A 114685-nucleotide genomic window follows, 5' to 3' on the forward strand; every position below is an offset into this window, starting at 1 on the left:
GCGGCTACCGGATCGGCCCCTCGGAGATCGAGGACGCCCTGGTGAACCACCCGCTGGTGGCCGAGGCCGCCGCGGTCGGCGTCCCGGACGACAGCATCGGCCAGCGGGTGAAGGTCTTCCTGCGGTTCACCGGCGGCGAGACCGGCGGTGAGGTCGGGGAGGCGCTCCGCGCGGAGCTGTGCGACCTGGTGGCCGCCACGGTCGGTCCGCACGCCAGACCCCGGGAGTTCGAAGTGGTCTCGTCCCTGCCGAGGACGGAGACCGGGAAGCTCCTGCGTCGCGAACTCGCTCCGGCCGCGCACTGACCGGGCCCCTTCCGAGGCACCACCGCCCGAGACGGCGTCCGGCGGCGTCCGTGCCCGGATGTCACACACAGACACACATCACGAGAGGGACCACCTATGCGTAGATTCTGGCATGTCGGTCTCAACGTCACCGACATGGACCGCACCATCGAGTTCTACCGGCTCGTCGGCTTCGAGGTCGTGCAGGACAAGGAGGTCGACGACGCCAACCTCGCGCGGGCGTTCATGATCGACCAGGGCAGCAGGCTGCGCTTCGCGCACATGCGCCTGAACAACTCGCCCGACGAGGCGCTGCTCGACATCATCGAGTGGCACGACGTGCCGGCGACCCGCGAACGGGCCATCGCCGACACCGTCAACCCGGGCCTGTGCCGCTTCTCGATCCTCACGGACGACATCCAGGGCGAGTACGACCGCCTGAGCGTCGCGGGCGTCAAGTTCCTGCACACCCCGCAGACCGTGATGGCTCCCGACGGGGTGAACGGATGGAAGATCCTCTTCGCGGCGGACCCCGACGGTACGCTGTTCCACTTTGTCGAGTTGGTAGGGGACTCAGCCAAGCACTGAGGCTTCCCTGACCGGAAAGTAGGAGACGTGGCGAAGGGGCCTTCCGAATCCAGCGACGTGGTCGCCGACGACGATGCCGAGCAGGGAGCCGGGGTTCTCGTACCGGCGGTGTCACGCACGGTACGGGTACTCGACCACCTGGTCCGGCATGTCGACGGGGCGACGGTCACCGAACTCGCCAAATCATGTGGGCTGGCCAAGAGCACGGCATCGAACCTGATCCGGACGATGGTCAGCGAAGGTCTCATCGAGTACGACTCCGACACCCGGCGTTACAACCTGGGACCGCTGCTCGTGGAGTACGGCGTGGCGGCGGTCACCAGGACCACCCCGGTCGCGGAGGCGCGGCCGTTCATGGAGCGGCTGGCCGAGCGGACCGAGCTGGCGTGCCTCGCGATCTCGCCGATGCCCGACGGGCACTTCACCGCGATCGCGAAGATCGAGAGCCGCAAGGACATCAAGATCACCATCGAGATCGGCTCCCGGTTCGACCGGGACGCGCCGCTGCTCAGCCGGCTGACGGACGCGTGGCGTGACGTCGTGCCGGCCGCGGACGACGATGCGCGCCGCGAGGAAGTGCGCTCCCGCGGTTTCGGAGTCGTCTTCGGGGAGTACGCTCCCGAGCTGAACGTCATGGGTTTCCCCGTCTTCGACCGTGACGGGCAGCCCTGCCTCGTGATCAGCCTGCTCGGCATGGGAACGGATCTCACGCCGCAGGACATCGACGAGTTGGCCCCCTACCTGGTCACCGCCGCGCGTGCCATCACGGTGCGCAGCGGCGGCCGGGTACCGGCCGACTACCCGGAGGCCGGACCGGAGGGATCCGCCGGCTGACCCCATCAGACCCACAGGACCGGCGCCCGCACGCCGGTCCTGTGGACCCGCACCGCCGGTCGCGGGCACTTCCTTGAGGAGCACGAACCATGGACAGCCACACCATCGCCGTTGTGGGAGGTACCGGACCACAGGGCAAGGGCCTGGCCCTGCACTTCGCCCGTGCCGGCCACAAGGTCGTCATCGGATCCCGCTCGGCCGGGCGCGCCGAGGAGGCCGCGGCCGAGATCCGCGCGCGTGCCGGCTCGGCCGTCGACGTGCTCGGCCTCGACAACAAGGGTGCCGTCGAGGCGGCCGACGCGGTCCTGATCGTCGTGCCGTGGGACGGCCACGAGGAACTGGTCGCGGCGCTCGCGCCGGTGCTGGCGGGGAAGCTGGTCATCAGCTGCGTCAACCCGCTCGGCTTCGACAAGCGCGGCGCGTACGGCCTGGACGTCGAGGACGGCAGCGCCGCCGAGCAGACGCAGAGGCTCGTGCCCGACGCCGTGGTCGTCGGCGCCTTCCATCACCTGTCCGCCGTCTCCCTGTGGGAGGCCGAAGGTCCCCTCGGGCACGAGGACGTCCTGGTGGTGGGTGACGACAGGGACGCCAAGGAGAAGGTCGCCGCCCTCGCCGCGACGATCACCGGCCGGCCCGGCATCGACGGCGGGGTCCTGCGGCTGGCCCGTCAGCTGGAGCCGCTCACCGCCGTCCTCATCAACATCAACCGGCGCTACAAGACCCGTTCGGGCGTCTCGGTCTCCGGGATCCCGGCATGATCCTCGAACTGCGCGAGTACACCGCGCTGCCGGACCGGACCGAGGACCTGCACAGGCGCTTCGCCGACGAGACCCTCGGCCTCTTCCGGGATTTCGGTCTCGACCTCAGGGGTTTCTGGCACGTCGTCGACGACCGACGGCGCATCTACTACCTGTGTGCGTTCGAGGATGTGAACGCGGCGATCGAGTTCTGGGATGCCTTCAGGGCGGATCCGCGGTGGATCGAGCTGAAGCAACGCAGTGAGGCCGATGGCCCGCTGATCGAGGAAATCGTGAGCACGTACCTCACCGAACCCGAGTACGTGGCGGCTCATCGCTGATTTTCCGGCGGGGCCGGATGCGGTCGCGCATGCGGCCCCGCCGTGACCGGCCGGCGGGCGTTCAAGCCTCGGCCGGAATGGATTCGCACTTCCCTTTTATTCATTGCCGTGGACACTGTTCACCATCGTGAATCGAGAGTCGATGATCAAGGGCATTCAGCTACACGCCTGGGCAGGTGGACCGAGCCTGGTCGAGGTCGCCGAGGTCGCCGCTCGGACCTTCGAGACGATCTGGGTCACCGACCAGATGCAGTCGCGAGGAGTGGGCGCCGTCCTGGGGGCGATCGCGGCCAGGACCTGTGCGGGTGTCGGCACGGCGGTGACGTTCCCGTTCGGGCGCAACCCCCTGGAACAGGCTTCCACGATGGCCACGTTGGCCGAGTTCATGCCGGCCGGCCGCCAGGTGAGCATGGGGATCGGCACCGGCGGTGGCCTGGTGAGCGCCCTGATGGAGCGGCAGCAGCCCGTCGGCCGCGTCGCCGAACTCATCAGGTTCTGCCGCGCGCTCTGGCGGGGTGAGAGCGTCCGCATGGGCGACTACCCCCTCACCTGCGCGGACCTGGGTCTGCGTGCGGGGGGCCGGGCGTCCCTCGACTGGGTGGACGACCCCGCGGTCCGGGTGATCGTGGCCGGCACGGGTCCCAAGATCCTTGAGATGACGGGCGAGTTGGCCGACGGTGTGATCTGCGCCAGCAACTTCCCGGCACACAGCCTCGCGGCCTTCCGCAGCGGCCAGTTCGACGCGGTCAGCAACCTCGACCGCCTCGACGCCGGCCGGGAGCGCAGCGACCGCCCGGAGCTGACCCGTATCTACGGGGTCAACGTGTCCGTCTCGGCGGACCGCGACCGCGCCAACGCCGCCGCCCGCCGGCAGGCCGCCCTGATCGTCTCCCAGCAGCCGCACGAGAGTCTGCAGCAGGTCGGCTTCGAACAGTCCGACTACGCGGCGACCCGTGAGGCCGTCCACACGGGCCGGGGCATCGCCGCCGCGGCCGAACTCCTGCCCCAGCACGTGGCCGACCAGCTCGTCATCTCGGGAACTCCCGGCGACTGCATCGCGTCGCTCGCCGAACTCCTCGAGTACGCCCGCGGGGCCGGCTTCACCGAGGCATACGTCGGAGCCCCCGTCGGTCCCGACCCGGCGGAAGCCGTGGACCTGCTCACCACCGAAGTTCTCCCGGAGCTCATATGAACGCCGTCGCGGACGAGACACCGCTGTGCCTGTCGGAGACCGGGGGCGGCGTCGCGACGGTGACGCTGAACCGCCCCGACGCGCGCAACGCCATGAACATCCCGCTGCTCCAGCAACTGGTCGCGGCGCTCAAGGGCGCCCGCGAACAGGGTGTCGGCGTCCTGCTGCTGAAGGCCGAGGGCCCGGCCTTCTGCGCGGGTGCCGACGTGCGGTCGGACGACGGCAGCGCGATGGGCCTGCCGGGCCTGCGCCGGCAACTGATCGAGGAGGCGTGCGACCTCGTCGAGGCGTTCCCCGCCTCGGTCGCCGCCGTGCAGGGCCCGGCCGTGGGCGGCGGATGGGCCCTGGCCGCCGCCGCCGTGGTCACCCTGGCTGCTCCGGGCGCGATGTTCCGCTTCCCGGAGCTCCGGCTGGGCTTCCTGCCCCCGGACCAGACGGTCCGCCGCCTGCGGGCCGCTGTCGGTCCCGCCGCGGCGTTCCGGCTGCTGGTGGCAGATGAACGTTTCACCGGGGACGACCTGGCCCGGCTGGGCCTGGTCGACGTGGTCGGGGCCGCGGACCTCGGCCACCGGGCCCGGCACCTCGCCGAGCAGTTCGCGGCCGCGCCGTCGGATCCTGTCCAGACCCTTCGGACGGCTCTCACCACCTGATTTCCCCCGCGGCGACCGCACCGTTCGGACCCCCCGATCCACCGGCCGCCCGATCCCCTCCGGAAAGGCGACAACCATGAGTGCGAACCCCTTCATCGAGTCCGAGGACCAGGAGCAGTTGCGGGCCACGGCCCGTGCGGTGATCGCACGGCACGCTCCGCAGCGTGACGTGCGGATCTGGGACGAGGAGGGCTCCTACCCCGAGCACCTCTACCGCGAGATCGCGAAGCTGGGCTGGTACGACATCGTCGCGGACGACGAGCCCCTCGAGGGCATGGCCGGCCTGCTGATCGCGCTGTGCGAGGAGGTCGGGCGGGCCAGTTCGGACCTGGTCGCGCTGCTGAACCTGAACATCAGCGGGATCCGCGACCTGATCCGCTGGGGCACCCTCGAACAGCAGGAGAAGTACGCCGAGCCCGTGCTGCGGGGCGACGGCCGGTTCTCCATCGCGGTCTCGGAGCCGGACGTCGGCTCGGACGCGGCGAGCGTGGCGACGACCGCGGAGCGCGTCGAGGGCGGCTGGCTGCTGAACGGGCAGAAGACGTACTGCGAGGGCGCGGGGATCCCGGGCACGGTGATGGAGCTGTTCGCGAAGACCGGCGACAGCGGCCGCAAGCGGGACGACCTCGCCGTGTTCCTGGTCCCCTCCGACCACCCGGGTGTCGAGATCCGCCGGATGCCGGCCCTGGGCCGCAACATCAGCGGGATCTACGAGGTGTTCCTCCACGACGTCCTGGTCCCCGACGAGGCCCTGCTGGGCGAGCCGGGCCAGGGCTGGCAGATCCTCAAGGAGCGGCTGGTCCTGGAGCGGATCATGATCAGCTCGGGGTTCCTGGGCAGTGTCGGACAGGTCCTGGACATGACGGTCGAGTACGCCAACGAGCGCGAGCAGTTCGGGAAGACGATCTCCTCGTACCAGGGGGTGACGCTGCCGCTCGCGGAGATGTTCGTCCGCAAGGACGCGGCGCGCTGCGCGGTGCAGCGGTCGGCGGCGTTCTTCGACGCGGGCCTGCCGTGCGAGACGGAGAGCACGATGGCGAAGTTCCTGTGCGGCCAGATATACGCCGAGGCGTCGGCGCTGGCGGTCCAGCTGCAGGGCGCGTACGGCTATGTCCGCGACCACACCCTGCCGATGCACCACTCGGACGGAATCATCGCGCGGGTCGTGGCCGGCCCGCCGTCGGTGCAGCTGAACTTCATCGCGCGGTCCATGGGCCTGCGCGGCAACTGACCATGCCTGAGCGTCCACGTGAGGAGACCGCGGTGAATTCCGCACCCGTACGCCGTGCGCTGGCCAGGGCCAGGGCGGGCAAGAACATCGACCGCCGGGAGGCGGCGGCCCTGCTCGGGGCGCGCGGCGACGACCTGGCCTCGCTGTGCGAGGTCGCGGGGTCCGTGCGCTCCGCGGGTCTCCTCGACGCGGGGCGGCCCGGCATCGTCACCTACAGCAAGAAGGTGTTCGTGCCGCTCACCCGGCTGTGCCGGGACCGGTGCCACTACTGCACCTTCGCGACCACCCCGGGCCGGGTCGAGGAGGCCTACCTCACGCCCGGGCAGGTCCTGGACATCGCCCGCGAGGGTGCCCGACTGGGCTGCAAGGAGGCCCTGTTCACGCTCGGGGACCGGCCGGAGGACCGCTGGAAGGCCGCCCGGGAGTGGCTGGACGCGCACGGCTACGAGGACACCCTCGCGTACGTGCGGGCGATGGCGATCCTGGTGCTGGAGGAGACCGGCCTGATCCCGCACCTGAACCCCGGGGTGATGAGCTGGACGGAACTGCAGCGACTGAAGCCCGTCGCGGGGTCGATGGGCCTGATGCTGGAGTCGACGGCACGGTCGCTGTGGTCGGAGCCGGGGGGCTGCCACTACGGGTCCCCGGACAAGGACCCCGCGGTGCGGCTGCGGACCATCGAGGACGCCTCCCGCAGCAGTATCCCCTTCACGACGGGGATCCTGATCGGTATCGGCGAGAGCGCCGAGGACCGGGTCGAGTCGATCCTGGAGATCCGCCGCATCGCCCGGCAGTACGGGGCGGTCCAGGAAGTGATCGTGCAGAACTTCCGGGCCAAGCCCGACACGGCCATGCGGGCGGTGCCGGACGCGGATCTGGAGGAGTACCTCGCGGCGATCGCGGTCGCGCGCATCCTGCTGGGCCCGAAGACGCGGATCCAGGCCCCGCCGAACCTGTCCGACCCGGACGAGCTGCGGCTCCTGCTCGCGGCCGGCGTCGACGACTGGGGCGGTGTGTCGCCCCTGACGCCCGACCACGTCAACCCCGAACGGCCCTGGCCGCACCTGGAACGCCTCGCGGAACTGACCGCCGGGGCCGGATTCGAACTGCGTGAACGCCTCGCGGCACAGCCGGAGTACATCCGCGCGGGCAGCCCCTGGGCGGACGCCCGCGTCCAGCCGCACCTGCGGGCACTCGCCGACCCGGACACCGGCCTCGCCGCCGACGTGCTGCCGGTGGGGATGCCGTGGCAGGAAGCAGCCGAGGCCGTCTCGTCCGGGCGTACCGACCTGCACACCGCGATCGACGGGGAAGGCCGGCTCACCACCGCGCGCGGTGACTTCGACAACGCGTTCGGCGACTGGCAGGTCCTGGCCGACCAGGTGCACGACCTCCCCACCGGAGCCGGCGCGGGTGCACCGGAGCGCCTCGACAGTGACGTCGCCGACGCCCTGCGGGCGGCCGAGCGGGACCCGGCGGGCCTCACGGACGGACAGGCGTTGGCGCTGGCCTACGCGGACGGTCCGGGGCTCGACGCGATGTGCAGGCTCGCGGACCAGGTCCGCCGGTCCGCGGTCGGAGACACCGTGACCTACGTGGTGAACCGGAATGTCAACTTCAGCAACGTCTGCTACGTCGGCTGCCGGTTCTGCGCGTTCGCGCAACGGGAGACCGACGCGGACGCCTACCGGCTGTCGCTGGGCGAGGTCGGCGACCGGGTCGAACAGGCCTGGGCCGTGGGCGCGACGGAGGTGTGCATGCAGGGCGGTATCGACCCGGCCCTGCCCAGCGGCGTCCACCACGACCTGGCCCGCGCGGTCAAGGAACGCTGCCCCGGCATGCACCTGCACGCCTTCTCCCCGATGGAGATCATCAGCGGCGCGTCCCGGATGGGGATCTCCGTCGCCGAGTGGCTCGCCGGGGCGCGCGAGGCGGGGCTGGACTCCGTCCCGGGCACGGCCGCGGAGATCCTCGACGACGAGATCCGCTGGATCCTGACCAAGGGCAAACTCCCCGCCGCGGAATGGGTCCGGGTGGTGAAGACCGCGCACGGACTGGGGATCCCCACGACCGCGACCATGATGTACGGGCACGTCGACGAGCCCCGGCACTGGGTGGGGCACCTGCGCACCCTGGTCGGCATCCAGCGGGAGACGGGCGGGTTCACCGAGTTCGTACCGCTGCCGTTCGTGCACCACTCCTCCCCGATCTACCTCGCCGGGATCGCCCGGCCGGGCCCCACCCACCGGGACAACAGAGCCGTCCACGCCCTCGCGCGCCTGCTGATGCACGGGCACATCGACAACATCGAGTGCTCGTGGGTCAAACTGTCGCCCGAGCAGTGCGTGCAGATGCTGCGCGGGGGCGCCAACGACCTGGGCGGGACACTGATGGAGGAGACCATCAGCCGGATGGCGGGCTCGACGAACGGGTCGATGAAGACCATCGCGGACATCGAGGCCCTCGCCGCGGCCGCCGGCCGGCCGGCCCGGCAGCGCTCGACGACCTACGGCCAGGTCAGCGCGGAACGCGCCGAAGCGGCCCGCCGGTTCGACACGGAGGTCCACCGGGTCGTGCCGCTGAGTGTCGGATTCGTACGATGACCACCGGCCGGCCCGGCCGCGGCCGCGCGGACGGGGGTACGCACGGCCGGGCCCACCACCCCGCCGACAGGGGCGGACACCGCGACAACCGTGCGCGCGGTGAGGTGCGTTGGGCCGTTGTCGTCCCGCAGAAGGACCTCCGCCTGGCGAAGAGCCGCCTCGCACTCGACTCGCCCGACCGGCAGCGGGTCGCGAGCGCCCTGTTCCGCGACACCGTGGCCGCCGCGCGGCACACGCCTGGCGTGGCCACGGTGATCGTCGTCGTCGACCGGATCCAGGACCTCGAACCCGTCGCCGGTCTCGGTGTCGGACATGTCCTCGGGACCGGCCCGGGTCTCAACGAGGCCCTGCACCAGGGCGAACGGGCCGCCCGTGCCGGCCACCCCGGGTGCGGTGTCGCCGCGCTCCCCGCCGACCTGCCGCTGATCGAACCCGCGCTCCTCGGCCGGGCCCTGGCCGAGGCCGGGGCCCACGACCGGGCGTTCCTCCCCGACGCGGACGACGAGGGCACCACGCTCCTCACCGCCCGTCCCGGACACGCGCTCGGTCCCGTCTACGGAATCGGCTCCCGCGAGGCCCACCGCCGTTCCGGCGCCGTCGAACTGACCGGACCCGGCCTCGCCGCGCTGCGTTACGACCTCGACTGCCTCGCCCACCTCGCTCACCTCGCCCTCGTGCCACCCCCGGCACGACATACCCACCTCTCCGACGTCCTCGCCCGTCTGCGGCCCGTACCGTCCCTCGTGGACGCTTCGTACCTCCCCGGCCTCCCCGGCCGTACCGCGTCGCCGGGCGTCGTACGTCACCCGCCGCGGGCATGAGAACGACCTTGGCGGCCGGAGAGATCGAGGGTGCCCGGCCGCCAAGGCCGCTGTTCTTCGGGGATGGCTCTCTTTACGGGTAGTAGTGCGTGAGGGACTCCGCGACGCAGGCGGGCTTGTCGGATCCTTCGAGTTCGAAGGTGAAGGCGCGGTGCACCTGGATGCTGCCCCGGCTCACCTCGCGCACCTCGGTGATCCCGGCGTGCAGGCGGATCTTGCTGCCGACCGGCACGGGCGCGGGGAAACGCACCTTGTTCACACCGTAGTTGAGGGCCATGCCCACGCCGGTGACCTGGAGGAGTTCCGCCACCATGGGGATGCCCCAGCTGAGCACCATGTAGCCGTGCGCGATCGTGCGCCCGAACGGGCCCGCGGCCGCGCGCTCGACGTCGGTGTGGATCCACTGGCCGTCGCCGGAGACCGCCGCGAAGGCGTCGATGAGCTCCTGAGTGACTTCCCTCCACTCGGAGTGTCCGAGATCGCGGCCGGCCAGCTTCGCGATCTCCGGTATGCCGTTGGCGGTCAGTGTCACGATGGACTCCGATTTCCTTGGTTCAGTTCCTGGTTGGATGACGGCCGGTCATCGGCCGATCGGTGCCCGCGGTCCGGCGGGACGTCAGCCGGTGATGCGTTCGAACACCGCGGCCAGGCCCTGGCCTCCGCCGATGCACATCGTCTCCAGGCCGTAGCGGGTCCCCCTGCGGTGCATCTCGCGCACCAGGGTGGCCAGGATCCGGGCGCCGGTCGCCCCGACGGGGTGGCCGAGGGAGATGCCGGAGCCGTTGACGTTGATCCGCTCGTGGTCGGCGTCGGTCAGACCCAGCACCCGTGTGCAGGCCAGTACCTGGGCGGCGAAGGCCTCGTTGAGCTCGATCAGGCCCATGTCGGTGAGCGTGAGACCGGCCCTGTCCAGGGCTTTCCGGGTGGCCGGCACCGGGCCGATCCCCATGGTCTCGGCGGGCACCCCGGCGCGGGCGAAGGACACCAGCCGCACCAGCGGGGCCAGGCCCAGGCGCTCGGCCGTGGCACGGGTGGTCACCAGGCAGGCGGCCGCCGCGTCGTTCTGACCGCTGGCGTTGCCCGCGGTGACGGTCGCCTCCGGGTCGGACCTGCCCATGATCGGCCGGAGTGCGGCCAGTTGCTCCGCCGTCGTGCCGGGGCGGGGGTGTTCGTCCTCCGCCACGGTGACCTCACCCTTGCGGGTGCGCACCGTGACGGGGACGATCTCGTCCTTGAACAGCCCGGCCGCCACGGCGGCAGCGGTGCGCTGCTGGGAGCGCACCGCGAGGGTGTCCTGGTCCTCGCGGGAGATGGAGTAGGCGCGGCGGAGGTTCTCCGCGGTCTCGATCATGCCCCCGGGAACGGGGTGGTTGACGCCGCCGGCGGTGGCCCGGCCACGCGCCAGGGAGTCGTGGAGTTCGAGACTCGGCGTCCTGATACCCCACCGGCCGTCGTGGGTGTAGAAGGGGGCCGCGCTCATGACGTCCACCCCGCCCGCGACGACGACATCGCTGAAGCCGCTGCGGATCTGCATGGCGGCGTCGAGGACGGCCTGGAGGCCCGATCCGCAACGGCGGTCGACCTGGACGCCGGTGACCGAGTCGGGCAGCCCCGCGTCGAGGGCGGCGACCCGGCCGATCGCGGGGGCGTCGGAGGTCGGGTAGGCGTGGCCCAGGATCACCTCGTCGATCCGCTCGGGATCGATCCCGGTGCGGCCGACGATCTCGGCGATGACGAGCGCCACGAGACCGGCCGGACGCTGGTCCGCGAGCGCGCCGCCGAAGCGCCCGATCGGTGTGCGCAGCGGCTCGCAGATGACGACATCGGCTTGTTCGGACATGCGACTGCCTTTCCCTGGTGGGGGAAGCTCCACGGCGGAACCGTTCCCACCGAGCGTCGCACTCCGGCATCAAGAAGATCCAATACCTGATTCACGCCGGACTCGGACGGAAATCGTCTAGGTGCTCAGGGTGGGGGTCGGCAGCGCCTCCTCCGCCACGGTGAGGACCGAGTGCAGCGCGGCCGAGGGATTGTCCGTACGCCAGGCCAGCGCCGCCTGGAGCCGGATGGGCGGCCCGGCCAGCGGGCGGTACACCAGGCCGGTCTGCTGGACGTGCAGGCAGGACGTCAGGGTCAGCGTCACCCCGACTCCGGCGGCCACCAGCGCCAGGATGGTGTGGGAGTCCGGAGCCTCCTGGACCACCCGCGGCGTGAACCCGGCCGTGTCGCAGACCTGGAAGGTGGCGTCGCGCAGGCTGGAGCCGGCGTTGGCGGGGAAACTCACGAAGGGCTCCTCGCCCAGGGCGGCGATCGGGATGCGATCGCGCTGGGCCAGGGGGTGGTAGGAGGGCAGCGCGCAGATCATCTCCTCCTCCCCGATGACCCGCAGTGTCACACCCGGGGGAGTTGCCGAGAGCCGGACGAAACCGAGGTCCAGCGAGCCCTCCGCGACGCCCGCCAGGGCCGCGTTGGCGTAGGTCTGGCCCTTCAGGACCAGCTCGATGCCGGGGTGGACGGCTCTGACGGCCCGGGTCAGCCGGGGCAGGCTCTCATGGCTGGAGGCGCCGGCGAAGCCCACGGTCACGCGCCCGTACTGGCCCAGCCCGGCGGCCCTGGCTGCCCGGGTGGCCAGGTCGAGGTCCTTGAGCACGGTACGCACCGGCTCCAGGTAGGACTGGCCGGCGCTGGTGAGCCTGACCGAGCGGGTGTTGCGCTCGAAGAGCTGGACCCCCAGCTCCTTCTCCAACTGCCGGATCTGCTGGCTCAGCGGTGGCTGGGCCATCTGGAGCCGCTTGGCGGCACGGCCGAAGTGCAGTTCCTCGGCGACGGCTACGAAGGCGACCAGGCGGCGCAGTTCCATGGTGGTTCCCACTGTTCCGACTCCGGGAGGAATCCCGGTCATTCATCGAATGAACGTCTTAAAGCGTGTGCCATTTAGTATTGGACATTAATGGATTACGGCTGGCAGCGTAAGGCCGTCCGCCGAACCGGTCCGCGCAGCTCCGGCCTGGCGTCTGGGGGCGGGCGTTCCCGCCTGGCACACCGGCGGACACGTCCGTCCACCTCGGACGGCGGCCGTTCGCGCGGACTTCGGTCTCCCCAGAGTCGGGAGGTCAGGGCGACAGGGCCCCGCGGGGTGCGTCGGCGGTGGGTGGTCACCGCACCCGGGCCGCGATACGCCGGGTGTCAACGGGGCCCGGGCACGGGAGGCACGGAGTGCCGGCGATCCGCCGGCGGCCGCGGACCGAAGCGGCCGGGTCAGCAGAACGGATCCAGCTCCCGCACCACCGGAGCGGGAGCGGAAATCCGAGAACCGAGAGGGAGGCGAGATCCACATGCGCATCAGGATTGTCGGCGCGGGCGCCATGGGCCGCGGCATCGCCCAGTGGGCGGCGGTCGCCGGCCACACCGTCGAACTCGCCGATGTGCGGCAGGAGGCCGTCGGCGAGGCCGTCGTCTTCGTCCAGCACATGCTCGAACGCGCCGCCCAGAAGCAGCGGATGACCGACGAGGCCGCCGGAGCCGCTTCGGCACGGCTGCTGCCGGTGGACTCGCCGGCCGCGCCGGGCGACGACGTGGGGCTGGTCATCGAGGCGGTCCGCGAGGACCTGGCCACCAAGACGGAGCTGTTCCGGCAGCTGGAGGACATCCTGCCCGCGGGCACGGTCTTCGCGACCAACACGTCCTCGCTGCCCGTGACACAGATCGCGTCGGGACTCCTTGATCCGTCCCGCCTCTGCGGCCTGCACTTCTTCAATCCCGTGCCGCTGATGAGGATCGTCGAGGTCGTTCCGGGCGCGCTGACCCGCCCCGAGATCCCCCGGACCCTCGTCGAACTGGTCCAGGCCACCGGACACGCCGCGGTAGTCGCCTCGGACACCCCCGGCTTCCTGATCAACCACGTCGGCCGCGGCCTGATCACCGAGGCGTTCGCCCTGTTGGAGGAGTCCGTCAGCGACACGACGGGCATCGACCGCATCGCCCGCGACGTACTCGGACTGCGCATGGGCCCCTTCGAGCTGATGGACCTCACCGGCCTGGACGTGACCGCCGCGGTGACCGACTCCATCTGGCAGGGCTTCCGGCACTCCGACCGGCTGCGCCCCTCCTACCTCGCTCCCAACCGGGTGGCGGCGGGCCTGCACGGCCGCAAGACCGGGCGCGGCTTCTACGCGTACGGCCCCGGCATCCCGGCCCCCGCCGACCTGCCGGAACAACCCGTCACCGGCGATCCGGGCCGGCCGGTGTGGGTCGCCGGCGAGGGCCGGGACGGCGACACGCTGCGCACGGTGCTCAGCGAGTCGGGGGCGGCCCTCGAAAAGGCGTCCGCGCCCTCGGAGCAGGCTCTCGTGCTGTGCCCGGTCTGGGGAACGACCGTCGCCTCCGCGATCGCCGAGGGCGGCCTGCCGGCCGAGCGCACCCTGGGCGTCGACCCCCTGTCCCTCACCGCCCGTCGCCGGGTGCTGGCCATGACCCCGGCGTCCGACGGGACCGCGGTGCGCGACGCGCGCGCGGTGCTGGCACGGGCGGCCGGCGGTGCAGAGGCCGTCCCGGTGTCCGTCGTGCGCGACACGGCGGGCTCGGTCGCCCAGCGGGTGCTGGCGTCGATCATCTCGGTGGCGGCCTCCGTCGCGGAGCGTTCCCTCGCGGCCCCCGGCGACATCGACCTCGCCGTCATGGCGGGACTCGGGTACCCGGTCGGTCCGTTGGCCTGGGGCGACCGGATCGGGGCCCGGCGCCTGCTCGCCCTCCAGGAAGGGCTCCACCGCAGCACCGGTGACCCCCGCTACCGGCCGACCCGCTGGGTCACCGAGCGCGCGCATCTCGGCCTGCCGCTCACCGAACCGGGCGCCGTCCCGCCGGTCGCCGACGCCTGAGGCACGCGCCCCCTCCCGCTTCCGGGAACGCATCGCCGGGGCGAGCGCCCCGGCACGACGAACGAATCGCACGACAACGCACGAGCGAAGGAAGAACAGTCATGACCCTGAGGATCACCGTCTGCGTGAAATACGTGCCCGACGCGACAGGCGACCGGCACTTCGCCGACGACTCGACGGTCGCCCGCGAAGACGTCGACGGACTTCTCTCGGAACTCGACGAGTACGCGGTCGAGCAGGCCCTCCGGATCGCCGACGAGTCGGACGACGCGGAGATCACCGTACTGACGGTGGGTCCCGAGGACGCCAGGGAGGCGCTGCGCAAGGCACTGTCCATGGGCGCCGACCGCGCCGTCCACGTGGAGGACGACGGCCTGCACGGCACGGACGTGCTGGGCACCTCGCTCGTGCTCGCCAAGGCCATCGAGCACATCGGCTACGACCTCGTCGTCTGCGGCATGGCCTCCACGGACGGCGCCATGGGGGTCCTGCCCGCGCTGCTGGCCGAGCGCCTGGCCGTCCCGCAGGCCACCCTGCTGTCCGAGGTCTCGGTGGCCGGCGGTCAGGTCACGGGCCGCCGGGACAGCGACGCGGCGTCCGAGCGGCTTCAGGCGTCCCTGCCGGCGGTCGTGTCGGTGACCGACCAGTCCGGTGAGGCCCGTTACCCGTCGTTCAAGGGCATCATGGCGGCCAAGAAGAAGCCGGTGGACTCCCTGGACCTGTCGGACCTCGGCATCGACCCCGAGGAGGTGGGACCCAAGGGCGCCTGGACCGCGGTGGCGGCGGTGGCCGAGCGCCCGGCCCGCACCGCGGGCACGATCGTCCAGGACGAGGACGAGGGCGAGGGCGGCAAGCAGCTCGCGGAGTTCCTGGCGGCCCGGAAGTACATCTGAGCCCGGGCCGACGCCCACCCGTCCACGTCCTTCTTCTTCATCCGCAGGAGACACGTCCATGACCCACATCCTCGTGTACGTCGACCACGTCGACGGAGCGGTGCGCAAACCCACCCTCGAACTGCTCACACTCGCCCGCCGCCTGGGCGAGCCGGTCGCCGTGCATCTCGGCGCCGGCGCGCAGGCCGCCGCCGAGATCCTGGGCGACCACGGCGCGGTCAGGATCCTCGCGCACGACGCCCCCGAGTACTCCGACTACCTGGTGGCCCCCAAGGCCGACGCGTTGCAGGCCGCCTGCGCCGCCGTCTCCCCGGCCGTGGTCCTCCTGCCGTCCTCGGCCGAGTCCAAGGAGATCGCCGCCCGCCTGGCGCTGCGCGTCGGCGCCGGCCTGGTCACCGACGCCGTCGACGTCGAGGCGGGCCCCGACGGCCTGGTCACCACGCAGTCGGCGTTCGCCGCGGCCTTCACCACCCGCTCGCGCGTGACCCGGGACGTCGCGGTCATCACCGTCAAGCCCAACTCGGCCCCGGTGGAGGCCGCCCCGGCCGCCGGCACGGTCGAGGAGCTGGCGGTGGTCTTCGCGGACCGGGCGACGGGCACCAGGATCACCTCGCGGACCCGGCGCGAGTCGACGGGACGCCCGGAGCTGACGGAGGCGGAGACCGTCGTCGCCGGTGGCCGCGGTGTCAACGGCGCGGAGAACTTCCGGATCATCGAAGCCCTGGCCGATTCGCTCGGCGCGGCGGTGGGCGCGTCCCGCGCGGCCGTCGACTCCGGCTGGTATCCGCACGCGCACCAGATCGGCCAGACGGGCAAGAGCGTGTCGCCGCAGCTGTACGTCGCGGCGGGTATCTCGGGCGCGATCCAGCACCGGGCCGGCATGCAGACCTCGAAGACGATCGTGGCGATCAACAAGGACGCCGAGGCACCGATCTTCGACCTGGCCGACTACGGCGTGGTCGGCGACCTGTTCGAGGTCGTGCCCCGTCTCACCGAGGAGATCCGGGCCCGCAAGGCCTGATCGCGTCGAGACCCGCGCACCGCGCGCGGGCCTATGACACCAAGGGGAACCCCTCCCGTTCGCCCCAGCCCCCTGAACCCCCGAAGGCACTGACAGCGACACCGCACATCGATGTCAGTGCCTTCGGGCTGCCCCCAAGCGCACGGACGCCCGGAGCGGAGAAGTCGTCGAAGCCGGTGAACACCGCCGCGTTTCCGGACTCGCTCCGAGACAGGTCGGATGTCGACATACAAATTCCGTCCCAGGTCTAGGACTTGGCGACATGGTTCCGTACATTCATCGGATGTCTGAGCCTTCGCTCGTCCTGTGGGAGATCGACTATGCGCACCATTGTCGCCGCGTGCCTTGCTGCCGCCGTGGCCTGTCTGGGTTTCACCGGCGGCCCGCCCGAAGCCGTCGCCGCCGACGCGTCCGCCCACGCGGCGGACACTCTGCATGTCGCGCCAGACGGGCGCGGTTCGGCGTGCAGTGACCGGAATCCGTGCAGTCTCGAGACCGCTCGCGACCGTGCGAGATCTCTCGTCCCGCAGGCCCCGGGCGATGTCGTGGTCGAACTGGACGGCGGGACCTACCGGCTCACCGCTCCCTTCCGGCTGGGCGTCCAGAACTCCGGCCGGCCCGGCCACCCGGTGGTGTACCGGGCGGCCGCGGGGCAGACGCCGGTGCTCAGCGGCGCGACCCGGATCACCGGCTTCGCGCGCGTCGACGCGGCGAAGAACATCTACCGGGCCAAGGTGCCCGCAGGCATCACCAGTCGGGAGTTGTTCGTCGACGGGAAGCGCGCCGACCGCGCCCGCGGGACGCGCAACCCGTCGGGGTTCTCCGTGACCGCGACCGGCTTCACCACCGCTGACGCCTCGTACACCGCGTGGACGAACCCCGCGCAGGTCGAGGTCGTGCACAACAGCGGCTGGAAGCAGATGCGTTGCCCGCTGGCGTCCATCACCCGCTCCGCGCACGGCGGCTCGGACCTCACCGTGGATCCCGGTTGCTGGAACAACAACCACAACGCGGTGCCCAACCCGAGCTTTCCCTTCAACGGCGCCGGACTGCCGTCGATGGACGGCATCACCTGGCTGGAGAACGCCTACCAACTCCTCGGCACACCAGGCCAGTTCTATCTCGACGAGAACGCCGGGTACCTCTACTACGTGCCACGCGCGGGCGAGAACCTGGCGACGGCGGACGTCGAACTGCCGGTGGCGCCCGAACTCGTCGACGCCTCGGGCACCCCGGGACACCTGGCCCCGGTCAACGACACCGACTGGCGGGCGACCTACACCGGCAACTGGGGCTACTCCGACGGCCGGCACCTCGGCGACCTGAACGCGGACGTGCACTACACCTCCGGCAACGGCGACGCGGTCAGCTACACCTTCACCGGCACCGGGATCCAGGTGCTGTCGGAGACCAACTCCGACGAGGGCACCGCGGACGTGTACATCGACGGGAAGAAGGTCTCGACGGTCTCCGGCGACGGCCCGGAGCGGCTGGCCCAGCAGGCCATGGTCTCCGTCACCGGACTCCCGAAGGGCAAGCACACCCTGCGTCTGGTCAAGACCGGCGGCACCTACCTGCTCGTCGACGGATTCACCGTGATCCCCGACGTCGTGGCACCCGTGCACGACATCGTCTTCTCCGGACTGACCTTCGCCTACACCACATGGAACGCCCCGTCCGCCGAGGGCTACGTGGACAACCAGGCCGGGGTGCTCTGGGACCCGGCGACCCGCACCCCGATCCGTATCCCCGCGGCGGTCCAGGTGCACCGGGGCAAACGGATCTCCTTCTCCGGCGACGTGGTCCAGCACACCGGGACCAGCGGCATCGACCTGGCCGACCAGACACAGGACTCCACGATCGAGGACAGCTCCGTCACCGACACTTCCGGCAGCGGTGTCTCGGTCGGCGAGGTGGACGACTACTACCAGACCGACCCCGCCCTGATGACGAGCGGCAACACCGTCTCGGGCAACACCGTGCAGTTCCCCGGCCAGGAGTACCAGGACGCGGTCGGCGTCTGGGTCGGCCACAGCAGGGCGACGACCGTCTCCCACAACGACGTCGGTTACACCCCGTACTCCGGCATGTCCATCGGCTGGGGCTGGGGATGGGCGTCGAACTGCACCCTGCAGGCCAAGCAAGGTCTGCCCGACCCCTGCCTGCACGGCACCACGTACGCCGGCGGCAACAAGATCCTCGGCAACCACGTGCACAGCGTGATGGGCGCGCTCTTCGACGGCGGTCCGATCTACACCCTCGGCGGCCAGTCCGCACCCTCGGAATTCGCCGGCAACGTGCTGTCGGAGTGCATCGACGGCTGCAACATGATCTACCACGACGAGGGCAGCTCGATGTGGAACACCCACGACAACGTCGTGCGCTTCGCCAACGGGTCGCTCTGGACGAACCTGTGGACGCCGAGCATCCACGACGACTCGATCCACGACAACTACAGCGACACCGCCTCCTACAACAACAGCGGCACCGACATCTCGTTCGAGCAGGCCACCGTGGTGACGGACGGGAACTGGCCGCCGGCGGCCAGGGCCATCGTCGACGCCGCCGGCCCCGGCATCCTGCCCGGCCGCACCGTCGACGACGACGACCTGCGGATCTCGTACACCGGCAACTGGTCCTCCAGCGGTTCCCGCGGTTACGGCGACCTCGACAACGGGGTGCACTACGCGCAGCACGACGGCGCCGCCGCCACGATCACCTTCACCGGCACCGGCATCAGCTTCCTCACCGAGACGAACTCCGACGAAGGCGACATCGCCGTCACGCTGGACGGCCACTCCAAGGAGACCGTCAGCGCGAACACCCCGCAACGGCACGCCCAGCAGAGCGTGTACACGGTCTCGAACCTGCCGGCCGGCACGCACACCCTGACTCTCACCAAGGCCGGCGGCGACTACCTCCTGGTGGACGGCTTCACCCTCGACTGACCGCGGTCACAGGCAACTCACCGCCACCGGGCCGGCCATGCGCCGGGAGAAAGGAAACACCCATGCTTGCCGCACCCAGACGTAAACTGCTCACCGTGCTGACGGCACCCGCCGCGGTCGTCGCACTGCTCGCCGGCGCGCAACTCGCCGTAGGCCGCACGGCCGACTCCCCGGCAACCGCGTCCACCGCCTCGCACGCCCAGGCGTCTCAGGACCGGCGGGTCGCGGCCTGGTCGCCGAGCATGACGGTCGGCGGACCGAACTTCAACGACCAGACCATACGGATGGTCGCCCACTCCACCGTCGACGGCGACGCACTGCGCATCCACCTGTCCAACCTGCGCGGCACGATCCCGCTGTCGGTGGCACACGTCACCATCGGCGCGCAGGCCGACCGGGCTACGGCGGTCGCCCGGTCGCTGCTCCCGGTCACCTTCGACCGCCGGCGGTCCGTGACCGTCCCCACCGGCGGGGAAGTGGTCAGCGACCCGGTGGCCATGCACGTCAAGGCCGACCAGAGCATCCTGATCAGCATCTACCTGCCCCATGCGACCAGTTCCGCCACCTGGCACTCCGACGCCTTCGACACCAGCTACCTGTCGACGCCGGGCGACCACACCGCCGAGACCTCCGACGCGTCCTACGTCGCGGCGAGAACCTCCTGGTACTACCTGTCCGGGATCGACGTGGTCCCGACGCACGCCCGCGGCACCGTGGTGGCCTTCGGCGACTCGATAACCGACGGTTACAACACCCCGGCGGGGGCCTACCGCCGCTGGCCCGACGACCTGGCCCGGCGGTTGGCCGCCACCAGCCCGATGGGCGTCGTGGACGCCGGTATCGGCGGCAACCGCGTCCTGACGGACGTCCCCAACATCTGGCAGGGCGTCAGCGCCACCAAGCGCTTCGCCCATGACGCGCTCGGCCAGCCAGGCGTCAGGGACGTGATCCTCTTGGAGGGCATCAACGACATCGGCAACAACGCCGGTCCCGGCGGCGCGCCACTGACCGCGCAGGACCTGATCGACGGCTACCGCGACCTGATCCGGCAGGCGCACGCCGCGGGAGTCCGGATCATCGGCGGCACCATGCTGCCCGACAAGGGCAACGGCTACTACAGCGACTCCGCGGAGGCGATCCGCCAGGCGGCCAACCAGTGGATCCGCACCAGCGGGGCCTTCGACGGGGTGGTGGACTTCGCCAAGGCCGCCGCCGACCCGGCCGACCCCGCCGCCCTCAACCCGGCCTACGACTCGGGCGACCACATCCACCCCAACGAGGCCGGCATGCAGGCGCTGGCCAACGCGGTCGACCTCTCCCTGCTGACGTGACCGTCCCCTCTCCGGCGGTGACCCGTTTCGGATTCCGCCTCCACAAGGCCCGACCGGCACCCCGCGGTGCCGGTCAGCCGCGGTTGTTGGCGGGCAGGGGCGGGGCGGCGGACGCGTCGGCCTGCCGGAGTTCCGCGAGGAGCACGTTCTGCCCGTCGAGGAGTTCGGTGAGGATGCGACGGGCGGCGCGGAGGAGTTCGGCGACGTCGCCGCCGGCCAGCGCGTAACTGACGCTGGATCCCTCCCGGATGGAGATCACGATGCCGGACCGGCGCAGGACGGCCAGCTGCTGCGAGAGGCTGGACGGTTCGATCTCGATGTCGGCGAGAAGGTCCCGTACCGGGACGGGACCGTACTGGAGCAGTTCAAGGACCCTGATCCGTACGGGGTGCCCGAGCATGCGGAAGAAGTCTGCCTTGGCCTGGTAGAGGGGGACTTGCATGACCGCTCGCTCTCTGCCGGTCGGGTCTGTAGGGGATGTCTGGGTGCGGCGGCGCCTCGCGACGCCGCCGCATCGGCCCTGCACAGCCGATCCTTGCCTTCCGAGGCCGTGTGCAGACATGAGTTGGGATCATGCTGATGTGGTGACTTGCAGAAGTCTTCACATCGTGGGCGCACTAAACCCGGTGTTCTGGAGTGGCGCTAGACCTCGAGCTGTTCCTCCACCCGCCTGAGTTGGTGACGGGCCATGGCCAGGTTCGAGCGCTCCTTGTCGAGAACCAGATACAGGAAGAGGCCGTTCCCGTTGCGGCCGGTGATCAGACGGATGAGGTGATACTGCTTCTCGAGTGTGATCAGGATGTCCTCGATCCGGCTCTTGAGGCCCAACTCGTCCATCGTGCGTACCTTGGCCCTGATGACGTCCGTGTTCCCGGCCGCGGCGATCGTCAGGTCGAGGCCCTTGCCCCCACCCAGCGTCCCCAGGGCCATGCCGGTGGTGTAGTCGACGACCGCGGCCCCCAGTGATCCCTCGACGGCGGTCATCATTTCCTTCAGTGACACTTCCACGCTCGCCATGACGGCGCCTCCCCTTTGGATGTCGGTGGCGACGGGACCGGTTGTCACGGCCTCGTCCCATGCACGGACCGTAGGCCGGGGCGCGCGAACCAGGGACGGTGTCTTCGGGGCTGACGCATGATGACCGAAGCCCTGCGCCCTCGGTCCGTTCGGGCGACGGAAACTGATCAGGTCACTGCAGGCGCCGTTGATGACCGACGGCGCCGGTGCCCCGGCCGCTGCCGTCGATGAATCCGGCTATGGCGGCGGCGACGGCTTCGGGCTGCTCATCGGGGATGAAGTGCCCGGCGTCGGGGACGACCACTCCGGTGGTGTTCTCGGCCCACGGGCTGATGGAGGCCGCCATGTCGGGGACGGAGCCGTGGCTGCTGGAGATTCCGAGGACGGGCACGGTCAGGTGCCGCCGGTTGAGCGCCTGGTGGTTCCTGCGCGCGGACTCGGCGGCGTCCCGGTAGTAGGCGAGGGAGGCGCGGAGACCGCCGTCGGCGGCGAGGGCCGCCGCATAGTGGTCGAGGTCGGCGTCGTCGAACGTGCCGGGAGCGAGGGTCTTCACCTTCAGGAACCACGCGACGTAGTCCCGTTCGCGGCCGGTGAGCAGCGTCTCGGGCAGGTCGGGCATGAGGTGGAAGGCGAAATGCCAGGTCTTCCACGCCCGGGCCGGGTCGGTGGGAATCGCATCCGGGAGGGTGATGCCGGGGATTCCGGCGTCGAGCAGGGCGACCCCGTGCAGGTGGCTCTCGTGGTCGAGGGCGAGGGAGAAGGCGACCCAGGCGCCTACGTCGTGGGCGGCCAGCCAGTAGTCCGACACCCCGAGTGCCTTGACGGCGGCGTGGACGTGGGCGGCGACCGTGTGGGTGTCGTAGCCGCGCTCCGGGCGCTCGGAGTGACCCTGACCCGGCAGGTCGATCGCGATGACGCGGAACCGGTCGGCGAGGGTGGGCATGACCTTTCGCCAGGCCTGCCAGGTCTGCGGAAACCCGGCGAGCAGGACGACGGCGGGGCCTGCCGGCCGGCCGCCCTCGACGGCATGGAGGCGGACGTCGTCCGCGTCGACCCAGCGGTGGGTGAACCCGTCGAGGTCGAGCAGGGGCAGGCCGCGGACGGGTCCGGCTTCGGTGACACGCTGACGGCCGGTCGCATGGTCGGTCACGGTAGTCCTCCAGGGGTGGGGGCTGCTCGGTGGGTGCGACGCTCCTTGGCCGGACCGGGTCGGCGCCGGGGCGACCTCCGTCGGCAGGGCCGCCCCGATGACACCGAGACTGCTGAAGACCTGCCCACGGTCGTGATCACGTCTTCAACCTAACACATCTTGAACCATTCAGTTCAAGATAGGATGGCGTGCAGCGCAGCTCATGGACATCGACGCACCGCAAAGGAAGTGCCACGTGGCAGGCAGGAAGCAGTTCGACATGGACACGGCACTCGATGCCGCGATGATCCAGTTCTGGCGCGCCGGCTACGCCGACACCTCGGTGGACGACCTGTCACGGGCGACCGGCCTGAACCGCAGCTCCATCTACTCCTCGCTCGGCGACAAGGACACGCTCTTCCTGCGCTGCCTGGATCGCTACACCACGCGCTACGGCGACAAGTACGACGCCGCCCTGGCGTCTGCGGCCTCGGAACCCGTCGCTGCTGTGCGCGCGTTCTTCGAAGTCACCCTCGGCCGCATCGCCGATCCCGAGCTGCCCGATGGATGCCTGATCGCCCAGTCGACCATGGCGATCCCGGTGCTGACCCCGGCCGTCGCGGCGCACGCCAAGGAGGCGCTCGGCTTCCAGCGTTCGCGCCTGCGCGCCGCGCTGAAGGCCGGGCGACTGACCGACCAGGCCGCCGCGGCCTTCGCCGAACACGCGGCGGCGGTGAACCAGTCTCTCGCCGTCATGAGCAGAGCCGGGGCGAGCCCGGCGCAGCTTCGGGCGGTGGTGGGGGTGACGCTGGACGCGCTCTCGCACGCGCTGCGCGCGACCGGCTGAGAGCTTCGTCAGGTTCCGGCTCTGGTTCTGCTGGATGGCAGGGGGTGGCCGCAGGTGTCGACCTCGATACGGGCACAGCCCCCGGGGCCGGCGCCGGTTTCTGCGCCGTCGAGGGTTCCCGACCTCGGGCCCCTGTCTCATGCGCTCTCTTCGCCCAGGCGGTCGACTGCCCACGGCAGGAGTTCCCTCGCCAGCGCGAGACTGAACGGCCGGGCCAGCGAACGAAGTTCGGCGCAGGCGGCAGGACCGAGCGCGAGGTAGGGGAACGCGGCCAGCCTGTCGGTCGTGTGCTCGATCTCGGCCCTGCGCCGCACGCCGTCCTCGGTCAAGGCGAGGTGGGGTCCGTCGTCGAGCCACCCACGCTCGCGCAGGGCCTGCACGGCCTGTCCCCACTGCCCCGGCGACCATGCCCGCGAGTCGCGCAGCACCGCCGCGCCGATGCCGCCCGTGGCGGCATGCGTGACGAGCGCCTCGAGCCCGCTCAGTCCGGCAGTCAGCAGTGCCGCCACGTGACCGTCGCCACGGAACTCCCGCAGCAGCGTCTGCGCGTGCCAGAGCGCGAGGTGGGGTGTGCTCGGCCACGGCAGTGCGGCGTGCGCGGCGAAGAGGGGGCGCCCGTGCGGATGACGCACGGCCGCTTCGGCAGCGGTGCGGGCCAGTTCCGCCGCTCGGATCATTTCCGGTGAGGAGACGTCCGGGCCGAGGACGCGGCGGAGCGTGGCGTCGATCCCGGTGAGTCGGGCGGCGGCGAACCGGTGCGGCGGGGCGGCCTTTCGGGCCGCGGACATGGCCTGGCGCACCACTTCGCCTCGGGTCCACGCCCAACTCGGCGTACTGACCTGCGGCTTCGGGCGAGAAGTAGACGGCTCCGTGGTAGGGCTCGAGGATTCTCCAGGTCTGGCGAGCGAGGGCCGGACTGTCGCGCTCCGTGTTCTGCGTCATGAGCGGTTCGCCGTCCTGTGGTGGATGAGATGGTGCGGTTCATCGAGCACACGGCGGCGCGTGGACAGACCAGGCGTACCGTCTGGTCGGTATGCTATCGAAGGGCGGCCCGATCGACTACCGCCCTGCACCCGCCCGGTTGCCGACGAGATGCCGGCCGCAGGGCGGGTGACGTCACCGGGCTCGCGAGTGCGCGAGGCTCCTGGCAGGAGGGAGTGTTCCTCTTGGGCATCCCCTCTGCCGGGAGCTTCGCCGTCGTGCGGTGCCACCCCGCTCAGCAGGTGAGGTTGGAGCCTGTCGGGACGCCGAGGATGGAGGTGAAGGAGACGTAGTCGTTGACGCGGTCCTGCATCTCGGCGGTGTTGCCGCCGTTGCACTCGATGCTGCCGTTGATGCTGCGGATGGTCTCGCCGAAGCCCGCGCCGTTGACCATGGCGTTGTGTCCGGTCATCGTGCCGGGGCCGGTCTGCGTGTTCCAGTACCAGAGGCCGGTCTTCCAGGAGACTGCCGGGTCCGAGGCAACCAGGCCCGGGTTGTCGAGCAGGTCGATGCCGAGGGCGTCGCCGGCCGCCTTGTAGTTGAAGTTCCAGCTGAGCTGCATCGGGCCGCGTCCGTAGTAGGAGTACGTGCCGGCGGGGCAGCCGTACGGCTCGCTCGCGCAGTAGTTCCCGGACTGGTCGACCTCGTTGATGTAGACCAGGCCCCCGGTCTCGTGGTCGACGTTGGCCAGGAACGCCGCGGCCTCCTGCTTCTGCACGGTGGCGCTGCCGGTGGTGGTGAAGCCGGGGTAGGCGCTGAGCGCGGCCACCAGGCCGCTGTAGGTGTAGAAGGAGTTCCTGCTCGGGAACATCTGGTTGAACTGGGCCTCGCTGACCACGAATCCGCCCGTGCCGCCTCCGCCGGAGCCTCCGGTGCAGGTGTAGGGGGACCAGTACCAGGTGCTGATGGTGGGGTCGTATCCGGGGTTGTCGTGGGTGGCGATGTAGTACTGGCCGTTGGGGGTGTACCGCACGATGGCACCGGTCGCATAGGACTGCCCGGCCGCCCATGCGGGGTAGTTGCAGCTGCCGCCGGTGCCTCCGCCACTGGAGCCACCGCAGGCTCCTTGGTCGGCCCAGACGTCGGCCGCGCCGGGTGTCTCACCCTGTGTCCACCACTTGGCCTGCCAGTTGTGGCCGTTGTAGGAGGCGGTCATGCCGCCGGTGTAGACCGAGCCGGAGTTCCACGCCGCAGCGCAGTCCGCCGCGGCCGCCGGGCTCGCGGTACCGAGGACGGTGAACGCGCTGAGGAGGCAGGCCAGGACGGTCAGTACGACTGCCATGTACCTGCCATAGCTGGATCTCTGCTGCCTGCTGGGCATGGTTGTGCTCATCTGCCACTCCAGAGGTAGGGGGGTGAGTGGTGGCTTCAGCAGCAAAGCCTGATTGGTCCAGACCAGTCAAGAGCAGGGGGAGGGTATTTGCCAGGACGTGAGCAAGAGTTGCTTCCCCGGCCGCGGCCCGGCGCAAGCGGCGCGGCGGACAGCCGGTGGCCCTCGACAGGATCCGCTTGACGGACAATCGCGGCGAACGCCGCCCGCGCGACCATGTCCTGGGCCGGCGGGCGCTTGTGCGGGCAGGACGGCGCCGGTCGTCGCTCGGACTTCTTCAAGCGGGGCCCCAAGGTGCCCATCACGCTCTGCGGATAGGGGAGATACGAGGGCTGGACCGGCGTCTGGTACGTGAAGGTCTGCCGACGGCGCCGGGTGGCCCAGCCCGCATCGGTGAGCGGGGCTGTGGGAGGGTTCCGGTCCTCCCGCAGCCCCGCTGCCCCTCGGTCAACGGTCTCGTCGCTGTCCCGGTCAGAGTTATTGACGCCGTGTCATCGACGGTGGTTCAGTGGCTCAGCCACTGAACCACCAATCACCGGGAGCCGAGGTGGAGGCACTGCCACGCGAGACGATCGTCGACGCGCTGGAGAAGCGACTGCGCGAGGACATCCTCGCCGAGCGTCATCCCGCCGGAAGCTATCTGCCTCCCGAACGTGAACTCGCCGACGGATTCGGGGTCACCCGCACCTCCCTCAAGCACGCCTTCGGGCGACTGACGCACGCCGGCCTCCTGGAGACGCGCCACGGAGTGGGGACCCGGGTCAGGGACTTCCTGCGCGTGGGCGGGGCGGACCTCCTGCCGATGCTGGTGCTCCACAGTCCCGACTGGATCGGTGAGATCTTCGAAGTCCGCCGTTCCGTCGGCATGTTGATCGCGGAACGCGCGGCGACCCGTGCCACGGCAGTCCAAGTCACCGAACTGCGCCTGCTGTCGGCGGCCGTAGGGGACGCGGCGGGCGGGGAGCCCGTGCAGCTGGCGGATGTCGAGGTGCACCGTGCGCTGGCCCGGGCGACGGGCAACCGGGTGTACGTCCTGCTGACCAACACCCTGTTCAACGCCTATCTGCCGGTGCGCGGAGCGCTGGTCGGGCCCTTCGAGGATCCCTGGGCCGCTCGTGACCGCCTGGCTCCGGTCGTCGAGGCCGTGGCCGCCGGCGACCGGGAGGCGGCACGCGCCGCCGCGGGCGACTATCTGTCGGCAACGGAAGCCATGATGCTCGACGGGCTGGCACGCTCCCGCCGACGCCGGGAAGGTGCCCTGTGACCTCACGCGGAACGATGTTCAGCGAGACCCTGCTGGGCCGTGTGCGTCTGGCCGACGAGGACCGCGACCGCGCCGTCCGGCTGGACCTGCTGGTCCGTGCCGACATGGTGCCGCTGCCTCATCGCACGACGCGGGCGCAGGTGACCGCACGCGTACGCGTGGCGGGACGCGCCGACGACACCGAAGCCGTGGGCGAACTGGAGACCGCGCCCCGTTCGCGCGACTGGATCCGCTACCGGATCACCTTCGCCATGGAAGGCCGCCGCCTCACTCTGGTCGGACGCAAGTCGATGTCGCCCAGGCGTCCGATCGCCTCGCTGACCGTACTGCCGTACACCCTGTACGAGAACGGTGACCGCGTGGGCGAGGGGACGCTGCGCTTCCCCCTCGTCACCGGTCTGCTGCCCTTCCTCGCGAGCTTCCGCTTCCCGCGCGCCGGCGCGTCCTCCGCCGACAGACATCTGACGTCGCGCTGGGACGGCACACCGGGGCGGACCGAGGTCTGGTACACGACCCTGACCGATCCGGTCACCGACAGCGGGGTCTGGCTGCACCACGAACTGGTGGCGCCCTCCGACGGTTCCGCCGCCTACGCGCACGGCTGGATCGCCGTCTTCCCCAAGGACGGCCACGTCGAACACGCACGCTTCGGCCCCGTACCGTGGACGGGGCATCCGGAAGGCTTCACCGCCGAGGACATCAGCGTCCGACCCGGGCAACTCACGGGCTCCGCGGGCACGTTCACCTGGGCGCTCACCGAGAGCCCCGAGGGCCCGCCGCTGTACACGTTTCCCCGCTGGTCCTGGCGACGCCCCTGGCTTCCGGCGTCGCACATGCTCCCCGCCGGCCGCTCCCGCTACAGCGGAACCATCCGGTACGGCGCCGGTGAGCTGCGACTGGACCATGTTCCGGGGGCCGACGCCCGCATCTACGGCCATGGCAACGCCCGCCGCTGGGCCTGGCTCCACGCCGACCTGGGTGGCGGTGACGTCCTGGAGATCGTTGCCGCGGTGTCCATGCGACGCGGACTCGACAGGCTGCCGCCCCTGGTCTTCCTGCGCCTGCACCGAAACGGCCGTCAATGGCCCCGGCGCGCGGAACGCTCCGCCGTGGGCTGGGCGGGCATCGGCCGGTTCCGCGCGGACCTCGGCCTGCCCGAGTGGCGGGTCGAGGGCAGGGCGGGCCTGCGACGCATCAAGGTGACGGTCACCCAGCCGCCCGACCGGACACTGACGCTCGGCTACACCGACCCCGACGGCTCCGCCGCGGTCTGCCGCAACAGCGAGAGGGCGGACACGGTGGTCAGCCTGGAGCGCTGGTGGGGAAGATGGCGGCGGGAAGCCGAATGGCGGCTGTCGGGTTCCGCGCACGCTGAGGTCGGCGACCGATGAACCATCGAGATCCCCGCGCCTCGGCGGACGCGCGGTCGCCCGGCTCTCCGCCTCGAGCGCGGCTGGGCGGGGGCAGGCCATGGGGACGTCCGGTTCCCACCGACGCCGGCGAAGAGCCGGCCGTCCCCACTTCGCCCGTGCCGGGACACGTGTCGTCGTCATCGTGACCCGGTCGGCTCACGCCTTCCACCTCTGCTCCTGAGCAGAGCGCCCCGTCCTCGGGCTGCCGGATACCCGCCATCGGCGGCCTCTCCCGAGCGACACCACCCGTTTCCGCGTCCAGGAGGTCCTGTGTCCCCTGTCTCCCCTGTGCACCTGCGTACGACCGCGGCCGGCTTCGCGCTGGCCCTCGCGTTCTGTGCCGCGCTGCTCCCGAGTCATGACGCATCCGCCGCATCCGCCGCACCCGCCGCACCCGCGGGATCGGCCACCGCCGTCCGTGCGGCCCAGGCCGCGAGCACCTCCGCGGTCCGGACGTCCTCCGACGCGCCTCCGGTCGGGCCCTTCACCGAGCCGGGCTTCGCGGCCACGTGCACCTGGCACGACTTCGGCGAGGGTGAACAGCCGCCCCTGTGGCTGATGTTCACGAACCCGCTGTGCGTGGAGTACAGCAAGCGCGACATCACCTTCGACGACGGTGGAGCCCTGCGCTTCCTGGTCGCCGAGCCCTCCCGCTTCGCCATCACCATGCTGACCTGCCGCTACTACCAGAAGGACCACTGGAGCGTGCAGGCCACCCACGGCGCCGTACCGTACGTGGCGTGGGACGGCCAGTACTGGTGGGACAGGACCGCCCGCCGGGCCGGCGCCCGCCTGACCCACTTCAGCGTCGACGGCCGGACGGTGGGCGTCGGCGACGCCGTCGCCGCCCTGCGCGCCTCGGACTTCGACAACCTCGCCGACGCGCTGTCCGAATACGGCCAGGAGGCCGGAGAGACCGGTCTGACGGTGGCGCTGCCGTACGACCTCGGCTGCGCGCTGATCGGCTGACCGGCCATGTCCACCGTCGACCGACGAGCGATCCTCAAGGCGCTCACCGCATCGGTCGCCGTGTTGGCCACCGGGGGGCTCACCGCCACCCCGGCGGCCGCCGCGGCGCATGCTTCCGAGAGCTGGACGACGCAGACCCTGGGGGCCTTCGCCGACACCCTCATCCCCGGTGAGCACCGGTTCCAGGGTGACCAGGTGTGTGCCGGAGCGGTCACCGGTCCGGGCGCCGTCCAGGCGGGCGTCATCGACGTCCTGAACTCACCCCAGTTGCCGCTGGCCCCGCTGCTGCCGGAGATCGCGGCCCTCCTCGACGCCCGTGCCGTCGCCTATGCGGCGGTCCGGCTGATCTGGCTGTCACCGAGCCGGCCGCCCTTCGTCGACCTGTCCTTCTCGCATCGGACCAACCTGGTCAGCGGCCTGTTCGGCTCGGGCGACATCGACGAGCCGGTCTGGCAGGTGATGAGCCTGATCGTCGGCATCGCGTTCGACACCGCCGGGCAGTCCGACACGGCCGCCGCGCTGGCCCAGGGCCATCCAGGCCTGACCTGGCTGAGGTTTCCCAAGCCGGACCCGGACGGCCTGTGGCGGTTCGGGGACTTCTCCTACGGCCGCGCGCTCGCGGCGCTCCACCCCGCCACGACCCCTTCCGGGAGCCCGACATGACCGAGACCACGGACGTTCTGGTGATCGGCAGCGGCTTCGGTGGGGCCATCCCCGCCTACTACATGGCCGCGGGCGGAGCACGCGTCACCGTCCTTGAGCGCGGACCCCGCTGGGGTGCGGAGCAGTTCAGCCACTCCATGCGCCTGGGAACCTACAACAAGATCGTCGATGTCATCCGCGGCGACGGCGTCTCGGTGGTCGCGGGCAACTGCGTGGGCGGCGGCAGCGTCGTCTACTTCGCCGCCTCCCTCCGGGCGCCGTCGTACGCCTTCGAACGCCACGGCGGCATCGGACGGCGGATGTGGCCGGCGTCCATCAGCCGTGCCACGCTCGACCCCTGGTACGACCGCGTGGAGCAGGCACTGCCGGTCGCCCGCACCGGCTGGTCGGACGTCTCCTACGCGGGCGGGGTGCTGGCGGCCGCCTGCCGGCGGGCCGGGCACACCTGTAATCCGGTTCCGGTGGCGGTGGACACCGCGACCTGCACCAACTGCAACTGGATGCTGTCGGGCTGTGCGTTCGACGCAAAGCGCTCCATGCTGCTCAACTATCTTCCCGCGGCGGAAGCCCATGGCGCGGTCGTCCGGCCACTCCACGAGGTTCAGCTGATCACCCCCTCCCTGGAGTCCGGCTACCGCTACGCGGTCGCCTACACCGTCCTCGACCCCGACGACTACACCTGCACCGCGAGCGTGGGGATCATCCACGCCAAGGTCGTGGTGCTGGCGGCGGGCGCGGTGGGCACGCCGGTGATCCTCCAGCGGTCCTCCCCGCTGCTCGGCGGTATCCCGGGTGCTGTCGGCCGCTACTTCTCCGGCAACGGCGACCACGTCAGCGTCGCCGACGTCGACGAGAGCAGGGCGGGGTCGCTGCTCGGACTCTCCCGCCCCGACGGGACGGTCTACCAGGGGCTGCCGATCGGCCGGCCGATCACCTCCGCCACGTACGACTACCTGGATCCGTCCGCACCGGAGTACAGCCGGTTCATGCTCCAGCAGATCTACTTCCCGCCCCTGACCAACGTCCTCGCCCAGGCGACCGGCACACCAGGCTGGTTCGGCGTGGACAAGCGGCAGATGCGGGCCCGTTGGCCGTCGTGGCTCACCCTGCTCGCCATGACCGAGGACGACAACGAAGGCAGCTTCGGAGTCGTCCCTCCCACCGGGAGCTTCATCCGCCTGGCACCCGGTCTCGGGCAGGGCACGATGTCCTTCCACCCCACCACGCGAACCCGCCAGGCATGGGACCGGGCGGACACGGCGCTCCGCGGAATCCTGGAGAAGGACGGTCTGTCCCGGGTCCGTCCGTGGACCGAGGCCCTGGCCGGTACGGTCACGGCCCACCCGCTCGGGTCCGCCCGCATCGGCGACGACCCGACCACCAGTGCCCTCGACGACAAGCACGAACTCCGAGGATACCGGGGCCTGTTCGTCACGGACGGCTCGGCTGTTCCCGCCTCGCTCACCGTCAACCCGTCCCTGACCATCGCCGCGCTGGCCGAACGTGCCACCGCCGGGATCGCGACCCGCGCCGCCGAGGCCGGAGTGACGATGACAGGGGGTGTCCCGCTGCCCGGACGATAGAACCGGGGGAGGGCAGGGTGCCGCATCCGGTTGCCGACGGAATATGAGCGCACCGTACTATCAGGGGACGATCCACCGGTTTCCGGGCCCGGCCCGGCCTGATGCCCGTGTGCGGCCGTGCGAGGCGAGCAACCGTGCGGTCATCGACGGCGTCGGCCCGGGAGCGGCCCACCCGGAGCCGACAGCAGGGACAGGCAACGTTGAGCGAGCAGCACGACCCCGCCGACTCGGCGGTCCAGAGGATCAGGGCATTCCTACCGGACGGTTCCACGTTGCGCCGCCGTCATCGAAGGGCGGTGGGGCAATTGGCGTTGTGCGTGTGTGTGCTCGTGCCCTGGACCGTCTACCTGGCCGTCTCACTGCCCCATCGCTTCGAGGCCCGTTACTGGCCCATGGTGTGGGTGGGCTTCGACATCATGCTGCTCGTCTCGCTGGTCGGCGCGGGGGCGGCGGTCTGGCTGAGACGGCAGGCTCTGATTCCGATGTCGTTCGTCGCGGCCACACTCCTGGTCTGCGATGCCTGGTTCGACATCTCCCTGAACCTGGGGGGAGGCGACGTGTGGGAGAGCCTCGCTTCGGCTGTGCTGGTGGAACTGCCCCTCGCCTGTCTGCTCGTGCTGCGCGCGCGCCGGGTGCTGAAGATCTCGGCCAGGCTGGCCTGGCAGCGACTGGGGCTGGCGGGCGAGCCTCCTTCGCTGTACAAGATGCCGCTGTTCGTCGCCATGGCAGCGTCGAGCACCTTCCAGCCGGACTCGGAGGGTGCCCCGGACGCCTGAACAAGGCCAAGGGACTTCTGCGGACAGGTTCGCCACGTCGGTCTGTCACAGACGGGGAGGCCGTCCGGTCTTTGCTCATGACGTTTTCCATTGGGAGGAATCCATGAGTGCCGACCACGCGCACCTGCCCCCCGGGGTTGAAATCATTGCGATCCGGCCGGACGCGGCGGCCGGGATCCCCGCCGCCGCCGAGGCCAGGACCGTCCGGATCACCCTGAAGCCCGGTGATCCCGGTGCGCCCCCGCACCGGCACCCCGGACCGATCTTCGGCTACGTGACCCAGGGCGAGGTCCTCTTCGAGCTGGAGGGACAGCCGCCCCGGGTACTCAAGGCGGGCGACGCCCTTTTCGAGCCCGGGGGCGACGTGATCCACTACCAGGGCGCCAACAACCTTCAGGACGCGCAGTCGCAGATGGTGGTGACCATGTTCGCGCCTCCTGGCACTCCGGTTCTGACCGTGGTCAGCGCGGAGGAACTGGCCGAACGACGGCATCTGCGGGTCGCCCAGCCCTGACGGCCACCGGTATTGCGGCCCCCTCCGGCAGACCAGGACGCCGTCCGAGACAGCCTTGCCGGCCGGAGCCGACCGTGGCTGGTGTTCGCGCAGTGTGATGTACGTCTGGCCCGTCATCCCCATCCATGGTGTGACGGGCCAGACCTCTGTCCAGCGCGCGAGGGTGGCCGTGATGGAGTGGTCCGGGCGAGGAGGCAGCTGAGCGAGAAGGTGCGCCGTCAGCCATATAAAGTGGGGCGGGAACGGACAATTTCTGCCACATCGGTCACGGTCGCCAGTCTGAATCTGGTGCCCACCTGTCGCGGGAAGACCCGGTCGCACCCCCGCACCCGGTACTCACCTCAAGGAGAAGACCATGGTGCATCACCACAAGGCCAACCGGCAGGTCGAGGGAGATCCGGACATCGACCACGGACGCGGCATGCCCCGCCGGCCCGACGAGACGGAGCTGGAGCGGCGTACCGAGGAGGACCGGCGCGATGTCGGGTTGCCCGTGGACGCGCCGGAGTCTGCCGGCGCGCAGTACGAGGAAGCCGCAGCGGAGGTCGATCGCCAGGCCGGCACAGGCGAACTGCGGTCGAGCCCAGCCCCGCGGAAGGATCGCAAACCGTTTCCGCCGACCCACTACGACCGCTGAGGTTCTCCAGTCCCTGGAGGCATGACCTCAGCAGCACTCCGGTGAGTCAGCATGATGTCCCGAACTTCGTCCATTGCCCTTCGGAGATCACCTCGACAGTTCCGTCGACGACCTTGATGGCCGTCTGTTCGTCGATGGCGTAGGCGGGGCAGCCGATGTCGGCCGCCCACCGCTCCGCATCAGCCAGCATGTTCCCCGGCCATGCGTCCAGGTGCGGGAAGATCGAGAAGTCGACGACTCCCAGGGTGCGGTCGTCCGGCGCCGGCGGCCACTCGGCGAAGTACTTCCCGATCCCCGGAGTCATCACCATGCTGCCGGCGCTGACCCCCACCCAGACCATGTCGGGCAGCGAAGGCAGGAGATCGGCCAGCCCGGACTCCCGCATCCAGTGGCACAGGTAGGTGGCGTCGCCGCCGTCGACCAGGAGCACGTCGGCCGCCTGGATCCAGGGGATCCATCGCTGCGGTCCGATGGTGGGCAGTGCGGTGAGCTCGACGACGCCGAGCGATGCCCAGCCCAGGCCGGACATGTGCTGCCACCTGGGCTCGGCGGCTACGAAGCCCCGCACCGATGCCGGACCGCACATGGGGTGCCCCCACTGTGCTGTCGGGATGCAAAGAGCATGGCACTCCGAGACCGGTTTGCCGAGAAGCTGCACGAGCGCCGAGTGGATGCTCGGGTTCGTGACGCCGCCTGACGTGAGCAAGAGCCTCACAATGCCTCCACCTGCGCGAGCGGGAGTTGCCTGCCGCGTTGAAGACCCCGGAGAGTGCGCGAACTCATCGGCCTCATCGGCGAACTTCCCGGAGGACCTGTTGTCTGGCCGGGCGGCGAAGGTCAGCCTCGCCGGCCCCAGCCGAGGCGGTCGGCGAGACCGGCGGCGGTGAACGCGGCCGCCAGTTCGTCGTGGCCTTCGGCGAAGTGGGCACAGCTGTCGTAGCGGACGGGGACCACGCGGCGGGCGCCGAGGAGTCGGGCGGCCTCGGCGGCCTGGGCGCTGCTCAGGACGATCAGCTGGTTGTCGAAGAGCGTGGGGAAGCGGGGGGCTCCGGCGAACAGGAGGCCGGTGTCCATGGGGGCCGAAGCGCTCGGCGATCTCCTTGACCGCGTCGAGGGAGGCGTTGTCGCCGCTGACGCAGACGGTCGGCAGCCCCTCTCCGGTCAGGACGAAGCCGACGACCTGGCCGGTGATCGGCTCGACCTCCTCACGCGGGCCGGGGCCGTGGACGGCGGGGACGCGGGTCACGGTGATCGTGCCGCCGTCGGGCCGGTCCGGCTCGACGGACCCCCAGTCGGCCCGGCCCTTGGCGCTCTCCTCCAGGCGCTGTGCGCCACCGGGGGTGGTGAGGGCGGTGAGGAGAGGCTGGTGCGGCCGGGCGCCTCCCTCGCGCTCGGCCGCACCACGGTCAGAGAGTGCGGGTCAGCCGGTCGGTGAGCAGCCGGGTGAAGCGGGCCGGGTCGGGCAGGTCGCCCCCTTCGGCGAGCAGCGCGCTGCCGTAGATCAGCTCGGCGATCTCAGCGAGGGCGGGGTCGGCCGGGTTGGCGTCGTGCGCGGTGCGCAGGGTGGTGATCAGCGGGTGTGCGGGGTTGAGTTCCAGGATCCTCTTGACGGTGGGGAGTTGCTGTCCCATCGCTCGGTACATCTTCTCCAGGGTCGGCGTCATGTCGTGAGCGTCACCGACGATGCATGCCGCCGAGGTCGTCAGGCGTGACGACAGGCGAACCTCCTTGACCTGCTCGGACAGGGCGGTGGTCAGCCACGGCAGCAGGGCGGCGAAGTCCTGCTCGAGCTGGGCCTTGTCGGCGTCGGCGTCCTGGTCCCCGTCGGCGGAGTCGTCGAGGTCGACCTGGCCCTTGGCGATGGACTGCAGGCGATGGCCCTCGAAGTCCGGGACCTGGTCCACCCACACCTCGTCGACGGGGTCGGTGAGGATCAGGACCTCGTACCCCTTGGCGGCGAAGGCCTCCATGTGCGGGGAGTTCTCCACCATCGCGCGGGTCTCGCCGGTCAGGTAGTAGATGGCGTCCTGTCCGTCTTTCATGCGCTCGACGTACTCGCGCAGCGTGGTGGTCTTCTCCGCGTCCTGAGTCGAGGCGGCCGACACCAGTTCGAGCAGGGTTGCGGTGTTGTCGGTGTCCTCGATGAGGCCTTCCTTCAGCGCCCGGCCGAACTGTGACCACACGTTCGCGTAGCGCTCGGCATCCTTGGACTGCATGTCCTTGATGGCACCGAGGACCTTCTTCGTCAGGCGCCGGCGCACGCCGCGGATCTGGCGGTCGTGCTGGAGGATCTCGCGGGAGACGTTCAGCGACAGGTCGTGGGCGTCCACGACTCCCTTGACGAAGCGCAGGTAGTGGGGCATGAGCGCTTCACAGTCGTCCATGATGAACACCCGCTTGACGTACAGCTGCACGCCGCGCCTGGTCTCACGGGAATACAGGTCGAAGGGCGCCTGCGAGGGAATGAACAGCAGCGCCTCGTACTCGAAGGTGCCTTCGGCCCGCATGTGGATCGTCTCGGCCGGGGCCATCCAGTCGTGACTGATCTGCTGGTAGAACTCGTGGTACTCGTCCTCGGTCACCTCGGTGCGCGGCCGGGCCCACAGGGCCTTCATCGAGTTGAGGGTGTCCACGTCGTGGGTGGTCGCGCCCTCGGCGTCGGTACGCTCGGTGGCCATCCGGATCGGCCAGCGGATGAAGTCCGAGTACTGCTTGACGATCTGACGGAGCTTCGACCCGGACAGATAGTCGGCGAGCCCGTCCTCGCTGTCGGCGGCCTTGAGGTGCAGGGTGACCGAGGTGCCCACGGGCAGACCGTCGACGGCCTGGATGGTGTAGGCGCCCTCGCCGTCGGACTCCCATTGGGTGCCGGAGTCGGTGCCGGCCCTCCGGGTCCGCAGGGTGACCTTGTCGGCAACCATGAACGCCGAGTAGAAGCCGACGCCGAACTGCCCGATCAGGTTCTCGGCGGTGGCGGCGTCCTTGGACTCCTTGAGCTTCTCCAGCAGGTCGGCGGTGCCTGACTTGGCGATCGTGCCGATCAGGTCGACGAGATCGTCCCGGCTCATGCCGATCCCGTTGTCACGGACGGTCAGTGTGCGGGCGTCCGTGTCGACCTCCAACGAGATGTGCAGGTCGGTGCTGTCCTCGACGAGGCTGGAGTCGGTCAGTGATTCCAGCCGCAGTTTGTCCAGTGCGTCGGAGGCGTTCGAGATCAGCTCGCGAAGGAAGATGTCCTTGTTGGAGTAGATCGAGTGAATCACCAGCCGGAGCAACTGGCGTGTCTCGGCCTGGAATTCCAGCGTCTCGACGCTGCTGCTCATGTGGGACCTCTCTGTGGAATGTCATGTCTGAGGGAAGGAGATGAATGGACCAGGCGGAGGCGAACCGCTTCCCGCCGTCGGTGTGATCGGAGGCGGACCGACCCGTCCCCCCTTCGACGACTCTCTGTGACGGGAATCAGGCATCGTCGGTTGCCGTCTCCCGGATCCCGTCGTCGACGGCGTCCAGGCGTGTGACGAGGTCGGCATGGTGGGCGTTGAGGTGGGGGCGCATGTCAGAGAGAGGGGCAAGGAGTTCGGCGGCATCGGTGGCCCCGAGGGCGACATGCAGAGCGTCCTGAACCGGGCGCGCTTCGGGCGCGAGGTGAGCGAGCGCGGTGATCTGTCCAGCCAGACGACGCAGGTCGGCGGCGTTGGCGCGGGCCCAGGTGACAGCGGCGCGCTCGGCGGCCCTGGCCTGGCGGGTGGCCGTCACGCGTTGCTCACCGGTGGTGCCGGCGGTACCGGGGCGGCCTCGCAGGTATCGGCGTTCGGCGGCCTGGCGGCTGGCGACGCCGAGGGGACGCGCGAGGTCGGCCCAACTGGCGCCCGCCTCGCGGGCGGTTTCGATCAGGCCGGTCTCCCAGCCGGCGAGTTGCTCACGCACCTGCCGAAGCAGCATGAGCGAGGCCAGCGCCTGCTCGGGGCCGGGGCCGACGGAGTCATGGTTCTCGCGCCGGGCCTCGCGCAGCGCGTCGTCTATGGCGGCGAGGGCCGCGGCGGCGGCAAGAAAGGAGGCCGGGCCGTGGCCGTCGGTGCTGGTCGAGGACGGCTGGTCGGCTGCGGTCATGGTCACCTTCCTCGGGTGGTCGTCACATCGACGACATCACACCTGTCGTCCATCGGATGACATGTTAGCGTCCCTGCCGCCAGCGGTGGGTCGACTCGATGTCGCCGCCGGCCACCGCGACGGACGGCTCTGTCCACTGAGCCGGAGGACGATCTCATACGCGATGTCACTGAGGCTCTCCCCCCGTCACGACGTAGTGCTCGCGGCCGGGTAGCCCTCGCCGGCGCCACGGACGGCGACGGAGACGACGGCTCCTCCGAAGGGCACGGGACGATGTCGCAGGTCAGAATGGCGCGTCGGGTCGATCGGACGGAGGGCCCGGCTCACAGCTACTGCCGATGCCGGGCCGTGGCGGGGCTCCTAAGCTGGAAATGCTCGGGACCCGCCGGAGGTGTTCATGTCCGCGAGCACAAGCGGGGGCGCTGCCGGTCGTAGGTCGGTCGCCCTCCGCGTCCGCCCGCGTCGGCCGCACCCTCGGCGAACGATCATCAACGTCACCGCAGACCGGACAGGAGACCGATCATGATCGGACCACGGATCGCCGGTGGCCTGCTGGCAGTCGCCACGCTGGCCACGGCCACCGCCTGCGCAGGCCTGGATCCGAGTGCACGGGCTGAGGAAGCACCGGTGGCCGCGGCATCGACACGCCCCGCCGATCGCCTCGAACCGCTGCTCCAGCAGGCTCTTCCGCAGGTGAAGGGCAAGACGTTCACCGCGGCGATCGTCGACCTCCCGCCCGACGCACGCGCCGCGCCGCACCGGCACGGGCAGGCGTTCGTCTACGCCTACGTCCTCGAAGGCACGGTGCGCAGTCAGCTCGACGGCAAGCCGGTGACCACCTACCACCAGGGGCAGAACTGGGCCGAGCAGCCGGGCGCCCATCACCTCCTGACCGAGAACACCAGCCAGACCAAGGCGGCGAGGCTCCTGGTCGTCTTCGTCTCCAACACCGGGGACAGCCTCAAGTCGGACGACCCGGGGTCGTAGTCCGGAGCGGACGACGGGCGCCGATGCGGCTGCTGAGGAGCAACGGGGCGAGGCCCGGCCCCACATGGCGTAGCCCTGGCGGCAACCGCGACCGTGCCGACCTACGGTCGGGATCACAGGTCACTCCACCAGGGGGCACAAGAATGAAGACAGCCGTGATCGGTGGCACCGGTTTCGTCGGTACGAGACTCGTGGAAAGGCTGCGATCGACGGGGCACGAGACGACGTCCCACGGCAGGTCCACGGGTCTCGACCTGCTGACCGGCGCGGGACTGCCGGATGCGCTCCGCTCCGTCGACGTCGTCGTGCTCACGATCGACGCGCCGTCCTTCGACGCGGCCGCCTCCCCGTTCTTCCGCAGCACCACGCAGAATCTTCTCGACGCCGCCGGAAGGGCGGGCGTCGGCCACATCGTCCTGCTGTCGATCGTAGGGATCGACCGGGTACCGGGAGTCGACTACTACACGGCCAAGATCTCGCAGGAGGACCTGGTCAGGTCGGGCCCGATCCCCTCCTCGGTCGTACGGGCCACGCAGTTCATGGAGTTCGTCGAGCCCATCATGTCGTGGACCAGCGACGGTGACGTGGTTCGCCTCCCCACGACCCGGCTGCAGCCGATCGCCGTGGACGACGCCGTCGGCACGCTGGCCGACGTGGCGACCGGCACACCCGTCAACGGCATCGTCGACGTCGCCGGACCCGACGTCTTCCCGCTGGACGAACTGGGCCGCATCACTCTGCGGGCGCGCGGTGACGAACGCACCGTCGTGGTCGACGAGTCGGCGGGTCTGTTCGGCGCCGTCCCCGAAACCGCCATCATCGCCCCGCCAGGAGCCCGCATCGGAGCCGTGCACTATTCCGACTGGCTCACCAGCGGACCTCCGGTGTCATAGGGCCCGTCTGACCATTCCCGTCGTCGCCCGGAGGGCGGCCTCGCGGCGCCCGGGGCGTCCGGCTCGGCGACGCGTGCGGCGGCCATGGCCCTGCGCGAGTACGGCCGCGTCGTCCTCGCACAGCTGCTCACACCTGTACGAACAGCTTCAGGCGTGGCGCCCGGCCTCCGCGAGGGTGTCGCGGACCTGTCGGCTCACGCGGGCCGCGTCCTCCGGGTTGTTGACCACGTCGGTGTTGTTCATGTCGATGATCAGAACTTCACTGGCCGAGTAATGCGTGTGTACCCACTCGTCGTAGCCGGACCACAGCGCCCGGTAATACTCGACGAGAGCGTCGTCCTGCTCGAAATTGCGGCCCCGCAGCCCGATGCGACTCATCACCGTGTCGAAGCTTGCCGTCAGATAGACCATGAGATCGGGTGCCTTGCGGTAGGGCAGGTCCTCGATCTCGCGCATCATCTCGTCGAGCAGCCCCTCGTACACCTGCATCTCCAGGGCGCTGATCCTGCCCAGGTCGTGATTGACCTTGGCGAAGTACCAGTCCTCGTAGATGGACCGGTCGAGAACGTTGTCGTTCTGCTTGTACGCCTCCTTGATCGAGGCGAAACGGGTCCGCAGGAAGTACAGCTGAAGCAGGAAGGGATAGCGCTGTGCCCGGATCTCCTCGGGGCTCGCTGTGTAGAACAGCGGAAGGATCGGGTTGTCGTCCACGCTTTCGTAGAAGACCTTGCTGCCCAGCTCCTTGGCGAGCAGTTCGGCGACGCTCGTCTTGCCGATCCCGATCATGCCTCCGACGACGATCACCGACATGCCTCACTTCCCCAGGGGTCTCATGGCCGCGAGCGGGGTCCGCCGACGACCCTCAACAAAACCACGAGGCACCGCAGAGGCACAAAGGCACCCCTCGGTGGCCGTTCCAGGCCAGGACGACCAGTGCGCACCGGCGGTCAGGAGGCCGCTTCGGCGGGCTGGGGCCGGGCGTCGAGGAGTGGGCAGCCGCGCAACGCACCGTCCGCGGTGTGGCAGTCCCAGTCGAAGATCGCGAGAAGTTGTTGGCGGGGGTCGGCGGCGGCCGACGGTTCGGCAGGCAGCAGGCCGTCCTGGAGTTCGCCCAGGTAGGCGTGCGTCATCGGCGGCCTCCGGGCAGGCGGGAGACAGCACGGCACCGGACGGGGACAAGCTTCCACGCTGAACCGGGCCGGCGAAGGTGAGCAGTCGAGAGATCTTCGAGCCGCGGCGTCATCGCCGAGAGCCTTCAGGCGCCTTTGGCGCCAACCTCCTCCAGGCTGTCGTCAACCCCGGTTCACCCGTGGGGATTGCTGCCGTACCACGACGTGCCGTGGCCCGTGCGCCTGCCGTAGCGTTCTGGTAATGCGCCTGCCAGGTGGAACGCGGCAGGCCGTACCGGGGAGAGGACGGCGTCGGGGTGGTCGGAGATGAGCGGGAGCGGCGCGCTTGTGCGGCGCCGGCCGACTGTGTCCTTCGAGCGGCTGCGAAAGCGGCGACCGCGGGGCCCCGGCAACCGGGCGCCCGCCCCACCGTCAGGCACCGCTGAGGCGTGCTCGGCCCTGCTGTGCGCCGGGTCGGAACGGCAGGACGCGAACGAGCGGGATGCTGGACGGAGGCCGGCCGTCGCCGCTCCCCTCGGCTCGGCCGGTCTCGCACCCCTTCCGTGGCGGTGACAGACTGCGCCTTTGCCCTGATAATTTCAGCAACGCGGTTATCACCTTGGTGACGACGTCAAGTCGTTCTGCAGGTAGGGTCGTTGGCAGCTCCCCAGGAGGTTGGGCGTGACTGGTCCCCGTTCCAGCAGCAACGCACCGACGGCCGTTCGTGAGATGCGCGGGCATCGGCTGCAGTGCGTGCGGCTCGCGTCGTCCGGCCTGGGCCACGGGATACGAAGCGCTTGTGCGGCGGACCGGACCGCGGGCCGTTCGCCGTGACGAGCCCGCTCGTCGGCGACCGTTCCGCCGTGGCCGCAGGGTGACGGGCGGTGAACGGCAGGGACTGCAGTGGGGTCCCGTTCCTGGCCTGCGGGCTGACATACGTACACGCACGAAGGGGAGAACATGACCACCAGTCAGGCCGGCCGGGAACTCGACACGAGCAAGGCGCACTCGGCCCGGATGTACGACTACTTCCTGGGCGGGAAGGACCACTTCGAGATAGACAAGGAAGCGGCCCTGGTCGCCGCCACCGCCCACCCCGGCATCTATGTGACAGCCCGCGAGAACCGGGCGTTCATGCACCGTGCCACCCGTGTCCTCGCGCAGGAGCACGGCATCCGCCAGTGGCTCGACATCGGCACGGGCATCCCGACCGAACCGAACCTGCACCAGGTCGCCCAGTCCGTCGCGACCGATGCCCGCGTCGTGTACGCCGACAACGACCCCCTCGTCCTGAAGTACGCCGAACGCCTCATGCGCAGCACGAAGCAGGGACGTACGGCCTACGTCGAGGCCGACGTCAGAGACCCCGACGCGCTGATGCGCGCCGTACAGGACGCGGGCGTCCTGGACTTCGACCAGCCCGTCGCGCTCTCCCTCAACGCGCTCATGCACTTCATCACCGACCCGCACGACCCGTACGCCATCATCCACCGGCTGCTCGACCCGCTTCCGGTCGGCAGCGCCCTCGCAATGAACCACTGCACGCCTGACTTCGATCCCGATACCTGGAACAAGGTCGCGGAGGTCTACACCAAGTCCGGGGCACCCGTGCAATTCCGTTCCCACAGCGACGTGCGCCGTTTCTTCGACGGACTCGACCTGATCGAGCCCGGCATCGTGTGCTGCCAGCGCTGGCGGCCTGCCGGACCGGCCGATGGCACGGAGCCCACGGACGCCCAGATCAGTCTGCTGGCGGGCGTAGGCATCAAGCGCTAGGCAGTGTACGGGCGATCTTGTAACGGAGTCGTGGGGGAGGGCGGCCCGGTGTGCCGGTCAGGTGGGGTGCGGCCGGCCGGTCGGGTCAGGCTGCCGGAGACGTGTGCACGGCCTCGGCCGCCAGCCGGAGATTCCTGATCATCGGATTCAGGTCGCCCCTGCGGCTGGCCAGGACGACCTGGCTGGGAGGAGCGCCCTCGACCGGGACGGTCACGAGGTTGGGACGCAGTGAGCTGCGCCGGTCGCCGACCGGGAGCACGGCGATCGCCCTGCCACTCGCGACGAGTTCGAGCTTGTCCTCATAGCTCTCGATCGGCGGCACACCGGCCCCGAGGATCCGGTAGGAAGTCCAGTCCGCGGTCTCGAACGCACAGGGCGCCGCCTCTTCGCCGGCCAGTTCTTCCGCGGTCACCGACGTGCGGCCGGCCAGGGGATGGCCGCGCTGGACCACGAGCATCCGGGGCTCCTCGTACAGCGGGGAGGTGACCACGTCGTCGGTGGGGAGCGGCAGCGGGGCCCGCGCGATGAGGGCGTCGACGTGCTTGTCGGGCAGCGCACCGACGTCGCGGCAGCTCAGGTACCGGGTGGTGATCTCGGCGTCCGGGTGACGGCGGCGCAGTTCCCGTACGACGGCAGTGATCACCAGGTCTTCGACGTAGCCGATGCTGATTCGTCCGGTCTCGGCTTGTTCGCGTACGGCCAGCTCGGCCTGGCGAGCTGCCCGCAGCAGGGCTCGGGCCTGAGGGAGGAACCTCTGGCCGGCCGCGGTGAGCCGGGTGCCCTGGGGTACGCGGTCCAGCAGTCGTACGCCGAGGTACTTCTCGAGCCGCTGGATCTGGCGGCTCAGCGCCGGCTGGGCCACATGCAGTTCGGTGGCCGCCCGGCCGAAGTGCTGGTGCGCGGCCACCACGGTGAAGTAGCGCACGAGTCGCAGTTCCAGATCCTGTCCGAGATCGTTCACATCGCCAGCGTAACGCGCCATGCCTTTTCGGAATGATCAGGTTGCCGAACCGGTCTTGGACGGTCATGCCGCCGTGGGCCTTGACTGAAAGAGCGACGTGATCCCGGCGTTTTCCAGGAAAGAGACAGGCGTGATGAAGGCGATCCAGTTCCACGAGGCGGGCGGCCCGGAAGTCCTGCAGTACGACGAGGTTCCGGTTCCCGGGACCGGTCCGGGGGAGGTGCTTGTCCGGGTGCACGCGGTGGGCGTCAATCCGCCGGACTGGTACCTGCGTGAGGGGATGAAGGTCATGCCGGCCGAGATGAGGCCGGCACTGGAATACCCCCTGATCCCCGGAACGGACATGTCGGGCGTGGTCGAGGCGGTCGCTCCGGATGCACCGGGGTTCGCCGTCGGTGACGAGGTCTTCGGCATGCTGCGTTTCCCCGGATTCGACGGCCGGACATACGCCGAGTACGTGGCCGCGCCGGCTTCGGACCTGGCCCACAAGCCGACCGGACTCGACCACGTACAGGCGGCCGGCGCCCCGATGGCCGCGCTTACGGCCTGGCAGTACCTGGTCGATCTCGGCCACGACGTGCCGTCTCCCTTCACCGGCCAGGTACACCAGCCGGTGCCGCTGACGCCGGGCATGACCGTACTGGTCAACGGGGCCGCCGGGGGAGTGGGCCACTTCGCCGTCCAGCTGGCGGCATGGAAGGGCGCCCACGTGATCGCAGTGGCCTCGGGACGCCACGAGCAGTTCCTGCGCGAACTCGGCGCCGACGAGTTCATCGACTACACCAGGACACGTGCCGCGGACGTGGTCAGCGGTGTCGACCTGGTGATCGACACGGTCGGTGGCCCGGACAGCTCACGCTTTCTGAGCGTGCTCAAGCGCGGCGGCACCATGCTTCCGGTGTTCTTCGCCCAGTACGACCCCGAAGAGACGGCGAGTCTGGGCATCAGCGTCTCGAACATTCAGGTGCGGTCCAACGGCGCTCAGCTCGCCGAGATCGGGCGCCTGCTGGGGGAGGGCAGGCTCCAGGTCGGGGTGGACAGCACCTACCCGCTGTCCGAGGCGCACAGCGCACACACGCGAGCCGCGCAGGGCCACATCCAGGGGAAGATCGTGCTGACGGTGGCCCCGTGAGCGCCGACCTCCCGCCGGTGGTGGCGAGGCACTGTTGTGGTCACGACGAAGGGTGGCGGATCGCCCGGATCACCCTGACACCGGCGTACTCGATCGTGGCCCCGTCGGACGCGCTGCTCAGTCGAAGACGGCGCAGTTGACGGCGTCCATGAGGGCCGCGCCGGTCTGGTGTGCCTGTTTGCCGAGGGTGGAGGTGGCGAAGAAGAAGGCGGCGGTGCGGCGGCCGGTGGAGTCGGTGACGTTGTAGGTCGCATAGCCCGGGACGATGCCGACATGGTCCCAGACCGTGCCGCAGTCGGTCTTCGCCCTCTCGATGCCCAAGCCGTAGCCGAGCTCCTCCGGGTCATCCGGCCCGCTCTCCGGCACGGTGGTGCGCATCTCTGCCAGTTGGGCGGCGGGCAGCAGACGGCCCGACATCAGCGCGCCGTAGAAACGGGACCAGTCGCCGGCGGTGGACACGATCGCGGCATCCGCTCCGTCGGCCGTGACGTAGTCGCCGGTGACGTCCACGTGGTCGTCGTGCCGCGGTCCGGCGTAGACCCTGAACTCCTCGGGGACGTCCGGTGGCATGTGGGCGGCGTCAGGTTCGTAGCCGTGCGCGTGCCGGTCGCGCCAGGCGGGGCCGGTGGCGTAGAAGGTGTGCCGGAGCCCCAGGGGCCCGGCGATCCGGTCCCGCACCAGCGCCGCGAGGCTCTTCCCGGTGGCCTTCTCCAGGACGGCGCCGATGGCGATGTAGTTGGTGTTGCTGTACGACCACTGGGTGCCGGGCTCGAACAGTGCCGGGTGTCCGCTCACCAGGCCCAGGATCTCCCTCGACGTCCACACGTGGGAGTCCCGGCCGGTGAGCGCCGGTGCGAGGGCGGGGTCCTCGGTGTAGTCGAACAACCCACTCGTGTGGTTGAGCAGCATGCGCAGGGTGATCGCCCTGCCGTTGCGCACCTGGCCGGGCAGCCACTTGCCGACGGGGTCGGTGAGGGCGAGTCTGTGCTCGGCGACCAGTTGCAGGACGAGGGCGGCCATCACCGTCTTGGTGTTGGACGCTTCCCGCACCTCGTCGTCCGCCCTCAGCCGATGGTCCTTCTTCGTCCAGGCGGCCTGCTCGGAGATCTCGATGGGCCTGCCGTGACCGTCGTCCACCCGCACGATCACCCCGGGTACTCCCTCTTCCACCAACTTCCGCGCCAACTCCCGCAGACGAGCGCGTGTTTGCGCAGTGCCGTCGTGCCGGGCCTCCGAGACCGCCCGAGAGCCGACGGCCGCACTCCCGCGGACCGCGTCCGCACGCGACGGGGTCGCGGCGAGGGGCACGACGAGGGCCGCGGACACCGCGACGGTCGCCATCGCGCGAAACCCCGCCAGTCGCGGGCGCCGTCGAACACGCACCTTCACCTGCACTTCACGCTCCTTCGAGACTCCGGGAAAGCCGATGGGCACGATCGGTGTACGGGGAGGAGAACAAGGCCCGTGGTCCCGCGAGTTGGCGCCCAGCCCCGGGACGAAGCCGATACCGGCGGGCTTTGTACAGCCCTGGGGAATCCTTCGGAGGGTATCCGACGGCGGGGAGAAAACGAGGACGTTTGGTTACTCCAGCACCGCCCGCGCCGCGCCCAGGGGGCTCGGGGCCGCCGCCGGCCGTATGTGGGGTCGTTCACCCGCCGGCTCCAGCAGGGCGCAGATTTTTCGCGGCTCGCGACAACCTCGGGTGGGTCCGCACGTCTGGTGGGGTGAAAGGCGGTTTCCGGGACGGGGTTTGCGGTCCGGGCGCTGTCTGACCTGTCAACGTTGTCTGAACTCTTTGGAGTCGTTTCCCATGCGGCATTCCCGCGCCAAGAAGTCGAACCGTCCCCTGCGCACCTGGGTGCTGGGGTCGGCTGCCGGTCTCGCCCTGGTGGCGGGCGGCGGCATCGCCGCTCAGGCGGCCACCGCCGGCCACGCCCACCCGGCCAAGTCCGCGCCGGCCGAGCCGAAGGCCGTCCCGTCCGCTCCGGGGACGCACACCTCCGGCGACAGTGACCCGTCTCCGGTGCCGGGTGACGCGAACGGCAAGCCGTACCCGAAGCCCGTCCCGTCCGCTCCGGGGACGCACACCTCCAAGGGGACACCCTTTTCTCGGGTGCTGGGGAACGAAAAAGGAACCCCCCACCTGGGTCCCACGGCCCGCGAAACAACAACCAAGGAGTGCGGGGGGCCCGACCGGGCCCCCCCCCCCCCGCACCCCTGATCCGAACGAGGACGATGCAGCTCACCCTTGCCCAGCCATGGTGGGTCCGGCTCCTGCGCCGCACCGGGACCACCCCCTCTACGGCGCCGGGCGCGCCGCACCCCGGCCGGCGATTCCGGCACCTGCGTCCGGTGGCGGACCGGGACGGTGAGGAAGGTTCCCCCACACTCGCCGATCTGTACCGGACCCGGCGTCTCGACATGGTCCGGCTGGCGGCCTTCCTGGTGGACGACCTGCACACCGCCGAGGACGTCGTCCAGGATGCCTTCGCCGCCGTCTGCCGCCGGCACGGCGAACAGCTGGACGACCTCGAGGACGCGCACGCCTACCTCCACACCGCGGTGGTCAACGCCGCCCGTTCGGTGCTGCGCCGGCGGCGCACCGCGCGCACGTACACCCCGCCGTACCAGGGCCCGGGAGCACCGGTCGACGAACTGCTGCTGCTCGCCGAGGAGCACCGACAGGTATTCGACGCACTGGCCCAGCTCACCGCCCGCCAGCGTGAGGTACTGGTTCTGCGCTACTGGTCCGACCTGAGTGAGGCGCAGATCGCCGAGACTCTCGGCGTGTCCCGTGGCACCGTCAAGTCCACCGCGAGCCGTGCGCTCGCCACTTTGGAAGGACTCCTGGAGGTGGACCGATGAGCAGCCGGGCGCCGCTCGAGGAACGGCTGCGCGCCGCGCTGGAAGCGCGCGGGCAGCTCATCAGCGCTCATGACCTGTCGCCGGCCCGGCCGCCGGCCGGCAGGACCTGGGGCACACGCCGGATCCGGCGGATGCTGTCCGTCGCCGTCGCCGCCACTGCGGCAGCCGCGGCCGCCGTCGTCCTCCTGCTGTCCTCCCACACCCCGGACCGCCCCCGCCCGGCACCACCCGCACAGCACTCCAGCCCCACCGCGACCCCTCCCTCCACCGACCCGCAACCGGTGCCCTCGGCTGTCGCGTCCGTGCCCTAGCAGGGGGTCCTGGGGGATCTGGTGAAGGGTGGGCCCGCTGTATCAGCCGGTGAAGGTGATGTACTTCCAGGCGCCGTGGGTCGTGGAGTTGACCGTGTCGCCGGAGGAGGAGTTGATGTACGAGGAACGCACCCGGGCGCGGACCCCCGATGTGCCCGGTGCTTCCAGGCTGACCGCCGACCTGCCGTTGGTCGCCAGGGCGAAGTAGCCGGAGGCGGAGTCGTACCAGCGGCCCTGGTAGTACACCTGGACCTGGAGGCGCTGCTTGCGCCCCTTGTAGTAGGTCATGGTCGTGGTGAACACCGGGTCGGTGTTCTTGTGGAAGTAGGAGTACGTCGTGGAGCCGATCCGGCCCGTCTTGTAGTGCTTGGAGACGGTGGTGGACACCTTCACGTGTGCGTACGCGGTCGAGTTGACGGTCTTTCCGGCGTACCGGCCGTCCCCGGTGAAGACGGCGCTGACGGTGGTGTCGCGGGTCATGTCGACGGTCGCCGACAGATTCCCCTTGGAGTTGACCTTGGCGGTCCTCAGCAGCTTCTTGGGCTTGTCGGAGCCGAAGGGGTCCGCGTAGATCGCGACGGTACGGTTCTTGTACGTCGTTCCCAGGTGCGCGGTGAACGTGACGTCTGTGCCGTACGAGTACATCTTGCCGTTGTTCGTCAGCGTCAGCGCGGTCGCCCTGCGGGCGACCGTGACCGTGTCGGATCCGGTGGTGGAGCTGTGGGCGGTGTCGCCTGTGTAGGACACCCTGTAGGTGACCTTGCCGCCGGCCGGCGGGGTGTCGGTGAAGGAGAACCCGCCGTCCGCCTTGGTCGTGACGGTGGTCAGCGCCTTGCCGGTGGGGGACTCGACGTCCGTCCGGGTCACCTTCAGGCTTGTGCCCGCGGGGACCGGCGTCTTCGAGGTCAGCTTGCCCGTGACGGTGAGCTTCTTCGCGCGGTCCGACGTCGCGGGGGCCGCCACCGTGAGGGTGGGCAGCTCCTTGGTGGGGTCGGTCAGGACACGCAGCGTGTAGGTGCTGGCGGTGTTGACCGAGACGGCGAAGAGGCGGCTCTCGTCGGGTGCCCAGGCGAGCGCCCCCTCCACCAGGGTGTCGGCGCCACTGCTGTCGCCGGTGTTGGGGAAGTCCCACTCCCGCAGGGGTGACGCCGCGTCGGGGCGGTAGACGTGCACGTCGGGTTCGTACCAGGATTCGCTGCCGCCGGCGACGGTGCCGTCGGGGGCGACTCGTACGGCGTTCGGGTAGGGGTCGATCGGATACCCCGCCGCCGTGGACAGGTCGGTGGCCGAGTAGGCGCCGATGCCGTAGCCGCGGTCGGGGTCGCCCCAGGAGGTCAGGACCCGGCTGCCGTCGGGCGTCAGGTCCAACTGCCGCACCGAGGTGTCCATGGAGCCCTTGACCCGAAGCGAGGCGCCGTCGCCCGACACGTCGTAGACGGCGAGAGCGCCGCCGTTGCCGGCCACCAGGACGCCGGGGACCGCCGGGTCGGAGGCCAGGAACATGCCGAAGGCGCCGTAGAAGTCGACGTCACCGCGTTGGCCACGGTGGACGACGGGCTCAGGACCGGAGAGGTCCAGGACACCGATGTCGGTGTTGTAGGTGAACCAGACCCTCCCGTCCACCACCTCCAGGTCGCCGGGGGGCCCGCCGACGGAGTAACTGGCGGTCTGGGTGTACGTGCTGGTGTCCACCGAGACGATCCGGTAGCCGTTCTTCACGGCCGCGTACACGTGCCCGGAGTCGGCGGACAGCGCGAGACCGCTCACGCCGGAGAGACCGGTCAGCGTCGCCTGCACGACGCCCGTGTAGTCGGTGACGACGATCTTGCCGCCGGTCGGATCCGAGATGTAGACGCGCCGGTGAGCGCCGTCGACGACCATGTCGGCGACGGACTTCACCCCAAGTGTCTTCGCGGAGTCGGCAACCGCCGGGACTGCCGTGCCCACTTCCAGAGCGACCGAACCGAGAGCGACCGCGAGCGTCGTCGCGACCGCGATGCTGCGCCTGCGCACAGTGATGTGAACCCCCACAGAAAAGCCCGGAATCCCCGGGCACGAACGAGCAGGCCGCGCGTCCCCCCTTCGCACCAGGACGGGTACGCGGACATCGCGGGAGTCGCAGCATAAGGCACTCGACCGGCATGTCCACGCCCATTATGTGACCCTGCGGAACATCCGGGCGGGCCGCGCCTGAACTGGAGGGCACCGGAGCCCACATCGCGCATGCGAACCGTTCTCGGGAGACGTGACGAGGGCCGGGGAGCCGGGTCACGGTCCGAGATGAACGATCCCGAGGAAGGGCCTGTCCGACGGCACGTCGGCACCCAGGTCCCGCACAACCTGGTGCAGGGCGAGTGCCGCACGCTCCGGACGGAGCTCACCGTCCGGGCCGGCAAGTTGTCGGTAGAACTCGACGGCGATGTGTTCGGCGAGATCGTCCGGGACAGGCCCCAGCAAGGCGATGACGTGGCGGCAGCCGGTCGCCTGGAGGCGCGCGGCGATCGACCAGGGATCGTTTTCCGGTATCCCGTCGATCGACAGGTAGGCCAGGGCTGCGCCCGGGACGTGCGGGAAGGACGTGGGCTGTCGATGCGCCGGCCCCAGGATCGCCAGAGTCCCCGAGTGACCGAGGTGATCACTGACATGGCCTACGACGTGCAGGAAGGAGTGTTCGGACAGGAGCCGCGGCAGGTGCCCCCGGGCGGGCGCCTGCACGAGAAGGGATCGCGGCACTGTCCGGGCGACGCGTTCGGCCTCCCTCGACCCGCGCCCCGGATCGGCGTCGCTCCCGGTCACCACCAGCATTCGGGGGGGTCCCTCACGGTGACGCGAGTGCCTTTCGTCGTGGCGAGCGTTCAGAAGAGCCCGGATGTCCGGCGTGTAGGAGGACACGACATGGTCCGTCGTGGACTCCCCGTCGCCGCCCGCCAGATGCAGGGGAAGTCCCGCGAAGGCACCGGTCGGACACCACCAGAGGCGGGGCAGGGTCTCTGACGACTGGAGGTGACGGACCCTTGTGTACAGCTCGCCCGGCGCCCGGCCGTTCTCGTACAGCCCCAGCGAGATCAGGACGGGCCGTACGGTCGTGTGCCAGAGCCACTCCAGATCCAGGCGGATACGGTCCTGCGTCTCACGCGTTCCGCGGTACGCCTGCCGGTAGCGTTCGGCGCGCGCCGTGACCTTCTCCAGCCCGACGTCCGGCAGCGGAACGACCACCGTCCCGTTCCTGGTCAGCAGGAGCGCGTCGCAACGTCGGCCGGCGGCATTCAGGACCACCAGGGGACCTTCGCCTGCCACGTGGCTCAGCAGGGCATCGGGGATGGGCCTGAGGAAGCCCTCGAATCCGGGCAGGCCGCGCACTGTTGCGATCACCGCGTCGATGCGGCCGCGTCCACGGCTGCGGAACTCGGGTTGTCCGACGTGGCCGGGAGCCAGATCGGCGACGGCCCACAACTGCTTGATTTCCGCGGCGAGCTGAGGCGAAGCCGCTTCCAGCCGCGCCATCTCGACGTGTTGGTCTCCGTGCCACGAGCCGATCACGGCGCTGCGCTGTTCCAGGAAGACCAGGGCGCGCTGCGGATGCCCCGACTCGATCGCGTATGCCGCGGCCTCCCGGCACCGCTCCTCGAAGCCTGCCAGCAGATGCGGGGGGTCTCCGGTCGGCAGGGCGAACGCCAGGAACAGCTCTCCGAAGATCAGTTCGTGGCTCCGCATGACCTCCTCGGAATCCTGGAGCCGGATGGCGAGGTCCGACCATGCCATGGCCGCCCGGAAGCGGCTCAGCGGTCCCAGACCGGAGGTCCGCGCCACCTCCTTGAGCACCTCGGCCGCGCGTCCCGCCGCGCCGATCATCAAGTCGGGGCGGCGTGCCAGCACATGGGCGGCGGCGAGCCGTTCGAAACGATGACGTCTGGAGGTGTCCGTAGGATCCCAGGGGCTCTTGGCGTACGGCGCGTCGAGCAACGTGAGCACACGGTCGAGGGCTTTGGTCCGGCTCTCCGCGATCTCCTGACCGAGCAGGGCCGAGGCGTATTCCTCCGCCAGCCTCATGCACCAGTCCAACGAGGCGTATTCGGGCGGATCTTCGAGTACGGACCGGAAGCAGCCAAGCGCGCGGTCGATCGCCTCTGGATGGGCGTTCTGCTCGAACCGAAGCGCCCAGCACTCACCGAGCAGGGCGCGTCCTTCGTGCACGCGGCCCGGCGGCGCGACGAACACGGGCCCGACGATGTGCGCTTCCCTGCGAGCGGCCCGGTGGCGCTGGTCCCCACTGCCTTCGAGGGCGTGGGTGACGGCACTCTCGGCGACCGCGGTGGCCCGCTCCAGGTCGGCCTGGGTACCGCCTGTTCGGAACCGGGCGAGCAGAGCGCGGGCCAGTCCGAGTAGCGCCGGTTGGTGCAGCGTCGAATGCTCGGGGAGGGCCTTGAGGCACTGTTCGCCGAGCGTCACAGCCTCGTCGATGGCCTCCGTTCCCGCGCCGACGGCATGCCGGAGGTGGTGAAGCCCGCTGAGGGCCAGCCGCAACCGCGCCCTCAGAAACCTGTTGTCGGCCGGTGCCAGTCGAACCGCCGAACGGGATCGGTCGAGGGCTCGTTCGAGGGAATCGGGATGCGCGCCGTCCCAGAAGCGGGCGACTTCCATCGAGGAGCGTACGGCCTCCCACTCGGCCCTGCGGGACGGATGTTCGTCCTCCGAGCGCGCGTTCAGCAGTCGCTCGGCACGGTCAAGTACACCCGCTTCGGGTTCGTCCGCGTGCCATGCCACCAGAACCCGGGCCAGTGGCAAAGCCACCACGGGCCAGGAGAGGGAACTGCGGGACAGCACGATCTCACCCAATTCCGTCACCCTTGTGAGCAGTGCCGGCTGCGGGTGGCACTCGTGGAGCGACAGGCATACGTCGAGGAGTTCGCCGACGAGACGTCCGGCGTCGGGCTCTCCTGCCGCGGCGGCGGCGAGGTCCCGGTCCAGGCCGTCGACCAGGACGTCCAGTGCGTCGGCCAGATGGCGCGGCTGGCCGTCCTGGAGGAACCGTCCATGGGTGGCGGCACCCACCACGGTCCGTGCCCAGGTGTCCGTCTGGCCGCCGCGACCGATTCGCGGCCGGCCCAGGGCGATGGCCTGCTCCAGGGCACGCCGGGTGCCGGCCCGACGGCCGTAGGCCGAGAAGACTTCGGCGATCGTGAGGGACAGCTCGGTGGGGAACGCCGACTCGGAGACCATGGCGGCCAGATCTTTGGCCAGTGCGTACGCCTGCCGTAGGTTCCCGAAGTCGTCGTCGCGCCGGAAGCCGTCCAGCGCCTCGCGCACCGCTCTGGTCAGGACCCGTTCCGCGTCCGGCGACATCCCGTGCTGCCGGACCCGATCCAGTGCGGCGGCGATCTCCAGGACCGGGTCCTCGCCGCGCGCGGGCACCTCGGGCGCGGTGGACGAGTCGGCGGGGCCGATCTCGTAGACCCACCCCGCCCCCGTACGCAGAGTCACCGGTCCCGGCCCGACCGACAAGCTCCTCTCCTCGCCGTCGGCCAGACGGACAGTCCGTGTGCGGCCGTCCCAACCGACCTCGACCACCCGGGGGTGGGTGTCCGGGACGAGGATCGCCGCTGCGGCGCGTCCGCGCGGCGGACCGAGCCAGAGCCGGCCGCCCTCACGCCGTACACCGAGGCCGGTTTCTCCCACCGCGTCGGAGATGGCCGCCACCACGGCCAGATCGGCCCCGGAGCCCGGACCGGATTCGAGTCGCGGTCCGAGGGGCCGCACTGCATTGGCGAAGGCCCAGGCGCTGCCACTCGAACGGACCTCTTCGGGTAGCCGCTCCCAGGCACCGGCGAACCAGTCGGCCAGACCGGAACGCCCCTCCTGTACCAGCGCGTGCAGGGCCCGCCCGAGATAGCGGTCCGCCGTCGCCGGGTCGCCCGTCAGGCACGCCCAGGTGATCCGCTCCTCCAGGGCGAGCGCGGGAGAGAGTCCGCTGTGCAGCCGGGTGACGATCTCCTCGACCCTCCGCAGCCGGGGTTCACCCTCCAGCCGCGCCACCAGCGCGGCCCGCAGACTCGGCAGACACTCCGGGCGCAGCGCGACCGCCTCGGAGGACCTGGCTCCGATCCAGTCGCAGAACCACAGATCGGCCTCGTCGGCCGCGCTCAGATGCGGCAACAGGCCCAGGCGAACAGCCCTGATCAGTTCGGGTTCGATCCGGGTCGCGAAACTGAGCAGCGTGGCCAGTTCGAGTGCACCGGAGGGGGGAGGGGACGGCAGTTCGAAGTCCGTCACCGGCGGCACCTCGGGTGACCCGTGCGACGGCCGTCGGCTCGCCGACGCGGTCACCGTCCGCTCACCCCCGTCCGTCCGGCCGTGGTGGCACGGTCCCAGTGGATCACAGGACAGAGCCGGGAAACCCAGTCAGGGCGCCGTTCCGGTGGATACGGGCACAGCGCGGCGATGCCGCAGCCGGCCCGGGTGACGACGGCGGCGAACTCCTCCCACTCGTCCCGGACAGCCCGGCGAGGGTCGTCCAGGGGGCCGCCGATGCCGAAGTCGGTGAGCAGCAGCACGGGTCGGCCGGGCTCGGGCGGACGGTAGCCGGTCCTGGTCCAGCGGGGGCCGGGACCGGTACCGCGGAGCGGGACGTCGGAGAAGAAGCCGACCTCCACCAGCCGCTCGCCCACCACCGCCCGGATCGTCTCGGCCAGCTGATTCTGGTCGCGCCGGAAGGGCTGCATCCCGCCGCCCCGGTCCACCAGCACCTGCACCCCGTAGCGGAGGGTCGGCACGGCCAGCCGCGGAAACCGGTCCACCGGCCGGCCACGGGCGATGAGGTCGGTCAGCGCGGCGACGTCCACCGGGCCGTCGCCCACTCGCCGGGACACCACGGACCGCAGGATGGCGCCGGTCCAGCGCGGCACGAGCAGAGGCAGGTGTGGCAGCCGGGCCGGGTGTTCCGCCGGGAACGGAAGGCGCTCGTCCGGCTCGTCCAGGCTGTCGGGCAGGAGGACCGCTTCGACGCGCACCGGGCTCAGCAGCGGCGGACCCGCTCCCTCGGTCTCGGGTCCGGGCGGGGCGTCCGCCGCCGGTTCGAGGGCGTCCGGATCGGGTTCCGGGCCGCGTTCGGGTACTCGTGGTGGCCCGGGCGTGGACGGCCGCCCGGCGGTGGTGGGGTCGGGAGAGCCGTCACCCGGTTCACGCTCCACGGACGGGTCGGGAGACGGAGCGGCGACGGACGCGAGGCCGAGGAGTTCGAGCACCCGCGCCTGTTCGGCCTCGGTGCGGGCGACCGCGAGGGCACGGACGGCGTCGCCCGTCCAGATCGCCGGACGCATCCCGTCAGCCCTCCCGCCGCGCGGATTTGGCCAGGGTCAGGTTCCGCACGAGGGGCCAGTCGGGGTGCCCGGGTTTCCTGCCCAGGGCACGGCAGGCCCGGAGCGCGTCCAGGTATTCCGCGGTGCTGGGCAGCCTCTCCCGCCGGACCGAGCCGTCCGCGCGGGCTTCCAGCAGCGCGTCGGCCAGCGCGTCCATCAGGGCGTGCGTGGCGTCGTCCACGAGGACACCCTCGTCCCGCAGATGCAGTTCGGCGATCCGGATCAGGCTTTCGCGGGTCGGTTCGGGCAGGGTGTAGGTCACACAGCGGCGCAGGAAGGCCTCGGGCAACTGCCGTTCCCCGTTCGTGGTGATGACGACGAGCGGCGGACCGGCCGCCGTCTCGCGCCGGACCCTGGTGCCTGTCTCGACGACGGTGAACTCCTGCGAACCCAGCGGCACGAGAAGGCTGTTGGGGACGTCCGGGTCGGCCTTGTCGATCTCGTCGATCAGGACGACGGCGCCTCGCGTCTCGTGCTCGTCCCGCGACCGGTCGTACGGATCACCGTACGGTTCGCCGTGCGGCAGGGACTTGAGCAGGCCGCCCCTGGTGCGGGCGGACTCGGGGGCGAATGCCCACCACAGGACGCCGGGCCGGACGTATACACCCTCGTGCAGGCGGCCCTGGTGGACCTGTGCGTCGGCGAGCCTGCGCACGCTGTCGAAGGTCCACAGCAGATCGGTGGCCTGGGTCCGGGAGGTGACCACGTGCTCGTAGTAGCGCAGCCCGTGCTGCCGAGCGTGGTAGGCGGCGAGGGAGGACTTGCCCGATCCGGGGTCGCCGCTCAGCAGCAGTGGCCGATCGGTGGCGAGCGCGACGTCGATCGCCAGCCGGAGGTCGTCCGACAGGTCGTAGACGCGGCCGTCCCTGCGGTCGGGCCCATGGGAGACGAAGGAGGTCACGAGGGTTCCTGACTAGTGGCGGCCGGTGAGTTTCTTGCGGATCTTCGTCAGTTCGGTGTTGCGGTGCCTGGCGAAGTTCTCCTCGTCCGGACTGAGCGGCGGACTCAGCACAAACGCGTTGCCGAAGGCTCGCACCGTGTCCTCCTCCAGGGGCGCGGCGCCGGTGGTCACCAGCAGGATCAGCCAGGAGAAGTCGCTGTGCAGCAGCCGGGCGGCCTCGGCCAGAGTCTGGTTCGGCGGGCGGCGCCCATTGATCACCAGGTAATGGGTGGCGCGCCTGGCGATGTCCGGCGGGAGCCATCTCTCCTCTTCCGCGTCGATGTCGAAGAGGCCCTTCCACATCGAGTCCTCCAGGTCGGCCTTCAGCTCCGCCGCGGTCCGCTCCCCGGTGGGCATGACCCCGTAGACGGCCGTCTCGTAGCCGGTGACGGCCGCGCAGGTGGCCCGGCGTATGTACTGCTCGGCGGTCCTGTCCTGGCACGCGTTCAGCAGGATCGTCATCTCCTGAGGCGTCGCACCGGGGCCCGGCAGCAGCCCGCGAGCGGCCTCGGCGTCCACCCACGTGACGGCCAGTTCGGCACAGAGGCGTTCGAGTGTCTCGTCGGTGAGGGCCGGAGCCACCTTGCCGACTGCCTGGATCACACGGTCGGCGGGCGCCACCAGGAACTGGTGAGCCAGGAACAGGTGAGCTCCGTGCCGGTCGGTGCAGGACCGGTACTCGTCCTCGGAGGACAGTTCCCGCGCCGCGTCGTCGAGCAGATGGGGGTCCTGGGCCGCCTTGGCCAGATACGCCGCCAGCCGCCGCAGCCAGTCGCTCATCGGGTTCCCCGGGTTCCCGTCGGCCAGCACCGCCGGCATCTCGGCGAACCGGTCCAGTACCTGCCGGGCGAGATCGTCCACGTCCGGTTCGGCACCGCGCGGCGTGCGGGCGAACTGGATGGGGTTCAGTTCCTCCAGCCCGGCCATCTTCACGTCCTTGGACCGCAGGCCGTCCATCAGGACCGGTACGACGAAGAGGGGCGCCCCCAGCGCGCGGCGCCACATCAGGATGTTGACCTCGCGCCGTACCCAGGTCGACGCCAGCGCCGGCCTGTTCAGCAGCACCACGGCCGCGTCGCAGCTTGCCAGCCAGTCGACGACCACGGGACGCCACTCGTCACCCGACGGAATGTCGTTCTCGTCCACCCGCGCGACGTGGTTCTTGGCCGTCAGCCCTGCCACGACGGCCTTCAACACGCCCTCGGCGAAGTGGTCGCCGCGCGCGCTGTGACTGATGAATACCTCCCCCATCCCACAGATTGTGATCCATGAACGGTCGTGAGGCGACGGACTCTCACAATCCGGCGTCGAACTCCGGTTTGGCGACGATGATCCGCCAACGACGGTTCTCCTCACCGAGGGTCGCCTCGGTCCGCAGGACCAGCGCGCGGAACTCGGCCTCCGCGCCGGGGCGTGCGGCGTCGGCGAGCAGGAAGCCCAGAGCCTGCTCCCGCTCCAGCAGCTCCCGCCGGGTCTCCCGGTAGGAGACCGCGAGTCGCTGCGAGGCCAACAGGTTCTGCACCGCCAGTGCCAGATTGCACAGCGGCGGAAAGCCCGCCGCCAACAGTGCGACCGCCGACGCGGCCGTCGACGGTCCCTGCCCGTCCCGGCCGGCGACCAGCAGTGCCCCGTAGACCATGGCGACGCCCACGGCGCCGAGTACGGCGGCCTTCGCTATCCGGCCTGTGATGCTCTCGCCGCTGTCGCACTTCTCGGCCGCGAGTTCGAGGAACAGCGCCTGACGCCGGATACGGTGGTCGAGATAGGTGCGCATCACCTCTGCGAGTGCGGCGGGACCGGTGACGTCGGCGCTGTCCCGTCGCCGCCAGAGGTCATCCCGCCAGTCTCGCTCGCTGCCGTCCGGAGCGCGGTCGCCGAGGCGGCCGAAGGAGAGCAACTCGGCCAGGTCCGCGGCGGCCAGCCGGGCGAGCCGTGCGTCGCGAATCCGTTCGGTCTCCTGACCGGACCGGTCCAGATACGGTCCTACAGCGGTGAGGAGCAGGAACATCTCCCGGCGGAACAGCTCAGCCCGGACCCGGCTGGTCACCCAGGGCCGGGACGGATCCTGCTCGGTCCACACCGTCCAGACCATCCAGAACAGCAGCAGGCACTCGGCGCACACGAAACCGACGCCGAGTCGGCTGTCGTCCAGGAAGACGGTCTGCACGGTGAGGAACACCACGGCCAGCGCGGGCAGTGCGGCGAGGCGGATGCCCTTGGCCCGAAACCGGCCCTGATGATCCACCGGGTCCTCGCCCGTCGGGCGGCCCAGGACGTAGGGGTAGTCGATGGGCCGCCGCACGGAGGCGTCCGGCTGCCAGGCCTGGCGGCGCTGCCGGCTGGACCTGCGGCGAGCCCGGTGCGCCAGCTCCCGGCCGAGCAGGTAGCCGCAGTCCAGGCAGACCAGCAGCCACACCGCGCCCACGACCGGGAGCGAGACCAGCCAGAACGTTCCCCGCAGCCATACCGTCAGCGTCACCCAGCCGGCGAGCACCACGCAGGCACCCGCGATCACGCCGATCCGAACAGCGGTCCGCACATTTCCTCCCCGGATGTTGCAACGGGGGACGGTACCGCGGGCGACGACTCCGCCGTGAGGGGATCCAGGACTCGGCCGAGCCCCTTCGGTCCCCGTCAGCGTGCCCGTTGCCGTCCGCGGCTGGACCAGTACGGTTGGTGGCTTGGGTTTGTCCACTTCCCCTCGCCCAGGTCGATCCAGGTCAGCGGTCTTCAGTTCGGATCCATGCGGTTGCGGTGCGAGACAGGGATGCTGACAGAGTATGGGCAGTACGTTCCCTTCGTAGCTCTGTGAGGCAGCCATCGTCACCGGGAGTCAGCCCATACTGGAGGATGTCGTCGCCCCCGGGCTGGACGTCGTCTTCGTCGGCATCAATCCGGGTCTCCCGTCGGCACTGCGGGGCCACAACTTCGCCACCCCCGGCAACAGGATGTGGCCGGCCCTGCACCGCTCCGGTTTCACCGCGTTCCGGTTCCGGCCCGAGCAGGAGCGTGACCTGCTGGCGCTGGGGCTCGGCATCACGAGTATCGTGCGCAGGCCGACGGCCCGCGCCGCGGAGCTCACGCGCAGTGAGTACATCCGGGGAGGCGAGGACCTGCGCCGCCGGGTGGAGGTCCTGCGCCCGAGGTGGCTCGCTCTGCTGGGTGTGACCGGGTACCGCGCGGCCTTCGGAGTCGGCGACGCCGCCGTCGGTCCGCAGGCCGCGTCTATCGGCGGCACCCGTGTGTGGGTCCTGCCCAACCCGAGCGGTCTCAACGCCCACTACCCGCCCGCGGCTCTGGCCGTGGAATTCGCCAGGCTCCGGGTCGCCGCCGGTCTGCCCGACCGTTCCGGCCTGCTCGGCGACGGACCCTTCGACGCCTCCTGACCGGGTCCCTCACCACACTCCTCATGACTGCCGCCATCATCACGCCACTGGCCGTGCTGCTCGACATCGGCTCCTTGATCCGAGGCATCACCTTTGCCCAGGCCTGTGGTGGCTGCACACCTTCGGCATCAGCGCCTGACATCTTCACAGCACCCAGGTCCTGGCAGCGCGCCGCGAGAGCCAGTACCGCGTCAGGCCTCGTTCGGGCTGGACGTCCCCCGTCCCTCCCCTGCCTCAGTTGCCGGAGACTGGAGAGAGCGCGGACGGGTGGTCAGAACCCGATACTCCATCTGTCCCAGTCGGGAAAGACGATGGATCGTCGGGCACGTCCCGCTTTACGGTGACGCCATGAGCGAACATCCGGAAGCACCTGTCACGCCCGTCCAAGCCTATGAACCTCCGTACTACGTAGCTGTTTTCACTGCGGTGCGAGCCCGAGAGCAGAGCGGCTACAGCGAGACAAACACTCGCATGGAAGACCTGGTGAAGGACATTCCCGGGTACCTGGGCATGGACCATGCGCAGACTCCTGGCGGGCTGGGCATCACCGTCGGGTACTTCCGGGATGCCGACGCCCTCACGGAGTGGCGGACCAACGCCGAGCACCGCGCAGCACAGAGGCGCGGGCAAGCCGAGTGGTACCAGAGCTACACACTGCACGTGGCGAAAGTGGAACGGAGCCACGGATTCACGCGAGCGTAGATCCTACGGAGCCTGGCAGCAGGCTGCGGCGCTGACCTGGCCCACCATCGCGGTCGCGAACGGGTCGGCCGTCCCAGAGCCTCCAAGACAAACGAATCCGTATCTGGCTGTCCGGCCAGCCCAACGTCCCCCTGGCCCCGGAGCCGACAAAGCGGGCTCACCCTGCCGGATCCTCGGCGCCCTCCAGGACCTGCTGAGCTGCCGGACCGGCATCCGCAACAGCACCACCTGCCACCAAGCTCTGCCCAGCAGAACGACTCCGAGGGCAAGGAAGACCTGACGGAGTACACGACGGGGGGCTCGGCGTAACCGAGCCCCCCCCGAGAAGTCCGGTCCGGCTGCTCAGCGGACCCGGATGAAGACCACGTCGTAACTGCTGTTGCTCGCACGCGACTTGACGTAGACGCCGTCGCTGCCGCCGTTGGGGTTGCTCGTGTTGCCCTCGACGGTGGTGAAGGACGACCCCGACACCGTCCGCACGATGCCCATGTGTTCGTTGCCGCCGGTGAAATCGCTTCCGCCGTCCCAGTCGAAGGCCACGATGTCACCCGGCTGCGGACTGGTCGTCACCGACAGATGGTAGTTGCCGGCCCGCGCCTGCTTGACCCAGCCCGACACATAGGAGTTGCGGTAGGAGGTGGCTCCGGTCTGCTTCGCCACCCAGCTCACGAAGGTCGCGCACCAGGCGTAGTCGCTGGTGGACAGCGAGAGACCCACGGCCGAGCCGTAACTGTTCGCGCGGGCGCTGCCCTCGACGGTGCCCACCTCGGCCTCGGCCACGTCGAGGATCTTGGCGTAGCCGCCCCCGGGCGCGGGAGACGACGGCGGCGTCACCGCGCCGTACAGGGCGGCCTTGGTGTTCGGTCCGACGTGGCCGTCGACCGAGAGGCCCTTCTCGGCCTGGAAGTCCCGGACGGCGCTGTCGGTGAGCGGACCGAAGTCGCCGTCGACGGCGAGATCGGCACCGTGGTGGTTGAGCAGGCTCTGCAGTTCCGTGACGCAGCCGCTGCGCTGTCCCTGCACGATCTCGGCGGGGCAGGAGGCGGAGGTGAGGTTGATCGGCGCGGGCGCGCCGCTGCCGCCGCCACCGCCGATGTTCGCGTACAGCGCGGCCTTGGTGTTCGGGCCGACCTGGCCGTCGGCGGTGAGACCGCCGGAGGACTGGAACGCCTTCACCGCTGCCAGGGTCTGCGGGCCGAAGCTGCCGTCGACGTCGAGGCTCTGGCCCTTGCCGTTGAGCAGGGCCTGCAGAGTGGCGACGCAGCCACCACTGTGGCCTTCCACGATGTTCTCCGGGCAGGACGACGACCTCAGGTCCAGGCTCGTCGACGGAGACTCGTCGTCGTCGTACAGTGCGCGCTTGGTGTTGGCGCCGACCTGGCCGTCGGCTGTCAGTCCGTGGGAGGACTGGAAGCTGCGGACGGCACTCGCCGTGCCGGGGCCGAAGTCCCCGTCCACGTCGACCGCGTAGCCGAAGTGGCCCAGCAGCCGCTGGAGTTCGGTGACGCAGCCGCCCTTGTCCCCCTGGACGATGTTCGCGGCGCAGGAGGAGGACCGGAGGTCGATGGCCGCGGGTGCCGTGCCCGCGGTCGCATACAGCTTGCTCTTGGTCTGGGGGCCGACCCGCCCGTCCACGGCGATCGCGGTGGCGGCCTGGTACTCACGGACGGCGTAGAGCGTGCTCGACCCGAACTGACCGTCCACGACCAGACCGGCACCGTGCGCGTTGAGGAGGTTCTGCAACTCGGTGACGCAGCCGCTCACCTGACCCTGCACGATCTCGGTGGGGCAGGACGCGGAGGTCAGCTTGACGGCGACCGGGGCAGCGTTCGCCGGTCCCGCACCGAGCACGATGCCGGCCGAGACCATCGCGGCGGTGGCAGCGAAGGTCCCGACGCGGATCCGCCACGTCGTTCGGGTGCGACGTGCGTTGCGGTGCCGTGATCTCTCGTCTTCGGCGGGAACGAGGAATGCGAGTCTTCCCATGGTGGCGAGGTTCTCCTTCGGGTTGCCGGGGCGTCGTCTGACGATGCGTCGTCGGGGAGACCGTCGTGTTCGTCCGGTGGTCTCCAGCCCGGCCGGCGCGCTTGAGACGCCTGGCGAGGCGGGACGAGGAGATGCGGTGCGAGACGGGCGGCGGGGCGGGGGAGGTCATCGCCGGAGTCAGGACGGAGGTCTCGCACGCCGACCTGCTCGACGCCGACCTCGGTGAGTGCTCGACGGAGCGGTTCGACGCCCCGGCGGTCGATGCGGTCCGGGGAAGTCGCTGGGCTCCGCTCGCCGTGACAGCTGTCCCGAGGAGTGACCCGGTCCCGGCCGGTTTCCGAGCGGGAACGCGGTCCCCGGCCCGCCCGTCCCTGCCGGGCACGGACGGGCCGGGGCGCTCACTCAACAGGGCAGCCGGGCCGACCGGTTGGGTGGGGCGAGCACGGTCAGGCGGCGAAGCGCTTGAACGCCGCCTTGGTACCCGCACCCGCGATACCGTCGATCGCGCCCGTGTAGCCGTAGTCGGCGGCCAGCAGACGCTGCAGCGCCTTGATGGTGTTGGTGCCGGGGTCGCCGTCGATGGCGCCGGTGTAGCCCCAGTACGTCTGGAGGCAGCGCTGGAAGGCCTTCCAGCTGTTGGTGCCCAGCTGGCCGTCGATGCTGTCGGTGTAGCCCCAGTAGTCCGCGAGGAACTCCTGGACGTTCTTGGCCTCGGAGGTGGTCAGACCGAAGTTCTGCGTCGCGGCCACGGCGGCGGGCTGGGCGGTCACCGCCGTGTGCGCGGTCGTCGCGGTCGCCGCGTAGCTGGTGCCCGCGATCGCCACACTGCCGGCGGTGAGACTGGCAACGGTGACGAGGCCGGCGATGGTCCTGCCCAGAGCGTTCGGTCGCATGCGTTCCTCTTTCGGTCGTGGGTCGGCACCTGTCCCGCTCGGCGGGCAGGTGGCGAGATCAAAGGTGCAGGGTGTCTGGGCGAGGGGGCCACGGCTGTGGGGCAAGTGGCGGATTTGCGGGACGATCACCCTGCTGAGCTGCGGCGACAGCGTCGGGCGGGACAGTGTTGCGGGACGCCGCATGGGACAGCTGTGACAGATGTGGCGGGCTCATGCAGAATGCGGAGTAGTGGAGGGGGCCGCGTATTCGATCATGTCCGCTTTGGGGGAAACATGCCGCGCTTCAAGCCTCTACCCGCCGAACTCGACCCTCCCGCACGGCAGTTGGCGGTGCGGTTACGCGAGCTGAAGAGTCACGCTGAGCTGACGGTCCGCCAGCTCGCGGCCAAGACCGGCTACAGCGCCAGATCGTGGGAACGGTACCTGGGAGGTACGTCACTGCCGCCCCGGGCAGCGGTGGAGGCGCTGGCCCGTATCACCGGTGCCGATTCCGTTCACCTGCTCGCGTTGCACGAGATCGCCGCCGATTCGTGGGCCCTCCGCCGTGCCGAGCCTGCCGCACAGCCGCAGCCCACTGAGCAGGAGCAGGAGCAGGATCCCGGTCCACCGCCCACACCGTTGGCGCCGACGGCATCACCCGCCACGGAATTGGCCAGACGCAGATTGCCGCACGTCGCCCTCACCGCCGGTGTCGTCGCCCTGACCGCGGCATTCATGGCGGCGCTGCTGCTGGTACTGCGTCTCGGTGAGGACGTCACCCCGGCAGCCGTCGCCACTCCGGCCGGCACCGCCGCGACCTCGTCGCCCCCCTCCTACACGTGCCGCATCACCCGTGCGGACGGCCGCTGGTCGGCAGGCATCAACAACGGCCGTGACACCGAGATCACCTACGGCGACACAGGCGCCGACGTCGCCGAGGCTCAGTGTCTGCTCCGCCGGGCAGGCATCTCGCCCGGAGGGATCGACGGCATGTTCGGCCCGCTGACCCTGCGGGCGGTCAAGACATTCCAGGACCGCGCGGGCCTGGTCGTCGACGGCATGCTGGGGCCGAGGTCCTGGAAGGCGCTCCGCGGATGACGCCCGGCGCACCCTCACCGTCGGGCGCCCGACTGGCCCTGGTGCTTCAGCAGTTGAAGCAGCACACCGGCCTGAGCCTGGCCCAGCTCGCGAACGCGACGACTTTCAGCAAGTCGTCCTGGGAGCGATATCTCAACTCCAAGAGCCTGCCGCCGCGCAGTGCGGTCGAGGAGCTGTGCCGCCTCGCCGGTGAAAGCGCTGACCACCCGTTGGCACTCCTGGACATTGCCCGGACGGACCGGAGGGAGGCCGGCAGGCCGACACCGGATCGACGGCGCCCCGAGACCCCGCCCGACAACGACGGTGCGGATACGGTCCCGGGCGACGCGGGCGACGCGGGCGACGCGGGCGACGCGGGCGACACGACGGGCCAGATCCGGAACCGGACTCAGACGCGATCACCCCACAGCGAAGCGGATCGGACGGACCGGAGACGCGCCGAGGCCACCCCCTCCGGCCCCGCCGGGCACCGGCACGCAACCGTCCTCACCGCCCTCGCGTCAGCCTGTGCCGTGGTTCTTGGAGCGCTCGTGCTCACCCACCTTCCCCCCTCGCACCGCAAGGGGGCGTCAGTGGCCGCCACGTCCTCTCCTGCCACGGGGGTGCGCTGCCGGCGGACCGCATGTCAGAACAAGGACCCGATCACGACGAACTGTGCCGCCGCCCCGTTGACCCTGGCCGAGCATGAGACGGCCACAGGTGCCTGGATCCAGATCCGCTACAGCCCGCAATGCGGTACCAGTTGGGCCCGGATGTGGGGCGCGGCCCTGGACGACCGCGTCGAGATGCGGGCGGGCGGCCGGGACGGCGCCCTGCGGTACGCCCGGGTCACCAGTCGCGGCGAGGCGGACACATATGTTCACACCCGGATGAGCGTGGTGAGCCCCGCGACCTCCGTGCAAGCCTGCTTCAGCCCCGCCGCGGGCGGCGGGAAGGAATGCGTCGAGACCCGCCTGGACCAGGCCACTCCGTCCCCTTCGCAGTGACCGGGTGGCGAGGCTCCCCGACGAGCGTGTCCGGCCCACCGGCCGGGTTTCGGGGTGTGCAGGCCGCCAGGAGGGTCCCCCTGGCTCGGAGTGGGTCAGCCGCTGAGCTGGTCCACCAGCGCGAGGGCGTTCTCGGTCTTGGGATGGGTGCTCCCAAGCCGCGTGCGTAGGATCCGTGCGCCCCGGCGTGCGAGGCTCACCGCGGACGAATCGTCCACGGCGTGCAGGGCCTTGGCCTTGAAGAGCAGCGCGTAGCCGATGTACAGGTGGTCCGGGGCGTAGAGGGTCTCGCGGATCCGCAGCGCCCGTGAGATCAGTGGCACGGCCGTGGCGGCGTCGCCGAGGTCGAAGTGGACGGTTGCCAGGGCGATCAGATCAAAGCTCACGTAGGGGTTGTCCGGCCCGTACGCCTCCTCGTCGATCCGCAGTGCCCGCTCGGCAAGCGGCAGTGCCGCCTCGTGATCGCCGAGAAGGCAGAGCGTCCGGGCGAGCGTCGCCAAGTCCGTCGCGATGGCGGGGCTCCCTGTCGGCAGACAGGACTCGTGCAGGCGCAGTGCACGCTCCGCCAACGGACGAGCCCTTTCCGGCGTACCGAGGTCGCGGTGGATCTGCGCGAGGGTGATCAGGTCGAAGCCGACCTCGGTGTCCCGCCCCCCGAGCGCTTCGTCGAGTGCGAGGGCGCGTTCGCAGAGCGACAGTGCCGCCCCGTAGGTGCCGATCTGCAGGAGGAACTCGGAGGCAAGGCGCAGCAGCACTGCGGTGTCCGCGGCGCATTCGGCCGGCGGTTCGTCCTTGGTCATGGCCAGCACGTGCGGGAGGAGCGCATGCCAGCGGGGCCGCGCGTCCGGGTCACCGTGGATGTCGTGCGGTACGGCCGCCAGCAGTGCACGGCGCAGCCGGACCCCGGCGGTCGCAAGCACGTCGTCCGGTGTCGCGGCCCGGATCGCTGCCTGGACCAGCCGGTGCAGTACCAGGGAGGAGCGCTCGCGCCGTGCGAGCCCCAGGCCGGCCAGGGCACCGACCGTCGTGTCCCACGCCAGCGGATCGGCGGCCGCCGCGATCAGCGGTTCCGGGCCGGCGGTGAACAGGTCCAGCGGGATCGGCTCGGGCGCGAGCAGAGCGCACAGCTCCAGCAGCCGCACTGCTTGCGGCCGTTCCCGCTCCAGCCTGTGCACGCTGAGCTGCCACAGAGTCGAGAGGAGGACCGACGGCCGGTCGGCCAGCTCGCCCCTTGAGATCATGTCCTCCAACCGCGACGTCAGCAGGCTCAGGTACTCCTCCGGCGCCGTCCGGTTGTAGTCCATGTAACCGGCTGCCTGCTCCAACGCGAGCGGCAGGTCGCCCAGTTGCTCCGCGATCAGGTCCGCCGTCCCCTCGGTCGTGCCGGGAACCCGCCGGACCAGCAGTGCCACCGACTCCTGCCTGGTGAACACCTCCAGGTCCATCACTGTGGCCGTGCCCAACCATCCGCTCACTCTGGTCGTGACGAGGACGTGGCCCTTCCTCGCCAGCTCTCCCGACGGCAGTGCCGGCACGAGCATGCCAGGCCTCTCCCCGTTGTCGAAGATCACCAGCCAGGGCCTGCGGTCCCGCAACTTGCCGTACACCCCCGGGACGACTTGTTCCGAGCCCACTTCAACCAGCCCCAGCTCCCTGGCCAGGGAGGTGAACTGCGACGCCACCAGGTCGGGGTCCTCTGCGTCGACGAACGCGACGAACCGGTACTTCGACAGGTACCGGTACGCGTACTCGACAGCGAGCTGTGTCTTGCCCACGCCACCGAGGCCGTGCACCACCTGGACGGCGGTCTCGCCTGCCGAGGCGAGCTGCCGGCGCAACTCCCGCATGTCGGCGTCGCGACCGGTGAAGTGGGCGTTGCGTGGCGGCAGCCGGTACGTCGTGGGCGCTGCCGGGCGCGGTGTGCGGCTGCCGATCGACTCCCGCCGCAGTTCGAGCAGTGCGAGCGGCACCAGGAGCAGGAGCGCCACCCACGGGTGCACGCGCACGATGTCGAGCGGTCCGGGCCAGTGACTCTGTCCGGAGGCGGCGTTGAAGGCGAGGCTGCCAACGAACAGCACGAGCAGAGCGGCCACCGCGCCGATCAGCCTCCGCCACATGGCTCCCTCTCCGGTCGCGACGGCGACCGTGACGACCACAGCCGACGTGATCGTAGCCGAGAACTCCGCCAGTCCGACGGGCGATTACCGACGCCGGTGACAGGCCGGCGGCCGAGCCGGCTCATCCCGCTCCGCCGGGCACGGCCCAGCCAGACCAGCTCCCGACGGCCGAAGACGCCGTCCAGCCGAGCCCGAACGCGCCGCTCAGCGGTTCTCCAGGGATGGTCCCGCAACCTGCACCGTGTTGGTGCGGAGGAGGCGCCAAGACCAGGTTCCGCGCGGCGCGGACGGCGAGGACCGAGCCCCGGCGTCCCGTCCGCATGCCTTGACCATCGGGTTCGTGATCACTGGCAGTCGCCCTGTTGACCGAGGGCGCAGAGCCAACAAGGGCGCGACGGGTCTACGGTGCCGACAGAGCCGTGCTCTCGGCCTTCTCCAACCAGCCGGTGTACCAGCGCGCGAAGGTCACCGGCGTACCGTCGTCGTCGAGCAGCGGGGCGAGGTCCACGTCGTCCACCCGGCAGATGTCCGCCTACGAGCGGAAGTACCGCGACGCCATGGACCTGACCCTGCTCTACCGCGGCCCGCTCGCCTCCTGCGACTACGACTGCCCGTACTGCCCGTTCGCCAAGCGGCGCGGCTCCACCGAGCAACTGCGCTCGGACCGCGCCGCGTTGGAACGCTTCACTCAGTGGGCCCGGGCGCAGACCGAGGACCGGCTGTCGGTCCTGTTCACGCCCTGGGGTGAGGGGCTGGTCCGGTCCTGGTACCGGCGGGCCCTCGTGGAACTGTCCCACCGGCCGCATGTGCGCCGGTTGGCCATCCAGACCAACCTGAGCCGCCGCACCGACTGGCTCGCCGACGCCGACGCCGACGCCGACCCCGGCACGCTCGCCGTGTGGTGCACGTACCACCCTGGCCAGACGCCCTACGACCGGTTCCTCGCCGAGTGCCGGGACCTGGCGGCGCGCGGCATCCGGTACAGCGTGGGGATCGTCGGCCTCACGGACCACCTGGACGCGGCCCGACGGCTGCGCGCGGACCTCGACCCGCTGTTCCCCTACAGCCGGACCCCGCACGCCAGCGCCGGACTGCCGTGCCGGACGGGCGAGTCGGTGGTCTCGGTGGACGGGGCGGGTACGGTCCGCCGCTGCCACTTCGTCCCGGCGCCGCTCGGCAACCTCCACGACGGCTCCTTCCGCGCCGCGCTCCGGCCCCGGGCCTGCCCGCTGGCCGTCTGCGACTGCCACATCGGCTACGTCCACCTGGAGACGCTGCCGCTGTACGACGTGTTCGCGGGCGGTGTCCTGGAACGCATCCCGGCGTCCCGGACGGCCGTCTCCAGGTAGGGGAATGACAGCCGCAACCAATCTCGCTCTCTTTCCCCGGGCCTCGAACGGTGTCTCGAACCGGGTGGCTCACCAGAGGGTTCGCCGGACACGGGGGCTCCTTCGTGCGATCGTCTGCTCCGACCGAGGTGCCCGTGACCAAGGTGAAGACCGTGAGGGTGAGATGGGACCACGACCACGGTGTGGCCGTGCTCGCTGCCCCCGCACCCGGCGGCCGGTGCAGCGCTCACCCGTCCCTGTCGATGCCCCGCTCGATCGCCAGCCGGGTCAGCTCGACGCGGGAGTTGATGCCGAGCTTGGTGAAGATGTGCTTCATGTGGGTGTTGACGGTGTGTACGGACACGTAGAGCCGGTCGGCGACGGCGCGGTTGGTGAGGCCCTCGGCGACGAGTGGGACGAGGTTCCGCTCGGACTCGGTCAGGTCCTGCCAGCCCCACGGGCCGGCGGTGTCGGTGCGCGCCAGGACGGAACGGACGCCGAGCTGCCGCAGGCGTTCCCTGATGCGTCCCTGGTCGCGATCGGCGCCCGAGGCCGACGTGAGGCGTGAAGCCTCCTCGAGGTAGGGGATAGCCGCAGCCGCCTGGCCCGTCCTGGCCATCAGCTCGGCGAGGTCCTCGCAGGCCGCGGCGAGGGCCAGTGGTCTGCCGGTGTTCCGGTAGGCGGCGACGGCGGACTCCAGGGCGCCGGCGTCGTGCTGCAGCAGGCCGTCCACGTGGGCGCGGACCGCCCCGGTGATATGCCGGCTCCCGTCCTCCGCGGTCAGGTCGAGCAGGGCACCGCAGACAGCCTCGGCGAGCGCCGGGTGCTCGCCGCGGAGTGCAGTGCGGACGACCGTGGGCCAATGAGACGGTGTGAGGACCAGCAGACACGCCGGTTCCCCGGTCCCGAAGCACTCCGCGAGTGCGACCGCCGACGCACCCGCGTCGCCCTCCGCGTCCGCCAGGCAGGCCCGGGCGAGGCTCACCCACGGGCCGTAGCGCTGTGTGTGGGCGCCGGTGGGGGCGGCGGCGAGGTGAACCTTGGCCTTCGCGAGGTCACCGCGTCGCAGTTCCACGAGCGCCAGGACCGCGCGGGCCTGCGGGCTGGACAGGGTGATCTCCAGCTCGCCCGCCACCGCCAGGCTGGCCTCGGCCTCCACGGCCGCGTCGTCCAGGGCTCCCTGTTCGAGGAGCGCGCAGGCGCGGGCGGCATGCCAGTGGGGCAGTGACCAGCCCAGGCCCAGCGCCTCCGCTTCGCGCTGTCCTTCCCGCAGGACCTGCTGGGCGTCGGCCAGCCGGTCGGTGTCGGTCAGTACGGTGGCCAGCCACAGCGCCGCGATCCGCGGGGGCCGCAGATAGAGCGCGACGGGCACGGTGCCGGCGCGCCGGGTGGCCTCCTCGGCGAGTTCGAGGGCGCGGGCCAGCCGGCCGCGGTAGAAGCAGGTCTGGGACTGGAAGATCAGGGCGCTGACCACGACGGCCGGGTCGTCGCTGCCGTGGGAGGCCTCGACCAGCCCGGTCCCGGTCCGCTCGGCGGCGGCGATGTCTCCCAGGTAGACGTGGCCCGTGGCCTTCGTCTTCAGCAGCCGGACCCGCAGGTCGGACGGCAGCCCGGGCAGATCGAGGGCCGTCTCCAGGTGGCTCATCGCGGCGGCGTCGTCACCCGCGGCCTGGTGGATCTCGGCGGCCGCCAGCCGCAGCCGCGCCTCCTGCGCGGGTTCGAGGCCCGCCGACGTCGTGGCGTCGACCAGTTCCAGCGCCTCGTGGAGCCGGCGGGTGCGGCCCAGGTACTCGACGGCGTCGGTCAGCAGCGCGATACGGCGCGGGTCGTGCCGGGGCAGCAGGCCCGCGATGCGTTGGGCCAGGTCCGCCGCCGCGTCCGGCGCCGAGGACGACATGTCTCGTACGGCGGTGGTCAGCGTGGTCACGGCCTGGTCGTCGACCGGGCCGCCCGACAGCAGCACGTGCCAGGCCACTTCGGCGGGGCGTGCCCCGACGGCGCGCAGCGTGTCCGCCGCCTCCTGATGCAGAGCGGTACGTATGGCCTGGGGCAGGTTCTCGTGGAAGGCCTGCCGTATGAGGTCGTGGCGGAAGGCCAGCCGGGGGCCGTCGGCTGAGAGAAGACCGGCGTCCAAAGCCGCCTCGGCGCCCGAGAGCAGACTGCCCACCCGTCTGCCGAGCATCCGGGCGGCCGCGCCGAAGTCGAATTCACGGCCGAGGACGGAGCCGATCTGGAGCAGGCGTACGGCGTCCGGCGGGAGCCGTTCCAGACGCGCGGCGATATTGCGCCGGAAACTGGCGGGAATACTGTCGTGGAGGAGGCTTGCTCCGCCCTCTTCCGCGGCGACGTCGGTGAAGGCGCGCGCCAGTTCAATCGCGAGGAAGGGATTGCCCCCTACGCCGTGCAGGCGTCTTACCAGACCGGGTGACGGCCGCTCCCCGAGGACGTCGGCAGCGATGTGCCGCAGATGTCGCTGCGGCAGTGGGCCGAGGGCCAGCCATCGGGCGCCGAGATGTTCGAGGTCCTCCCGGACCCTGGCTACGATCGGCCTCTCGTTGTCCGACCGGAGGGCCAGCACCCAGAGGATGCGGGAGGCGACGAGCCGTCCGGGCAGGGTGCGCAGGACGAACAGGGTCGCGGGATCGGCCCACTGCGCGTCGTCCACGAGAACGGCCACCGGTGCGCGCTGCGCCCGCTCCTCCAGGGTGTCCGCGATGGAGTCCAGGAGCAGGAGCCGCTGATCGTCCGCGGCTTCCGCGATCCCGACGGAACCGGAGGAGGAGCACAGGGCGGACAGGAGCGTGGCTCTCGCCGCGTACTGGTCGAGCTCATCGGCGCGCACCGACACGACGTCGAAGCCGAACCGCCGCGCCATCCCGTCGAGCTCCGTGAGGAAACGGCTCTTGCCGACGCCGGGCGAGCCCTCTACGACGACGCAGCGGCCCAGCCCGCCGTGGACCGCGTCCAGGGCCTCACGGACCGTCGAGATCTCGCGTTCCCGCCCCCGCAGGCTCAGCCCGGTGACGGTCTGGTCCCCGCACCCGCCGGCCTGGCTCTCGGCTGGGTTCGTGCTGCTCATGGGGCAAGCATGGCGTACGGGTCGTGTCCGCTACGAGCGTGGGTTCCCATCGGCGTCGTCACGCACCCTGATCAAAGCGGAGTTTCCGTACACCGCCCGGTGCGGCGATCACCTTCATATAACCCATCTGTGGGATGCCGACGGATGCCAGGGCGTTGGAATGTGGACGCGAGATGTCACCAAGGTGAGAAGCGACGAAACGGACTTGTTTGTTGAGTAGCCGCGTAATCACCGCAATTACTGCAAACGCCAAGGGACTCGGCTCCCGCTGTGACTCGCCCGCGGCACCTCGGGAGTAGGTGTCGCCGGGTTGCGGGTGGGTGCGTGAGGGCCGAAGAGCACGGATTCTGGTCATTCCCAGTCTTGGAGTAGCGAGTGCTCCCAGTTGATCTCCGACAGTTCGAATGTTTCATCGTCGTCGCCGAGGAGGGAAACGTCAGCCGGGCCGCGGCGCGGCTGCACATGACCCAGCCGCCGTTGACCCGGCGGATCGTACGGCTCGAACGGGCCGTCGGCGCCCGCCTCTTCATGCGCACCCCCGGCGGTGTCGAGTTGACCGAGGCCGGTGCACTCCTGCTCGAACAGGCTTACCGGATCGTGCAGTTGACCGCCCACGCCATCGACCGCGCACGGCTGGCCGACGCGGGACAGGCAGGCTCCCTGGTGGTGGGCTACTTCGGTTCCCCGATGTTCGACACGGTGCCGCGCCTGCTGCGGGGATTCCTCCAGACCCGTCCCGCGGTGAGCCTGGTCCTCGAAAGGGCCACGAAGAACGTGCAGGCCGATGCGATCCGCGACGGACGCATGCACTTGGGTTTCAGTCGCCAGTACCGAAGCGAAACGGGGCTCGCCGTGCGACACGTCGCCAGCGAACCCCTCTACCTCGCCGTTCCCGAGGCTCATCCGCTGCTGCAGACGGGCAAGGCGGCGCTGGCCGATCTGCACGACCAGGAACTCGTTCTCTTTCCCGCGGCCCCTCGCCCCAGCTTCGCCGACGAGGTCAGCCAATTGTGCACCCAGGCCGGGTTCACGGCGCATGTGGTCCGAGAGGCCGGGGACGTGCTCACCGCCCTGGGATATGTGGCATCGGCCGGATTCTGCTCGGTGGTGCCCCGGTCCGCGACCGGAATCACGCTCCCGGGCGTCGGCTTCGTACCGCTGGCCGACACGCCTCAGGAGAAGCTGAGTTGCCTGTACCGCGCGGACGACACGCCCTCGCTCGTCCAGGCCTTCCTCGATCATGTCTCCGCCACCTCGCCCGGGGCCGGATGACCCGGGAGACGGGCCGGCGTGATACTCGTGCGGCTCGGTGGTCCGTTCCGATCGGGTATTGGCCCGTGGTGTGCGGGCGCGGTTAGCGTGATCGTGGAATCCGGTCGTCGGTCGTGCGGATGCCGGATCCCTGTCCACCTTCGTGCCGCAGCCCCCGTACCGCGTGACAGCGCACCCCTCGCTCGAGGCCCTCGGTCGTGGACCGGTTGCGCAGATCCCCGTCACCTACCCGATGCGGGCCGCCGGACCGATGGCCGGACCGGTGCGCGTGCACCGGGGTCGGCATGACCACCTCGACGGAAAGCAGGTCGGAGGTGCCGCCCGCACCTGGTCCCGGCGGCAACGAGACCGAGCATCTCTGGACTCGAACCACGAGCCCTGTTGAATGAGGAGATCCATCATCATGAACGGGAACGATCCGTCCTTGCCTTCGGCAGAACTCACGGGCTTCGTCCACGAATGGCCTGCTTCACGGGTCGTGTTCGGGCCCGGCCTGATCTCGGTCGCCGCCCGTGAGGCATCCCGGTACGGCGATCGGATCGCGGTGATTCACGATCCGACCGCCCAGAGCGCCGCGGACCGGCTGACAGCGGATGCGGCGGGAGGGGTCTGCGCGCGCGTCGGCGAGGTGGTGCAGCACGTACCCGTGCACGCCGTCGACAAGGCCGTGACCACCATCCGCGACGCCCGCGCGGGAGTACTGGTCTGCATCGGCGGCGGTTCGGCCACCGGTCTCGCCAAGGGCGTCGCCAGGAAACTGGAACTGCCGCTGGTGGCCATTCCGACCACCTACGCCGGCAGTGAGATGACCTCGATCTGGGGGATGACCCAGGACGGCAAGAAGACCACCGGGCGAGCGACCGCTGTCCGGCCCCGCACGGTGGTCTACGATCCCGAACTGACCCTGGATCTCCCCGCGGAGATCTCGGTGACGAGCGGTATCAACGCCATCGCACACTGCGTGGAGGCACTGTACGCCCACGATGCGTCCCCGCTGACGCGGCTGACTGCCGGCGAGGGGATCCGCTCCATGGCCCGGGCTCTGCCGACCATCCTCGAACGGCCCCGTGAGGTGTCCGCCCGCAGCTTCGCGCTGCGAGGCGCCTGGCTCTCCGGATGGTCGCTGGAGGTGGCCACCACCGGTCTGCACCACAAACTCTGTCACGTCCTCGGCGGCCTGCTCGACCTTCCGCACAGCCCCCTGCACACCGTGCTCCTTCCCTACACCGTCGCGCACCTCGCGCCGGCCGCCGTGACCGACACCCAGGCCGTCCTCGAGAGTCTCGGAATCACCGGTCCCGTGAGCGACGCCGGCGGCCTGATCTGGGACCTCCACCGGCTCCTCGCCGCACCCACGGCGCTTGCCGGAATCGGTATGCGCGAGGCAGACGTGGACGTGGCGGTCGTAGCGGCATCGGCGGTGCTGGCCGACCTCCCACTGCCACCGCGTCCGGTGACGGCCTCCGACCTCCGAGACTTGATCCGGGCAGCGTTCGACGGCAACCGGCCCGCGTCGCGGTGACATGTCGTCGCGCCGCAGCACACACCCTCGATGCCGTCCCTCTGCGTGAGCGCCTGAACGCCGCCGCTCCGTGACGTTCAGGTCCGGGGCCACCGGTTCGGCCCGACGCTGTCCGATCGCCGTCGGACCAGCAGCTACGAGGACTGCGCCGCCTGCCCCGGCATAAGCGCGTACACGTTCGGCTCGCTCGGTGCCAGGACACGGTTCGACGGGAGCGGTGCCGTGGGGGCGGAGGGGAGACTGATCGGTGGCTGCATCGAAACGCCGTGGCTCTCTCGACTTGCCGATCACCGCCGACATCGAGCGCGGCCACACATCACCCCGGATGCCGATCGTCAACGGGACGTAGCCCGGGTCCACGAGGTCGATGTTCCGGCCGCCGCCGTTGACGGGAAGTGCCTTCTGGGGAGGCGGGTCCGGAGCGGCCGGTCTCACCTGCCGTCCGGGGCCGGCGCGGGGTCCCTTTTGGGATACACCCTCGTCGCCGGCCCCGGCATTGCCGCCGCCTCCTGGGAGTTCAGCGGCCGTTGATGCAAATGCCCCTCATCGGACACCGCGCGCTGTCGTGGGCTCGGGCCACCAGGCCGCGTCCGAGATCGGTGTCGCCGGCGAGCCGGTGAGCCGGGGGACGACGTCGGTGACCGTGGAGACCTCGCCCCTGTCGATCGCCTGGAACCACGAGATCCAGGTCTCGATCTGTTCCCCGGTGACACCCCGTCGCCAGCGCCGCGCGAAGGCTTCCTCAAGGGTCTCGGTCTGGAAGCGGTAGGGGCGGCCGGTGGCCGCGGCGATCCGGGTGACCGCTTCGTCGAGGGTCAGCGCCTCGGGCCCGGTGATCTCCAGGACCGCGCCGTCGTGTTCGGAGCGGGGACCGTCGTCGAGGGCGACCGTCGTGATCACCCGAGTGATGTCCTCGTGGGTGACGAAGGCGGCCCGGCCGGTGTGCGCCGGGCCCCTCACGACGAAGTCCTCGTCGGCGAGGGCCGCCGGCGTCGACGAGTACCAGCCCGCGCGGAGCACCGTGTGACGGATTCCGGACCCGGCCAGGAACTGTTCGGTCGTCCACTGGTCGCGTGCGTTGAGATACGTGGCGACCGGCGAGGCGCCAACGAGGGACACGTACAGGACGCGCTCCACGCCGACCGCCGTCGCCGCCTCGATCGCGGTCGCGTGTTCCTCCAGTCGGCGGCCCGTACGGTATCCGGAGACCAGGATGAGGGTCGACGCGCCCTCGAGTGCCTTGCGCATGGCCGGGGCGTCGTCGTAGGCGGCAGGACCGCGCCGCTGAGCACCCGGCAGGTCGGTCATACGGTCAGGGCTGCGCCCGACGAGGAGCTGGGGCACGCCGTGCAGGGCGAGCCGGGCGGCGATTCTGCTGCCCAGCGCACCGGTCACCCCGGTGACCGCCACCGCGGCGTGGTTCTCCTCAGACATGGGCATGGGTTTCCCTCCATCCGGGGCCGCGGTCGATCGCGGAACCCCTTGAATCCGATTGCTTGCCAAGAAGGGGCGTGTGTCGCGCACCGGGCCGGTGACCGAGGGGAGTTGAACGGACCGCGCGACTCGCGGATCCGGTCATGCCGGGCAGGGGCCAGGCCGGAGGCCAGGTCTGAGGCCGTCCGTCGTGACCGGACGCACCCGTGTCTCGCGCTCGTCGAAGGTCCGCGTCGGTCCGGCTGACGGCCGACCCCGTGCGCGTCGTGCGGGCAAAGCCGCACCGGCACAACGAACTTCAGGCGCAGGGCGTTAGTCGACCAGCCGGCCGACGCAGAAGTTGTCCATGTGCTTGAGCGCCGCCTTGCTGTGGAAGTCGGAGAACTCCGCGGTCGCGTCCCGCCCGGCGTACATGCGGGCGACGAACGCTCCGCCCGGGTGGTGGTCCTTCCACTCGCTGAAGTCGTACACCTTGCCACCGATGACGATCCAGCAGTCGTCGAAGGTGTTGTGCCCCGCGAGCTCGTCCCTGGTCACCTCCCGGTCGCCGGTCGACGGATTCTGCGGTTTCCACAGGTTGCGCATCACTTCCCTGCGCGCGCTGGCGATCACTTCTCGGTCGCGGAAGTCCCACGGGCCGAGCTTCTTCCTCGGCAGCGAGTCCCCGACGTCGCGTGCGTCGAAGTCGTAGATCCACGCGTCGTCGTTGCCGGCTCGCTGCTCGTGGGCGAACAGCGGGAAGTCGCGCTCGTCGGCCGCCGCCAGCAACGCCTTGCGCTCCGGTGTGTCCTCGGGCTCCAGGACCTTGAAGTTGAACTTGGACGCGAACTGGAAGCGGCTCGCCCGGTAATGCCTGACGCGCTCGTAGTGCAGAAGGGCGCTGTAGACGTCGTCGCCGTGCAGCTTGAAGCAGCTGCTCAGCGCCGCGCCGTCCTCAAGGGTCTGGTTGACTCCCTGACCGAACGTCGGAAGCATCGGGTGCGCCGCGTCCCCGAGCAGGCAGATCCGGCCCTCCTGCCAGTCTTCGAGAGCGTCCCGGTCGTAGAGCCCCCACTTCGTCGGCTCGACCATCGCGGCGCCCATCGCGAGGATGTCGTCCTTGCGAGGATCGCCGGCGAACGCACGCTCGGTCGTCTCCAGGATGTCGGCGTTCTCGATCGGCTTCCAGCCCGCCCAGTCCTCGGGGAACTCGCCCGAGTCCGGGGTGTACACGCCATACCACACGTTGAGCAGTTCCCCGCCGCGGACCCAGTACGTCATCACCCACGCGGTGTCGTGCCGGCGGGTGTCCATGCTGTACGAGTCGATCGGGTTGTGGTCGAGCGGGCTGCCGTCCGGCTTCCGCAGGGCAGCGACCTTGTCGCGCGGGATCAGTCCCCGGTAACACACGACGTCCGTCCAGCGCCGCTGCCCCCTGCCGGGCCACGTCTCCTTCAGTACCCTGGACCCGATTCCGTCGGCTCCGACCACCAGGTCGGCGGTGACCGTCGTCCCGTCCTCGAAGACGGCCGTCGCGCGGTGCTCGTCCTGCGACAGCTTCGTCAGACGCTTGCCCATGTGCACGCGGACGGGGCACTTCACACCGGACTCGGGGCCGAGCTCGCTCACCCGCTTGTGCAGGCACATCAGCAGGTCCTGCCGGTGCATGTGGTGGAAACCACCGCCTTGGCTCAGCTGCTCCGGCGTGTTGTACGGGATCGGCTTACGAGACACCGATCCGTCGGCCAGTATCTCCCGGGACGCTTCCAGGATCGCGGCACGCCCGCCGTCCGGCACGCCGTCGGGGCCCTTGGGGTCGCCACCGTCGAGGTCGACGCCCAGCCAGTGGCACAGCCGGGCACCGTTGGGGGATATGTTCAGGCCGGCGCCCGCGGTGGTGGGAGTCCTGGTCTGCTCGTAGACGTCGATCGAATCGAACACGCCCTCTGCTTCACGGAGAGCCAGGGCGGCGAAAAGCCCTCCCATTCCGCCACCGATGATCACAGCATGCATACGTCCTCCAGGTCGTCTTCGATTCAGGAAGGATTCGGGTGGTCACGCCGGCACGTTCAGCAGACGTTAGGCACCGGCGTCGTGTGTCGTCCAATACCGAGAACTCGCCGCCGTCATACCTTTCGCGACCCGCGTCATGCAGCCGGTTGTGTTTTCTGACCGCCGGTGGATTCCACGGTCCACGACAGCCGAAATCGCGTACGCCGGGTCGCGTGCGGACGCGCGTCGGCCGGCGGCTCGGCCAGTCCCCGCCGCTCAAAACGCCAGCTCAGCAGGTTCTGTTCACTGACTCATGGATCTCATGGCGACGGGGACTTGCCGACATGGCCCGGGAGTTCGCCTCGATAGCGTGATACCCGTACGGCACGGTGGGCCGTTTCGATCCGGTATTGGCCGGTGTCGTGTGGGTGCCGTTAGCGTCGTCGTCGAATCCGGTTGCCGGTCGCACGGATGCTGGATTCCCGTTCCGGCGGCTTCCACAGGAGGATGAGATGGCGGATCAGCGTGTTGTGGAGTTGTTCGACGAGTTCATGGAGATGGTGAGGGAGTTCATTGTTCGTCACCGTCTTCAGTACGAGGACTACGCGGCGGTCACTCGGTATCTGGTCCGGGTGAGCGAGGCGGGTGAATGGCCTTTGTGGATGGACAATTTCCTCGAGGCGACCGTGGACACCACCAGTTACGGCGAGGGTCCGTGGACGCCGAGTGCCATAGAGGGCCCCTACTACAAGCCCGGGGCGCCGCTGCTGAGCCGGCAGCCGTACACGCTGCCGATGCGCCCCGACGAGGCGGGCGACAAGATGCTGTTCAAGGCGTCGGTACGCGATCCGGCCGGGGAGCCTCTGCCCGCGGCGGTGATCGACGTGTGGCACGCCACCGACAAGGGGCTGTACAGCTTCATCGACGCGGGCATGCCCGACGACTTCATCCTGCGGGCCCGTGTTCCCGTCGACGAGGACGGCACGACGGCGTTCCGCAGCATCCGTCCCGCCCCGTACGAGATCCCGAAGAACGGGCCCACCGGCGACCTGCTCAACTCGGTTCTGGGCCGGCACACCTGGCGCCCCGCTCACCTGCATTTCAGGATCACGGCCGAGGGCTACAAGCCGTTGGTGACGCAGCTCTACTTCGGGGGCGACCCCTACCTGGACAGCGACTGCGCCGAGGGCGTGAAGCAGGGCCTGATCATTCCGCTGAGCAAGACCGACGTGGACGGCGACAGCTGGACGCACGGCGAATTCACCTTCGTACTGCAGCCCCAGTAGCCGCGAGAAAGGAACCGGTACTCCGATGTGCCATGTCCACTCCACCGCTCCGCGGCCCGAACTGACAGTTCGTCAGGAACGGCGGCGAACAGCCGGTACCGATCCGGTTCCGTACCTGGTGTTCGAACCCGACACCGTCCGTGCGGGAGGTGTCGAGGCGCCTCAGATCGTCATCGCGTCCGACATCTTCGGGGTCAACCCGTTCTACCGGTACCTGGCCGGCCTGCTCGCGGAGCACGGCTACCGGACGGTAGTCCCGGACCTGTTCCACCGGGTCGGCGAGGCCGGGGACTCAAGCCGGGAAGCCGCGTTCGCGCGGCGTGCCCTGCTCGACGACGTCCAGGCCGTCGGCGACCTCGGCAAGGTCATCGACGAGATCGGTGGGGGGACGGGACGCTTCGGCATGCTGGGGTTCTGCCTGGGCGGTACGTTCGCCCTGCTGGCGGCGTCGAGCCGGCCGAACCAGGCGACCGTGACCTACTACGCGTTCCCGAGGGGCGTGGCAGGGGCGAAGGTCCCGACGGACCAGCCGATCGCGGTCGCCGCCCGGATCCCCGGTCCGGTGCTCGCCTTCTGGGGCCGGCAGGACTACATCGACCCGGACGAGGTGGACCTGCTGGAGGCGGCACTGGAGCGGGCACCCGGCGAGCACGAGGTCGTCTGGTACGAGCGCGCCGGGCACAGCTTCCTCGCCGGGTTGTCCGAGAAGGGACACGAGTCGGCGGAAGCCGCCGCCGACTCGTGGCACCGCACGCTGCACTTCTTCCACGGGCACCTCGGCGGTTCGCCGGCGGCGGGAGAGTCATGAGGGGCGGGAACACGACACGCCGGGTGAGGGTCGAGGGGCGAAGGCAGGTCGTAGACGACGTCGTCGAGATCCGGCTGGCCGATGCCGCGGGCGAACCGCTCCCGGCGTGGGAGCCGGGAGCGCACATCGCCCTCGGTCTGCCGGCCGGCCTGACCCGGCAGTACTCACTGTGCGGCCCCGACCGGGAGGACGGCAGCTGGATCATCGCCGTCCACAGGTCGCCGACGTCGCGCGGCGGCAGTACGTACGTCCACGACGAGCTGGACGTGGGGTCCGTCATCCCGGTGGAAGGTCCCTACAACAACTTCCCGCTGGTGCGGGCGGACCGGTATCTCTTCCTCGCCGGAGGTATCGGGATCACCCCGATCCTCAGCATGCTGCGGCAGGTGCGGGCCGCCGGCGTCCCGGATTTCGAGTTCGTCTACTGCGGCCGCCGTCGCTCGCTGATGGCCTACCACGACGAGATCGTCTCCTGGGCGGACAGCAGGGTCACCATCCATGCCGATGACGAGCAGGAGGGCCTCGTGAACCTGCAGGCGCTCCTCGACGGACACAGGGGCTGGACCGTGTACTGCTGCGGGCCGGAGGCAATGACCCGGGCCGTGGAGGATCTGGCACTGGATCCGTCGGCGGTCAGAGTCGAGCGCTTCCAGCCGTCGTCGCGGGCGCCCGCCCCGAACGACACCGGCTTCGACGTGGTCATATCCGATTCGGGACACCGGGTGCGGGTCGGCCCGGACCAGTCGATTCTCGAAGCTCTCGAAAGCGAGGGCTACGACCTGGACTTCGACTGCCGCGACGGCATCTGCGGCACGTGCGAGACCAAGGTGGTCAAGGGACTGCCCGACCACCGCGACGACGTGCTGGGCGAAGCGGAGCGCGCCGGGAACACGGTGCTGATGATCTGCGTGTCCAGGGCACTGAGCGAGGAGCTCGTCCTGGAACTGCCCGAGTGACGAGACGACCCCCTGATCGGCCTGCACCAGGCTTCGTCCAAGAAAGGAACATCCGTGAGCACGCTACGGATCGGCAAGCTGCGGACCACGATCGTCGACGTGCCGACGTCCCGGCCGCATCGGTTCGCCAACCACGAGATCCGCCACCAGAGTTACCTGCTGGTGGAGGTGCACACCGATGCCGGTGTCATCGGCATCGGTGAAGGGGTGTCGCCGGGCGGTCCGTGGTGGAGCGGCGAGAGCATCGAGGGACAGCAGCAGCTCATCGAGCTCTACCTGGCCCCGGTACTGGAGGGCATGGACTGCCTGGCGCTCCCGCTGATCCGCGCCGCGATGGACAGGGCGAGCCACGGCAACGAATTCGCCAAGGCCGCCGTGGAGATGGCAGTCCTGGACGCCACCGGTCGGGCCCTCGAAGTGCCTGTCCACCGCCTGCTCGGTGGTGCCGCGCGCCCGCGGCTGCCCGTGCGCTGGGCACTCAGCGGCAGCGGAGAGCAAGAAGTCGTCGACGAGGCCGTCGAGCGTCTCGGACAGGGGCACCCCGCGCTGAAACTGAAGCTCGGCGCGCTGCCGCCCGCCGAGGATCTCAAGCGGGCCGGCCGGCTCATCACCAAAATCGGCGCCGACTGCGACTACCTCGTCGATCCGAACGGAAGCTGGGACTACCGCACGGCGGTGACCTGCGTGACAGAGCTGGAAGCGATGGGCGTGAGCGTGGTCGAACAGCCGGTCGGCCGCCGGGACCTCGCGGGGATGGCGGCGCTGGTCGAGCGGTCGACGACCCTGCGCATCATGGCAGACGAAAGCATCTGCCGGCCCGGTGACGCGATGTCCGCCGTCACCGCGAGGGCGTGCGATTCGGTGTCCGTCAAGATCGGGAAGGCCGGTGGGCTGCGGGCGGCGGTGGAGGTGGCGACGATCGCCAACCACGGCGGTCTGCGGTGCTACGGCGGCACCGCCATCGAGACCTCGATCGGTACCGCGGCCGCCGCGCACGTGTTCGCCTCGGTGCCGGAACTCGAGATGGGGTGTGAGCTCATCGGGCCGTTGCTGCTGCAGGACGACCTCACCGTGACCCCCGTCCGCTACGACGACGGTCACCTCGTCGTGCCCGAAGGCCCAGGGCTCGGCGTGGACATCGACCGGGACCGGGTCGACAGATACAGGCGGCCACGGTAGCCAGACCGTGACCGCGGGCCGGCGTCCCGATGCCGCGCCACATAAGGGCTGACAGGCGGCGACCGTCCTTCCGCAGGACCGAACTCCACGACCGCACCCGGGTCCGTGCCCGAGTCCCAGCCGTTCCAAGCGCCGCACACATACGAGCAGTGCCCCCGCCGGCGAGCACGCGGCGGTATCCCTCGCGCGCCCCGAAGTCGCGGGCCCTGCGTCCGCGGGTCCGCGTCCCCTCCCGCCGGCCGACGGCCGGACAGGCGCCCGCGTCACCGGAACACACCCTCACTGCAACACACCATCACCGTAAAGGAAGAACGCCGTGCACATGATCGATCTCGCGTACGTCGGGCGGGGCCCCCACGAGGAACTGGTGACCTACATCGCCGACCAACAGGGCTTCTACGCCGACGAGGGCGTGCACGTCGCCCTCCGCGACGGCTGTACCTGGGACTCGGAGCAACTGCGCCGCGTCGCCGTCATCGGGCTCGGCCGGACGGTTCTGTCCAGGCTGAACGAAGGCATCCCGTGGGTCGCGCTCCATGTCAACACCGCCCGCCCGCTGTTCTGGTTCCTCGCCCGTCCCGGCCTGACCTCCCTGGCCGACCTGGCCGGCCGGCGGCTGGCGGTGACTCCGCCGCACACCGGCCCCGGGGTCTTCACCCGGATCGTGCTCCGCCAGGCCGGCATCGACGTCGACCGTGACGTCCAGACGATCGTCCGCTGGCCCGGCGACTACGCCATGGACCTGCGCCGGCTGCGGGAGGGCGACATCGACGCCGCCATGGTCGGCGACACCATGGCACCGGAAGCACTGGCCGTCGAGTACGGCTGGGAGGTGCTGGCCTTCGTCGGCGACCACTTCCGGATCCCCACCGTGGGCGTGGCCGTCGACCCCACCTACATCGACCCGGACGGTCCCGCGGTCCAAGCCGTCGTACGAGCCCACCGGCGTGCCCTGGAGGTGATCCAGAAGGATCCCGAGACCACGGTGCGCTATCTGCAGACATTCCTCGGCCGGCACACCGCGGACGAGGTCCGAGCACACTACGAGAAGTTCATCGCCCCGCATTTCAGCACCGACGGCCACACCGATCTAGCCACCGCCGAAGCCGGGCTCACCGCGGTCGCCGCCGAACTCGGAGTCCCCGCCACCTTCACCGCGGCCGAGTTCTACCGCACGGCCACCACCGCACCGTAGAGCCCCCCGCGGACGGCCGCGAAGACCCGCCTCTCCCGCGGAGACAAACGCCGGAACACGAAGCCACGAACCAAGAGAGGAAGAGACCATGAAGGAGTTTCTGGTCGAGCTGACCGCCCGTGTGCCCGAGGGCACCGACCCGGCGGAGGTCGACCGGCGCCGTGCCGCCGAGGCCGTGCGGGCCAGGGAACTCGCCGCCGAAGGCCATCTGTTCAGGCTGTGGCGGCCGGTCGGCGAGTTTCGCGTCATCGGCGTGTGGCGCGCCGACGACGAGACGCAGTTGCGCGAGGGAGTCCTCGCAAGCCTGCCGATGTGGCCGTGGGCGACCGCGGCGATCACCCCGCTGCAGACGCACCCCAACGACCCCGGCCCGGCAGTCAGCTGATGTCCGCGAGGTGTCATGCGGAGGGTGGCGGGTCGTTCACGTGAGACTCGCCCCGCCCCGCCACCTCCACTGCCGGTGGCCCGCATCGACGGTGTTCTGGGCGCCGTGACGGTGAGCGCGGGCCACCGTGGCGTCACGGGCCACTCGGCACCCTCCGGCTGTGGCAGGAGCCGATGTCCAGCCGGGAGACATCACCCGCGGTGACCGGTCGGGCCACCAGGACGTCGCCGACGACGCCGAACTCTTCCCGGCGATGACCACCGTGGCCAGTTCGTACGAACCCGTGAAGCCCTTCGACGTGGCGAAAACCCGTAGATGGCCGGCCTCACGGCACCCGCGGTCCGGCTCGGCCTGCACCTCTTCGAGGAACTCGACCTGGCCCGGTCCTTGGCGGTGGGCCGGCGCACCGGGACGGTCCTCGGTCGCATGGAGAAGCCGAGCCCACGTCGCCCTGGTGGGCGACAGACCCCAGGCACGGGTTCGAGCCGCCTCCGTCGCCGGTGTACCGCGTCCTCCCGGAGATCTGCGGCTCCCGGCCGCGACCAGAACGGGGGAGGGGGCCGGGCGCAGGCAGTCGCAGCCGCGCTCGCGACTCTCCCGACGGAACGGAACACAGTGGCCCGACTCGGTTGGTGTGTCGGAGACACCCCGGACGGTGAGCTGGACGCGCTCGAGTCGGCCGTCCAGAGAGCCCCGTGGTCGTGTTGATCGAGGGTGAGGCGGGTATCGGCAAGACCCGGCTGCTGCGTGAGGTCCTGGCCTCCCAGGAGGAGCGGGGCGGCAGGCTCTGGTCGGTGCCTGTCCGGAGCTGAGGGTTCCGTACACCCTCGGAGCGGTGGTGGACGCGGTACGCGACGGTGCTGACAACGTTGCCGGTCTCGGGCTGAGCGGAGTGGGAGGTGCGTTGCGGCCCCTGTTCCCGGAGTGGGCCGACGACCTGCCTCCGGCACCCGAGGCCCTGGAGGACGTCCACTGGGCCGATGAGGCGACGCTTGAGTTCCTGCTGTTCCTCGTCTCCCGCCGGCCGCAGCCGGTGAGTATCGTGCTGACCTTCCGGCGGGACGAAGTGCCCTCGGCCTCGCTGCTGTTGCGGCTGTCCTCGCGGCTGCCGTCCGACGCCCACCTGGTCAGACTGACACCGCGGTCGCTGGATGTGGCGCAGACGGCCTCGTTCGTCTCGTCGATGCTGGCCGGGGAACACGTGTCGAACGAGTTCGCGGCGTTCCTGCATGCGCGCACGGAGGGCGTGCCGCTGGCGGTGGAGGAATCGGTGCGGCTGATGCACGACCGTGCCGATCTGGTCCGCCGGGACGGCGGTTGGGCGCGGCGTCGGCCGGAGCGCATCGAGGTTCCGCCCACGATCCGCGACGCCGTGCTCGAACGCGTGCAGCGGCTTGGCCCCGACACCCGCACCGTTCTCTACGCGGCCGCGGTGCTCTCCGGCCCGGCGGACTGCACGACGCTGCTCGCGGTCACAGGTCTGCCCGAGGAGCGCTTCGCGGCACAGGCGGCCGAGGCGCTCGGCAGCGGCCTGCTGCGCGAGACCGAATCGATGAACATCCCGGTGCCATCGGCACGGCGCCGCAGGGGGCCCTCATGCTGCTCGCAGCCGCGGCGGTGATGGTGCTCTCCGGCTGCAAGGGCGGCGACCTCGTCTCGTACGACCTCCCGGCGAAGTCCGCCCGGTACACGTTCGAGACGAACACCGACGGAGTCAAGACCGTGTGGCACTACACCTCAGCCACGGCGGCCAAGGACGACGCACCGACGCGGAGCCCGTGCATCGGCGAGCTGGTCGGCGGCAACCGGGCGGCATGCCGCCCGGAACCTCTGGTCTTCCTGCGCTACGACCTCGGCCTGGCCCTCGACAACACCGCCAAGGCCGGGGAGAACCACCAGGTGACCATCGTCGGCTGCTACCAGCAACGCCTCACCGACCTGTCCGAGGTGACGTTCCTGAAGGCGGAGACCACCATCGACGGCGGCAGCACCTGGCACCCGGCGACGACCAGGGCGTCGGGTAAGAACACGTTCACCACGACGATCAAAGACCCCCGGCGGGACCAGGCTGCCAAGGGCGTCGGACTGAGGATCAGCGCGAGCGACAGCCAGGGCGACACCGTCACACAGACCATTCCCACGGCGTACACGCTGCGCTGACGGCATCCGTCAGCGTGACCCGAAACGGCGGGGGCGGGATCGAATCCGCCCCCGCTCGCGCCTCTTGCCATAGGGGACCTGCAGGGTGCTCTGCGCCAGTAACGGTGTTTGGTGACCGGTCCTGCCGACTTGTTGCGCGGGGTGGTGCAACCGCTGGCTGGGCCGGGCGGTTCAATGTGGAGATGAACGATTCCCCGTGGGGTCGTCTCTCGGTCTCGGACAGCGGGAAGTGGACCGCCTGCCAGCCGCCGGTCGCAACGTGCAGGCCCTCGCGGTGACACGCGATGGCGCCGATGGGCCGGCGCCGGGGCAGCACGAGTGCGTGGACGTCGCATGCCGCCGCGGTTACAAGGGCCCGTCCAGGAGCGACTGTTCCGTGGCCACGGACCCTTGGAGGCGCCGCGGCGGCTGTTCAGAGCCAGCCGCGGCGGGCCGCCTGCCAGGCGAGCTGCATACGGGTCGTGGCACCGGCGAGGGTCATCATCCTTTGGATGTGGCGCTGGATGGTGCGCCGGCTGAGCCCCATCTGACTGGCTATGGCCTTGTCCGTGATGCCCGCCACCAGCAGGGAGAGGATGCGGCGGTCGGTGCCGGAGAGCGGTTCGGCCGCCTGCACGGCGGCGATGTCGGGGATGGTGCCCGCGGTGCTGAGGTCGAGGGGGACCGCGGTCTCCCAGTAGCGCTCGAAGAGCGAAGTGAGCGCCTCCAGGAGACTGCTCTCGCGGACCAGGGCCGCGGTGGGTTCACCGGGGGAGCCCTGCGGGCCGCCGGGCACCAGCGGGCAGATGGCGACGGACCTGTCGGCGACGGCCAGCCGCAGCGGCAGATGGGGCACGCTGCGGGCGATCTCCCCGGCCTGCACCCCCTCGATCACGTTGTCCACGGCGTGATCGTCGTCGAAGAACGCCTGCTCGTACAGGACGCGGTAGCGCACCCCGCGGGCGAGGGCGTCGTACTCCGCGCGGTTGCTGCCCGACGGCATGGCGACGTACTGGGCCTTGCAGAACCAGAGCATCTCGTGCCCGGCGTTGTCCTGCATCTGCCGGAGGTGCTGCCGCAGCGACTCGGCGCCCGTGATCACCTCGATCAGCTGGCCGGCGTCCTGGCGGCGCCGGGCGCCCCGGTACAGGTCCAGCAGATCGGTGACCGTGCTGCGGGCCTTGTCGAGTTCGTCGGTGCGCCGTTGCAGCCGGGGCAGCAGCGCCACGTCCGGGGGTACGGCGGAGTACTGGGGTGGCACATGGTCGGTGGGGCTGGCGAGTCCCTTGCCGGTGAGGGCCGTCAGCACCGCCTCCAGCGTGCCCTGCGGCAGTTCGCTCTGTTCCGCCAGTTGGCGCGCCGAGGCCGTGACCGCTCCGACCAGGAGGCGGTACACGGTCTCTTCGACGGCCGTCAGCCCTGCCGCCTCCAGCATCGGCGATCCCTCTCTGCCCCTCGCGGGGCTGCGGCCGCCGGTGCCGTGCGCACCGGCGGCCGCAGCTTCCCGTTCTGCTGCCTCACCAGGTCACTGCCGCGCGGCGGAGCCCCGGTGGAGGAAGGCGCGGTCGATCGTCTGCCGGACGCTGTGCCCGGCGTCGTCCGCCGCTGTGATCCGCAGTGTGACACAGGAGTTGCCGCGGACCCGAGACGGCCGTTCGACGGCCGCGGTGAAATGTCCGGCCTTTCCACGGGGTGCGGAGGTCTGTGCCGTCACCCAGGTCTTGCCGTCGTCGTAGGACGTCTCCACCTTGAGCCTCGTGCCGTGCGGGGCGGGCAGGCCGTCGGGCATGCGGACGTCGAATCCCAGCGTGTACGTACGCTGCGGGCCCACGGCGTTCTCGGCGTCGACGGGAACCGAGTAGTCCACCTGGAGCAGGGGAAGCAGCGTGGGGCTCGTGGTGGTGTCCGAACCGAAGGACCAGGAGGTCTCGGTGCGGGTGCCGAAGCGCCAGTCGTCCGAGTCGCGTCCCGTCGTCAGGTCCAGCCGGTAGCCGCCCCGACCCGCCGGAACCTCGAAGGCGCCCCACGCTCCGGTGTCGGAATGGGCGACGCGCTGTCCGTCGCGGTACAGGTCGGCGACCGCGGTGTCGCCCGTACCGGACGCACGGGTGCCGATGCCGCCGAGACTGTCGCTCTCCGCGAAGGACCAGTGGCCGGCGGCGTCGGTGAAGTCCGGGACGTACAGGGAGAGGGTGTTGCCGTACCTGGTGGAGGCGGGCCAGCCGGCCACGCCGTGCGGGACGGACGGGCGGACCGGGGCGGTGAACCATCGCTCCGTGGCCTGCTGTCCGGCCCGGTAGGTGTGGGTCGCGTCCCGCATGCCGACCTGGAGCGGGAAGTCCTGGTCCAGGATGGTGTCGTGATGGACGACGTGGTTCCAGAGGGTGTCGCCGGCGGTCACGTACTCCACGCGCTCCCGGCCCACGGGCACGTTGCGCGTGTACTGGTTCCACGCGGTGTCCTGGTAGGGCCGCCAGGCGAAACGCTGCTCACTGGCCCAGTCGGAGGCGCCGGTGCGGGCGTAGGTGGCGTGGACGACCGCACTCCCGTGTCCGGAGACGGTGTGCACGAGGTGCTGCGGGACGCGCTGACGGGACACCTGCATGACGTCATAGAGGTAGGGGCTGCGCACCGTGCCGGTGAACCGGACCTGGGTGGCGGCCCGCCCGCTCCGCTTCAGGATCGCGGTGCCGTCCGCGTGGCCCGCGCGCATGACGGGCAGGGCGAGGCGTGTTCCGTCCGGGCTCCAGCGGGTCCACGGGTAGAAACCCTCCGGCATGACGAGCATCAGAGCCCTGGCGCCGGCGTCGGCGGCGGCCCGCGCGAGGGCGGTGTCGTCACCGAAGTCGTAGCGGATCACGGCCAGTCTGCCGCGTACATGGGCGGCCTTGAGGTCGGCGGCGGTGCCCGTCCCGGCGTCCACGGCGGTCAGTCGGACGCCCTTGTCGTCGAACACCGGTGACGTCGGCAGGTAGTAGGGGGCGAAGGACCGCGAACTTCCCTGGGTCCTGGCGGTCAGTTGAGGAGCCGTCAGCTGCCAGCGGGAGGCGAACTCGAAGGTGCCGTCCGTGACCTGCGCGGTGGGGCTGACGTAGATCCGCTTGGCGATGTCGAAGTACATGACGCCCTGGATCAGGCCGTTCCCGTCGATCTGGCGGTACGTCTGATAGCTGAGGGCGCCGTGCTGTTCTGACGGGCGCGGGGTACGGATCTTCACTTCCGTCACCTTCGAGGCGTCGAGGGTGACGGTCGAGTCCTTGGTGACCCGCACCTGCGGGTTGATCACCTCGCGGAGTTCCTGGCCGTCGGCCGCGTTGTCCAGGGTGCCGAAGCTGACCTGGTAGGTGCCCTCTTCGACATCGGCGACCGCCGGGTCCAGGCTGGAGTACTGGGCGAAGCCGTCGGCTCCCCAGATCGTCGGGGCGGCCTGCGGTATCACCTTGCCGTCGCGGTCCTTGGCGATCACGGTGAGCCGGTGCAGAGGCGCGTGCACGACGAGGGACAGCGTGGTGTGGGCGAGCGCGGTGCCGTCCGGTCCGGTCGCGGTGGCGTAGCCGTAGTAGGCGCCGCGCGCGGCATGCGCGCCGTCCGCGCGGACCGGGACGTCCGCCGACGCCCCGGGGGCGAGACGGACGGTGCCGGAGTCCAGGGTGATCACGCCGTCGGCCAGGGCGACACCGTTGTCGCGGGTGAGTGAGGCCGACAGCCTGAGGTCGAGCGGGTGGTCGCTCTCGTTGGTGTAGTGCAGCGTCGCTACCTGCCGCGGTCCGCCCGCGTCGGCGGTCTGGAGCGCGGGCAGGGTGACGGAGCCGGTGGCCGTCAGGGCCCCCATGGCCGCGCCGATGTCGATGCGCCCGCCGCCCTGTTCGGTCACCTTGGTACCGGAGACGAGGTGGGCGGTGCTGATGAGCGCGTCCTTGAGCTGCGGCCCGCTCCACTCGGGGTGCCGCTGGGCGAGGAGGGCGGCGGCCCCGGCGACGTGCGGTGTGGCCATCGACGTACCGGACGCGGCGGTGTAGTAGGTGTCCACCGGGGTGCCCATGGCCGTCCCCGAGGCGCGGGCGGCGACGATTCCGACACCGGGCGCGGTCACGTCGGGCTTCACGGCCTTGTCGCCCGGACGCGGGCCGCGGCTGGAGAAGGGCGCCAGGGAATCGTCCCGGTCCACGGCACCGACGGTGAGGGCGGCGTCCGCCGCACCTGGCGCGCCGATGGTCGAAGCGCCCTGTTCTCCGGCGTTGCCCGCGGCGACGACGAACAGTGTCCGCCCGGAGGCGGACAGGGTGTCGACGGCCTGGCTCATGGGATCGGTGCCGTCCGAGGGCGCGTCCGAACCCAGGCTCATGTTGACGACCTTGGCGTGCTCCGCGGTCGCCCACTCCATGCCGTCGATGACCTGCGACTCGGAGCCGTACCCGTCGTCGCCCAGCACCTTGCCGATCAACAGGTCCGCCCGCGGCGCGACCCCGCGACGGGTCCCGGAGGACGCCGCTCCACTGCCGCCGACGATCGACGCGACGTGCGTGCCGTGCCCGAAGTGGTCGGTCACGCTGCCGCTGTCCGAGAAGTCCCTGGACTCGGCGATCCGGCCCGCCAGGTCCGGGTGGCCGGCGTCCACACCGGTGTCCAGGACGGCCACCTTGACGCCCTGCCCCTCGAAACCGGCCTTCCAGGCGGCGGGCGCGCCGATCTGGGCCGTGCTGCGGTCCAGCGCCGGTGCCACTCTGCCGTCGAGCCACACCCGGGGGGTCTGCGCGATCCGGGCGGTGCCCGCGGGACGCAGAGTCTTCCAGAACGCACCGAGGTCGTCGTCGTCCACCCGCAGGGACGTTGCGCCGATGCTCTGCAGCCGGCGCTCGGGCACGGACGCCGTGTTGAACGCGGAGAGCCGGTCCGCGGTCGTCGCCACGGCCTTGCGGCTCGCCCCCGTCCCGGCCGTCGCACCGCCCGGCTCGGAGGAGATGATCAGCGGGAGCGCCGAGGTGCCGGCCTCGTCGTAACCCTGGGCGATGAGGCCGGTGACGTCGAACAGACGCCGGTCCAGGGTTCCGGCGGCCACCAACTCCGCCGCGTCGGAGGGGAGTACGGTCATCGTGCCGTCGTCCTGCTCGTACGTGCGGAAGACGATGTCCCGGCGGCCCGGACCAGGCACCACCGAGGCGGTGCGCCGCCCGTCGCTGCCGGGGGTCACCGTCACCCGGTCACCGGTCACCAGCCGTACGGTGGACGGCGACCGGCCGGCGCCCTTCGTCTCGGGAGTGCCGGGGGAGGACGCCCGCGTGGAGGCGGACGACAGGCCTCCCGTGGTCAGTACCAGTGCTGTTGATATCGCCGCCGTCAGACGGATCCATGCCATCAGTCACACACCTTTCGTGCAACGCGTGATCACGCGCTGTTCGAAAGAATCTGCTGAGCGGATCGCCATGTCACGGGCCCACGATGTCGCGACTGCGACATGTCACAACTGCGCCACCCGGCCGGGGCCGGAGGCCGGTGGCCGCGGTCGCCGCTGTGAGGGGCCGGCGTCCGGCGGCGCCCGCGAAGCCGGCCCGGGGCGGGATGGACCCGGGGATCGCGGGGCCGACGGCGAAAGCGGTGCGCGAGGTGACGGACTCGCTCATCGACCGTCCTGCCGGGCCCGGACGGCGGAGTCATCGGCCGCCCTGCGGCCCCCGCCTTCGCGCCGCCAGGAACACCAGCGCGCCGCCGGCCATCAGCAGGGCGGCGGTGCCTGCCCGCAGCAGGACTCCGTCCGCGCCCGTGGCGGCGAGCCCGCCGCCGGTCGTCGTCCCGCTCACGGTTCCCGGCCCGGAGCCGGACGGGCTCGCGGTGGCCGTCGCCGACGGCGACGGGGAGGCGCCGGGTGAGGGGCTGGCCGTCGCCGATCCGGTGGCCTTCACCGTGATCGCCGCCGTGTCGTTCACCCGGTCGTCGTCACGATTGGGGTACTTGGGGTTCTCCACCGCACGCACGCTGCCCCGGGCGCCGGGGACGACCCGGTCGATCCGCACCGTGAACCGTTGCGTCACGGAGTCGCCCGGCCGGAAGTCCGTGCTGCCGATGTCGCAGGTGTAGCTCTTCGCACCGGCCTTGCCCGGTGTGCAGTTCCACAGCGGCCCGGGGTCGCCCTGCTCGCCGGGGCCGGGGGCGCCGGTGATGGTGGTGCCGGCAGGCGGGGTCACCACGAAGGTGCCGGAGGTGCCGGCGTCCGCCCACTGGAAGTCCATCCGGCCCGGCCCGTTGTTCCGCACGCCCACGGTGATGCTCACCGTCTCTCCGGCCTTGCCCTCGACCGTGTCACCGAGCGCCTGGTAGTCGGCGTGCTGGGTGGTGGCGAAGGTGCCGTACCCGGAGCCGGTGAACGCGGAGCCGGAGGCGACGGACCTCAGACCGAGCGGCATGCCGGTGCCGGTCCCGGGGAAGTCGGACGGGTCGAAGGAGTCGGGCGCGGTGCCGCCGACCGGCCACACGACGTAGGTGTTGTAGCCGTACAGTGTGTCCTCGGAGGCGGTGTAGCGCAGCGGCGCGCGCGTCTCATAGGCCGCGCCGGGCGCGACCGGGGTGTCGAACCGGCACCAGGCGCCGACGTCGGGCCGGTCCGAATAGTGACAGTTGGAGTGGTCACGGGCGAGAGAGACGCCTTCTGAGTCCTGCACCAGCAGCATGACGCCCTTGTCGGCGGGGGCCGTGCCGGTGTTGGCGAAGGCCGGGGTGCGCTCGAAGACGGCGCCGGGCGTGATGCCCTTCAGCGTCGGGTAGGGCCGGCGGACGAGCTTCGGCCCGCCGACCAGGACGTCCGTCTCTCCCGTTACCGTGGCGGCGTCGGAGGCGGTGGCGGTGTAGCTGATGGCACCGGTGTCGCCCGCCTTGGCGGCCGCGGTGGGCTTCAGGAAGAACGGGTCGATCGACTCCCTGCCCGACAGCGGGCCCACGTCGCACCGCACTTTCAAGGTGCCGGTGCTCACGCAGTCCCCCGTGACCACCATCGTCGCCTTCCCGGCGAGGGACGACGCGTCGACCGCGACCGAGACGTCATGGGCGTCCCCGGCCGAGGCGGTGACGCCGAGGTCCAGGTTCGGGCCCTCGCCCTCGGTGGGGAGGTAGTAGTTCTCCTGGGCGTCCAGGACGAGCGTCGTTCCGGCGGCGTGCGCGGCCGGGGTCGCGAACGCCATAGCGGCGGTCGCGAAAGCGGCGGCCGCGGCTGTCCGCCATGTTCTGCGTATCGTCAGCACACTACGTGGACACGCCCGGACATCGGAAGGTTGCGCCCGAGTGTCCGTCAGCTGACGGGCGGGTGCCGCTCCGAGAACCTCTCCAGTGACAGCCGACGGCCAGGAGTCCACCGGGCATCGGCACGGACCAGCCCGGGACCGGGATCCCGATCGGTCGGAGGCCGCGTTTCCGCAGGGCACCGAATGCCGTCGGTAGCCGTCTCGCCCCTGTTGCCGCTCGCGGTCCGCAGGCCGACCGGTCCGACGTGGGCTGCCACCGTCACCACCGGGTGCAGGGGGAGTCCGTGCTCCCTTCCGGCAGCCGCTGGCGGCCGGCGACGGAGAGCGGACGGCGGGGGAGAGCCGGCCGGGGTGCCGATGAGGTACGGGGTGCTCGGAGGGTGAGCCGCTACGGGTTCGGCAGAGGGCCGCTGATCCTTGGAAAGACGCGTCCATGCCTGCCCGGTCGATTCGAATCGCGGCGCGCTGCGGTCCCAGTCCTGACCGACGTACGCCATCCTTGTCCCGCGCTCTGTCCACATCCTGTCGGCGCCCGGGCCGTCGGGCGGGTCACGGGGTCGTGGCGGCTGCGGTGTCGGTGTGTTCGCCGGTGACGAGGTAGACCATGCGGCGGGCGATGGAGACGGCGTGGTCGGCGAAGCGTTCGTAGTAGCGGCCGAGGAGCGTGACGTCGACCGCGGTCTCCACCCCGTGGTGCCAGCGGTCGTCCATGAGGTGCTGGAAGATTCCGCGGTGGAGTTCGTCTATGCGGTCGTCGTCCTGTTCCATCTGTGCGGCCGCGTCCACGTCGCGGGTGACCAGGACGTCGGCGGCCTGTGCCATCAGGCGCTGGGCGAGATGACTCATCTCCAGGAGGGTGCGGCGCAGATCCTGCGGGACGGCCTGTTGGGGATAGCGGCGCCGGGCGACCTTGGCGACGTGCTGGGCCAGGGCCGAACAGCGTTCCAGGTCCGCGCTCATGCGCAGTGAGGTGACCACGATCCGCAGATCGGTCGCGACGGGCTGCTGGCGTGCCAGGACCGTGATGGCCCGGTCTTCCAGCTCTCGTTGGAGGTCCTCGACACGGCCGTGCGTGCCGAGCACGCTCTCGGCGAGGTCGATGTCCGCGTCCAGCAGGGCGCTGGTGGCCCGTCCCATGGCTGAACCGACGAGGTTCGCGATGCCGACCAGGCCCTCACTGATCGAATCCAGTTCCGCGTGGTACGCGTCCCGCATGCCGGCCCTCACTCTCCAGTTGTCCATCGTTTTGCACCCGCAAGGCTCCCACACTTACGCACACCCGGATCCGAGCCCTCCGACCGCATGGTGCAGGACACCCACCGGCGTGCCGGTCCGCAACCGGACGCCCGGCCGGAAAGGCGGCGTACGCTCCGTCAGCCGAGGATGTCCGGAACGTGATGTGCCCACGGTGTCCTCCACGCCGCCGGCTCGGGGGTATGGGCGCCGTGGCCAGGGAGAGGCGCGGCACGTGCTCTTACTGGTCCCCCGCCCGGCCGCGGCCATGGCTTCCCGCAGCCCTGTTCCCCGCATCCGCGGCATGATCCGGTGGGCGTCGGCGGTCCGCCGCGGGGCAACCGTACCTGTCGTCGCCATCAACAAGTGGCTGTGACCGGCGCATTCGATCCGGTCCTAGGCCGTCCTAGCGCCAGAATTATGAGTGTTCCGATCCCCACCATGCACCGAATCGCCAGCAGGATCTCAGGCGCGGGCCGTCCGCGTTTGAGCCCGACTCGATCCGCACACCGCGGGCTGCACTCGGCGGATGAACATCAGGCAGCCGGCAGCGGCCGGCAAGTGACCCGAGGCCCTAGTCGGGGGCTGACCCGTCGGCGAGTCGGTTGCTGCGGTCGATCTCCGGCATGTGCGTCTCGGCCCAGACCCGCAGGGCGGAGAGCGGGACTTCCAGGGACAGGCCGAGCTCGGTGAGCCGGTAGTGGACGGCGGGCGGCACGGTGGGTTCCACGCGGCGCGCGACCAGGCCGTCGCGGACCAGGCTCTGCAGGGTGACGGACAGCATCTTCTGTGAGATGCCCGGGACACGGCGGCGCAGTTCCGCGAAACGGAGCTCGCCCGGAGCCACCTCGGCCAGCACCTTGACCGCCATCGACGTCCACTTGGTGCCGATACGGTCGAGCAGCTGACGGGTCGGGCAACGCGGATCCAGCAGGTCACCTCGCTCACCGATCCGCCGGCCGGGTTCGCCGGGCTTCGATGTGGTCACCCGGGGCTCACCACCTGAAGGGAAAGTGCCGTCTTGGACGGGTCAGGTTAGTTCCCTAGCGTGACCTTGTCACCATTTCTCACCACCCTGGAGTCCCTTCATGCCCGAGCTGCGACGTGTCCTCGCCAACGGTGTCGAACTGAACGTCGCCCTCTGCGGATCGGGCCCTGCCGTCCTGCTGCTGCACGGCTTCCCGCACACCTGGGAGCTGTGGACGGACGTGATGGCCGACCTGTCCGGCCGCTACCGCGTGATCGCGCCGGACCTGCGCGGGTTCGGCGCGAGCAGTCGGACCGCCTCCGGGCACGACGCGGGCACCCTGGCCGAGGACGCGGCGGCGCTTCTCACCGCGCTCGGTGTGTCCTCGGCGGCGGTGGTGGGCATCGACGCCGGCACCGCGCCGGCCTTCCTCCTCGCCGTGCGGCGCCCTGGTCTCGTCCGGCGCCTGGTCGTCATGGAGTCCCTGCTGGGCAGGCTGCCCGGCGCCGACGACTTCCTCGCCGACGGGCCGCCGTGGTGGTTCGGCTTCCATTCCGCCGCTCCCAGCCTCGCCGAGACCGTGCTGGAGGGCCACGAGGCCGCCTACGTCGACTGGTTTCTGAGCGCCGGCACGCTCGGCGACGGGGTGCGCCCCGCCCTCCGGGACGCCTTCGTCCGCGCGTACACCGGCCGCCAGGCATTGAGCTGCGCGTTCTCGTACTACCGGGCCCTGCCCGAGAGCGCGGTACAGATCGAGCAGGCGGTCGCCACTGCACGCCTGACGGTGCCCACGATGGCGCTGGGCGCCCGGCCCGTCGGTGCTGCGCTGGAACGCCAGCTCCGCCCGGTCACCGACGAGCTCACCGGGCATGTCATCGAAGACTGCGGCCACATCATCCCGCTGCACCGTCCGCGCGCCCTGCTCACGCTGCTGCGTCCGTTCCTGGCCGGTGAGGACGCGACAGCAGCGTGACCGGGGCGGGGCTCGTCGCCTCGACCCGGCCTCGGCCTGCACCGGGCAACGGGACCGACGCCCACCTCTGGCCCGAGTCGGACCGGCCGGCCGCGGCAGCCCGGACGGCAGTGATCGCGGACGGAGCCCGCCTGGGCACCGGACTGATCGTCCCGCACCGCAAGAGACCCGGACGACCACTCCTGCGCGGACCGGAGGAGGACGACGCCGAGCCAGGCGCGTCCACGCCCGTGCCGAGCGTCTTCGTCAGCGATCTCGCGGGTTCGGGGTAGGAATGGTCGACGACCACGGGATCGAGCGAGGAGTCGAGCGTTCGACTTCGCAGGAGTCCCGTCTCCTTCACGACCTCCCATGTCTGCTGTACTTGACTAGACTCTGTGCAGAATTCCCCGTTCGCATTGGTGAACTTGCCGGAGTCGCCCTGTTGCGGTGCGTCACCGGAACCGGGGCCGATCCACGTTCCCACGACGAGTCGAAACTGACCCGCCCGAAAGCACGGAAGCGATGCGGTCGACATGATTTTCGCGATGGCATTTGCCGTGCTCGCCGCCGGCAGCAACGCCTGGGGCACGGTCCTGCAACGGCGCGCCGCAACCGCTACGCCCGAGGCGCATTCCCCCTTCGCACTGGCCCTGGCCCTGGTGCGCAATCCCGTCTGGCTCGGGGGCATCCTCGGAGTCGTCGGCTCGGCGCTGTTCCAGGCGCTCGCGCTCAATTTCGGCAGCCTTGCCGCCGTCCAGCCGATCTTCATCCTCGAGCTGCCGCTCGCGCTGGTCTTCGGCAGCCTTGTCTTCCACGTCCAGGTCTCCCGGAAGGCATGGGGATGCGTCGTCGCCATCTTCGCGGGCTTGGCGATCAGTCTCTTCTCCGCCGCGCCCACCGGCGGCCGAGAGCAGGTCCCCGGCATGTGGTGGATCCCGACGGTCGTCGCCGTCGGCGTGGTGGAGACCGTCCTCATCACCGTCGGCCTGCGCCGCCCGCACGGCCTGGCCCGCGCCGCCTGTCTGGCCGCGGGGGCCGCCGTCGGCAACGCCCTCACGGCGGCGTTCGTGAAGTCCGCGACGCACATCCTGTCCCGGCAGGGAACCGTCGCCTTCCTCCTCGCATGGCAGACCTACGCCTTCGCGGTCGTCGGCTCGCTCTCCATCGTTCTGCTCGGCTACGCCATGCAAGGCGGCCCCCTCATCGCCTCCCAGCCCGCGCTCACCCTCGGGGACGCGGTGGTCAGCTTCTGCCTCGGCGTCACCCTCTTCGCGGAGTCACCCCGGCAGGGCATGTGGCTCATGCCCGCCTTCCTGGGGGTCGCCATGCTCTCGTACGGCGTCTTCGTGCTCTCCCGTACCCGCTGCCTGGCGAAGTGCGTCGACCGGGACGAGAGGGGAGAGGCGGACCAGCCGCAGCATCGGACCGCGACGACGGTCCTGTAGCCGTCGGGCGGACCGGCCGGGCATCGCCACGGCGCGTATCGCGTCGCGCACGCGGACTGCGCATTCGTCGGCCTCGGTGGCCTGCACCACTAGGCCGACCGCGATCTGCCTGCGGCGGGCGAAGTCCTCGCTGACGTCGTCCGGGTGCCAGGGCGTGGCGATTGCCGTCACCGGTGGCAGCGGTCAGATGACGGCCCAGTCGCGCAGCTGGCGAGCGATCCGGGCGACGCCGAGTGCTCCGGAGGCGGCGTCTCGTACCAGTGCGACCGCGGCTTTGGGCAGGTAGTCGAGCTCGCGCGCGTTGAGGATCAGATAGGCCTCGGTCGCATGCCAGGCGAAGGCGTCGTTGGAGTGTTCCAGACACGGCAGCCTGGCCAGGGTCTGCAGCAGCGCGGCGGCCCTGAGATACAGAGAGCCGTAGACGTCTTGCTCCATCGCCCGGGCATTGACGCGGGCGACGGCCGCGTACAGCGGTCCGAGGTCGTCGGCCTGCGGATCACCGTCCAGGAGTTCCGCGGCGTGCAGCAGGAACGTGATGTCAAGCGGGTGGGGCTCCGGCTGGGTCACGCGGCGTGGCCTCGCTCCTGGGACTGCTCGATGTCCCGACGCGCTTCCTGCTCGGCCGTCCGCTGCTCGGCAGTCGGGTCCAGAATGCCGGGCTCAGCGCTGAAGGCCGCTCCGCTGCGGGCCATGGACGCCCGGAAACCATCCAGGAACCTCCGCTCCACTGCCGTCGCGCGATCGTAGGCCGCCGAGAGGATGTACTCCTGCATGCTCACCCCTGCCTGCTTGGCCGCTGCCGCGATGGCGGCCCGCTGCGCAGGGTCGGGGAAGCGCAGGTTCATCGCTGTTTTGCCATCAGACATGGCATTGATGGTACCAGCGGTACCATGCGCGGACCTCGGGATCGATGCAACCCGTCCGCCTTCCGTCGCCCCACCACCGATGGGGCTGGCCGTGTGGCTTCGTTCCCGTGAAGTGGCAGCCTTTGACGACGTCGCTTGGGCGCGGTGCCACCGGGCCGTCCCGGAGTCTGGAGGACAGCGAGGGCGGCCTGGTCGTCAGAGGCTGGGAAGTAGTCGCACGTGGCTGTCTGGGTCATGTCGTTCGTGGCGGTGTCGGCCAGGTGCACGGCTGGACGTCAGGACTGTGGAAAGAGGGGTGGGCCCATCAGCGCGGCCGCGTCGGTGCCCGGGACCGTCACGGTCTGCTCGTCCAGGGCGGCAAAGATCTCCTCGACCAGACGCTCGGCCGTCCTCGGGGCCTTCGGCCGCAGCAGGGTGATCGGGTGCCGCCTGCCAGCTTTGCGGACGCGTCGGTCTTGGCCTCGCCCGGACAGAGGTCGGCGATCCGCCGCAGCGTCAGCCCGGGCAGGACGGCCAGCGGCAGGGCACGGACCGAGGCTGGCGGGTCGACGACGACCAGCGGAGCTCGGGCTCGGTGTTGGGCAGGGCCTGAGCAACAACGGGGGAAGTCATGCCGGGCCCGAAGGCCGGAGGCCCCATTGCGAAGCCCATGAAGACCGTAACGGGGGGCGACAGCCGGCCGCCGAGCAGTGATCCGACTCCCCATGACGGCGCCCCTGGCACAGATGAAGCCAACGGTGCCAACGGCGGCGGTGATGGCGGTGGCCTCTTCGGCGGACCGACCGCTTGACACTTGGGGAACCTCAGCGAGCGGGCTGTCGGCGAGCTCTCCGTGCGTTCGTGCTGTGCGGCGGGCGCGGCGGTGCCTGGTGGTCATGAGCAGTCGAACCAGTGCCCGGTGGGGCGCTCGGGGCAGGTGCGGCATTCGAAGACGTACACGCCTCCGGCGTCGCCGAGGCACAGTCCGGCAGGGTTGTGGGCATCGGCCTTCCAGCGCCGGCCGCCGGATGCGTTTTCGTCGGTTCGGTCCTCTTCGGGCAGCCAGGTGCGCCAGGACTCGCCGTCGAACTCCCAGCTGGACACGGTCAGGAGGTGCTCCATCCGGCTGCCGCATCCCTCGCAGTCAGGCCATACCGGTTCCTGGGTCCACCCCGGGTAGCCGCCCAGCTTGATCCCTGGTGCCTCCGCGAGGTGGCAGGAGTACCGCAGTCCGGTCTCGTCGAAGAGTGTGTCGAAGCGTCCTTTGAGCGCGTCGTGGATCTCGCTGGAAAGGTCCCAGCTCGGATACTCGGTCACCTGCTCCGGGTGCACCGCACAGCGGTCCGGGTACCAGTCTTCGGGAAGGCTTTCCGCCGGTGCAGGGGTGGGCTGTACGTCGCCGACGGCGGCGGAGTCCCGCCAGTGGACCTGGGGCAGGGGATAGCAGAACTCGCCGTGGGCGTAGGGGCACCACAGGACCTGCAGCAGGTCTGTGCCCTCGGGGAAGGGCAGGCCAGGCACGTCGGCACGACGGATCTGCACGACGGGAACCATGGCCACGGAGGGCTCCAACTGGCTCGTGGTGTCCATGTCGTAGTGCTCTTCCTCGCACACGGGCCACGGTTCCTCCGCCGGCCAGAGCAGAGGGCCGCCCACGGAACTGTCCTGACAGGTCGGGGAGCCAGGACGCGGGTGCAGGCGGACGGACTCACGACGGAAGGGGAGCAACTCGGGAAAGAGATGCTCGACGTCGACAGGACGGCCGGGTGTGTGTCGGGACATAGGCAGGACTCTAGAACTCAGGTACGACATACAGCCGTCGGGTGCACGAGACTCGTTCATGGCCGGTGCAGCCGGCCCGGTCGGCGCACCGGGTGCGGTTGATCACCGATGCCGCCGGTATCCCGTTTGCTGCCACCCTGACGGGCGGCAACCGCAGCGACGCCACCCAGCTCATCCCACTGTTCCAGACGGTGTCTTCCGTAGCCTTGGACGCTCCTCGTCTGCCGGCGGAAGCTCTGCTCACTGCGGTGACAAGTGAGCGTCCCAGGCGCGAAGTACGGCGCCGAGCAGGCGCCGGTGGGTCGCGATCCAGTCGGCCGGTAGGCAGATCGGCACTCGCACGGTCACCATGGAGACGAGATCGTCTTCCACCACCACCTCGGGACGGTCACGCTCACCGCCGAGATGGATGAAGACGGACGGTCCACGCTGGACGTGCAACCAGGCGATGTCCTCACCGGCCTCAAGACGATCCAGGGCCTCGCCCCACGAAATCAGTCGTGACCGCCACAGCGAGAGGTTCACGCGTCCGGCGACGAATGGCGTGTCAACGACGACCTCCGCGGCGAGCCCACCAGCCACGCCCTGAAGGGCGCCGAGCACCGTGATGCGAACGCTGTTGCCCTCGTCATCCTGGAACAGAGCCAGATTCAGCCGTGCTGCCGTCTCCTTGTCGCCTCCCACCAGCATGAAGCGATCCTGACGCACGACCGGTCAGCTGACCAGTGACCCGGACCTGCGCAGAGTAGTCCGCCGGAGGGCAGGAGCCGACGGGGCCGACGGCGACGCAACCCCTCGAAAGAGTGCACTGTGTGCTTTTGCCTCGTCTGGGGCCCGTGGCGGGACAGTTGGCTGTCAGCGGCGGACCGTAGGGTCGCTGTCATGGCTGACGGGGATGCGGTGCGCGACGGGCTGGCCCGCTGGACGGAAGGAGATCACGAGTGTCGAACTCTCGGACTGTGGCGCGGTACGTGGTCACCCTCGCCGCGGAGTGAGTGGCCCGGTTCCGTCACCTTGGCAGGGCGCGGCGGCATTAGCATCTGTGTCCGCATTCATATCGACACTGACCACAAGGCGGAACCACCCGATGGCTGACGAGGCTTACCTCTTCCTGCTCCCCGACCGTCACCCGAGCCTCGGCGCCGCCATGGCGGCCGTAGCACCGCTGGAATGCGACCAGACCCCGGCCGTGCGGGGCTGGATCTCCGCCCACGACGTGACTCCCTCCTCCGAGCAGTTGAGGATCCTTCCCGCCGGATCGGAGGTACTCATCCCCGAGGAGGCCGAGCGGCTGCCGATCCCGCTGACCGCGCAGGAGGAGGTCCGTGTCCAGCAGGAGTGCGCACCCCAGACAGTCACCGACATCGAGCGCGAACTGCTGGACTACCGGGACACCACCCAGGGCTGGGAGACCCTCGTGCACCGGGCGCTGACCGCGGGCATCCCGGCCCCGCGCATCGCCCGGCTGACCGGACTCGACCCCCAGGAGATCGGCCGCATGACCGGCGTGTGACGCCGGGGCTTCCTCAGCGGGGAGCGGAGTGCGGCTCGGGGTTCGGGCCGGTGAGTTCCGGCTCCGGGCCTTCACCGACCGGTACCGGCGGCCGGCCCGTGTCGGCCCGCCACGCCTCGAAGGCGCGGGCGGTCACCGCGACGACGGCGAGCCCGAGCAACCATCCGCCGAGCACGTCGCTGAACCAGTGCACGCTGGGCGCGACCTGGGTGAAGCAGACCCCGGGCAACCGACGGGACGGCCACGGTCCGGCAGGCGACACGAGCCCGGCGCGGCGGCACGGGCGGCAGGACCGGCAGGAACACCGCGAACGAGGTGGTGGCGGTCATCGCGTGCCCGGGCGGGAAGGAATGGCCCGGCGCGTGCGCCACGGGATCCTCCAGCGCCGGTCGTGCCCGCTCGACCAGCGTCTTGACCCCGAGCCCGATCAGACCGCCGGCCACGGCGGTCACCGCCGCCCACGCGTCCGGCCGCCGGGCACACTGCTCACAGCGGATGAGCACGAAGCGTCGATGCTGGTCGGGCCGTCGGCGGCGAGCGGCCGGCGCGGCACTTCCGCAGAGGTCCTGCGGTTCAGGCGGTGGACGGCTGGCCCTCGGCCTGGGCGGACCGCTTGCCCAGGTTCCGCCAGGCTATGGCGCCCAGGATGGGGAACAGCACCATGATGATCAGCCAGCCTGCTTTGGGCAGCATGCGAATGCGGGCTGCAGGGGTCCTGACGCAGTCGACCAGGGAGTAGATGTACAACACTGCGACTACCACGTAGATCGCGCCGACCAGCAGCGACGTCATCGGGTCCCCTTACGGGCCAGGGCGGACGCCCGTCTACGTGCGGCTCGGCTCGGCCGCACTGTCGGTTGATGTTACTAGGCACCTGGGGCGAATCTGTGATCGCCCTCGGCCGGGATCCGTCTGCGCGGCAGGACTTGGTGCCGGTCGCGGTACGGCGTCGCGGGAGAATGCGCGTGAGCGAGGATGATGGCGGGGGTGGCGGTGGCCAGATCTGCGCCGGCGCTCGCGGGGCCTCTGCGGCCGGCGGGAGCAGGCAGAGTCCTGGACGTCCGGTCGATGGTGGGAACCACGGTGTTACGTGCCGGCCCCGCTGGCCGGTTTGAACCTTGCTCCGTCGGCAACGGCCCCGCGCGCCGTGGCCGTCGTCGCCCGCGCCGAAGTCTGATCCGCACCGTTGACGTTGCCTCCGCCGTTGCCCAGCGCGGAGTCTGTGGACCACGCTCCTCGCGTCGCGTCGCGTCGACCGTTCAGGAAGGCCTGCCGCGGTCTCCCTCCTGTGCGGATGCGTGGAGGGTGACCGCGGACGATACTTGTCGAATGGTCGAGCGTGTGGTCAGGGTAGGTGCGCCGGTCGGGGGGCAGGGCCGTCAGGTGCATGTGGACGGCGCGGCGGTCGGGGCGGTGTTCAGTCTGCGTGAGCTGGCCGAGATCATGCGCAGGGAGGGCTGGGCGGACGTGGACGAGGTCGATGTGGCGAACTCACGTGACGTCGAATGGCACGGCGGGGGAGCCGAGGTGTGGTGACCTGCTGGCGTTCGACGCCCTCGCCGAAGCCGACGCCGACCTGCTCAGACAGAGCCTGGCGTCGACCATTCAGCACATGTGCACCGGCCCTCTGAGGTAGATCAGCCCGCCATCGTGCCCGGGCCCAGAGCCGTCGGGATCCGGCGGCCCTCTCCCGCCCCCGGGTGGCCCCGGTAGGCGACCGCACAGAACCCTGACCGGCGGACGAGACCAGCTGATGTGCCGGCACGCATCGCGCCTTCGTCACTCCCGGCGGGAGTGCGCCGCGCGGCGCGGGCCGGATCGGGTCATGCACTGAGGACTCTGGCACCTCTCCGCGGCGGGAGGATTGTCCGCGCGGTCGGCCGCCGGGCACCACGACAACTGTCTCGCAGCCGCGGTGCCCGCCGGGGTGCGGGGGAGTGCCTGTGCTCAGGGAGAGGTCATCAGGGGGTGGGGGTGAACCCGTCCTCGGACTCCAGTTGGCGCCAGACCTCCTGGACGACTTGCGCGCCGCGGGCGATCACCCTGCGCTCGTCGTCGACGACCAGTCGGCCGTCGCTGACCTGCAGGACGCCTTCCGTCATGACGTGGCGGACGTGAAGTCCGTTGGCGTACAGCAGATTGTGCAGCGGCTCGGGCGGGGTGGTGCCTGGACCGGACAGGAACCCGCTCACGTCGATCGAGGTCAGGTCCGCTTTCGCGCCGACGGCGATGCGGCCGAGGTCGGTTCTGCCCAGGCCGTTCGCGGGGTTCAGCGTCACGCTCTTGATCATGTCCCACACGGTCGGGCGCCGCACGGGAACGGTGCTCCGGCCGTTGGTGAGGTCGTACCGGAGCCGGCCGTAGAGAACATCGAGCTTGGCGTTCTCCAGAAGGTCGTTGGAGTGGGTGTCCAGGCCCACGTTCGTGTTGATCCCGGCCGCCAGCGCCTCGATGAAGGGCTGCCATCCGCCGGCGGATCCGGCCCCGTTGCCCGTCGGGCAGTGCGCGTAGGTGAACTTGACCTGTTCGGCCAGGAATTCCGCGTCCGTGGCCGCGTCCCACCCGCCCATGTGCGCGCCGAAGAACGGTATGTCGTGGAAACCGAACTCCTCGAGCCACGTGACCGGCCCCTTGCCCCACAGCCGCTGAACGGTCGCCGAGTCCCGGGCGATGGTGGCGAGATGGGTGTGGACGCCGTTGCCGAGCTGCCTCGCTCCTTCCATGACGGCACGGAGCGTTTCCGGTGTGTGCGTCTCCGGGCCGTGCGGCGTCATCATCGGCAGGATGCGACCGCCTTCGGCGCCGTTGACGGACAGGGCGAAATCCAGATTGGCCTGGATCTCGGCGAGGGTGTCCGGTACCGAGTCCAGGAGCACCTGGTCCGACTGCCGGAACCAGATCGGCATGACGCGCGACCAGCCGGGCACCATGCCGCCGGGATACCCCCGGACCCCCCAGGATCTCGCGACGCGCCCATAGGACTTGGCCTGCCTGAGCGAGACGGACTGTTCCACCTGGGTGGTGCAGCCGCCCCGCAGGATCTCGGCGAGGTTGTAGGCGGTGAGGGCGTCGAGGTCGTCGTCGCTGAGCGACTCCGTGACCAGAAGCGGCCTGGCGAAGGGACGGCCGCTCTCGATCAAACCGCGTGTGGGCGAGCCGGCCGCGACGTGTGTGTGCCCGGAGATCATCCCGGGAATGAGGAGCTGCCCCTCCATCGGCAGGCGCACTTCCCGCCCCTGGACTCGTCCCGGCACGATGGCCGCGATGTGCCCGATCTCCACGACGACGGAGTGGTCACGCCGGAGCTGCAGCTCGCCCCGTTCGTAGGTGAGCGTCCAACTCGGCTCGAGAACCAGTGGCTTGGCTCCCCTGCCCAGGACGGACACGGTTGCCTCACCCTCGCCGGGCACAGCAGGACCGGTGAGTGCTCCTCCGCTTCCGGCGCGGGCGGTCACCGCGTCATGCAGCGGGACGCGGCCGGCGGATCCAGGAAGAGGTGCTTCCTCGGCCCGGGCGTGATCCGCTCCGGAACACACGGCACATCCGTCCGCGGCCGGCTCACCGCCGGCGCGAGTCGCAGACCGACGTCTCTCGGTCTCCCGCGAGGAATCCGTCATGGTGAGCCTTTCCTTCCATCTCCGCATTGCTGTGCGATCAGCCAGGTAGTCGACAAGTGCCGTACCAGGAGTCCCGGACGGAAGCGGCCGAGCCCAACAGCCGGGTGGAGTGCCGAGCCGCTGCCGGCAGCGCAGCCGCCGACAGCCGAGACGGGCGTCAACACATGCCCGGTGGATGCCGTATGACTGCGGCTACCGGCAAGACTCATGGAAATCGGCTCCGGCAGCCGGTGCGGGTGACCGCTGGTGATCACCTGACCGGGTACGCGGTTGTGATCAATCGGTGGTCCGGGTCCAGCCGGAGAGGCGCCTCCGTAGGCAGGCATGAGGCGGATCGCGTGGGAGCGACGGAAGCTGATCGGGATCGGGATCAGGGCCGGGCTGGTGGTCCTGCCGGCCCGGTGGTTCCTGCGTCAGGCGGCAAAGGGGGCGGGGGTTGGGTGGCGCACCGACACCGCTCCGCTGGAGCGGGCGTTTGGGGGGATCGGCAGACGCGTCTGGAGATCCTCCACCTGTCCTCGGCGCCGGCCGGCTCGACGGTCCGGGAGGGGGCGGGGCACCGCGCGTGACTGCCGCGTGCGTCCGACGATCCGCTGTTGCTTCTGTCCGGCACATGGCCTGCAAGGCAACGGACGGATAACAGGAGACAACGAAACGGGCCCCGGCGGGGTCTAGTCCGCCATGAAGATCTCTTTCCTGCTCCACAACGCCTACGGGATCGGAGGCACGATCACCACCACGTTCAACCTGGCCCAGGCACTCGCCGACCGGCACGAGGTGGAGATCGTCTCGGTACTGCGGCACCGCGAACGCCCGGACTTCGTGCTGGACCCGCGCGTGTCGTTAAGGCCGCTGGTGGACCTGAGACATGAGAAGGAACATCCTCTGCATCTCAAACCGGCACGGGTGTTCCCCGCCGCCGAATACCGCTATGGGCAGTACAGCGAACTGACCGACCTGCGGATCGGCGAATGTCTGGCGCAGACCGACGCCGAGGTCGTCATCGGCACCCGGCCGGGGCTCAACGTGCACCTCGCGCGCCAGGCGCCGGAGCACGTCGTCCGCATCGGGCAGGAGCACCTCACCCTCGACAGCCACTCGCCCCGGCTGCGCACCGCGCTGCGCCGGGCCTACCGCCGGCTCGACCTGCTGACCACGGTCACCGAGGCGGACGCCGTTTCCTACCGGCGCAAGATGCGCCTGCCCGGAGTCCGGGTGGAGGCCCTTCCGAACAGCGTCCCCGACCCGGTGCTGCCCGCGGCGGACGGCACCGCGAAGGTGATCGTCGCCGCCGGCCGGCTGGTCCCGGTAAAGCGCTATGACCTCCTCATCGAGGCGTTCGCCCCGGTCGCCGCCGCCCACCCGGACTGGCGGCTGCGCATCTACGGCAAGGGCCGGGAACAGGCGCGGCTGCGGCAGCTCATCGAGGACCTGGGCCTGAGCGACCATGCCTTCCTGATGGGTGCGGCCGCGCCCATGGAGGCGGAGTGGGTCAAGGGCTCGATCGGCGCGACCGCGGCCAACTTCGAACCGTTCGGCATGACCATCGTGGAGGCGATGCGCTGCGGTCTGCCGGTCGTCAGCACCGACTGCCCGTACGGACCCGGCGAGATCATCGAGGACGGCGCCGACGGCCGGCTCGTCCCCGTGGGAGACCGCGAGGCGTTGAGCGCCGCACTGCTGGAACTCGTACAGGACGACGAGCGGCGCCGGCACATGGGCCGCAGGGCACGGGAGAACGCGCGGCGGTTCGGCCCGGTACCGGTCGTGGAGCAGGCCGAGTGCCTGATCGGCGAGGCCGTCGCCGCACGCGGGACCGAGCGACGGGTGGCGGTGGAACGCGGACGGATACAACGCGCCCTGGTCAGCCGGGGCTTCGCCGCACGCGACGCCCTGCACGTCGCGGCGTCCAGCGCGCTGCACACGGTACGGAGGGGAAAGCGATGATCACCGGACAAGGCACGACGCCCACGACCGGCCTGCGCACCGACTGCACGGCCGACACGGACGGCCGTCTCATTTTCACGTTCACGCTGCTGAAACCGTCGGCCACGGGCCGTCTGCTGCTGCGGCTGCGCCCCGAGAAGGGGCAGCCCGAAAAGGTCCTCCACGCCCTCGACCTGGAACCGGCGGCGGACGGCCGGCCGTGTGCCGTCCTGGAGCCGGAGCCCGCGCTCTCCGAGGGCCGGTGGGACGTCTACCTGGTCCCCGAACCAGGCGCGCCACGGCAGCGACTGCGCCCCGGACTGCGGGACCTCCGGACCCTCGTCGAGGGCCACCTGCGTGAGAGGCCCTCACCGGTCGCCGTACGTGTCCCGTACGTCACCAGGGACGGCTACCTGGCGCTGCGGGCGTGGCTGCGCACCGCCCACGCGGAGGTCGAGGGCGTCCATGTCACGGACCGCTCGATGACCGTCAGGGCACGGCTGCACGGCGCCACCCTCGGCGAGGCTCCGGCCGTGCTGCTGCGCGTGCGGCGCGGGGGCGGCACCGAGCGGACCGTCGTGCCGGTGGCCGAGAAGGACGGCCGTGGGTTCTCCTTCACCGTGGACTACGGGGAGTTGGCCGGTGACGCGGGTCCCGGCAGCCGTGTCTGGGATCTGTTCGTCAGGGTCGACGGTGGGACCTCCGTCCGGATCGGCCGTCTCCTCGACGACGTCGCGGACCGCAGGGACATCTTCGTTCTCCCCGCGGCCGTGATCGGTGGCGCGGTCGTGCGGCCCCACTACACGGTCGACAACGATCTCTCCGTACGTGCGGACAGGACGTGACCGTAAGTCCTCCACGGCCCTTCCTTTACGCAGACACATCAGGCGCAGAGGATCCTCGCGTCGAGGTAGTCCGGGGCGACCTGACCGAGGGCGGGCACGGTAGCCAGGAGTACGTCGTCACCGGCGTCGAACTGGTCTCCGTGGGCGACAGGGTGGTGACCGTCGCCGGCGCCCGGGGCCGGGAGTCCGCCCTGCTGGAACTCACCGAGGAGCAGGCCGTCGCACAGCGGTGGGCGGCAGGGCACCCGGAGGACGTGATCGGCTTCCCGCTGGAGGTGTACGGCCACGCCCCAGAGGGCGGCCGCACGGTCGCCGACACGATGGAGAAGGTCACCGGCGCTGTAGGGGTGGCCTTCGTTGAAGTGCCGTGAAGGCGGCGGAGCCCCGGGCGCCATGGCGCCCGGGGCTCCGCCGGCCGTGCTTGGTTCAGTGGCGCGTGAGGGCCTGGCGCAGCACGTCGTACACGTAGGTGTTGGCGTGCTTGCCGGTGAAGCGGTCGGACAGCGGGCCGGCCGCGGTCACGGGAACGTCCACACCGGTGTGGCCGGACGTGGTCCAGTCGATGTAGAAGCTCTTCTCGCTGCCGCGGATGCTGAACGGGCCGTCCTCGGCGGAGATGCCGGTGCCGGACTCGTCGGTGGCGTCCGAGTCCTCGACGGCCAGGCCGCCGGTCTCGTGGTCGCCGGTGACGACCAGCAGGGTGTCGGGGTGGGTGGCGACGTAGGCACGGGCCACGGCCACGGCCTTCTCGAGTTCCTGCATGGACTGCAGGACGCGGGTGCCGTTGTTCGAGTGGGCGAACTCGTCCACTCCTTCCTCCTCGACCATGAGGAAGAAGCCCTTCTTGTTCTTGTCCAGCGTGGACAGGGCCTTGCTGGTCATGGTGGAGAGGCCGACCACCGGGCTGTACACGTCGCCCTGGCCCTCGGCGCGCTGCTGGAACATCTCCTCGTTGGCGAAGAGGCCGAGGAGCTTGCCGCTCTTGGCACGGCTGAGCTGGTCCGCGCTGGAGACGTAGGAGTAGCCGGCCTTCTTGGCCTTGGCGATGAGGTTGCCCTTGGTGCCCTTGCTCGCCTCGGACGGGTCCTCGGCGGGCTGGTCCTTGAACGCGCCGGCGCTGCCCGCGGGCAGCCACCAGTCCTCGCCACCGCCGAGGATGACGTCGGGCTTGCTGACCTCGATGTACTGGCGGGCGATCTCGTCCTGCGCCGACCGGTTGGCCGTGTTGGAGAAGAACGCCGCCGGAGAGGCGTCGGTGACCTGCGCGGTGGTGACCAGACCGGTGGCCTTGCCGGCTGCCTTGGCCTGCTGGCCGAGAGTGGCCAGCGGGTTGCCGTCGACGTCGACGCTGATCGCGCCGTTGTAGGTCTTCTCGCCGGTGGCCCACGCGGTCGCCGCGGCGGCCGAGTCGGTGACGACGGCCTTCGGGTCGTCCGGGTCGGTGGTCAGCTGGCCTGAGGCGGGGAGCTTGTCCATCGCGAGCTGGCCGCCCAAGCCGGCCAGGTGCAGCCGGGCCGCCTGGCGCGCGGCGGCGCCCATGCCGTCGCCGTTGATGAAGATGACGTTCTTGGCCGTCGGGGTCTTGGCCGAGGCGTGCGGAGCCGAGGCCGACGCGCCCATCGTCGGGTTGACCACCATCGTCACGACCGCGGCGGCGACTGCGGCTGTTGCGGGAGCGGCGAACCGCCGAGCCCTACGAGCATCCAGGGACACAACGTCCTCCGTTACTGTCTTTGCCCATTGCTTGACCGCGAACATAAGGTCCGTTGGGAGGATGTTGACCAAGAACAGATGGCCAGTGTGCGACGGGATCTTCACCGGGAGGTAAAGGCGCAGGTCCCGAACTTGTCCGGACAGGTCGCAAGCGGAGGAACTCCGCCGCCGCCTGCCATGAGCCCCGTGATTTACTGCCCGCGCCTCTTCTTCTGGTCGGCGCCGCAGGTCAGCAGCATGGCAGGTCCCTGACTTCTGCTAGCGGCCCGATGGTGCGGCTGCGCGGCAGCTGGTACGCGGCGAGCCTCCAGCGCACTGCCGCGAAAAGTCGGTGGTTCTCGCGGAACCTGGAGAGGAGCGGGACCACTGGGCTGAGTTCTACCCGAACCGGCCCGGATCGAGCGCGCGCCTCGGGATCGCTCAACCGACACGCGAGAAGAGGCGGAGGGTTCGGCCGGCGGCGCGTGAGCGCGGTCGCGAGCCGTGCCGAGACCCCGGACCGGCCTCATGGACACGGGTGAAGCGGCGGTGGGTGGTGAGCCAGGAAGAGTCCGCTCGAATTGGCGACCGGCGATGGCCACCCTCAAGTGCCGGCGGGATCGGTGTTGGTCCGCCACTCCATGAGAGCGTCGGCATCCCGGGTCGGCGCTCGTGCCGGAGGTGTCACCTGACATCCGGGACGGAGCGGTCGGCACGGAGCGGTTCAGGGACTCAGCCACTGTCTTTGCAGGGGCGGTAGAACTCGGTAAGCCGCGTTCCCGGCAGGCGGGGGGTTACGGGGGCCGCCTCTTGCATGCTCCATCGTTCCCCGCCCTTCCGGGCCAGCCCGCTCCCCGTGCCGAGCAGTGGGGTGACGCCGTACAGTCCGTCGCCCGCGTACTCCCCGGCGGCCACATCCGGAAGGCCGTCGTGATGGAAGTCGGTGAGGGGAAGACCGCTGGTCTCGTCGATGTTCAGCCCGAGGTCCGGCCGATCCGGCCGTTCCGGTGGAGGGGGCCGAGACGTATTTCTGCGCTTCTCGCGGGTACCGGATCGTCCCTCACCGGGGGCTTCGACACCACAACGGCCAGGTCGAGTTCGTCGTCACGGTTGAAGTCGGCCACCACGCCGGCTGCCGTCCCCCCTTTCCGCGCGCCTGCCAGGGCGCGGAAACCGACAGGACGGCCGAACCCGCCTTCCGTAGTTCCCCACTCCGCCGTCGTGTCGTTGCCGTTGTCGGCCATGCCTACCCGATCCGGCCGCGCGTCACTGCCCGCCTTCTGCACCGCGTCGGCCGCCAGCAGCCGCACGGTGTCCACCGCTCGCACGTCGACCCCGTCCCAGCCGGCCCGCTCCACAACCGGAAGCGCCAAGGACCTGTCGCGTCCCGCCATGCCGTCTGATTGTTCACTCGCCATGCCGTTGCTCCTTCGTCAAGCCGGTGAAGCGGAACGCAGCAGAGCCGCCTGTACCAGGGGTTGCTCTCGGCCGCGGTCCGCGGGAGGGGGCGTTCCACGGGCCGGGAAGGTGCCACGGGGCAGGCGAGAAACCTTCCCGGAGGTGATCAGCTGGTCGACGTGATCCGGAGGTCGAGCGCGCGGGTCGCCGCGGCGACCCGCAGCTTCTCCAGGGCCGTGCTCTGGCGCTCCGCGCGGTCCAGCAGGAGGTCCAGTCGCGCGCTGTCCAGGCGCCGGTCGGTGTCGGCCACGGCGCGCAGGGTGCGCCAGCCGGCCGCCTTGCCCAGGACGCCCAGAAGCATCGCCTCCGTTTCCAGGACGTCGCTGAGCGGGGAGCGGGAGAACAGGGATCCGTTGGTCTTCAGGCGGCCGGCCTTCTCCGCGACCCAGCCCAGGGCGGCCCTGGTGCGGTCGACGGACACGTCCAGGTCGGTCATGATCTGCGCCAGCGCCTCGCGGTCCTCCTCCACCTGGCGGGCCAAGTCCTTCAGGACCGCCCTTTCTTCCTCGCTCCTCCCGGTGCCGGCGGCGCGCTGGAAAAGCTCCAGACCACCGGTCGCTCCGGCATAGTGGTCGTTGAGGTAGGTCGCCAGCAGGCCGTTGCCGTGCGGTCCACCGCCCGCGGACCCGGCCGCCGGACCGGTGTCGGAGCGCATCTGGCGGTCCACCGAGGCCCCCAGCTCAGCCCAGCTGGCCTCGAACTTCTCCAGCCCCTCACGCTCCAGGGTGTCGGTCACGTCCGCGAAGTCCACACCTGCGTCCTTCAGCGACGCCAGGTGGGCTGCTGCGGCGGCGTAGTCCTCGGCGGTCGGTGCGTGGGCGGGCACGGTGCCGTGGTCGGCGAAGGCCGTCAGCGTTGCGCCAGGCATGGTGTTGACCGTGCCCGCGATGACCAGGTCGCTGACGTACATCGTGTCTGGGTAGTCGGGGTTCTTCACGCCGGTGGACGCCCACAGTGGACGCTGGACGTTGGCCCCGGCCGCGGCCAGGCGCTGCCAGCGCGGCTCGGCCACCACCTGCTCGTACGCCCGGTAGGCCAGCCGCGCGTTGGCGATCGCGGCCTTGCCCCTGAGCTCCTGGGCCTGCGGACTGTCCAGGGCGCCGAGGCGGCGGTCGACCTCGGTGTCGACGCGTGAGACGAAGAACGAGGCCACCGAGTGGATCTCCGACAGGTCGAGCCCGGCCTCCAGGGCCTGTTCCAGACCGGTCTGGTAGGCGTCCATCACCTCGCGATACCGCTCCAGGGAGAAGATCAGCGTGACGTTGACGCTGATGCCTTCCGCGATGACGGCGGTGATCGCCTTCAGCCCTTTGTGGGTGGCCGGGATCTTGATGAACAGGTTGGAACGGTCGACCGCCGTCCACAGCTTGCGGGCCTGAGCCGCAGTGGCGTCGGCGTCCTGCGCCAGCCGCGGATCGACCTCGATGGAGACTCGCCCGTCGATGCCGCCGCTGCGCTCATGGACCGGGTGAAGAACATCGCAGCCGTCTCGCACGTCATCGGTGGTCAGAGCGAAGACCGCGTCGTCGACGCTGGCGCCCGTGTCGCCGAGGCGGCGGAGCTGGTCGTCGTAACGGTCTCCCTTGGACAGTGCGGAAGCGAAGATCGTGGGGTTGGTGGTCACCCCCACCACGTGTTTGTCCGCGATCAGCCGCACGAGATCGCCGCCGGCGAGAAGCTCGCGGGAGAGGTCGTCGAGCCACACCGACACTCCTGAGGCAGACAAAGCGGCAAGCGGATCGAATCCGGTGGAATCAGACATTGCGCAAACCTCCAGATGTGGTGCGGTGCCGCCCGCCTCTGTGACGCTCCTTGGCCGGTGAGGCAAGCGTGGAGGCGGCGCCGGGTACCGTGCTTCTCCGTGCGGGTGCCCATCGCGGCCGTGCCGAAGCTCGTCAGGGCGGCTTGCGGAACGCTCCACCGGGAAAGGTGCCGGGTCGGCACGTCGCCGCCCGTGCTCTCCGTACGCCGAAGCGACCAGCCTTCCGTGGTTCCGTCGGCGTCACGGAGGTGAAGCAAGCCTCCTGGGCCCACATGTCAGTTGGTCGGCTGGTGCGATCGGCTGACTTACTGTCCCCTCGTGATCACTGCCAGAGTCACCGTTTCCAGCGGGCTGGGACGGCCGGAGCAGCCAGAATGAGTGTTCGCACGGTGCAGATGGTGTCCTGGTTTGTCGCGTGTGAACCTGGAGAACCGGCAGCTATGACCACTGTTCCGAAGCGTCCGACACCGCCCGCCCGCGCCGTCGCCTTCGTACCCCGCCTGCTGGGCTCCTGCCTCGGCGTGGTCGAGAGGGTGGAGAACACTGAAGCCCTCGACCGCGTGGTGACGCCCGTACAGAAGGCCGTACGCGGTCTGCCGCTCGGGCCGCTTCGCGATGTGCTTCATGGCCGCCAGCTCGGTCACCCCCTCCACCCGGTTCTGGTGCAGGTGCCGATGGGCGCCTGGCTGTCGTCCGCCGTTCTGGACTTCGTGCCGGGCGCGGAACGGGCCGCCCGGGTGCTCATTGGCGTGGGCACGCTGACGGCATTTCCCGCCGCCCTTGCCGGCTGGACGGACTGGGCCGAGCAGCACAAGCAGCAGATGCGCACCGGCCTGGTGCACGCGGCCGCCAACGCGGGCGCCGTCGCGCTCTTCGGCGGGTCGTTCACCGTGCGCGGGCGACGCCCGAAGCTCGGACGGGCGCTTGGGCTCGGGGGTCTGGCCTGTGCGGGCTTCGGCGGGTTCATCGGCGGCCATCTTGCCTACCGGCAGGCCGCGGGCGCCAACAAGACGGAGCCTGTCGCCCACTTGGTGGAGCCGGGCTGGCACCGGCTCGGTCCGGTGGACGGCCTGAAGCCTGGAATCCCGGAGCGGCGCATGCTTGGCGAGGTGCCCGTGCTGGTGGTTCGCGGTGAGGACGGCGGGGTCGACGTACTGGCCGACCGGTGCAGTCATCTGTCGGGGCCGCTGTCCGAAGGCGACATCGCCGACGGCTGTGTGGTCTGCCCTTGGCACGGCAGTGTGTTCCGGTTGTCCGACGGAGCCCCGGTGAGCGGCCCGGCGACCGCCCCGCAGCCGTGCTTCGAGACCAGGACCGAGCCCGACGGGGCCCTCGCCGTCCGGCTGCCTGGCGCGGGCTGAACCGGCGGGCCCAGCCGCGGAGCCTGGAGGCGGATCACGGAGCAGACGCCCTACGGCCCGCACAGGGCGTCCGCGGGGACCTCAGCTCGTGCTGCAGCCCGGGACGGTGTTCACGGCCAAGGGCCAAGGTCCCTCCTGGCCGAGCAGGGGCGCGAGGAACTCCTCCCACTGGCGGTGATCATCCTCCGTGTCCAGGTGGATGAGCTGCGCTGTGACGTCCAGCCGGTCGGAGCTCACGTCCCACTCTGTCTGGAAGACGGCGCCGGCCGGAGCGGTCCGAGCCGGATGCACAGCCCAAGGCTGTGTCTGCGGTGCATGGGCCATATCGCTACGTCGCCGATTCCGTCATGGCGGTGCGGCCCGAGCGGAAGCGCCTCCCGCGACAGCGACCACCGGACTGAAACACCGCCCGTCCGCAGGGTGACGTCGATGGCGAACG

At 70.4% G+C, this 114685-nt stretch carries 95 protein-coding genes and 6 pseudogenes (1 of these 101 only partly in view); 54 read left to right on the forward strand and 47 right to left on the reverse strand.

Annotation, left to right across the window (positions count from 1 at the left end; genetic code table 11):
• The 10 genes from ACZ4O3_RS07615 to cofC form a co-directional block, all read left to right on the forward strand.
• Positions 1-305 carry the end of an AMP-binding protein gene (locus ACZ4O3_RS07615; protein WP_467721559.1) on the forward strand. The gene continues 1318 nt to the left of window position 1, outside the view, so only the last 305 of its 1623 coding nucleotides appear in the window; its start codon lies off the left edge, out of view; it ends in the stop codon at positions 303-305.
• 96 nt (positions 306-401) lie between these two features.
• Positions 402-872: a VOC family protein gene (locus ACZ4O3_RS07620; RefSeq protein ID WP_121417690.1), complete on the forward strand. Its 471-nt coding sequence runs from the start codon at positions 402-404 to the stop codon at positions 870-872.
• Positions 873-899: 27 nt separating this feature from the next.
• Complete coding sequence (locus ACZ4O3_RS07625) at positions 900-1706, forward strand: IclR family transcriptional regulator (RefSeq protein ID WP_220788946.1); 807 nt, start codon at positions 900-902, stop codon at positions 1704-1706.
• Positions 1707-1795: 89 nt separating this feature from the next.
• Positions 1796-2464, forward strand: coding sequence for an NADPH-dependent F420 reductase (npdG, locus tag ACZ4O3_RS07630; RefSeq protein ID WP_267060445.1), 669 nt, complete (start codon positions 1796-1798; stop codon positions 2462-2464).
• Entirely contained in the window at positions 2461-2784 is a 324-nt protein-coding gene (locus ACZ4O3_RS07635) for an NIPSNAP family protein (protein WP_467721560.1), read from the forward strand. The genes npdG and ACZ4O3_RS07635 overlap by 4 nt, the downstream gene beginning before the upstream one ends.
• A gap of 142 nt (positions 2785-2926) precedes the next feature.
• Complete coding sequence (locus ACZ4O3_RS07640; protein ID WP_467721561.1) at positions 2927-3976, forward strand: LLM class flavin-dependent oxidoreductase; 1050 nt, start codon at positions 2927-2929, stop codon at positions 3974-3976.
• Positions 3973-4626 carry an enoyl-CoA hydratase/isomerase family protein gene (locus ACZ4O3_RS07645; protein ID WP_467721562.1) on the forward strand — a complete coding sequence of 218 codons (654 nt, stop codon included), beginning with the start codon at positions 3973-3975 and terminating at the stop codon, positions 4624-4626. The genes ACZ4O3_RS07640 and ACZ4O3_RS07645 overlap by 4 nt, the downstream gene beginning before the upstream one ends.
• A 76-nt stretch (positions 4627-4702) precedes the next feature.
• Positions 4703-5857, forward strand: coding sequence for an acyl-CoA dehydrogenase family protein (locus ACZ4O3_RS07650; RefSeq protein WP_121417697.1), 1155 nt, complete (start codon positions 4703-4705; stop codon positions 5855-5857).
• Between the two features lie 2 nt (positions 5858-5859).
• Entirely contained in the window at positions 5860-8460 is a 2601-nt protein-coding gene (locus ACZ4O3_RS07655) for a bifunctional FO biosynthesis protein CofGH (RefSeq protein WP_467721563.1), read from the forward strand.
• Positions 8457-9281, forward strand: a complete 825-nt coding sequence (cofC, locus tag ACZ4O3_RS07660) for a 2-phospho-L-lactate guanylyltransferase (protein WP_467721564.1) — start codon at positions 8457-8459, stop codon at positions 9279-9281. The genes ACZ4O3_RS07655 and cofC overlap by 4 nt, the downstream gene beginning before the upstream one ends.
• 73 nt (positions 9282-9354) lie before the next feature.
• Here cofC and ACZ4O3_RS07665 read toward each other — a convergent pair whose 3' ends face one another.
• The 3 genes from ACZ4O3_RS07665 to ACZ4O3_RS07675 form a co-directional block, all read right to left on the reverse strand.
• On the reverse strand, positions 9355-9813 hold the full coding sequence (locus ACZ4O3_RS07665) for a MaoC family dehydratase (RefSeq protein ID WP_467721565.1): 459 nt from the start codon (positions 9811-9813) through the stop codon (positions 9355-9357).
• Positions 9814-9897: 84 nt separating this feature from the next.
• Positions 9898-11121 (reverse strand): acetyl-CoA C-acetyltransferase, encoded by a 1224-nt coding sequence (locus tag ACZ4O3_RS07670; protein ID WP_467721566.1) that lies wholly within the window; start codon positions 11119-11121, stop codon positions 9898-9900.
• A 117-nt stretch (positions 11122-11238) separates the two neighbouring features.
• Positions 11239-12141 carry a LysR family transcriptional regulator gene (locus tag ACZ4O3_RS07675; RefSeq protein ID WP_121418689.1) on the reverse strand — a complete coding sequence of 301 codons (903 nt, stop codon included), beginning with the start codon at positions 12139-12141 and terminating at the stop codon, positions 11239-11241.
• 475 nt (positions 12142-12616) lie between these two features.
• Between ACZ4O3_RS07675 and ACZ4O3_RS07680 the strand changes: the two genes are divergently transcribed.
• The 5 genes from ACZ4O3_RS07680 (at position 12617) to ACZ4O3_RS07700 (ending at position 20351) form a co-directional block, all read left to right on the forward strand.
• Positions 12617-14158, forward strand: coding sequence for a 3-hydroxyacyl-CoA dehydrogenase (locus ACZ4O3_RS07680; RefSeq protein WP_467721567.1), 1542 nt, complete (start codon positions 12617-12619; stop codon positions 14156-14158).
• Between the two features lie 101 nt (positions 14159-14259).
• Positions 14260-15051: an electron transfer flavoprotein subunit beta/FixA family protein gene (locus ACZ4O3_RS07685; RefSeq protein ID WP_467721568.1), complete on the forward strand. Its 792-nt coding sequence runs from the start codon at positions 14260-14262 to the stop codon at positions 15049-15051.
• A gap of 58 nt (positions 15052-15109) precedes the next feature.
• Positions 15110-16072, forward strand: a complete 963-nt coding sequence (locus ACZ4O3_RS07690) for an electron transfer flavoprotein subunit alpha/FixB family protein (protein WP_467721569.1) — start codon at positions 15110-15112, stop codon at positions 16070-16072.
• A 545-nt stretch (positions 16073-16617) separates the two neighbouring features.
• Complete coding sequence (locus tag ACZ4O3_RS07695) at positions 16618-19020, forward strand: hypothetical protein (protein WP_467721570.1); 2403 nt, start codon at positions 16618-16620, stop codon at positions 19018-19020.
• Between the two features lie 62 nt (positions 19021-19082).
• On the forward strand, positions 19083-20351 hold the full coding sequence (locus tag ACZ4O3_RS07700; RefSeq protein WP_362713677.1) for an SGNH/GDSL hydrolase family protein: 1269 nt from the start codon (positions 19083-19085) through the stop codon (positions 20349-20351).
• 73 nt (positions 20352-20424) lie between these two features.
• Here the strand turns inward: ACZ4O3_RS07700 and ACZ4O3_RS07705 are convergent, their stop codons facing one another.
• The 3 genes from ACZ4O3_RS07705 to ACZ4O3_RS07715 form a co-directional block, all read right to left on the reverse strand.
• A complete protein-coding gene (locus ACZ4O3_RS07705) occupies positions 20425-20793 on the reverse strand; it encodes an ArsR/SmtB family transcription factor (RefSeq protein ID WP_362713675.1) in 369 nt (122 codons plus the stop codon).
• Positions 20794-20993: 200 nt separating this feature from the next.
• On the reverse strand, positions 20994-21368 hold the full coding sequence (locus ACZ4O3_RS07710) for a hypothetical protein (RefSeq protein WP_362713673.1): 375 nt from the start codon (positions 21366-21368) through the stop codon (positions 20994-20996).
• 172 nt (positions 21369-21540) lie between these two features.
• Entirely contained in the window at positions 21541-22518 is a 978-nt protein-coding gene (locus tag ACZ4O3_RS07715) for an alpha/beta fold hydrolase (protein ID WP_467721571.1), read from the reverse strand.
• 235 nt (positions 22519-22753) lie between these two features.
• Here ACZ4O3_RS07715 and ACZ4O3_RS07720 point away from each other — a divergent pair, with 235 nt between their 5' ends.
• Positions 22754-23344, forward strand: a complete 591-nt coding sequence (locus tag ACZ4O3_RS07720) for a TetR/AcrR family transcriptional regulator (RefSeq protein WP_467721667.1) — start codon at positions 22754-22756, stop codon at positions 23342-23344.
• A 137-nt stretch (positions 23345-23481) separates the two neighbouring features.
• Here ACZ4O3_RS07720 and ACZ4O3_RS07725 read toward each other — a convergent pair.
• Together ACZ4O3_RS07725 and ACZ4O3_RS07730 are read right to left on the reverse strand one after the other, a co-directional pair.
• Positions 23482-24286, reverse strand: a pseudogene (locus ACZ4O3_RS07725) (SCO6745 family protein).
• Between the two features lie 274 nt (positions 24287-24560).
• On the reverse strand, positions 24561-25607 hold the full coding sequence (locus ACZ4O3_RS07730; RefSeq protein ID WP_362713671.1) for a glycoside hydrolase family 19 protein: 1047 nt from the start codon (positions 25605-25607) through the stop codon (positions 24561-24563).
• A 556-nt stretch (positions 25608-26163) separates the two neighbouring features.
• On the opposite strand from ACZ4O3_RS07730, the gene ACZ4O3_RS07735 reads away from it, so the two are divergent.
• The 8 genes from ACZ4O3_RS07735 to ACZ4O3_RS07770 all read left to right on the forward strand — a co-directional run bounded on the left by ACZ4O3_RS07735 (position 26164) and on the right by ACZ4O3_RS07770 (position 33473).
• Entirely contained in the window at positions 26164-26919 is a 756-nt protein-coding gene (locus ACZ4O3_RS07735) for a FadR/GntR family transcriptional regulator (protein ID WP_467721572.1), read from the forward strand.
• Positions 26916-28310, forward strand: coding sequence for a hypothetical protein (locus ACZ4O3_RS07740; RefSeq protein WP_467721573.1), 1395 nt, complete (start codon positions 26916-26918; stop codon positions 28308-28310). Before ACZ4O3_RS07735 ends, ACZ4O3_RS07740 begins: the two co-directional genes overlap by 4 nt.
• Positions 28311-28601: 291 nt before the next feature.
• A complete protein-coding gene (locus tag ACZ4O3_RS07745; RefSeq protein WP_467721574.1) occupies positions 28602-29300 on the forward strand; it encodes a hypothetical protein in 699 nt (232 codons plus the stop codon).
• A 6-nt stretch (positions 29301-29306) separates the two neighbouring features.
• Positions 29307-29963, forward strand: coding sequence for a DUF5987 family protein (locus tag ACZ4O3_RS07750; RefSeq protein WP_362713663.1), 657 nt, complete (start codon positions 29307-29309; stop codon positions 29961-29963).
• The gene (locus ACZ4O3_RS07755; protein WP_467721575.1) at positions 29960-31546 is read left to right on the forward strand and encodes a GMC family oxidoreductase N-terminal domain-containing protein; all 1587 of its coding nucleotides are present in this window, start codon (positions 29960-29962) and stop codon (positions 31544-31546) included. Before ACZ4O3_RS07750 ends, ACZ4O3_RS07755 begins: the two co-directional genes overlap by 4 nt.
• A gap of 317 nt (positions 31547-31863) precedes the next feature.
• Positions 31864-32322, forward strand: coding sequence for a hypothetical protein (locus ACZ4O3_RS07760; RefSeq protein ID WP_362713659.1), 459 nt, complete (start codon positions 31864-31866; stop codon positions 32320-32322).
• Between the two features lie 103 nt (positions 32323-32425).
• Positions 32426-32836 (forward strand): cupin domain-containing protein, encoded by a 411-nt coding sequence (locus tag ACZ4O3_RS07765; RefSeq protein ID WP_384990138.1) that lies wholly within the window; start codon positions 32426-32428, stop codon positions 32834-32836.
• Between the two features lie 355 nt (positions 32837-33191).
• Positions 33192-33473, forward strand: a complete 282-nt coding sequence (locus ACZ4O3_RS07770; protein ID WP_362713657.1) for a hypothetical protein — start codon at positions 33192-33194, stop codon at positions 33471-33473.
• 46 nt (positions 33474-33519) lie between these two features.
• On the opposite strand, the gene ACZ4O3_RS07775 is transcribed toward ACZ4O3_RS07770, so the two are convergent.
• The 4 genes and pseudogenes from ACZ4O3_RS07775 to ACZ4O3_RS07790 all read right to left on the reverse strand — a co-directional run bounded on the left by ACZ4O3_RS07775 (position 33520) and on the right by ACZ4O3_RS07790 (position 37583).
• Positions 33520-34188, reverse strand: a complete 669-nt coding sequence (locus tag ACZ4O3_RS07775) for a Type 1 glutamine amidotransferase-like domain-containing protein (protein WP_467721576.1) — start codon at positions 34186-34188, stop codon at positions 33520-33522.
• Positions 34189-34310: 122 nt separating this feature from the next.
• Positions 34311-34821, reverse strand: a pseudogene (locus ACZ4O3_RS07780) (MBL fold metallo-hydrolase); the annotation flags it as partial.
• 58 nt (positions 34822-34879) lie between these two features.
• Positions 34880-36796: a molecular chaperone HtpG gene (htpG, locus tag ACZ4O3_RS07785; RefSeq protein ID WP_467721577.1), complete on the reverse strand. Its 1917-nt coding sequence runs from the start codon at positions 36794-36796 to the stop codon at positions 34880-34882.
• 136 nt (positions 36797-36932) lie between these two features.
• Positions 36933-37583, reverse strand: a complete 651-nt coding sequence (locus ACZ4O3_RS07790; protein WP_467721578.1) for a type III effector protein — start codon at positions 37581-37583, stop codon at positions 36933-36935.
• Positions 37584-38105: 522 nt separating this feature from the next.
• Between ACZ4O3_RS07790 and ACZ4O3_RS07795 the strand changes: the two genes are divergently transcribed.
• Both ACZ4O3_RS07795 and ACZ4O3_RS07800 read left to right on the forward strand, forming a co-directional pair.
• Positions 38106-38570, forward strand: coding sequence for a cupin domain-containing protein (locus tag ACZ4O3_RS07795; protein ID WP_362713650.1), 465 nt, complete (start codon positions 38106-38108; stop codon positions 38568-38570).
• Positions 38571-38713: 143 nt separating this feature from the next.
• Complete coding sequence (locus ACZ4O3_RS07800) at positions 38714-39463, forward strand: SDR family oxidoreductase (protein ID WP_467721579.1); 750 nt, start codon at positions 38714-38716, stop codon at positions 39461-39463.
• A gap of 147 nt (positions 39464-39610) precedes the next feature.
• Here ACZ4O3_RS07800 and ACZ4O3_RS07805 read toward each other — a convergent pair whose 3' ends face one another.
• Both ACZ4O3_RS07805 and ACZ4O3_RS07810 read right to left on the reverse strand, forming a co-directional pair.
• Positions 39611-40273, reverse strand: coding sequence for a deoxynucleoside kinase (locus ACZ4O3_RS07805; protein WP_467721580.1), 663 nt, complete (start codon positions 40271-40273; stop codon positions 39611-39613).
• A gap of 137 nt (positions 40274-40410) precedes the next feature.
• The gene (locus ACZ4O3_RS07810; protein WP_467721581.1) at positions 40411-40593 is read right to left on the reverse strand and encodes a hypothetical protein; all 183 of its coding nucleotides are present in this window, start codon (positions 40591-40593) and stop codon (positions 40411-40413) included.
• Between the two features lie 939 nt (positions 40594-41532).
• Between ACZ4O3_RS07810 and ACZ4O3_RS07815 the strand changes: the two genes are divergently transcribed.
• The gene (locus ACZ4O3_RS07815) at positions 41533-42348 is read left to right on the forward strand and encodes an SAM-dependent methyltransferase (protein WP_467721582.1); all 816 of its coding nucleotides are present in this window, start codon (positions 41533-41535) and stop codon (positions 42346-42348) included.
• 85 nt (positions 42349-42433) lie between these two features.
• Here ACZ4O3_RS07815 and ACZ4O3_RS07820 read toward each other — a convergent pair whose 3' ends face one another.
• Positions 42434-43309: a LysR family transcriptional regulator gene (locus tag ACZ4O3_RS07820; RefSeq protein WP_362713641.1), complete on the reverse strand. Its 876-nt coding sequence runs from the start codon at positions 43307-43309 to the stop codon at positions 42434-42436.
• 133 nt (positions 43310-43442) lie between these two features.
• Here ACZ4O3_RS07820 and ACZ4O3_RS07825 point away from each other — a divergent pair, with 133 nt between their 5' ends.
• Positions 43443-44441 carry an NADP-dependent oxidoreductase gene (locus ACZ4O3_RS07825; RefSeq protein WP_362713640.1) on the forward strand — a complete coding sequence of 333 codons (999 nt, stop codon included), beginning with the start codon at positions 43443-43445 and terminating at the stop codon, positions 44439-44441.
• A gap of 117 nt (positions 44442-44558) precedes the next feature.
• Here the strand turns inward: ACZ4O3_RS07825 and ACZ4O3_RS07830 are convergent, their stop codons facing one another.
• The gene (locus ACZ4O3_RS07830) at positions 44559-45590 is read right to left on the reverse strand and encodes a serine hydrolase domain-containing protein (RefSeq protein WP_467721583.1); all 1032 of its coding nucleotides are present in this window, start codon (positions 45588-45590) and stop codon (positions 44559-44561) included.
• A 661-nt stretch (positions 45591-46251) separates the two neighbouring features.
• Here ACZ4O3_RS07830 and ACZ4O3_RS07835 point away from each other — a divergent pair.
• From ACZ4O3_RS07835 to ACZ4O3_RS07845, 3 genes are read left to right on the forward strand one after another with little or no spacing between them, the layout of a single operon-like run.
• Positions 46252-46662: a hypothetical protein gene (locus tag ACZ4O3_RS07835; protein ID WP_467721584.1), complete on the forward strand. Its 411-nt coding sequence runs from the start codon at positions 46252-46254 to the stop codon at positions 46660-46662.
• A 14-nt stretch (positions 46663-46676) separates the two neighbouring features.
• Positions 46677-47306: a SigE family RNA polymerase sigma factor gene (locus ACZ4O3_RS07840; RefSeq protein ID WP_467721585.1), complete on the forward strand. Its 630-nt coding sequence runs from the start codon at positions 46677-46679 to the stop codon at positions 47304-47306.
• Positions 47303-47617 (forward strand): hypothetical protein, encoded by a 315-nt coding sequence (locus ACZ4O3_RS07845; RefSeq protein WP_384990114.1) that lies wholly within the window; start codon positions 47303-47305, stop codon positions 47615-47617. Before ACZ4O3_RS07840 ends, ACZ4O3_RS07845 begins: the two co-directional genes overlap by 4 nt.
• A gap of 42 nt (positions 47618-47659) precedes the next feature.
• On the opposite strand, the gene ACZ4O3_RS07850 is transcribed toward ACZ4O3_RS07845, so the two are convergent.
• The 6 genes from ACZ4O3_RS07850 to ACZ4O3_RS07875 form a co-directional block, all read right to left on the reverse strand.
• Positions 47660-49630, reverse strand: coding sequence for a YncE family protein (locus tag ACZ4O3_RS07850; protein ID WP_467721586.1), 1971 nt, complete (start codon positions 49628-49630; stop codon positions 47660-47662).
• Between the two features lie 255 nt (positions 49631-49885).
• Positions 49886-53887 (reverse strand): hypothetical protein, encoded by a 4002-nt coding sequence (locus ACZ4O3_RS07855; protein ID WP_362713154.1) that lies wholly within the window; start codon positions 53885-53887, stop codon positions 49886-49888.
• A gap of 50 nt (positions 53888-53937) precedes the next feature.
• Positions 53938-54933, reverse strand: coding sequence for a hypothetical protein (locus ACZ4O3_RS07860; RefSeq protein ID WP_467721587.1), 996 nt, complete (start codon positions 54931-54933; stop codon positions 53938-53940).
• Positions 54934-54937: 4 nt separating this feature from the next.
• A complete protein-coding gene (locus tag ACZ4O3_RS07865; RefSeq protein WP_467721588.1) occupies positions 54938-55873 on the reverse strand; it encodes an AAA family ATPase in 936 nt (311 codons plus the stop codon).
• 12 nt (positions 55874-55885) lie between these two features.
• Positions 55886-57163, reverse strand: a complete 1278-nt coding sequence (locus tag ACZ4O3_RS07870) for a toll/interleukin-1 receptor domain-containing protein (RefSeq protein WP_467721589.1) — start codon at positions 57161-57163, stop codon at positions 55886-55888.
• 43 nt (positions 57164-57206) lie between these two features.
• Complete coding sequence (locus ACZ4O3_RS07875) at positions 57207-58451, reverse strand: hypothetical protein (protein ID WP_467721590.1); 1245 nt, start codon at positions 58449-58451, stop codon at positions 57207-57209.
• 304 nt (positions 58452-58755) lie between these two features.
• Between ACZ4O3_RS07875 and mug the strand changes: the two genes are divergently transcribed.
• The gene (mug, locus tag ACZ4O3_RS07880) at positions 58756-59298 is read left to right on the forward strand and encodes a G/U mismatch-specific DNA glycosylase (protein WP_467721668.1); all 543 of its coding nucleotides are present in this window, start codon (positions 58756-58758) and stop codon (positions 59296-59298) included.
• Positions 59299-59646: 348 nt separating this feature from the next.
• The gene (locus tag ACZ4O3_RS07885) at positions 59647-60000 is read left to right on the forward strand and encodes an antibiotic biosynthesis monooxygenase family protein (protein WP_467721591.1); all 354 of its coding nucleotides are present in this window, start codon (positions 59647-59649) and stop codon (positions 59998-60000) included.
• Positions 60001-60342: 342 nt separating this feature from the next.
• Here the strand turns inward: ACZ4O3_RS07885 and ACZ4O3_RS07890 are convergent, their stop codons facing one another.
• Together ACZ4O3_RS07890 and ACZ4O3_RS07895 are read right to left on the reverse strand one after the other, a co-directional pair.
• On the reverse strand, positions 60343-61986 hold the full coding sequence (locus ACZ4O3_RS07890) for a peptidoglycan-binding protein (protein WP_362713144.1): 1644 nt from the start codon (positions 61984-61986) through the stop codon (positions 60343-60345).
• Between the two features lie 446 nt (positions 61987-62432).
• Positions 62433-62879: a peptidoglycan-binding domain-containing protein gene (locus ACZ4O3_RS07895; RefSeq protein ID WP_384990107.1), complete on the reverse strand. Its 447-nt coding sequence runs from the start codon at positions 62877-62879 to the stop codon at positions 62433-62435.
• A gap of 273 nt (positions 62880-63152) precedes the next feature.
• On the opposite strand from ACZ4O3_RS07895, the gene ACZ4O3_RS07900 reads away from it, so the two are divergent.
• Both ACZ4O3_RS07900 and ACZ4O3_RS07905 read left to right on the forward strand, forming a co-directional pair.
• A complete protein-coding gene (locus tag ACZ4O3_RS07900) occupies positions 63153-63956 on the forward strand; it encodes a peptidoglycan-binding protein (RefSeq protein ID WP_467721592.1) in 804 nt (267 codons plus the stop codon).
• Positions 63953-64942 (forward strand): helix-turn-helix domain-containing protein, encoded by a 990-nt coding sequence (locus ACZ4O3_RS07905; RefSeq protein WP_467721593.1) that lies wholly within the window; start codon positions 63953-63955, stop codon positions 64940-64942. The genes ACZ4O3_RS07900 and ACZ4O3_RS07905 overlap by 4 nt, the downstream gene beginning before the upstream one ends.
• A 95-nt stretch (positions 64943-65037) precedes the next feature.
• Here ACZ4O3_RS07905 and fxsT read toward each other — a convergent pair whose 3' ends face one another.
• Both fxsT and ACZ4O3_RS07915 read right to left on the reverse strand, forming a co-directional pair.
• The gene (gene fxsT / locus ACZ4O3_RS07910; protein ID WP_467721594.1) at positions 65038-67098 is read right to left on the reverse strand and encodes an FxSxx-COOH system tetratricopeptide repeat protein; all 2061 of its coding nucleotides are present in this window, start codon (positions 67096-67098) and stop codon (positions 65038-65040) included.
• Between the two features lie 361 nt (positions 67099-67459).
• Positions 67460-67582: pseudogene (locus tag ACZ4O3_RS07915) on the reverse strand (SMI1/KNR4 family protein); the annotation flags it as partial.
• Between the two features lie 34 nt (positions 67583-67616).
• Here ACZ4O3_RS07915 and ACZ4O3_RS07920 point away from each other — a divergent pair.
• The gene (locus tag ACZ4O3_RS07920) at positions 67617-68408 is read left to right on the forward strand and encodes an STM4011 family radical SAM protein (RefSeq protein WP_467721669.1); all 792 of its coding nucleotides are present in this window, start codon (positions 67617-67619) and stop codon (positions 68406-68408) included.
• 226 nt (positions 68409-68634) lie between these two features.
• Here ACZ4O3_RS07920 and ACZ4O3_RS07925 read toward each other — a convergent pair whose 3' ends face one another.
• Positions 68635-71466 (reverse strand): helix-turn-helix transcriptional regulator, encoded by a 2832-nt coding sequence (locus ACZ4O3_RS07925; protein ID WP_467721595.1) that lies wholly within the window; start codon positions 71464-71466, stop codon positions 68635-68637.
• 375 nt (positions 71467-71841) lie between these two features.
• Between ACZ4O3_RS07925 and ACZ4O3_RS07930 the strand changes: the two genes are divergently transcribed.
• Both ACZ4O3_RS07930 and ACZ4O3_RS07935 read left to right on the forward strand, forming a co-directional pair.
• Positions 71842-72738 carry a LysR family transcriptional regulator gene (locus ACZ4O3_RS07930; protein WP_467721596.1) on the forward strand — a complete coding sequence of 299 codons (897 nt, stop codon included), beginning with the start codon at positions 71842-71844 and terminating at the stop codon, positions 72736-72738.
• 403 nt (positions 72739-73141) lie between these two features.
• A complete protein-coding gene (locus ACZ4O3_RS07935; RefSeq protein WP_467721597.1) occupies positions 73142-74260 on the forward strand; it encodes a maleylacetate reductase in 1119 nt (372 codons plus the stop codon).
• 543 nt (positions 74261-74803) lie between these two features.
• Here ACZ4O3_RS07935 and ACZ4O3_RS07940 read toward each other — a convergent pair.
• Positions 74804-75700, reverse strand: coding sequence for an NAD(P)H-binding protein (locus ACZ4O3_RS07940; RefSeq protein WP_362715117.1), 897 nt, complete (start codon positions 75698-75700; stop codon positions 74804-74806).
• A 306-nt stretch (positions 75701-76006) separates the two neighbouring features.
• The gene (locus ACZ4O3_RS07945; protein ID WP_467721598.1) at positions 76007-77686 is read right to left on the reverse strand and encodes a cytochrome b5 domain-containing protein; all 1680 of its coding nucleotides are present in this window, start codon (positions 77684-77686) and stop codon (positions 76007-76009) included.
• A 491-nt stretch (positions 77687-78177) separates the two neighbouring features.
• On the opposite strand from ACZ4O3_RS07945, the gene ACZ4O3_RS07950 reads away from it, so the two are divergent.
• The 8 genes from ACZ4O3_RS07950 (at position 78178) to ACZ4O3_RS07985 (ending at position 85634) form a co-directional block, all read left to right on the forward strand.
• Positions 78178-78951 carry a dioxygenase family protein gene (locus ACZ4O3_RS07950; protein ID WP_467721599.1) on the forward strand — a complete coding sequence of 258 codons (774 nt, stop codon included), beginning with the start codon at positions 78178-78180 and terminating at the stop codon, positions 78949-78951.
• 118 nt (positions 78952-79069) lie between these two features.
• Complete coding sequence (locus tag ACZ4O3_RS07955; RefSeq protein ID WP_362715108.1) at positions 79070-79759, forward strand: dienelactone hydrolase family protein; 690 nt, start codon at positions 79070-79072, stop codon at positions 79757-79759.
• Complete coding sequence (locus tag ACZ4O3_RS07960) at positions 79756-80715, forward strand: PDR/VanB family oxidoreductase (protein WP_467721600.1); 960 nt, start codon at positions 79756-79758, stop codon at positions 80713-80715. The genes ACZ4O3_RS07955 and ACZ4O3_RS07960 overlap by 4 nt, the downstream gene beginning before the upstream one ends.
• 54 nt (positions 80716-80769) lie before the next feature.
• A complete protein-coding gene (locus ACZ4O3_RS07965; protein ID WP_384990090.1) occupies positions 80770-81894 on the forward strand; it encodes a muconate/chloromuconate family cycloisomerase in 1125 nt (374 codons plus the stop codon).
• Positions 81895-82216: 322 nt separating this feature from the next.
• The gene (locus tag ACZ4O3_RS07970) at positions 82217-83089 is read left to right on the forward strand and encodes an ABC transporter substrate-binding protein (RefSeq protein ID WP_467721670.1); all 873 of its coding nucleotides are present in this window, start codon (positions 82217-82219) and stop codon (positions 83087-83089) included.
• Between the two features lie 88 nt (positions 83090-83177).
• Entirely contained in the window at positions 83178-83474 is a 297-nt protein-coding gene (locus ACZ4O3_RS07975) for a muconolactone Delta-isomerase family protein (RefSeq protein WP_362715096.1), read from the forward strand.
• Between the two features lie 904 nt (positions 83475-84378).
• On the forward strand, positions 84379-85095 hold the full coding sequence (locus tag ACZ4O3_RS07980; protein ID WP_467721601.1) for a hypothetical protein: 717 nt from the start codon (positions 84379-84381) through the stop codon (positions 85093-85095).
• Positions 85071-85634 (forward strand): hypothetical protein, encoded by a 564-nt coding sequence (locus ACZ4O3_RS07985; RefSeq protein ID WP_467721602.1) that lies wholly within the window; start codon positions 85071-85073, stop codon positions 85632-85634. The genes ACZ4O3_RS07980 and ACZ4O3_RS07985 overlap by 25 nt, the downstream gene beginning before the upstream one ends.
• Before the next feature lie 412 nt (positions 85635-86046).
• On the opposite strand, the gene ACZ4O3_RS07990 is transcribed toward ACZ4O3_RS07985, so the two are convergent.
• From ACZ4O3_RS07990 to ACZ4O3_RS08010, 5 genes are all read right to left on the reverse strand, one after another.
• A complete protein-coding gene (locus ACZ4O3_RS07990) occupies positions 86047-87048 on the reverse strand; it encodes a helix-turn-helix domain-containing protein (RefSeq protein WP_362715082.1) in 1002 nt (333 codons plus the stop codon).
• A 90-nt stretch (positions 87049-87138) separates the two neighbouring features.
• The gene (locus ACZ4O3_RS07995) at positions 87139-90969 is read right to left on the reverse strand and encodes a S8 family peptidase (RefSeq protein ID WP_467721603.1); all 3831 of its coding nucleotides are present in this window, start codon (positions 90967-90969) and stop codon (positions 87139-87141) included.
• Positions 90970-91264: 295 nt separating this feature from the next.
• Positions 91265-92785 (reverse strand): hypothetical protein, encoded by a 1521-nt coding sequence (locus ACZ4O3_RS08000; RefSeq protein WP_467721604.1) that lies wholly within the window; start codon positions 92783-92785, stop codon positions 91265-91267.
• 609 nt (positions 92786-93394) lie between these two features.
• Positions 93395-94060, reverse strand: coding sequence for a phosphate signaling complex protein PhoU (gene phoU, locus ACZ4O3_RS08005; protein ID WP_362729712.1), 666 nt, complete (start codon positions 94058-94060; stop codon positions 93395-93397).
• Positions 94061-94652: 592 nt separating this feature from the next.
• Positions 94653-95066, reverse strand: coding sequence for a winged helix-turn-helix transcriptional regulator (locus tag ACZ4O3_RS08010; protein WP_362715533.1), 414 nt, complete (start codon positions 95064-95066; stop codon positions 94653-94655).
• Between the two features lie 100 nt (positions 95067-95166).
• Between ACZ4O3_RS08010 and ACZ4O3_RS08015 the strand changes: the two genes are divergently transcribed.
• Together ACZ4O3_RS08015 and ACZ4O3_RS08020 are read left to right on the forward strand one after the other, a co-directional pair.
• Entirely contained in the window at positions 95167-96018 is an 852-nt protein-coding gene (locus ACZ4O3_RS08015; protein ID WP_467721605.1) for an alpha/beta fold hydrolase, read from the forward strand.
• 527 nt (positions 96019-96545) lie between these two features.
• Positions 96546-97445, forward strand: coding sequence for a DMT family transporter (locus tag ACZ4O3_RS08020; RefSeq protein ID WP_467721606.1), 900 nt, complete (start codon positions 96546-96548; stop codon positions 97443-97445).
• Positions 97446-97628: 183 nt separating this feature from the next.
• Here the strand turns inward: ACZ4O3_RS08020 and ACZ4O3_RS08025 are convergent, their stop codons facing one another.
• The 5 genes and pseudogenes from ACZ4O3_RS08025 to ACZ4O3_RS08045 all read right to left on the reverse strand — a co-directional run bounded on the left by ACZ4O3_RS08025 (position 97629) and on the right by ACZ4O3_RS08045 (position 100762).
• Positions 97629-98012 (reverse strand): fic family toxin-antitoxin system, toxin component, encoded by a 384-nt coding sequence (locus ACZ4O3_RS08025; protein ID WP_362715542.1) that lies wholly within the window; start codon positions 98010-98012, stop codon positions 97629-97631.
• Complete coding sequence (locus ACZ4O3_RS08030) at positions 98009-98311, reverse strand: type II toxin -antitoxin system TacA 1-like antitoxin (RefSeq protein ID WP_362715545.1); 303 nt, start codon at positions 98309-98311, stop codon at positions 98009-98011. Before ACZ4O3_RS08030 ends, ACZ4O3_RS08025 begins: the two co-directional genes overlap by 4 nt.
• 290 nt (positions 98312-98601) lie before the next feature.
• Positions 98602-98757, reverse strand: a pseudogene (locus ACZ4O3_RS08035) (IS110 family transposase); the annotation flags it as partial.
• A 427-nt stretch (positions 98758-99184) separates the two neighbouring features.
• Positions 99185-99904 (reverse strand): DUF1963 domain-containing protein, encoded by a 720-nt coding sequence (locus ACZ4O3_RS08040; protein WP_467721607.1) that lies wholly within the window; start codon positions 99902-99904, stop codon positions 99185-99187.
• A gap of 408 nt (positions 99905-100312) precedes the next feature.
• Positions 100313-100762, reverse strand: a complete 450-nt coding sequence (locus tag ACZ4O3_RS08045; RefSeq protein ID WP_467721608.1) for a DUF5959 family protein — start codon at positions 100760-100762, stop codon at positions 100313-100315.
• Positions 100763-101159: 397 nt separating this feature from the next.
• Between ACZ4O3_RS08045 and ACZ4O3_RS08050 the strand changes: the two genes are divergently transcribed.
• Entirely contained in the window at positions 101160-101585 is a 426-nt protein-coding gene (locus ACZ4O3_RS08050; RefSeq protein WP_362715556.1) for a DUF6003 family protein, read from the forward strand.
• Between the two features lie 13 nt (positions 101586-101598).
• On the opposite strand, the pseudogene ACZ4O3_RS08055 reads toward ACZ4O3_RS08050, so the two are convergent.
• Positions 101599-102064, reverse strand: a pseudogene (locus ACZ4O3_RS08055) (phosphatase PAP2 family protein); the annotation flags it as partial.
• A gap of 94 nt (positions 102065-102158) precedes the next feature.
• Entirely contained in the window at positions 102159-102377 is a 219-nt protein-coding gene (locus ACZ4O3_RS08060) for a PLD nuclease N-terminal domain-containing protein (protein ID WP_362715558.1), read from the reverse strand.
• A gap of 537 nt (positions 102378-102914) precedes the next feature.
• Between ACZ4O3_RS08060 and ACZ4O3_RS08065 the strand changes: the two genes are divergently transcribed.
• Positions 102915-103121, forward strand: coding sequence for a hypothetical protein (locus ACZ4O3_RS08065; protein ID WP_362715561.1), 207 nt, complete (start codon positions 102915-102917; stop codon positions 103119-103121).
• A gap of 425 nt (positions 103122-103546) precedes the next feature.
• Here the strand turns inward: ACZ4O3_RS08065 and ACZ4O3_RS08070 are convergent, their stop codons facing one another.
• Positions 103547-104971 (reverse strand): amidohydrolase family protein, encoded by a 1425-nt coding sequence (locus tag ACZ4O3_RS08070; protein ID WP_467721609.1) that lies wholly within the window; start codon positions 104969-104971, stop codon positions 103547-103549.
• Between the two features lie 912 nt (positions 104972-105883).
• Here ACZ4O3_RS08070 and ACZ4O3_RS08075 point away from each other — a divergent pair.
• The 3 genes from ACZ4O3_RS08075 to ACZ4O3_RS08085 are packed head-to-tail and all read left to right on the forward strand — an operon-like array spanning position 105884 to position 108344.
• Complete coding sequence (locus tag ACZ4O3_RS08075; RefSeq protein ID WP_467721610.1) at positions 105884-107149, forward strand: glycosyltransferase family 4 protein; 1266 nt, start codon at positions 105884-105886, stop codon at positions 107147-107149.
• Positions 107146-107973 carry a transferase gene (locus ACZ4O3_RS08080; RefSeq protein ID WP_467721611.1) on the forward strand — a complete coding sequence of 276 codons (828 nt, stop codon included), beginning with the start codon at positions 107146-107148 and terminating at the stop codon, positions 107971-107973. The genes ACZ4O3_RS08075 and ACZ4O3_RS08080 overlap by 4 nt, the downstream gene beginning before the upstream one ends.
• Positions 107970-108344 (forward strand): hypothetical protein, encoded by a 375-nt coding sequence (locus ACZ4O3_RS08085; RefSeq protein WP_467721612.1) that lies wholly within the window; start codon positions 107970-107972, stop codon positions 108342-108344. Before ACZ4O3_RS08080 ends, ACZ4O3_RS08085 begins: the two co-directional genes overlap by 4 nt.
• 55 nt (positions 108345-108399) lie before the next feature.
• Here the strand turns inward: ACZ4O3_RS08085 and ACZ4O3_RS08090 are convergent, their stop codons facing one another.
• The 3 genes and pseudogenes from ACZ4O3_RS08090 to tal form a co-directional block, all read right to left on the reverse strand.
• The gene (locus ACZ4O3_RS08090) at positions 108400-109611 is read right to left on the reverse strand and encodes an alkaline phosphatase (RefSeq protein ID WP_467721613.1); all 1212 of its coding nucleotides are present in this window, start codon (positions 109609-109611) and stop codon (positions 108400-108402) included.
• A gap of 1028 nt (positions 109612-110639) precedes the next feature.
• Positions 110640-111059 (reverse strand): hypothetical protein, encoded by a 420-nt coding sequence (locus ACZ4O3_RS08095; protein WP_467721680.1) that lies wholly within the window; start codon positions 111057-111059, stop codon positions 110640-110642.
• Positions 111060-111772: 713 nt separating this feature from the next.
• Positions 111773-112885, reverse strand: a pseudogene (tal, locus tag ACZ4O3_RS08100) (transaldolase); the annotation flags it as partial.
• 440 nt (positions 112886-113325) lie between these two features.
• Here tal and ACZ4O3_RS08105 point away from each other — a divergent pair.
• A complete protein-coding gene (locus ACZ4O3_RS08105; RefSeq protein ID WP_467721614.1) occupies positions 113326-114246 on the forward strand; it encodes a Rieske (2Fe-2S) protein in 921 nt (306 codons plus the stop codon).
• 81 nt (positions 114247-114327) lie between these two features.
• On the opposite strand, the gene ACZ4O3_RS08110 is transcribed toward ACZ4O3_RS08105, so the two are convergent.
• Together ACZ4O3_RS08110 and ACZ4O3_RS08115 are read right to left on the reverse strand one after the other, a co-directional pair.
• Positions 114328-114483, reverse strand: a complete 156-nt coding sequence (locus ACZ4O3_RS08110) for a hypothetical protein (RefSeq protein WP_467721615.1) — start codon at positions 114481-114483, stop codon at positions 114328-114330.
• Entirely contained in the window at positions 114480-114677 is a 198-nt protein-coding gene (locus ACZ4O3_RS08115) for an SsgA family sporulation/cell division regulator (RefSeq protein WP_467721671.1), read from the reverse strand. The genes ACZ4O3_RS08110 and ACZ4O3_RS08115 overlap by 4 nt, the downstream gene beginning before the upstream one ends.
• Positions 114678-114685: the final 8 nt, after the last annotated feature.

It is taken from the genome of Streptomyces sp. NPDC026515, from assembly GCF_055567595.1.

Excerpts from the sequence above, each read along its gene's own strand:
- ACZ4O3_RS08095 (WP_467721680.1), bottom strand. The coding sequence starts at position 111,059 with ATGGCGGGACGCGACAGGTCCTTGGCGCTTCCGGTTGTGGAGCGGGCC.
- ACZ4O3_RS07945 (WP_467721598.1), bottom strand. The coding sequence starts at position 77,686 with ATGCATGCTGTGATCATCGGTGGCGGAATGGGAGGGCTTTTCGCCGCC.
- ACZ4O3_RS07805 (WP_467721580.1), bottom strand. The coding sequence starts at position 40,273 with ATGTCGGTGATCGTCGTCGGAGGCATGATCGGGATCGGCAAGACGAGC.
- ACZ4O3_RS07860 (WP_467721587.1), bottom strand. The coding sequence starts at position 54,933 with ATGCGTCCGGCGATCTGGACGGGCGACGCCGTCCGTGCCCTCGCGGTC.
- ACZ4O3_RS07700 (WP_362713677.1), top strand. The coding sequence starts at position 19,083 with ATGCTTGCCGCACCCAGACGTAAACTGCTCACCGTGCTGACGGCACCC.
- ACZ4O3_RS08045 (WP_467721608.1), bottom strand. The coding sequence starts at position 100,762 with ATGCTGGTGGGAGGCGACAAGGAGACGGCAGCACGGCTGAATCTGGCT.
- ACZ4O3_RS07985 (WP_467721602.1), top strand. The coding sequence starts at position 85,071 with ATGCTGCTCGCAGCCGCGGCGGTGATGGTGCTCTCCGGCTGCAAGGGC.
- ACZ4O3_RS08050 (WP_362715556.1), top strand. The coding sequence starts at position 101,160 with ATGGCTGACGAGGCTTACCTCTTCCTGCTCCCCGACCGTCACCCGAGC.
- ACZ4O3_RS07635 (WP_467721560.1), top strand. The coding sequence starts at position 2,461 with ATGATCCTCGAACTGCGCGAGTACACCGCGCTGCCGGACCGGACCGAG.
- ACZ4O3_RS07810 (WP_467721581.1), bottom strand. The coding sequence starts at position 40,593 with ATGACGCACGCCTACCTGGGCGAACTCCAGGACGGCCTGCTGCCTGCC.
- ACZ4O3_RS07650 (WP_121417697.1), top strand. The coding sequence starts at position 4,703 with ATGAGTGCGAACCCCTTCATCGAGTCCGAGGACCAGGAGCAGTTGCGG.
- phoU (WP_362729712.1), bottom strand. The coding sequence starts at position 94,060 with ATGCGGGACGCGTACCACGCGGAACTGGATTCGATCAGTGAGGGCCTG.
- ACZ4O3_RS07765 (WP_384990138.1), top strand. The coding sequence starts at position 32,426 with ATGAGTGCCGACCACGCGCACCTGCCCCCCGGGGTTGAAATCATTGCG.
- ACZ4O3_RS07990 (WP_362715082.1), bottom strand. The coding sequence starts at position 87,048 with ATGCTGGAGGCGGCAGGGCTGACGGCCGTCGAAGAGACCGTGTACCGC.
- ACZ4O3_RS07960 (WP_467721600.1), top strand. The coding sequence starts at position 79,756 with ATGAGGGGCGGGAACACGACACGCCGGGTGAGGGTCGAGGGGCGAAGG.
- ACZ4O3_RS07890 (WP_362713144.1), bottom strand. The coding sequence starts at position 61,986 with ATGGGAAGACTCGCATTCCTCGTTCCCGCCGAAGACGAGAGATCACGG.
- ACZ4O3_RS08105 (WP_467721614.1), top strand. The coding sequence starts at position 113,326 with ATGACCACTGTTCCGAAGCGTCCGACACCGCCCGCCCGCGCCGTCGCC.
- ACZ4O3_RS07770 (WP_362713657.1), top strand. The coding sequence starts at position 33,192 with ATGGTGCATCACCACAAGGCCAACCGGCAGGTCGAGGGAGATCCGGAC.
- ACZ4O3_RS08030 (WP_362715545.1), bottom strand. The coding sequence starts at position 98,311 with ATGTCTGATGGCAAAACAGCGATGAACCTGCGCTTCCCCGACCCTGCG.
- ACZ4O3_RS07825 (WP_362713640.1), top strand. The coding sequence starts at position 43,443 with ATGAAGGCGATCCAGTTCCACGAGGCGGGCGGCCCGGAAGTCCTGCAG.
- ACZ4O3_RS07975 (WP_362715096.1), top strand. The coding sequence starts at position 83,178 with ATGAAGGAGTTTCTGGTCGAGCTGACCGCCCGTGTGCCCGAGGGCACC.
- htpG (WP_467721577.1), bottom strand. The coding sequence starts at position 36,796 with ATGAGCAGCAGCGTCGAGACGCTGGAATTCCAGGCCGAGACACGCCAG.
- ACZ4O3_RS07895 (WP_384990107.1), bottom strand. The coding sequence starts at position 62,879 with ATGCGACCGAACGCTCTGGGCAGGACCATCGCCGGCCTCGTCACCGTT.
- ACZ4O3_RS08000 (WP_467721604.1), bottom strand. The coding sequence starts at position 92,785 with ATGGCGTTCGCGACCCCGGCCGCGCACGCCGCCGGAACGACGCTCGTC.
- cofC (WP_467721564.1), top strand. The coding sequence starts at position 8,457 with ATGACCACCGGCCGGCCCGGCCGCGGCCGCGCGGACGGGGGTACGCAC.
- ACZ4O3_RS07710 (WP_362713673.1), bottom strand. The coding sequence starts at position 21,368 with ATGGCGAGCGTGGAAGTGTCACTGAAGGAAATGATGACCGCCGTCGAG.
- ACZ4O3_RS07705 (WP_362713675.1), bottom strand. The coding sequence starts at position 20,793 with ATGCAAGTCCCCCTCTACCAGGCCAAGGCAGACTTCTTCCGCATGCTC.
- ACZ4O3_RS07925 (WP_467721595.1), bottom strand. The coding sequence starts at position 71,466 with ATGAGCAGCACGAACCCAGCCGAGAGCCAGGCCGGCGGGTGCGGGGAC.
- ACZ4O3_RS07730 (WP_362713671.1), bottom strand. The coding sequence starts at position 25,607 with ATGGCAGTCGTACTGACCGTCCTGGCCTGCCTCCTCAGCGCGTTCACC.
- ACZ4O3_RS08090 (WP_467721613.1), bottom strand. The coding sequence starts at position 109,611 with ATGGTGGTCAACCCGACGATGGGCGCGTCGGCCTCGGCTCCGCACGCC.
- ACZ4O3_RS07620 (WP_121417690.1), top strand. The coding sequence starts at position 402 with ATGCGTAGATTCTGGCATGTCGGTCTCAACGTCACCGACATGGACCGC.
- ACZ4O3_RS07670 (WP_467721566.1), bottom strand. The coding sequence starts at position 11,121 with ATGTCCGAACAAGCCGATGTCGTCATCTGCGAGCCGCTGCGCACACCG.
- ACZ4O3_RS07680 (WP_467721567.1), top strand. The coding sequence starts at position 12,617 with ATGCGCATCAGGATTGTCGGCGCGGGCGCCATGGGCCGCGGCATCGCC.
- ACZ4O3_RS07995 (WP_467721603.1), bottom strand. The coding sequence starts at position 90,969 with ATGGCATGGATCCGTCTGACGGCGGCGATATCAACAGCACTGGTACTG.
- ACZ4O3_RS07645 (WP_467721562.1), top strand. The coding sequence starts at position 3,973 with ATGAACGCCGTCGCGGACGAGACACCGCTGTGCCTGTCGGAGACCGGG.
- ACZ4O3_RS08080 (WP_467721611.1), top strand. The coding sequence starts at position 107,146 with ATGATCACCGGACAAGGCACGACGCCCACGACCGGCCTGCGCACCGAC.
- ACZ4O3_RS07685 (WP_467721568.1), top strand. The coding sequence starts at position 14,260 with ATGACCCTGAGGATCACCGTCTGCGTGAAATACGTGCCCGACGCGACA.
- ACZ4O3_RS07935 (WP_467721597.1), top strand. The coding sequence starts at position 73,142 with ATGAACGGGAACGATCCGTCCTTGCCTTCGGCAGAACTCACGGGCTTC.
- ACZ4O3_RS07905 (WP_467721593.1), top strand. The coding sequence starts at position 63,953 with ATGACGCCCGGCGCACCCTCACCGTCGGGCGCCCGACTGGCCCTGGTG.
- ACZ4O3_RS07870 (WP_467721589.1), bottom strand. The coding sequence starts at position 57,163 with ATGGGGGAGGTATTCATCAGTCACAGCGCGCGCGGCGACCACTTCGCC.
- ACZ4O3_RS07795 (WP_362713650.1), top strand. The coding sequence starts at position 38,106 with ATGATCGGACCACGGATCGCCGGTGGCCTGCTGGCAGTCGCCACGCTG.
- ACZ4O3_RS08075 (WP_467721610.1), top strand. The coding sequence starts at position 105,884 with ATGAAGATCTCTTTCCTGCTCCACAACGCCTACGGGATCGGAGGCACG.
- ACZ4O3_RS07640 (WP_467721561.1), top strand. The coding sequence starts at position 2,927 with ATGATCAAGGGCATTCAGCTACACGCCTGGGCAGGTGGACCGAGCCTG.
- ACZ4O3_RS07690 (WP_467721569.1), top strand. The coding sequence starts at position 15,110 with ATGACCCACATCCTCGTGTACGTCGACCACGTCGACGGAGCGGTGCGC.
- ACZ4O3_RS07755 (WP_467721575.1), top strand. The coding sequence starts at position 29,960 with ATGACCGAGACCACGGACGTTCTGGTGATCGGCAGCGGCTTCGGTGGG.
- ACZ4O3_RS07835 (WP_467721584.1), top strand. The coding sequence starts at position 46,252 with ATGCGGCATTCCCGCGCCAAGAAGTCGAACCGTCCCCTGCGCACCTGG.
- ACZ4O3_RS08015 (WP_467721605.1), top strand. The coding sequence starts at position 95,167 with ATGCCCGAGCTGCGACGTGTCCTCGCCAACGGTGTCGAACTGAACGTC.
- ACZ4O3_RS07950 (WP_467721599.1), top strand. The coding sequence starts at position 78,178 with ATGGCGGATCAGCGTGTTGTGGAGTTGTTCGACGAGTTCATGGAGATG.
- ACZ4O3_RS07750 (WP_362713663.1), top strand. The coding sequence starts at position 29,307 with ATGTCCACCGTCGACCGACGAGCGATCCTCAAGGCGCTCACCGCATCG.
- npdG (WP_267060445.1), top strand. The coding sequence starts at position 1,796 with ATGGACAGCCACACCATCGCCGTTGTGGGAGGTACCGGACCACAGGGC.
- ACZ4O3_RS08020 (WP_467721606.1), top strand. The coding sequence starts at position 96,546 with ATGGCATTTGCCGTGCTCGCCGCCGGCAGCAACGCCTGGGGCACGGTC.
- ACZ4O3_RS07655 (WP_467721563.1), top strand. The coding sequence starts at position 5,860 with ATGCCTGAGCGTCCACGTGAGGAGACCGCGGTGAATTCCGCACCCGTA.
- ACZ4O3_RS07800 (WP_467721579.1), top strand. The coding sequence starts at position 38,714 with ATGAAGACAGCCGTGATCGGTGGCACCGGTTTCGTCGGTACGAGACTC.
- ACZ4O3_RS07815 (WP_467721582.1), top strand. The coding sequence starts at position 41,533 with ATGACCACCAGTCAGGCCGGCCGGGAACTCGACACGAGCAAGGCGCAC.
- ACZ4O3_RS07845 (WP_384990114.1), top strand. The coding sequence starts at position 47,303 with ATGAGCAGCCGGGCGCCGCTCGAGGAACGGCTGCGCGCCGCGCTGGAA.
- ACZ4O3_RS08065 (WP_362715561.1), top strand. The coding sequence starts at position 102,915 with ATGGTCGAGCGTGTGGTCAGGGTAGGTGCGCCGGTCGGGGGGCAGGGC.
- ACZ4O3_RS07790 (WP_467721578.1), bottom strand. The coding sequence starts at position 37,583 with ATGACCGCAGCCGACCAGCCGTCCTCGACCAGCACCGACGGCCACGGC.
- ACZ4O3_RS08060 (WP_362715558.1), bottom strand. The coding sequence starts at position 102,377 with ATGACGTCGCTGCTGGTCGGCGCGATCTACGTGGTAGTCGCAGTGTTG.
- ACZ4O3_RS07900 (WP_467721592.1), top strand. The coding sequence starts at position 63,153 with ATGCCGCGCTTCAAGCCTCTACCCGCCGAACTCGACCCTCCCGCACGG.
- ACZ4O3_RS07940 (WP_362715117.1), bottom strand. The coding sequence starts at position 75,700 with ATGCCCATGTCTGAGGAGAACCACGCCGCGGTGGCGGTCACCGGGGTG.
- ACZ4O3_RS07840 (WP_467721585.1), top strand. The coding sequence starts at position 46,677 with ATGCAGCTCACCCTTGCCCAGCCATGGTGGGTCCGGCTCCTGCGCCGC.
- ACZ4O3_RS07920 (WP_467721669.1), top strand. The coding sequence starts at position 67,617 with ATGGACCTGACCCTGCTCTACCGCGGCCCGCTCGCCTCCTGCGACTAC.
- ACZ4O3_RS07885 (WP_467721591.1), top strand. The coding sequence starts at position 59,647 with ATGAGCGAACATCCGGAAGCACCTGTCACGCCCGTCCAAGCCTATGAA.
- ACZ4O3_RS07675 (WP_121418689.1), bottom strand. The coding sequence starts at position 12,141 with ATGGAACTGCGCCGCCTGGTCGCCTTCGTAGCCGTCGCCGAGGAACTG.
- ACZ4O3_RS07970 (WP_467721670.1), top strand. The coding sequence starts at position 82,217 with ATGATCGATCTCGCGTACGTCGGGCGGGGCCCCCACGAGGAACTGGTG.